This is a genomic window from Micromonospora sp. RTBAU3-60 (assembly GCF_054963695.1).
Window position 1 is genome coordinate 1 of the sequence record NZ_JBUEGB010000026.1, and the last position, 95,224, is coordinate 95,224.

85 protein-coding genes, 1 pseudogene and 1 riboswitch are annotated in these 95,224 nt (G+C 73.8%); of the genes and pseudogenes, 45 read left to right on the top strand and 41 right to left on the bottom strand.

Annotated features, from left to right (window positions below; translation table 11 throughout):
- Positions 1–1,506: zinc ribbon domain-containing protein (locus ACY34I_RS23515; RefSeq protein WP_462757224.1), on the top strand; the 1,506-nt coding region annotated here is incomplete at its 5' end.
- 90 nt (positions 1,507–1,596) lie between these two features.
- Here the strand turns inward: ACY34I_RS23515 and ACY34I_RS23520 are convergent.
- Positions 1,597–2,406: an alpha/beta fold hydrolase gene (locus tag ACY34I_RS23520; RefSeq protein WP_462757225.1), complete on the bottom strand. Its 810-nt coding sequence runs from the start codon at positions 2,404–2,406 to the stop codon at positions 1,597–1,599.
- A gap of 75 nt (positions 2,407–2,481) precedes the next feature.
- Between ACY34I_RS23520 and ACY34I_RS23525 the strand changes: the two genes are divergently transcribed.
- Positions 2,482–3,021: a PadR family transcriptional regulator gene (locus tag ACY34I_RS23525; RefSeq protein WP_462757226.1), complete on the top strand. Its 540-nt coding sequence runs from the start codon at positions 2,482–2,484 to the stop codon at positions 3,019–3,021.
- 85 nt (positions 3,022–3,106) lie between these two features.
- Here the strand turns inward: ACY34I_RS23525 and ACY34I_RS23530 are convergent, their stop codons facing one another.
- On the bottom strand, positions 3,107–3,553 hold the full coding sequence (locus ACY34I_RS23530; protein ID WP_148794552.1) for an SRPBCC family protein: 447 nt from the start codon (positions 3,551–3,553) through the stop codon (positions 3,107–3,109).
- Positions 3,554–3,737: 184 nt separating this feature from the next.
- On the opposite strand from ACY34I_RS23530, the gene ACY34I_RS23535 reads away from it, so the two are divergent.
- The 3 genes from ACY34I_RS23535 to gltX all read left to right on the top strand — a co-directional run bounded on the left by ACY34I_RS23535 (position 3,738) and on the right by gltX (position 7,845).
- The gene (locus ACY34I_RS23535; RefSeq protein ID WP_462757227.1) at positions 3,738–5,069 is read left to right on the top strand and encodes a GH1 family beta-glucosidase; all 1,332 of its coding nucleotides are present in this window, start codon (positions 3,738–3,740) and stop codon (positions 5,067–5,069) included.
- Positions 5,066–6,343 (top strand): MFS transporter, encoded by a 1,278-nt coding sequence (locus ACY34I_RS23540; protein WP_462757228.1) that lies wholly within the window; start codon positions 5,066–5,068, stop codon positions 6,341–6,343. Before ACY34I_RS23535 ends, ACY34I_RS23540 begins: the two co-directional genes overlap by 4 nt.
- A gap of 92 nt (positions 6,344–6,435) precedes the next feature.
- Entirely contained in the window at positions 6,436–7,845 is a 1,410-nt protein-coding gene (gltX, locus tag ACY34I_RS23545; protein ID WP_462757229.1) for a glutamate--tRNA ligase, read from the top strand.
- 56 nt (positions 7,846–7,901) lie between these two features.
- On the opposite strand, the gene ACY34I_RS23550 is transcribed toward gltX, so the two are convergent.
- A complete protein-coding gene (locus ACY34I_RS23550) occupies positions 7,902–8,501 on the bottom strand; it encodes a copper resistance CopC family protein (protein ID WP_462757230.1) in 600 nt (199 codons plus the stop codon).
- Between the two features lie 226 nt (positions 8,502–8,727).
- On the opposite strand from ACY34I_RS23550, the gene ACY34I_RS23555 reads away from it, so the two are divergent.
- A complete protein-coding gene (locus tag ACY34I_RS23555) occupies positions 8,728–9,399 on the top strand; it encodes a hypothetical protein (RefSeq protein ID WP_462757231.1) in 672 nt (223 codons plus the stop codon).
- 30 nt (positions 9,400–9,429) lie between these two features.
- Here ACY34I_RS23555 and ACY34I_RS23560 read toward each other — a convergent pair whose 3' ends face one another.
- The 3 genes from ACY34I_RS23560 to pyrE all read right to left on the bottom strand — a co-directional run bounded on the left by ACY34I_RS23560 (position 9,430) and on the right by pyrE (position 11,399).
- On the bottom strand, positions 9,430–10,356 hold the full coding sequence (locus ACY34I_RS23560) for an NADP-dependent oxidoreductase (protein WP_462757232.1): 927 nt from the start codon (positions 10,354–10,356) through the stop codon (positions 9,430–9,432).
- A gap of 55 nt (positions 10,357–10,411) precedes the next feature.
- Positions 10,412–10,735, bottom strand: a complete 324-nt coding sequence (locus ACY34I_RS23565; RefSeq protein WP_148794540.1) for a hypothetical protein — start codon at positions 10,733–10,735, stop codon at positions 10,412–10,414.
- Positions 10,736–10,856: 121 nt separating this feature from the next.
- Positions 10,857–11,399, bottom strand: a complete 543-nt coding sequence (gene pyrE, locus ACY34I_RS23570) for an orotate phosphoribosyltransferase (RefSeq protein WP_462757233.1) — start codon at positions 11,397–11,399, stop codon at positions 10,857–10,859.
- Between pyrE and ACY34I_RS23575 the strand changes: the two genes are divergently transcribed.
- From ACY34I_RS23575 to ACY34I_RS23600, 6 genes are all read left to right on the top strand, one after another.
- Complete coding sequence (locus ACY34I_RS23575) at positions 11,359–12,756, top strand: PucR family transcriptional regulator (protein WP_370517883.1); 1,398 nt, start codon at positions 11,359–11,361, stop codon at positions 12,754–12,756. The two genes, pyrE and ACY34I_RS23575, sit on opposite strands and share 41 nt — an antisense overlap.
- Before the next feature lie 78 nt (positions 12,757–12,834).
- A complete protein-coding gene (locus ACY34I_RS23580) occupies positions 12,835–14,004 on the top strand; it encodes an acyltransferase domain-containing protein (RefSeq protein WP_462757234.1) in 1,170 nt (389 codons plus the stop codon).
- A complete protein-coding gene (locus ACY34I_RS23585; RefSeq protein WP_462757235.1) occupies positions 14,001–14,945 on the top strand; it encodes a beta-ketoacyl-ACP synthase III in 945 nt (314 codons plus the stop codon). Before ACY34I_RS23580 ends, ACY34I_RS23585 begins: the two co-directional genes overlap by 4 nt.
- Before the next feature lie 87 nt (positions 14,946–15,032).
- On the top strand, positions 15,033–15,272 hold the full coding sequence (locus ACY34I_RS23590) for an acyl carrier protein (RefSeq protein ID WP_007072348.1): 240 nt from the start codon (positions 15,033–15,035) through the stop codon (positions 15,270–15,272).
- A gap of 2 nt (positions 15,273–15,274) precedes the next feature.
- Positions 15,275–16,501, top strand: a complete 1,227-nt coding sequence (fabF, locus tag ACY34I_RS23595; protein ID WP_148794531.1) for a beta-ketoacyl-ACP synthase II — start codon at positions 15,275–15,277, stop codon at positions 16,499–16,501.
- Between the two features lie 59 nt (positions 16,502–16,560).
- Positions 16,561–17,946: an acyl-CoA carboxylase subunit beta gene (locus ACY34I_RS23600; RefSeq protein ID WP_462757286.1), complete on the top strand. Its 1,386-nt coding sequence runs from the start codon at positions 16,561–16,563 to the stop codon at positions 17,944–17,946.
- Positions 17,947–18,004: 58 nt separating this feature from the next.
- Here ACY34I_RS23600 and ACY34I_RS23605 read toward each other — a convergent pair whose 3' ends face one another.
- The gene (locus tag ACY34I_RS23605) at positions 18,005–18,226 is read right to left on the bottom strand and encodes a hypothetical protein (RefSeq protein WP_462757236.1); all 222 of its coding nucleotides are present in this window, start codon (positions 18,224–18,226) and stop codon (positions 18,005–18,007) included.
- Positions 18,227–18,333: 107 nt separating this feature from the next.
- Here ACY34I_RS23605 and ACY34I_RS23610 point away from each other — a divergent pair, with 107 nt between their 5' ends.
- Positions 18,334–19,029, top strand: coding sequence for a class I SAM-dependent methyltransferase (locus ACY34I_RS23610; RefSeq protein ID WP_462757287.1), 696 nt, complete (start codon positions 18,334–18,336; stop codon positions 19,027–19,029).
- Positions 19,030–19,084: 55 nt separating this feature from the next.
- Here ACY34I_RS23610 and ACY34I_RS23615 read toward each other — a convergent pair whose 3' ends face one another.
- The 8 genes from ACY34I_RS23615 to ACY34I_RS23650 all read right to left on the bottom strand — a co-directional run bounded on the left by ACY34I_RS23615 (position 19,085) and on the right by ACY34I_RS23650 (position 28,530).
- Positions 19,085–20,005 (bottom strand): ROK family protein, encoded by a 921-nt coding sequence (locus tag ACY34I_RS23615; RefSeq protein WP_462757237.1) that lies wholly within the window; start codon positions 20,003–20,005, stop codon positions 19,085–19,087.
- A complete protein-coding gene (locus tag ACY34I_RS23620) occupies positions 20,002–21,459 on the bottom strand; it encodes a lyase family protein (RefSeq protein WP_462757238.1) in 1,458 nt (485 codons plus the stop codon). The genes ACY34I_RS23615 and ACY34I_RS23620 overlap by 4 nt, the downstream gene beginning before the upstream one ends.
- A 64-nt stretch (positions 21,460–21,523) precedes the next feature.
- Positions 21,524–22,477 carry an amidohydrolase family protein gene (locus tag ACY34I_RS23625; protein ID WP_462757239.1) on the bottom strand — a complete coding sequence of 318 codons (954 nt, stop codon included), beginning with the start codon at positions 22,475–22,477 and terminating at the stop codon, positions 21,524–21,526.
- A complete protein-coding gene (locus ACY34I_RS23630) occupies positions 22,474–23,304 on the bottom strand; it encodes a creatininase family protein (RefSeq protein WP_462757240.1) in 831 nt (276 codons plus the stop codon). The genes ACY34I_RS23625 and ACY34I_RS23630 overlap by 4 nt, the downstream gene beginning before the upstream one ends.
- On the bottom strand, positions 23,292–25,076 hold the full coding sequence (locus ACY34I_RS23635; protein WP_462757241.1) for an ABC transporter permease: 1,785 nt from the start codon (positions 25,074–25,076) through the stop codon (positions 23,292–23,294). Before ACY34I_RS23635 ends, ACY34I_RS23630 begins: the two co-directional genes overlap by 13 nt.
- On the bottom strand, positions 25,073–26,146 hold the full coding sequence (locus ACY34I_RS23640) for an ABC transporter ATP-binding protein (RefSeq protein ID WP_462757242.1): 1,074 nt from the start codon (positions 26,144–26,146) through the stop codon (positions 25,073–25,075). The genes ACY34I_RS23635 and ACY34I_RS23640 overlap by 4 nt, the downstream gene beginning before the upstream one ends.
- 125 nt (positions 26,147–26,271) lie before the next feature.
- On the bottom strand, positions 26,272–27,315 hold the full coding sequence (locus ACY34I_RS23645) for an extracellular solute-binding protein (RefSeq protein WP_148794513.1): 1,044 nt from the start codon (positions 27,313–27,315) through the stop codon (positions 26,272–26,274).
- A gap of 51 nt (positions 27,316–27,366) precedes the next feature.
- Positions 27,367–28,530, bottom strand: a complete 1,164-nt coding sequence (locus tag ACY34I_RS23650; protein WP_462757243.1) for an ROK family protein — start codon at positions 28,528–28,530, stop codon at positions 27,367–27,369.
- 416 nt (positions 28,531–28,946) lie between these two features.
- Here ACY34I_RS23650 and ACY34I_RS23655 point away from each other — a divergent pair, with 416 nt between their 5' ends.
- Positions 28,947–31,634, top strand: coding sequence for a sugar-binding protein (locus ACY34I_RS23655; protein ID WP_462757244.1), 2,688 nt, complete (start codon positions 28,947–28,949; stop codon positions 31,632–31,634).
- A 55-nt stretch (positions 31,635–31,689) separates the two neighbouring features.
- Here ACY34I_RS23655 and ACY34I_RS23660 read toward each other — a convergent pair whose 3' ends face one another.
- From ACY34I_RS23660 to ACY34I_RS23675, 4 genes are all read right to left on the bottom strand, one after another.
- Positions 31,690–33,969 carry a hypothetical protein gene (locus tag ACY34I_RS23660; protein ID WP_462757245.1) on the bottom strand — a complete coding sequence of 760 codons (2,280 nt, stop codon included), beginning with the start codon at positions 33,967–33,969 and terminating at the stop codon, positions 31,690–31,692.
- On the bottom strand, positions 33,966–34,952 hold the full coding sequence (locus ACY34I_RS23665; RefSeq protein WP_462757246.1) for a glycosyltransferase family 2 protein: 987 nt from the start codon (positions 34,950–34,952) through the stop codon (positions 33,966–33,968). The genes ACY34I_RS23660 and ACY34I_RS23665 overlap by 4 nt, the downstream gene beginning before the upstream one ends.
- 80 nt (positions 34,953–35,032) lie before the next feature.
- Positions 35,033–36,754 carry a glycoside hydrolase family 3 protein gene (locus ACY34I_RS23670; RefSeq protein ID WP_462757247.1) on the bottom strand — a complete coding sequence of 574 codons (1,722 nt, stop codon included), beginning with the start codon at positions 36,752–36,754 and terminating at the stop codon, positions 35,033–35,035.
- Positions 36,755–36,801: 47 nt separating this feature from the next.
- Positions 36,802–37,293 (bottom strand): DUF3145 domain-containing protein, encoded by a 492-nt coding sequence (locus ACY34I_RS23675; protein WP_357434870.1) that lies wholly within the window; start codon positions 37,291–37,293, stop codon positions 36,802–36,804.
- A gap of 323 nt (positions 37,294–37,616) precedes the next feature.
- Between ACY34I_RS23675 and ACY34I_RS23680 the strand changes: the two genes are divergently transcribed.
- Positions 37,617–37,946 (top strand): hypothetical protein, encoded by a 330-nt coding sequence (locus ACY34I_RS23680; protein ID WP_462757248.1) that lies wholly within the window; start codon positions 37,617–37,619, stop codon positions 37,944–37,946.
- Positions 37,947–38,082: 136 nt separating this feature from the next.
- On the opposite strand, the gene ACY34I_RS23685 is transcribed toward ACY34I_RS23680, so the two are convergent.
- Positions 38,083–38,712 carry a carbonic anhydrase gene (locus ACY34I_RS23685; RefSeq protein WP_462757249.1) on the bottom strand — a complete coding sequence of 210 codons (630 nt, stop codon included), beginning with the start codon at positions 38,710–38,712 and terminating at the stop codon, positions 38,083–38,085.
- 149 nt (positions 38,713–38,861) lie between these two features.
- On the opposite strand from ACY34I_RS23685, the gene ACY34I_RS23690 reads away from it, so the two are divergent.
- The 5 genes from ACY34I_RS23690 (at position 38,862) to ACY34I_RS23710 (ending at position 45,240) form a co-directional block, all read left to right on the top strand.
- Positions 38,862–39,824 carry an alpha/beta fold hydrolase gene (locus ACY34I_RS23690; protein ID WP_462757250.1) on the top strand — a complete coding sequence of 321 codons (963 nt, stop codon included), beginning with the start codon at positions 38,862–38,864 and terminating at the stop codon, positions 39,822–39,824.
- 142 nt (positions 39,825–39,966) lie between these two features.
- Positions 39,967–42,084: a HelD family protein gene (locus ACY34I_RS23695; RefSeq protein ID WP_462757251.1), complete on the top strand. Its 2,118-nt coding sequence runs from the start codon at positions 39,967–39,969 to the stop codon at positions 42,082–42,084.
- Positions 42,085–42,262: 178 nt separating this feature from the next.
- Positions 42,263–43,177, top strand: coding sequence for a cation diffusion facilitator family transporter (locus ACY34I_RS23700; RefSeq protein WP_148794493.1), 915 nt, complete (start codon positions 42,263–42,265; stop codon positions 43,175–43,177).
- Between the two features lie 144 nt (positions 43,178–43,321).
- A riboswitch (cyclic di-AMP (ydaO/yuaA leader) is annotated at positions 43,322–43,454 on the top strand.
- A 4-nt stretch (positions 43,455–43,458) separates the two neighbouring features.
- Positions 43,459–44,526, top strand: a complete 1,068-nt coding sequence (locus tag ACY34I_RS23705) for a coiled-coil domain-containing protein (protein WP_462757252.1) — start codon at positions 43,459–43,461, stop codon at positions 44,524–44,526.
- A gap of 108 nt (positions 44,527–44,634) precedes the next feature.
- Positions 44,635–45,240, top strand: a complete 606-nt coding sequence (locus ACY34I_RS23710) for a hypothetical protein (RefSeq protein ID WP_462757253.1) — start codon at positions 44,635–44,637, stop codon at positions 45,238–45,240.
- Here ACY34I_RS23710 and ACY34I_RS23715 read toward each other — a convergent pair.
- Together ACY34I_RS23715 and ACY34I_RS23720 are read right to left on the bottom strand one after the other, a co-directional pair.
- On the bottom strand, positions 45,237–45,689 hold the full coding sequence (locus ACY34I_RS23715) for an SRPBCC family protein (RefSeq protein ID WP_148794487.1): 453 nt from the start codon (positions 45,687–45,689) through the stop codon (positions 45,237–45,239). The two genes, ACY34I_RS23710 and ACY34I_RS23715, sit on opposite strands and share 4 nt — an antisense overlap.
- A gap of 102 nt (positions 45,690–45,791) precedes the next feature.
- On the bottom strand, positions 45,792–46,130 hold the full coding sequence (locus tag ACY34I_RS23720; protein ID WP_370517885.1) for an STAS domain-containing protein: 339 nt from the start codon (positions 46,128–46,130) through the stop codon (positions 45,792–45,794).
- Between the two features lie 453 nt (positions 46,131–46,583).
- Here ACY34I_RS23720 and ACY34I_RS23725 point away from each other — a divergent pair, with 453 nt between their 5' ends.
- Positions 46,584–46,988: a hypothetical protein gene (locus ACY34I_RS23725; protein ID WP_462757254.1), complete on the top strand. Its 405-nt coding sequence runs from the start codon at positions 46,584–46,586 to the stop codon at positions 46,986–46,988.
- Positions 46,989–47,040: 52 nt separating this feature from the next.
- On the opposite strand, the gene ACY34I_RS23730 is transcribed toward ACY34I_RS23725, so the two are convergent.
- Positions 47,041–47,679: a maleylpyruvate isomerase N-terminal domain-containing protein gene (locus tag ACY34I_RS23730; protein WP_462757255.1), complete on the bottom strand. Its 639-nt coding sequence runs from the start codon at positions 47,677–47,679 to the stop codon at positions 47,041–47,043.
- 243 nt (positions 47,680–47,922) lie between these two features.
- Between ACY34I_RS23730 and ACY34I_RS23735 the strand changes: the two genes are divergently transcribed.
- Positions 47,923–48,603 carry a BON domain-containing protein gene (locus tag ACY34I_RS23735; protein WP_462757256.1) on the top strand — a complete coding sequence of 227 codons (681 nt, stop codon included), beginning with the start codon at positions 47,923–47,925 and terminating at the stop codon, positions 48,601–48,603.
- Between the two features lie 160 nt (positions 48,604–48,763).
- Positions 48,764–49,315: a DsbA family protein gene (locus ACY34I_RS23740; protein ID WP_148794477.1), complete on the top strand. Its 552-nt coding sequence runs from the start codon at positions 48,764–48,766 to the stop codon at positions 49,313–49,315.
- Between the two features lie 92 nt (positions 49,316–49,407).
- On the opposite strand, the gene ACY34I_RS23745 is transcribed toward ACY34I_RS23740, so the two are convergent.
- Positions 49,408–52,341 carry a LuxR C-terminal-related transcriptional regulator gene (locus ACY34I_RS23745; protein WP_462757288.1) on the bottom strand — a complete coding sequence of 978 codons (2,934 nt, stop codon included), beginning with the start codon at positions 52,339–52,341 and terminating at the stop codon, positions 49,408–49,410.
- 386 nt (positions 52,342–52,727) lie between these two features.
- On the opposite strand from ACY34I_RS23745, the gene ACY34I_RS23750 reads away from it, so the two are divergent.
- The 7 genes from ACY34I_RS23750 to ACY34I_RS23780 all read left to right on the top strand — a co-directional run bounded on the left by ACY34I_RS23750 (position 52,728) and on the right by ACY34I_RS23780 (position 61,343).
- The gene (locus ACY34I_RS23750) at positions 52,728–53,123 is read left to right on the top strand and encodes an SRPBCC family protein (RefSeq protein ID WP_462757289.1); all 396 of its coding nucleotides are present in this window, start codon (positions 52,728–52,730) and stop codon (positions 53,121–53,123) included.
- A complete protein-coding gene (locus tag ACY34I_RS23755; RefSeq protein WP_462757257.1) occupies positions 53,120–54,271 on the top strand; it encodes an alcohol dehydrogenase catalytic domain-containing protein in 1,152 nt (383 codons plus the stop codon). Before ACY34I_RS23750 ends, ACY34I_RS23755 begins: the two co-directional genes overlap by 4 nt.
- 31 nt (positions 54,272–54,302) lie before the next feature.
- On the top strand, positions 54,303–55,478 hold the full coding sequence (locus ACY34I_RS23760; protein WP_462757258.1) for a saccharopine dehydrogenase family protein: 1,176 nt from the start codon (positions 54,303–54,305) through the stop codon (positions 55,476–55,478).
- Positions 55,479–55,532: 54 nt separating this feature from the next.
- The gene (locus ACY34I_RS23765; RefSeq protein WP_462757290.1) at positions 55,533–56,621 is read left to right on the top strand and encodes a DNA polymerase III subunit beta family protein; all 1,089 of its coding nucleotides are present in this window, start codon (positions 55,533–55,535) and stop codon (positions 56,619–56,621) included.
- 531 nt (positions 56,622–57,152) lie between these two features.
- Positions 57,153–58,439: a serine--tRNA ligase gene (gene serS / locus ACY34I_RS23770; protein WP_148794468.1), complete on the top strand. Its 1,287-nt coding sequence runs from the start codon at positions 57,153–57,155 to the stop codon at positions 58,437–58,439.
- Positions 58,440–58,875: 436 nt separating this feature from the next.
- Positions 58,876–60,321: an alpha-amylase gene (locus tag ACY34I_RS23775; RefSeq protein ID WP_462757259.1), complete on the top strand. Its 1,446-nt coding sequence runs from the start codon at positions 58,876–58,878 to the stop codon at positions 60,319–60,321.
- Between the two features lie 98 nt (positions 60,322–60,419).
- Positions 60,420–61,343, top strand: coding sequence for a L,D-transpeptidase (locus tag ACY34I_RS23780; protein ID WP_462757260.1), 924 nt, complete (start codon positions 60,420–60,422; stop codon positions 61,341–61,343).
- Positions 61,344–61,349: 6 nt separating this feature from the next.
- On the opposite strand, the gene ACY34I_RS23785 is transcribed toward ACY34I_RS23780, so the two are convergent.
- From ACY34I_RS23785 to ACY34I_RS23805, 5 genes are all read right to left on the bottom strand, one after another.
- Entirely contained in the window at positions 61,350–61,973 is a 624-nt protein-coding gene (locus ACY34I_RS23785; protein ID WP_462757261.1) for a response regulator, read from the bottom strand.
- A gap of 47 nt (positions 61,974–62,020) precedes the next feature.
- On the bottom strand, positions 62,021–63,151 hold the full coding sequence (locus tag ACY34I_RS23790; protein WP_462757262.1) for a sensor histidine kinase: 1,131 nt from the start codon (positions 63,149–63,151) through the stop codon (positions 62,021–62,023).
- 30 nt (positions 63,152–63,181) lie between these two features.
- Entirely contained in the window at positions 63,182–63,991 is an 810-nt protein-coding gene (locus tag ACY34I_RS23795) for an ABC transporter permease (RefSeq protein ID WP_462757263.1), read from the bottom strand.
- Between the two features lies 1 nt (position 63,992).
- Positions 63,993–64,916 (bottom strand): ABC transporter ATP-binding protein, encoded by a 924-nt coding sequence (locus ACY34I_RS23800; protein WP_462757264.1) that lies wholly within the window; start codon positions 64,914–64,916, stop codon positions 63,993–63,995.
- 88 nt (positions 64,917–65,004) lie between these two features.
- Positions 65,005–66,462: an MFS transporter gene (locus ACY34I_RS23805; protein WP_462757265.1), complete on the bottom strand. Its 1,458-nt coding sequence runs from the start codon at positions 66,460–66,462 to the stop codon at positions 65,005–65,007.
- A 163-nt stretch (positions 66,463–66,625) separates the two neighbouring features.
- On the opposite strand from ACY34I_RS23805, the gene ACY34I_RS23810 reads away from it, so the two are divergent.
- From ACY34I_RS23810 to ACY34I_RS23820, 3 genes are all read left to right on the top strand, one after another.
- Positions 66,626–67,297, top strand: a complete 672-nt coding sequence (locus tag ACY34I_RS23810) for a TetR/AcrR family transcriptional regulator (RefSeq protein ID WP_462757266.1) — start codon at positions 66,626–66,628, stop codon at positions 67,295–67,297.
- Between the two features lie 56 nt (positions 67,298–67,353).
- Positions 67,354–68,205 (top strand): alpha/beta hydrolase, encoded by an 852-nt coding sequence (locus ACY34I_RS23815; protein ID WP_462757267.1) that lies wholly within the window; start codon positions 67,354–67,356, stop codon positions 68,203–68,205.
- 197 nt (positions 68,206–68,402) lie between these two features.
- Positions 68,403–69,551 carry a site-2 protease family protein gene (locus tag ACY34I_RS23820; protein WP_462757268.1) on the top strand — a complete coding sequence of 383 codons (1,149 nt, stop codon included), beginning with the start codon at positions 68,403–68,405 and terminating at the stop codon, positions 69,549–69,551.
- A 178-nt stretch (positions 69,552–69,729) separates the two neighbouring features.
- Here ACY34I_RS23820 and ACY34I_RS23825 read toward each other — a convergent pair whose 3' ends face one another.
- From ACY34I_RS23825 to ACY34I_RS23840, 4 genes are all read right to left on the bottom strand, one after another.
- Positions 69,730–73,305 (bottom strand): S8 family serine peptidase, encoded by a 3,576-nt coding sequence (locus ACY34I_RS23825; RefSeq protein ID WP_462757291.1) that lies wholly within the window; start codon positions 73,303–73,305, stop codon positions 69,730–69,732.
- A 377-nt stretch (positions 73,306–73,682) separates the two neighbouring features.
- Positions 73,683–74,915, bottom strand: coding sequence for an FAD-binding protein (locus tag ACY34I_RS23830; RefSeq protein WP_462757269.1), 1,233 nt, complete (start codon positions 74,913–74,915; stop codon positions 73,683–73,685).
- Positions 74,912–75,640 carry a hypothetical protein gene (locus tag ACY34I_RS23835; protein WP_462757270.1) on the bottom strand — a complete coding sequence of 243 codons (729 nt, stop codon included), beginning with the start codon at positions 75,638–75,640 and terminating at the stop codon, positions 74,912–74,914. Before ACY34I_RS23835 ends, ACY34I_RS23830 begins: the two co-directional genes overlap by 4 nt.
- A gap of 351 nt (positions 75,641–75,991) precedes the next feature.
- On the bottom strand, positions 75,992–76,921 hold the full coding sequence (locus tag ACY34I_RS23840) for an LLM class F420-dependent oxidoreductase (protein WP_462757271.1): 930 nt from the start codon (positions 76,919–76,921) through the stop codon (positions 75,992–75,994).
- A 119-nt stretch (positions 76,922–77,040) separates the two neighbouring features.
- Here ACY34I_RS23840 and ACY34I_RS23845 point away from each other — a divergent pair, with 119 nt between their 5' ends.
- A complete protein-coding gene (locus ACY34I_RS23845; RefSeq protein ID WP_462757272.1) occupies positions 77,041–77,349 on the top strand; it encodes an ArsR/SmtB family transcription factor in 309 nt (102 codons plus the stop codon).
- A 2-nt stretch (positions 77,350–77,351) separates the two neighbouring features.
- Complete coding sequence (locus tag ACY34I_RS23850; RefSeq protein ID WP_462757273.1) at positions 77,352–77,879, top strand: SRPBCC family protein; 528 nt, start codon at positions 77,352–77,354, stop codon at positions 77,877–77,879.
- A gap of 53 nt (positions 77,880–77,932) precedes the next feature.
- On the opposite strand, the gene ACY34I_RS23855 is transcribed toward ACY34I_RS23850, so the two are convergent.
- Positions 77,933–79,138, bottom strand: a complete 1,206-nt coding sequence (locus ACY34I_RS23855; RefSeq protein ID WP_462757274.1) for an FAD-dependent monooxygenase — start codon at positions 79,136–79,138, stop codon at positions 77,933–77,935.
- 71 nt (positions 79,139–79,209) lie between these two features.
- Between ACY34I_RS23855 and ACY34I_RS23860 the strand changes: the two genes are divergently transcribed.
- A complete protein-coding gene (locus ACY34I_RS23860) occupies positions 79,210–79,797 on the top strand; it encodes a TetR/AcrR family transcriptional regulator (protein WP_462757275.1) in 588 nt (195 codons plus the stop codon).
- Here ACY34I_RS23860 and ACY34I_RS23865 read toward each other — a convergent pair.
- From ACY34I_RS23865 to ACY34I_RS23875, 3 genes are read right to left on the bottom strand one after another with little or no spacing between them, the layout of a single operon-like run.
- Positions 79,788–80,441 carry a response regulator gene (locus tag ACY34I_RS23865; protein WP_222870436.1) on the bottom strand — a complete coding sequence of 218 codons (654 nt, stop codon included), beginning with the start codon at positions 80,439–80,441 and terminating at the stop codon, positions 79,788–79,790. The two genes, ACY34I_RS23860 and ACY34I_RS23865, sit on opposite strands and share 10 nt — an antisense overlap.
- Positions 80,438–82,597: a sensor histidine kinase gene (locus ACY34I_RS23870; protein ID WP_462757276.1), complete on the bottom strand. Its 2,160-nt coding sequence runs from the start codon at positions 82,595–82,597 to the stop codon at positions 80,438–80,440. Before ACY34I_RS23870 ends, ACY34I_RS23865 begins: the two co-directional genes overlap by 4 nt.
- Before the next feature lie 24 nt (positions 82,598–82,621).
- Positions 82,622–83,308, bottom strand: a complete 687-nt coding sequence (locus ACY34I_RS23875) for a hypothetical protein (RefSeq protein ID WP_148794423.1) — start codon at positions 83,306–83,308, stop codon at positions 82,622–82,624.
- Between the two features lie 216 nt (positions 83,309–83,524).
- On the opposite strand from ACY34I_RS23875, the gene ACY34I_RS23880 reads away from it, so the two are divergent.
- From ACY34I_RS23880 to ACY34I_RS23895, 4 genes are all read left to right on the top strand, one after another.
- Complete coding sequence (locus tag ACY34I_RS23880) at positions 83,525–84,688, top strand: acyl-CoA dehydrogenase family protein (protein WP_148794796.1); 1,164 nt, start codon at positions 83,525–83,527, stop codon at positions 84,686–84,688.
- A 665-nt stretch (positions 84,689–85,353) separates the two neighbouring features.
- Complete coding sequence (locus tag ACY34I_RS23885) at positions 85,354–86,625, top strand: quaternary amine ABC transporter ATP-binding protein (RefSeq protein ID WP_462757292.1); 1,272 nt, start codon at positions 85,354–85,356, stop codon at positions 86,623–86,625.
- Entirely contained in the window at positions 86,622–87,515 is an 894-nt protein-coding gene (locus ACY34I_RS23890) for an ABC transporter permease (protein WP_148794418.1), read from the top strand. Before ACY34I_RS23885 ends, ACY34I_RS23890 begins: the two co-directional genes overlap by 4 nt.
- A gap of 76 nt (positions 87,516–87,591) precedes the next feature.
- Positions 87,592–88,476, top strand: a complete 885-nt coding sequence (locus tag ACY34I_RS23895) for a glycine betaine ABC transporter substrate-binding protein (protein WP_462757277.1) — start codon at positions 87,592–87,594, stop codon at positions 88,474–88,476.
- A gap of 100 nt (positions 88,477–88,576) precedes the next feature.
- Here ACY34I_RS23895 and ACY34I_RS23900 read toward each other — a convergent pair whose 3' ends face one another.
- Positions 88,577–88,966, bottom strand: coding sequence for a hypothetical protein (locus ACY34I_RS23900; RefSeq protein WP_462757278.1), 390 nt, complete (start codon positions 88,964–88,966; stop codon positions 88,577–88,579).
- Between the two features lie 68 nt (positions 88,967–89,034).
- A complete protein-coding gene (locus ACY34I_RS23905; RefSeq protein WP_462757279.1) occupies positions 89,035–89,976 on the bottom strand; it encodes an RNA polymerase sigma-70 factor in 942 nt (313 codons plus the stop codon).
- A gap of 260 nt (positions 89,977–90,236) precedes the next feature.
- Between ACY34I_RS23905 and ACY34I_RS23910 the strand changes: the two genes are divergently transcribed.
- Positions 90,237–90,722: a carboxymuconolactone decarboxylase family protein gene (locus ACY34I_RS23910; RefSeq protein ID WP_462757280.1), complete on the top strand. Its 486-nt coding sequence runs from the start codon at positions 90,237–90,239 to the stop codon at positions 90,720–90,722.
- A gap of 157 nt (positions 90,723–90,879) precedes the next feature.
- Here ACY34I_RS23910 and ACY34I_RS23915 read toward each other — a convergent pair whose 3' ends face one another.
- Entirely contained in the window at positions 90,880–91,602 is a 723-nt protein-coding gene (locus tag ACY34I_RS23915; protein ID WP_462757281.1) for a VOC family protein, read from the bottom strand.
- Positions 91,603–91,800: 198 nt separating this feature from the next.
- Between ACY34I_RS23915 and ACY34I_RS23920 the strand changes: the two genes are divergently transcribed.
- The 4 genes from ACY34I_RS23920 (at position 91,801) to ACY34I_RS23935 (ending at position 95,061) form a co-directional block, all read left to right on the top strand.
- Positions 91,801–92,334, top strand: coding sequence for a ribbon-helix-helix protein, CopG family (locus ACY34I_RS23920; protein ID WP_462757282.1), 534 nt, complete (start codon positions 91,801–91,803; stop codon positions 92,332–92,334).
- Positions 92,335–92,410: 76 nt separating this feature from the next.
- Positions 92,411–93,250, top strand: a complete 840-nt coding sequence (locus ACY34I_RS23925) for a DUF4097 family beta strand repeat-containing protein (RefSeq protein WP_462757283.1) — start codon at positions 92,411–92,413, stop codon at positions 93,248–93,250.
- 24 nt (positions 93,251–93,274) lie between these two features.
- Positions 93,275–94,234, top strand: a complete 960-nt coding sequence (locus ACY34I_RS23930; RefSeq protein WP_462757284.1) for an ATP-binding cassette domain-containing protein — start codon at positions 93,275–93,277, stop codon at positions 94,232–94,234.
- The gene (locus tag ACY34I_RS23935; RefSeq protein WP_462757285.1) at positions 94,231–95,061 is read left to right on the top strand and encodes an ABC transporter permease; all 831 of its coding nucleotides are present in this window, start codon (positions 94,231–94,233) and stop codon (positions 95,059–95,061) included. The genes ACY34I_RS23930 and ACY34I_RS23935 overlap by 4 nt, the downstream gene beginning before the upstream one ends.
- A 39-nt stretch (positions 95,062–95,100) precedes the next feature.
- Here ACY34I_RS23935 and ACY34I_RS23940 read toward each other — a convergent pair.
- A pseudogene (locus ACY34I_RS23940) lies at positions 95,101–95,224 on the bottom strand (transposase); the annotation flags it as partial.

Sequence of the window (95,224 nt, forward strand, 5' to 3'; positions counted from 1 at the left end):
AAGGCGGTTCCGGGCGGGGAGCATCTACCGTCCAGCATCGTCAAGTCCCGCACGCGGCAGGCCGCGAAGTTCCTTGCCGCCAACGGCCGGCTGCCGGTGGACGTGTTCGAGCTGGAAGGCGTCCCGAAGGTCTCGCGGATGCTGCTGTTGGCCGCGTGTGACCGGCAGCAGGCCACCATTGAACGCAGCGACACCGACCCCAGCAGGGTGTTGCTGCGCTTGCAGTTGCCCACCCGTCCGGATCCGCGAGCCTATGCGGATTGGACGTGGGTGGCCTGCCCGATCAGCCTGCCGCCCACGGTTCCCGCGGGCGCGGTGCTGCACCTGCCCAGCCTCCGCCTCACGGGCAGACAGGTACGCGCCGATGTCGCGTACACGCACGCTGTGCCGAAGGTCCGGCGGACCGGTCACACGGTGGCGCTCGGCGTGGACTGGGGGCTGAACACTCTCCTCAGCGCCGGGGCCCTGCGGCTGCACGAGGGCGGGCGGATCACCGCGTTGGGGGCGGGTGGTCAGTTCCGGGCGGCCGGGGTCCTGGCCAAGCAGCACCGGCTGCGCCGGCACGGTGAGCGGCTGCACGCCAAAGCCGACCACTACCAACGCCTGGCCGGCCGTGATGAGCGGCATCACCTCGTCGGCAAACTGGCGGTCCTGCGCGCCGAGATCCGCCACGTCTCCGCCCGCCGCTCCAACCTCAACAACGCGCTCGCGTGGGCCGCCGCCCGCTGGGCCGTGGACCAGGCCATCGCCGCCCGGACGACCGTCATCTACGTCGAAGACCTGCGGTCGTTGGAAGCCAAGGGCATGGGCGCCACCCTCAACACCCGCCTGTCGCAGCAAGTCCGTGGGCAGATCGTCGACCGGATGCGGCACCTCGCCGCCGAGACCGGTATCGCCGTGGTCACCGTCCCCGCCCGGAACACCTCGAAGCACTGCCCGCAGTGCCTGACCCCGCTACGGCACTGTAAGGCCCCCGACCGCCCCACCACCCCAGGCTGGAAGTGGGCGATCTGCCCCCACCAGTCCTGCCACTGGCAAGGCGATCGCGACCAGGGTGCCTGGCGGCGGATCGCCGCCCGCGGCCTCACTCATCAGGCAAAGACCGTCATCGACAAGACCAGCGGGCACATGGTCATCCGCGCCGTGGTCGACAAACTCGAAACGGCAGCGGTCATCACGAAGACCCGCCGGGGGGACCGGTCGAAGGCTGGTCCCACCCGGCGCAAGCCATCACGCCCCGCGCCCAGGCGACGCAGGGCACCCTCCCCCACCCGACCCCACGGTCAGGCGGGTAAGCGTCCGGAGGGACACGCACCAACGGACCGGCCAAGGCTGCCCCGCGCAGCCCACCGACACCAAGGCGTGACAACGATCAGCACACCCACCACCGGCCACCGGCCACGCGGAGCCGCGTTGGGCGCAGGATTCCACTTCCACGCCCACGCGACCCCACCACGGTGGGAAACGATCCCGGAAACCCCATCCGACTCAGGATCGCTAAGCTGATCAGGGACGCTAGGCGTCACGGTGGGCCGGCGGCCCGCCCATCTGCCACGGGCAGAAGCGCCCCGACGACCCGGTTTCGGCGCGCTCGGTTCACGCCGGCGCGGCTGCCGCCACCAGTTCGGCCACGAACGGCTCGACGGCGGCCCGCCAGCCGGCCGGGTTGTCGTAGTGCAGCACGTGGCCGGCGCCGGGCACGAGCGCGAAGCGGCCGTCGGGGAGCAGTTCGGCCGTCTCCCGCTGCCGTTCGACCGGCTGGTCGCTCTCCGCGCCGGCCACCACGAGGGCGGGGCAGCCGACCCCTGCGAGTTCCGGCCGGTGGTCCCGGTCCGCCCAGTGCGACAGGGAGGCGAGCAGGTGCTCGGGCCGGGCCAGTGGGTGCCACCCGGCCGGGCCCTCGGCCATCACTTCCACGAAGGACTCCCCCTCCGTACGCCACTCGGCGCCGAAGTAGTCGCGCACGTCGGCCAGGGTCGGGAACGGCGCCGGCCAGTCGGCCAGCCAGCGCCGCCACCGGGCCACCAGGTCGGGCGGGGTCACCGGGCTCATGTCGGCGATCACCACCCCGCGGACCAGGTCCGGCCGGGCCGCGGCGAGCTGCCAGGCGGTGAGGCCGCCCATCGAGTGCCCAATCACCAGGGCCGGCGCCAGGCCGAGCGCCTCGATCACCGCGACCGCGTCGCCCACGTACGCCGCCCGGTCGAGTGGGCCGTCGGGCTTGTCGCTGTGGCCGTGCCCGCGGGCGTCGTAGCCGATCACCCGGCCGTGGCGGGTCAGCCATCGGGCGGTCGCGGTCCAGTTCGCGGCCCGGCCGGTGAGTCCGTGCAGCAGCAGGATGCCGGGTCCGTCACCGCCGAAGTCGACCACGTTCAGCCCCGTCCCGCCGGATCCCTCGACCCGCATGCGCTCCTCCTTATACCTCGATTCGAGGTATACCGTATCGGGGCATGCGGGCGGCGGGCAAGGCAGAATGCGGGGATGCTGGAGTTGGCGATCCTGGGGTTCCTGGGCGAGGGGCCGCTGCACGGGTACGAACTGAAGACCCGCATCTCGCGGCTCGCCGGGTATGCCCGGCCGGTGAGCGACGGCAGCCTCTATCCGGCGATCAACCGGTTGGCGCGCGCCGGCCTGGTCAGCCGGCAGCGGGAGCCGGGCGCGGCGGCGGCGCCCCGGCACACCCTCTCGCTCACCGAGGCGGGGCGGGCGGAGCTGCGGCGGCGGCTGTGCGAACCGACGGAACTGGATGTCACCGACCAGAACCGGTTCTTCAGCCTGCTCGCGTTCCTCGGGCAGTTGGCCGATCCGGCGGCGCAGGCGGCGGTGCTGGAACGGCGGCTGGCGTTTCTCGACCAGCCGGCCAGCTTCTTCTACGCCGGCGACCGACCGCAGCGCGCGGCCGAGCAGGAGGATCGATTCCGGCGCGGCATGCTGGTCATGGCCGCCGCGATCAGCCGGGCCGAGAAGGCATGGCTGCGGGAGACCATCGCCGCGCTGCGCGGGTCCGAGCAGACCCGCTGACCGGCAGGTGAGTCGACGATGGTCCGGCGTCCCTGGCGGGAACGCCGGACCATCGCCATCGCGGGCGACGCCGGGACCGGCTCGGTCAGCCGACGGCGGCCAGGTCGGTCAGCCGGGCCAGCGAGTCCTCCAGGTCGGCGCCGACCCGGCGCAGGCCGAGGCGGAGCAGGGCGGCCTTGACCGGCCCGGCGGGCCACCGTACGACGATGAGCCGCACGAGCGTCCCGCCCTCCTCCTCGTCCGGGGTCAGCTGCACGTAGATCTCGGTGCGCGCCTCGGCCCGGGCGCCAGCGCCCCTGGCCCGTTCGCGCCACCCGATCAGGGTCGGCTCCTGGTAGGCGATCACCTCGGCCTCGTGTGCCGCGCCGCGCCCGGCCTGGACCAGTTGTCGCCGGCCGAAGCCCTCCCCCGAGAGGACCTCGGCCGCGCGGACCCCCGCCAGCCAGGCCGGCAGTTGCTCGGCCCGCTGTACGACGTCCCAGACCGCTTCCACCGGCGCCATCACGTGCGCACTGCGTTCCACGAGGATCATGTCGTCTTTCCCCCACTAAGGACATCCGCGATATTACGCACTGTATGCGCAAATTCGGACTTACCCGGACGGGTTCGGAAAAGACACGCCGAAAACCCTTGCGCCACCAGGCTTCCCGGCCTATGGCGCATCATCGATCCGCGCCCTAGAGTCCCGAACACGATTCGCGTTTACGGAGGGGCGAATGACGACCGCGCCGATGCCCGAATTCCCCAGCGGATTCCGATGGGGAGTGTCCACCTCCGCGTACCAGATCGAGGGCGCGGCCGGCGCCGACGGCCGGGGAGCGTCCATCTGGGACACCTTCGCCCGCTCCCCCGGCCGGATCGTCGACGGCAGCACCGGCGACGAGGCGTGCGACCACTACCACCGGTACGCCGAGGATGTGGCGCTGCTCGCCGGGCTCGGGGTGTCCGCGTACCGGTTCTCCATCGCCTGGCCGCGGGTGCGGCCCACCGGCACGGGTACGGTCAACCCGGCCGGGCTGGACTTCTATGAGCGGCTGGTGGACGCGCTGCTCGACCGGGGTGTGGACCCGGTGGCCACCCTGTTCCACTGGGACCTGCCGCAGGCCCTGGAGGACGTCGGCGGCTGGCTCAACCGGGACACCGCCCACCGCTTCGCCGAGTACGCCGACCTGGTCGCCGCCCGCCTCGGCGACCGGGTGAAGCTCTGGATCACGCTCAACGAGCCGTTCATCCACATGAGCCTCGGGTACGGCACGGGTGTGCACGCCCCCGGCCGGATGCTGCTCTTCGACGCCTTCCCGGTGGCCCACCACCAGCTCCTCGGGCACGGCCTCGCGGTCTCCGCGCTGCGCGCCCGCAGCAGCGGCCCGGTCGCCATCGCGAACAACTACTCTCCCGTGCGGCTGGCTGGGGACACCGACGCCGACCGGGCCGCCGGGGCGGCGTACGACGCGCTGCACAACCGGCTCTTCACCGACCCGCTGCTCGGCCTCGGCTACCCGGCGGGGCTGGACTTCGACCCCGGGGTCGTCCGCGACGGGGACCTCGAGGTGATCGGCACCCCGATCGACGTGCTCGGGGTGAACTACTACAACCCGACCGGCATCCGGGCCGCCGAGCCGGGCTCGCCCCTGCCGTTCGAGATCGTGCCGCTGGACGGTTACCCGCGGACCGCCTTCGACTGGCCGGTGGCCCCGGACGGGCTGCGCGACCTGCTGCTCCAACTTGGCGGCACCTACGGGGACCGGCTGCCGCCGATCCAGGTGACCGAGGGCGGCTGCGCGTACGACGACGTGCCGGACGCCGAGGGCCGGGTGGCCGACCCGGAGCGGATCGCGTACCTGGACGCGCACCTGCGGGCAGTGCGGGAGGCGATCGATGCCGGGGTCGAGGTCACCGGGTACTTCGTCTGGTCCCTGCTGGACAACTGGGAGTGGGCCGAGGGCTTCACCAAGCGGTTCGGCCTGGTGCACGTCGACTACGCCACCCAGCGGCGTACCCCGAAATCCTCGTACGCCTGGTTCCGCGACCAGGTCGTGCGGCCGTGACCACGGTCGACCCGACGCCGGCCGCGTTGCCGGCGGCGCTGGCCGAACCGACCGTGCCGGTCCGGCGGAGCTGGATCGCACTGATCTTCGCGGCCAACCTCGGCGTCTGGATGGCCTTCTTCACCCCGATCCAGGTGCTGCTGCCGCAACAGGTGGAGCGCATCGCGCCGGGCGACAAGGAGGCCATGCTGGCGGTCGTCACCGGCCTCGGCGCGCTCGCCGCGGTCCTCGCGAACCCGCTCGCTGGGGCGTTGTCCGACCGGACCGTGCTCCGGGTGGCGAACCGGCAGTTCGGTCGGCGGCACATCTGGACGGCGTCCGGGGCGATCCTCGGCGCCCTGGCGCTGGTGCTGCTGGCCCGGCAGGACAGCATCGCCGAGGTGGCCGTCGGCTGGGTCGCCGCGCAGGTGTGCTTCAACGCGATGCTGGCCAGCCTCACCGCCGCGATTCCGGACCGGGTGCCGGTCGCCCAGCGTGGCGGCGTCTCCGGCTGGGTGGGCATCCCGCAGGCGCTCGGCCTGGTGCTCGGGGCGGTGCTGGTCACCGCCGTGGTCACCGGCAACGCCGCCGGGTACGCCGCCGTCGCCCTGGCGGTGCTGCTGCTGTCGCTGCCGTTCGCGCTGCTCACCGAGGACGACCCGCTGCCCCGGGAGCACCGGCCGGCGCTGCCGTTACGCGGGCTGCTCGCCTCGATGTGGATCAGCCCGCGCCGGCACCCGGACTTCGCCTGGGCCTGGTTCACCCGGTTCCTGGTGCAGACCGGCAACGCGCTGGGCACGCTCTACCTGCTGTACTTCCTCACCGACGGGGTGCGCGTCGCCGATCCCGAGGGCGCGCTGCTGGTGCTCATCCTGCTCTACACGCTCGGCATGATGCTGACCGCCGTGGTGGCCGGGCGGCTGTCGGACCGGTCCGGCCGGCGCAAGGTCTTCGTGATCGTCTCTGGGCTGATCATGGCGGTGGCGGCGCTGCTGCTCGCCGTGGCGCCGACCTGGCCCATGGCGGTCGCCGCCGCGCTGCTGCTCGGCGCCGGCTACGGCGTCTACCTGGCGGTCGACGCGGCGCTGATCACCCAGGTGCTGCCGGCCGCCACCGACCGGGCCAAGGACCTCGGGGTGATCAACATCGCCAACTCCGCGCCCCAGGTGCTCGGCCCGGCGCTGTCCGCCCCGATCGTGGTCCACCTGGGCGGCTACCCCACCCTGTACGCGGTCACCGCGGCGGTCACCCTGCTCGGCAGCGCCCTGGTCCTCAAGATCCGCTCGGTTCCCTGAACGGTGTCAGGAGGGGCCCTTCTACCCGCACGAGGCGGCGTTGAGAAGGGGCCCTTCCGTATTCGGTCGCGGCCGGCCGTAGGCTTGGGGGCGTGACGGTACGTGTACGCTTCGCCCCTTCCCCGACCGGTATGTTCCACGTCGGCGGCGCCCGCTCGGCCCTGCAGAACTGGATCTACGCCAAGCAGCAGGGCGGGGTGTTCGTGCTCCGCATCGAGGACACCGACGCCGCTCGCAACAAGCCCGAGTGGACCGAGGGCATCCTGTCGGCGCTCGACTGGATCGGCATCGAGCGGGGCAGCTACGAAGGCCCCTACTTCCAGTCGTCGTACGCCGGCGAGCATCGCGCCGCGGCCCTGCGGCTGTACGAGAGCGGCCGGGCGTACTACTGCGACTGCACCCGGGAGGACGTGCAGGCGCGTACCGGCTCCCAATACGCCGGTTACGACGGCTTCTGCCGGGACCGGGGGCTCGGGCCCGGCGAGGGGCGGGCGCTGCGCTTCCGTACCCCGGACGAGGGCGAGACCGTGGTGGTCGACCTGATCCGCGGCGAGCCCACCTTCGAGAACAAGCTGATCGAGGACTTCGTCATCGCCCGCAGCGACGGTTCGCCGGTGTTCCTGCTCGCCAACGTGGTCGACGACATGACCATGGGGATCACCCACGTGATCCGGGCCGAGGAGCACCTGCCCAATACCCCGAAGCAGCAGCTGCTCTGGGACGCGCTCGGGGTCAAGCCGCCGGTCTGGGCGCACGTGCCCGTGGTGGTGAACGAGAAGCGGCAGAAGCTGTCCAAGCGGCGGGACAAGGTCGCCCTGGAGGCGTACCGGGACGAGGGCTACCTCGCGGACGCGATGCGCAATTACCTGATGCTGCTCGGCTGGGCCCCCTCCGGCGACCGGGAGATCGTGCCCTGGTCGGTGATCGAGGAGGAGTTCCGGCTGGCGGAGGTGAACCCGTCCCCGGCGTTCTTCGACGAGAAGAAGCTGCGCGCGTTCAACGGCGAGTACATCCGGGCGCTCGCGGCGGAGGACTTCATCACGGAATGCCAGCCCTGGCTGACCGGCACCGGCACCATCGCCCCGCCCCCGTGGCAGCCGGAGGAGTTTGACCCGGCCGCGTTCGCCGCGGTGGCGCCGCTGGCGCAGACCCGGATCGCGGTGCTCAGCGAGATCGTGCCGAACGTCGACTTCCTCTTCCTGGCCGACCCGCTGATCGACGAGGCGGCCTGGGCGAAGGCGATGAAGGAGGGCGCGGCCGACCTGCTGGACGCGGCGATCGCCGCGTTCGAGGCGCTGGAGTCTTGGCACGCCGAGTCGCTGAAGTCCACGCTGGAGGCGGTCGGCGCGGAGCGGGGCCTGAAGCTGGGCAAGGCGCAGGCGCCGGTCCGGGTGGCGGTCACCGGACGTACCGTCGGCCTGCCGCTCTTCGAGTCCATCGAGGTGCTCGGCCGCGAGCGCACCCTGACCCGGCTGCGCGCCGCCCGGGTGCGCCTGATCTGACGTCGGATCGCGACGGGCCCGCCGGTCATCCGGCGGGCCCGTCGTCGTACGTGGGCTCAGCGGCTCGCGGAGCGGCGGCGCAGCAGCAACCCGCCGCCCAGCGCGACGAGCGCCACCACCGCCCCGAGCGCCCACCACAGGCCGGTGCCGCCGCCCTCGTCGGAGCGCGAGGCGACCGGGTCGGCGCTCGCCGCCGAGGTCGCCCCGGCGGCCGGGGTCGAGGGCGCCGCGGTGGTCGGCGACGCGCTGGCCGAGGGGGTGGCGGGGGCCGCGCCGGTGGTCAGGGTGAAGCTGACCTTCCCCTTGATCGGGTGCCCGTCGGTCGAGCCGACCTGGTACGCGACGGTGTAGACGCCGGCCGGGCCCGGGGTGAACGGCAGGCTCACCCGGTTGCCGGAGAAGGTCGGTTCGCCACCGGAGCCGGGGGCGTCGTCCGGCCCGGTCACCGTGATCTTTGTCGTACCGGGGGACAGCCTGGCCAGGAAGCGGAGTTCGATCCGCTTCGGCGCGGTCGCCACCGTGGCCCCGTCCTTCGGATCGCTGCCGGTCAGCGAGTTGTGCGCGGCGGCGGGGCTGGCCGGCAGCACCGTCGCCCCCAGCGCCACCCCGAGAACGACCAGCCAGGTACGCGCCGCACGGGCAATCCTGCCCCCCATGAGCCCCTCCGTCCGGGTACGATCCGGCCGCTGATCAACAGCCGCTCACATTAGTCGGCCGCAGATCGCAAATAGTTCCAAATACTCTTCCAGCAGCTGCAACCGAACGGCGTTCTGCGGAGTCTTTGAGGTGGGCACCGGTGCTTCTTCCGGCGGCCACCACCGTCGGCCGATCCAGCGTGACCTGCAACGGAAGCCAGCCATCGAACGGGGCGAGGAGGCGGCGATGATCCGAAGGGTGACGCGACTGCTGGCAGCCGTGGCCGGCGCGGTGCTCGCGACCACGTGCGCACTGCTCCTGACCGGCCCGGCGACGGCCCGGGCGGCGGGCCCCGGACCCAAGCTCGCACCGGCACCGGCCGGGGTGGACATCACCGGCGACCGGCTGGACCAGCCCCTGCAACTGCGCGCCGACACCCACCCCGCCGAGGTGAACGCGGTCATGGACCAGGTGAGCTGGCTGGCCAAGACCGGGCAGCAGCGCGGCCCGGAGGCGCAGGACCTCGGTCCGAAGTACACGGTCGTGGTGCTCACCGGCGGGGTGGCGGTCAAGACGTACGACCTCTACCCGCTCGCCAAGGGCGGGCCCCGGATCTACCGGCCGGCCAAGCAGCCCGACCGGAGCAAGACCCGGGCCGGCTGGTTCTTCGGCCGGCTGAACATGTCCGAGACGCTGCGTTCCGTCGGCGTGCCGCTGGAGCGGCAGTTCGACACGCTCAGCGGCGGCATCGGCGGCGGCGAGCGGGTCCTCCCGGAGGAGACGCTGAACCCGGCTCAGGACATCGACGCGGCGATGAGCGAACTCCAGCGGCTGCTGCTGCTCAACGTCGGGGTCGTGGTGGTCATCACCGCCGGGCTCGCCGGCATCGCGCTGCTGGTCCGCCGCCGCACCCGCTGAGCCGACCGCGCGGCGTCGCCGGGGGCCGGCTCAGATCTCCAGCACCACCTTGCCCCGGACGTGCCCCGCCGCCACCAGGCGCTGCGCCTCGGCCGCCTCGGTCAGCGGGAAGGTCCGGGCCACGTGCACGGTGAGCCGGTCGGCGTCGACCAGCCCGGCCAGCACACTCAGGTCGGCGGTGGACGGCTTCACGAAGAGGTAGCTGCCGCCGAGCCGGGTGACGTGCTCCGGGTCGGCGGTGGAGACCAGCCGGGCCGGCCGGGCGAGCAGTTCGGCCGAGACGTCCAGCGCCTCGCCGCCGAAGAGGTCCAGCGCCACGTCCACCCCGTCGGGCGCGACCGCGCGGATCCGGTCCAGCAGGCCGGCGCCGTAGCTGACCGGCTCGGCGCCCAGCGACCGGACGAAGTCGTGGTTGGCCTCGCTGGCCGTGCCGATCACCTTGCCGGCGCCGAGCGCCCGGGCCAACTGCACCGCCAGGTGCCCCACTCCGCCGGACGCGCCGTGCACCAGGACCGTGTCGTTGGCGCCGGTCCGGGCCAGCTGCAACGCCTGGTACGCGGTCAGCCCGGCCAGCGGCAGGGCACCCGCCTCCGCCCAGGACGCCTGGACCGGCTTGTCGGCGAGGCACCGCTCCGGAGCGGGCACCAGCTCCGCGTACGTGCCGTACTGGACGTCGTCGCGCCGGACGTACCCGATCACCTCGTCGCCCACCGCGAAGCCGGTCACCGCGGGGCCGACCGCCTCCACCACGCCGGCCGCGTCCCAGCCGGGCACCAGCGGGAAGTGCGCCGGCATGGCACCGGCCAGGTGGCCCTCGCGGACCTTCCAGTCGACCGGGTTCACCCCGGCGGTGCGCACCCGGATCAGCACCGTGTCCGGCCCGACCGGCGGGGTGGGCAGCTCCCGCAGGGTGAGCTGGTCCGCCGAGCCGTACGCGTCGATCGCGATCGCCTTCACGGTGCCCACGCTAGCGGTGAACCTCAGCCGGGCTGGCCGGCCAGGCAAATTGGGGTCAGCACCAGCGGCGCGGGGGCCGCTCGCGGCGGACCACCCGGTTGCGCGGCCGCACCGCGCCGTGCCGGTGGGCGCCCGCCCAGCCGGACAGGTCGCTGCGGCAGCCCTGGCTGGGCGCCGGCTCGGGCAGGGCCGGCTCGGCGGCCCGCTGCCGCGGCGCGGGCGCGTCGTCCTCCCCGCGCTCCGGCCCCCAGCAGGCGGCCGTCTCGGCCGGATGCGGCAGGCCGGCCCGTCTCGGGTGCTTGGCGGACGCCGGCTGTTCGTGGCCCGGCCGGCCGGGCTCGCCCTGGGCGCAGCCGTGTTCGGCCTCCCCGTGCGCCATCCCGGTCTCCTCACCTTCGCCATCGCCCGTCGGGCGGTCACCCCGACGTGCTCTGACACCGTACTGGCCGGGCCCGACGGGCTGGACGGCGCGTACCCGTGGAGATCAGCTGCGGCCCGGGTCAGGCCCGGCGGGCGGCGTCCAGGTCGGCGCGGGTGAGCAGGGCCCGCAGGCTGATCCCGTGCGCGGCCAGCGCCTCGGCCCCGCCCTCGCCCCGGTCGATCACGCAGAGGGCGTGCGCGACCGTCGCCCCCAGCTCGCGGAGCTGGCCGGTGGAGATCACCACCTGGCCGCCCGAGGTCACCACGTCCTCGACCACCAGCACCCGCCGGCCGGCGACCTCCGCGCCCTCCGCCAGCCGCGCCGTCCCGTACGCCTTGGCGGTCTTGCGGACGAAGGCGCACGGCAGCCCGACGTGCCGGGCCAGTGCGGTGACCACGGGGATGCCGCCGAGTTCCAGGCCGGCCAGCACCTCGGTGCCGGGCGGGACCAGCTCGGCCAGCCCGGCCGCCACCCGGTCCAGCAGCACCGGGTCGGCCTCGAACCGGTACTTGTCGAAGTACTCGTCGGCGATCCGGCCGGACCGGAGCACGAACTGCCCGGTGAGCCGGCAGCGGGCGGCGATGTCGCGGGCGAGGTCCGCCGCGGGCGAGGGGTCGGTCACAGGAGATCATTGTGGCATCGCGCCGCATGGCGGTCCGGCCGCCGCGACCCTCGGTGTGCACGCCCAGGTCAGGCCGTGTCAGGCTAAGGCGGTGAGCGAACCGGGCGGCACCGAACTGTCGGCCACGCTGCGCCGGATCGAACGCGCGGCGGGCGCGTTGGCCACCGCGAGCGTGGCCCGGATGGACGAGGCGCTGCCCTGGTTCCGGGAGCTGCCGGCGGACCAGCGGTCCTGGGTCATGCTGGTCGCCCAGGCCGGCGTCCGGTCCCTGGTGCAGTGGCTGCACCAGGGCGGCGGCGCGACCGACAGCACCCAGGAGGTGTCGGACGAGGTCTTCGCCGCCGCGCCGCAGGCCCTGGCCCGCTCGATCAGCCTCCAGCAGACCGTCGCGCTGATCAAGGTGACCATCGAGGTGGTCGAGGAGCAGGTGGCGCACCTGGCCGCCGAGGGCGAGGAGCAGCCGCTGCGGGAGGCGGTGCTGCGCTTCTCCCGGGAGATCGCCTTCGCCGCCGCCCGGGTGTACGCCCGCGCCGCCGAGTCACGCGGCTCGTGGGACGCCCGGCTCCAGGCGCTGCTGGTGGACGCGCTGCTGCGCGGCGACTCGCCGGACGTGCTGGCCAGCCGGGCGGCGGCACTGGGCTGGACCGACGCGCCCCCGGTGGCGGTCGCGGTCGGCCGGTCCCCCGGCGGCGAGGTGGCCGCCGTGCTGCACACCGTCTACCGGCAGGCTCGCCGGATCGGGGTCGAGGTGATCGGCGGCGTGCACGGCGACCGGCTGGTCATCGTGCTCGGCGGGGCGGCGGACCCGGTGACCGCGACGGACATGCTGCTGACCGCTTTCGGGGAGGGGCCGGTGGTGGTGGGCCCGGCCGTACCCAGCCTGGACGAGGCGACGGACTCGGCGCGGGCCGCGCTGGCCGGGTTCCGCGCGGCGCCGGCCTGGCCGACCGCGCCCCGCCCGGTGCCCGCCGCCGACCTGCTGCCCGAGCGGGCCCTGGCCGGCGACGCCGAGGCCCGCCGCCGGTTGCGCCACGACGTGTACGCGGCGCTGGTCCGCGCCGGGGGCGAACTGCTGGAGACCCTGGACGCCTTCTTCGCCGCCGGCGGCACGCTGGAGAGCGCCGCCCGGGCCCTCTTCGTGCACCCCAACACGGTGCGCTACCGGCTCAAGCGGGTCGCCGAGGTGACCGGGTTCTCGCCGCTCGCGCCGCGCGACGCGTTCGCCCTGCAGGTGGCGCTGACCGTGGGTCGGCTCGACCCGGTGGTCCCGGCCGTCGCACCGGTCCCGAGCCAGACAATGGCCGCAGGGGTCAGGAAAACATCACACACAGGTGATGATCGCCGCCGATTTTTGTAGGTTTCCTCTAAAGCTTCTAGTACGGTTTGGTGCCGTGCGTTACAGCGCGACTCGCGAGTATCCGTCAGAGTCGTAGACGTGCTCGCCGTTCTCTCACCCGGACAGGGTTCCCAGAAACCCGGCTTCCTGACTCCCTGGCTCGACCTGCCGGGCGCCGAGGCGCGCCTGCGCTGGTGGTCCGCGCTGGCCGGCGTCGACCTGGTCCGCCTCGGCACCCAGGCGGACGCGGACGAGATCAAGGACACCGCCCGCACGCAGCCGCTGCTCGTCGCGGCCGCGCTGCTCGCCGCGGAGCACCTGCCGATGTACGACGTCGCGCTCGTCGCCGGGCACAGCGTCGGCGAGCTGGGCGCCGCCGCCCTGGCCGGGGTGCTGCCCGCCGAGGCGGCCGTGACCCTCGCCGGCGTACGCGGCCGGGAGATGGCCGCCGCCTGCGCGCTGGAGCCGACCGGGATGGCCGCCGTGCTCGGCGGCGACCCGGCCGAGGTGCTCGCCGCCATCGAGGCGCACGGGCTGCACCCGGCCAACCGCAACGGCACCGGCCAGGTCGTCGCCGCGGGCGCGGTGGCCGGCCTGGAGAAGCTGGCCGCCGAGCCGCCCGCGAAGGCCCGGGTCATCCGGCTCCAGGTCGCCGGCGCCTTCCACACCCCGTACATGGCCCCGGCCGAGGCCGCCCTGGCCGCCGTGGCCGGCGGTATCGTGCCGGCCGACCCGGCCCGGATCCTGCTCTCCAACCTGGACGGCGCCGCGGTCAACCACCGCCGGGAGCTGGTGCAGCGGCTGGTCCGACAGGTCACCGCCCCGGTCCGCTGGGACCTGTGCATGCGGACCCTGGCCGACCTCGGGGTCACCGGCGTGATCGAGCTGCCGCCGGCCGGCACCCTGGCCGGCCTGGTCAAGCGGGAGCTCAAGGGCGAGGGTGCGCCCGAGATCGTCACCCTGAACACCCCCGACGACCTGCCCGCCGCGCGGGACCTGATCGCCCGGCACAGCGGCCCGGGCGGTCACGAGCCGGTGATCCAGTTCCGGGTGGTGGTCTCCCCCGCCGCCGGGACCTTCGAGCCGCTGACCGACCTGGCCGAGGGCGTCGACCTGCGCACCGGTCAGGTCATCGGCCACGTCGCGACCCGGCAGGGGCCGGTCGAGGTGACCGCGCACCACAGCGGGCTGCTCACCGAGTGGCTCGCCCACCACAACGACCCGGTCGCCCCGGGCCAGCCCCTCGCCCGCATCGGAGGACAGGCATGACCGCCAGCAAAATCGTGGCGATGGGGCACTACCAGCCCTCCCGCGTGGTGACCAACGACGACATCGCGCAGCTGGTCGACACCAACGACGAGTGGATCCGGGACCGGGTCGGCATCGTCACCCGGCGGATCGCCGGTGACGAGACGGTGGCCGACATGGCCACGGCCGCGGCCGGCAAGGCGCTGGCCAACTCCGGCCTGAGCGCCGCCGACATCGACCTCGTCGTGGTCGCCACCTGCACCTCGGTCGACCGCAGCCCGAACGTGGCCTGCCGGGTCGCCGCGAAGCTGGGCATCACCGCCCCGGCCGCGTACGACATCAACACCGCGTGCTCGGGCTTCGCCTACGCGCTGGGCACGGTCGACCACGCAATCCGGGCCGGGGTGGCGCGCAACGCGATCGTCATCGGCGCGGAGAAGCTGTCCGAATTCACCGACTGGACCGACCGCTCGACCTGCATCATCTTCGGCGACGGCGCCGGGGCCGCGGTGGTCACCGCGACCGCCGAGGGCGAGCCGGCCGGGGTCGGGCCGGTGGTCTGGGGCTCGGTGCCGGAGAAGAGCGACGCGGTCCGGATCGAGGGCTGGCGGCCGTACATCGCGCAGGAGGGGCAGGCCGTGTTCCGCTGGGCCACCACCGCGCTGGCGCCGCTCGCGCTGGAGGCCTGCGAGAAGGCCGGGGTGGCCCCGTCCGAGCTGGCCGCGTTCGTGCCGCACCAGGCCAACGGCCGGATCATCGACGGCATCGCCAAGCGGCTGAACATCCCCGATGCGGTCATCGCGAAGGACATCGTCGAGTCCGGCAACACGTCGGCGGCGAGCATCCCGCTGGCCCTGTCCAAGCTGGTCGAGCGGCGTGAGGTGCCGGCGGGCGGGCCGGTGCTGCTGTTCGGCTTCGGCGGCGGTCTGACCTACGCCGGTCAGGTCGTCCGCTGCCCCTGAAGACCCCCTCGGGCGCGAGCGCGCCGAGGAGTGACGACCGGCGTCGCCGGCCGTCGAGTGAACCCCCGATGAGAGGAACCAACCGCAATGACCCGTGACGAGATCACCGCCGGCCTCGCCGAGATCCTCGAAGAGGTTGCCGGGGTGAACCCGGACGACGTGGCCGAGGGGAAGTCCTTCACCGACGACCTCGACGTCGACTCGCTCTCCATGGTGGAGGTCGTGGTGGCGGCCGAGGAGAAGTTCGGCGTCAAGATCCCGGACAACGAGGTGCAGAACCTGAAGACCGTCGGGGACGCCGTCAGCTACATCGAGGCGCAGTCCTGATCATGAGTCGCCCCGACGTCGTCGTCACCGGGCTCGGCGCGACGACCCCGCTCGGCGGGGACGTCGCGTCGACCTGGGACGCCATGCTCGCCGGCCGCTCCGGGGTGAGTGCGCTCACCCAGGAGTGGGCGGCGCAACTGACGGTCCGGATCGCGGCCCAGCTCGCCGTCGAGCCCACCGAGGTGCTGGACCGGGTCAAGCTGCGCCGGCTGGACCGGTCCGAGGCGATCGCGCTCATCGCGGCCCAGCAGGCCTGGGCCGACGCCGGGTTGGCCGACGCCGGGCTGGACCCGGAGCGGCTGGCGGTCAGCGTCGGCTCCGGCATCGGCGGGGCCACCACCCTGCTCGCCCAGGACGACATCCTGGAGGCCTCCGGCCCGCGGCGGGTCTCCCCGCACACCGTGCCGATGCTGATGCCGAACGGCCCGGCCGCCTGGGTCGGGTTGGAGCTGGGCGCCAAGGCCGGGGTGCACTCGGTGGCCAGCGCGTGCGCGACCGGCGCGGAGGCGATCGCGCTCGGGCTGGACATCATCCGCGCCGGCCGGGCCGACGTGGTGGTGGCCGGCGGCACCGAGGCGGTCATCCACCCGCTGCCGATCGCCGGTTTCGCCTCGATGCGGGCCATGTCGACCCGCAACGACGAGCCGGAGAAGGCCTCCCGGCCGTGGGACAAGGGCCGCGACGGCTTCGTGCTCGGTGAGGGCGCGGGCGTGGTGGTCCTGGAGCGCGCCGACCACGCCGCAGCCCGCGGCGCCCGGGTGTACGCCCGGCTCGCCGGCGCCGGCATCACCTCGGACGCGTACGACATCGTGCAGCCGCACGCCGAGGGCGAGGGCGCGATCCGGGCAATCGGGAAGGCGATCGCCGACGCGGATGTCGCCAAGATGGACATCGTGCACGTCAACGCGCACGCCACCTCGACCCCGGTCGGCGACATGCTGGAGATCGGCGCCCTGCGCAAGGCGCTGGGCGACCACCCCGTGCTGTCGGCCACCAAGTCGATGACCGGGCACCTGCTCGGCGCGGCCGGGGCGCTGGAGTCCATCGCCACCATCCTGTCCATCCGGGACGGTGTGGTACCTCCGACGATCAACCTCGACGACCCGGACGACGGCCTCACGTTGGAGGTGGCCGCGCACAAGGCGCGCCACATGGAGGTCCCCGCCGCGCTGAACAACGCGTTCGGCTTCGGCGGCCACAACGTGGCGCTCGTCTTCACGCGGGCCTGACCCCTCTGCCCCTGGAGGCATCCGTGACCACCACCGCCGTCGGCACGGACAACTCGACCGTGGACCACCGGGATCCCGAGGCCCGGCTGCGGGCCCTGTTCGACGCCGGCTCGCTGCGCCTGCTGGCGCCGCGGGACGGCTCCGGCGTGCTCTGCGCGCGGGGCACGATCGACGGTACGCCGGCGATCGCGTACGCCAGCGACGCCACGAAGATGGGCGGCGCGATGGGCACCGAGGGGTGCCGACACATCGTGGACGCCATCGACACGGCGGTCCGGGAGCGGGTGCCGGTGCTCGGCCTCTGGCACTCCGGTGGTGCCCGGCTCGCCGAGGGCGTGGTCGCCCTCGACGCCGTCGGGCAGGTCTTCGCCGCCATGGTCCGGGCCTCCGGCCGGGTGCCGCAGATCTCCGTGGTGCTCGGGCCGGCCGCCGGTGGCGCCGCCTACGGGCCGGCGCTGACCGACATCGTGGTGATGAGCGGGGCCGGCCGGATCTTCGTCACCGGCCCCGAGGTGGTTCGCAGCGTCACCGGTGAGCAGGTCGACATGGAGCGGCTGGGCGGCCCCGAGCCGCACGGCCGGCGCTCCGGCGTGGCGCACGTGACGTGCCGGGACGACGAGGAGGCGCTGGCCGAGTCGCGCAGGCTCGCGGCGTTCCTCGGTCGTCCGGGCCGGATCTCGCCGGACGACGTGGCCACCGGCGTGGACGGGCACGACCTGGCCGCGAAGATGCCGGCCGAGCTCAACCGGGCGTACGACGTGAAGCCGGTGGTCAAGGCGCTGCTCGACGCCCCCGGCGTGGAGCTGCACGCCAAGTGGGCGCCGAACATCGTCACCACGCTCGGCCGGTTCGCCGGCCGTACGGTCGGCGTGATCGCCAACAACCCGCTGCGGCTCGGTGGCTGCCTCGACGCGTCCAGCGCCGAGAAGGCCGCCCGGTTCGTGCGGATGTGCGACTCGCTCGGGGTGCCGCTGATCGTGCTGGTCGACGTCCCCGGCTACCTGCCCGGCCTGGGTCAGGAGTGGGAGGGCGTGGTCCGGCGCGGGGCGAAGCTGCTGCACGCCTTCGCCGAGGCGGTGGTGCCGCGGGTGACGCTGGTGACCCGCAAGGCGTACGGCGGCGCGTACATCGCGATGAACTCCCGCTCGCTGGGGGCGACCGCGGTGTTCGCCTGGCCGAACGCGGAGCTCGCGGTGATGGGGGCCAGCGCGGCGGTGAACATCCTGCACCGCAAGCGGCTGGCCGCCACCCCGGTCGAGGAGCGGGAGGCGCTGCGGGCCCAGCTGATCGAGGAGCAGGTCCGGGTCGCCGGCGGCGTCAACCGGGCGCTGGAGATCGGCGTGGTGGACGACGTGATCAAGCCGGCGGAGACCCGGCGGCGGATCGCCGAGGCGCTGGCCGCGGCGCCGGCCGCCCGGGGCGCGCACGGCAACATCCCGCTGTAGCCACCGGTCAAACCCTTCAGGGTCCGCGCCCACCCCGGGCGCGGACCCTGACGTCTGCTCAGCCCCGGTTGCGGGGGTGCTGGCGGGCGGTCCGCTCGTTGCCCCGCCGGTAGTTGCCGGTCCACCGGGCCATCACCAGCTGCGGGTCGTCCTCGACCTCGGCCAGGAACTCCGCCGCGCGGCCGCCGCGCAGCGTGCCAGCCACCCGGCCGTGGTGCGTGATCACGACGGAGCCGTCGGCCCGCTCGACGTAGCGGAAACCCTGCGCCTGCTGTCCCATGGTCGGTCACCCTGCCAGGGTCGGTCGCGCGCCGCACCCGGGTTTGCCGCCGCCCGAGCCGCTAGGGTGGGGGCGCCGAAAAGGAGTACGCCCTGGAAGCCACCGAGATCCGCAAGCTCGCCGCGCTCGAGGACAGCCACTGGTGGTACCGGGAGCGGCGGGCCCTGCTGGGCCGGGCGCTGCGGCGGCTGGCGGCGGCCGGGGCGCACCCGGGGCGGGCGCTGGACATCGGCGCGGCCGGCGGCGGCAACACCCGGGTGCTGCGGGCGTACGGCTGGCAGCCGCTCGCCCTGGAATACAGCGCGGCGGGCGCCGGGGTGGCCCGGGAGCGGGGCCTGGACGTGATCCGGGCCGACGCCCGGCACCTGCCGGTCCCCTCGGCCAGCCTGGGCCTGGTGGTCGCCTTCGACATCCTCGAGCACTTCGACGAGGATCACCTCGCCGCCGGCGAGATCCGCCGTACCCTGCGGCCGGGCGGGACGGCACTGATCGCGGTGCCGGCCGACATGCGGCTCTGGTCGGCGCACGACGTGGCCGTCGGGCACGTCCGCCGCTACGACCGGGCCGGGCTGCGCGCGGTGGTGGAGAAGGCCGGGCTGGTGGTGGACGAGCTGTGGAGCTGGAACGTGCTGCTGCGCCCGGTCGCCGCCTGGCGGCGCAGGAGGTTGACCGGCAGTGACCTGGATGAGCTGCACCCGCTGGTCAACCTCGGGCTGCGCACGATCGTCACGACCGAGCGCTACCTGCCGGTGCGGGGCCTGCCCGGCGTCTCGCTGATGCTGCGCGCCCACCGCCTGAGCTGACCCGCCGGCCCGCCCGCGCATGTAGCGCGAACGGGCGGGCCGGCAGGTCACCAGGTCAGCGGGGCGCGGGCACCGCCTCGCGGGCCAGGGTGAGCGCGCCGAGCAGCGCGGCGTCGTCGGCGTGCCGGGAGAGCACCACGTCGGGTCGGTGCGGCAGCACCTCGTTGAGCCGGTCGACCAGCAGCCTGCGGATCAGCGCGCTGCGGGCCACCCCGCCCACCAGCACCACCCGCTGCGGGTCGAGCAGCAGGCAGCAGGTGGCCAGGTGCCGCGCCACCTCGTCGACCCGGGCGGTCAGCGCGTCGCGCGCCGGCCCGGGGCGTTCCGCCGCGTCGGCGAGCCCGGCCGCCCCGCCCGGCACGCCGAGGTCCCCGGCGAGCCGGTCCAGCGCCCGGCCGGAGAAGTCCAGCTCCAGCATGGTGCCGGGCCAGGGCCCGCCGGCCACGGCGTACCCGATCTCGCCGGCCGCCCCGCGGTGTCCGGCCAGGACGGTCCCGCCGACCGTCACGGCGGCCGCCACGCCGGTGCCGATGCCCACCACCAGGCCCGGGTCGGCGTCCCGCAGCGCGCCCAGCCGCAGCTCGGCCAGGGCGGCGGCGTTCAGGTCGTTGTCCACCGCCACCCGGGCGACGCCGAGCGTGTCGCGGACCGCGTCGGCCAGCCGCAGCCGCTCCCAGCCGGGCACGTTGGGGGCCAGGTCGATGCCGTCCGGACGGACCACGCCGGGCGAGGCCACCCCGGCCGCGACCAGCGGGCCACCCACCCCGGCGACCAACTCCGCGGCGAGCTGCAGGGCGCGTTCCAGGGCCTGCGGCGCGCCCTGCTCGGCGTGGGTGGGGACCCGGCGCTGGACCAGGAGGTGGCCCTCGGCGTCGGCCACCCCGACGGCCATCTTGGTGCCGCCGAAGTCGATGCCGAGCAGCAGCCCGCCGGTCCGGGTGCCGACCTCGGGGGACCCCGCCAGCCCCACGCTCACCGGGCCACCAGCTCGGCGGCGACGGCGTCCAGCGCCTCGTCCGCCCCGCGGAGCCGGTCGCGCACCGCCGCCAGCCGGTCGGCGACCGCCTCGAACGCGACGCGCAGCGTACCCACCTGGGCGCGGACCGCGGCGGCGCCGGGGCCGTCCACCTGGGCCCGGTTCAGCACCAGGTCGGGGCGGACGGCGGCGGCGATCAGGTCGGCGACGGCGGCGTCGTCGAGCGGGCCGGTCAGCCCCTCGGCGGCGGCCCGGACGCCCTCGGGGGTCCAGGTGTCCGGGCCCCCGGCCCGGACCAGCCGGCCGACCACCGAGTGGGCGGCCCGGAACGGCACCCCGTGGCGGGTCAACGCGTCGGCCGCGGCGGTGGTGGTGGCGCCGGAGGCGACGATCTCCTCCCGGCTCGGCGGCGACAGCGGCTCCACCTCGGCCAGGAAGCCGCCGACCAGGGCGAAGAAGCGCTCGGCCCGGTCGTTGCTCTCCCAGAGCCGGACCTGCACGTCGGTGGTGGCGTTGTTGGAGTCCTCCCACCATGCGGCGCCCACGTTGTTCAGCACCGAGGCGGCGTCCGCCGCGGCCGCGCCGGCGTACGAGACCAGGTGCTCCAGCACCACCGGGTTGCGCTTCTGCGGCATGATGCTGCTGCCCTGGGTGAAGTCGCCCGGCGTGGTGACCCACTGCCAGCTCAGCCAGTCCATCAGGGTGCGGGCCAGCCGCGCCCCGGTGGCCAGCGCCTGCGCGTTGAGGGTGCCGACCCGGACCAGGTGGTCGGCCCCGGCGACGGCCTCGTACGAGTTGGTCACCAGGCCGGCGAACCCGAGCAGCTCCGCCACCCGGGCCGGGGCGATGTCCAGGTCGGTGCCGGCGAACGCGCAGGAGCCCAGCGGCGAGACGTTGAGCTGGTCGATCAGGTCGGCGTAGGCGGCCGCCTCGCCGGCGAGCGCCTCGGCGTACCCGGCGAGCGCGTGACCGATCGTGGTGGGCTGGGCCGGCCGGCGGTGGGTGTAGCCGGTGATGACCACGTCCGCGTACCGGTCGGCGCGGTCCAGCGCGGTCCGGCCGGTGGCCAGCACCCGGTCCAGCACCCCGAGGAGCTGGTCCCGCAGCAGCATCCGGAACACCCCGGCGTCTAGGTCGTTCCGGCTGCGGGCCAGCTGCACGTCCAGCTCGGCGGTGGGAATGCCGCACGCCTCGGCGAGCCGCTTCTCCAGCAGGTAGTAGGTGTCCTCGAAACTGCCGTCGTAGGCCGGCGCCGGGGTGGTGTCGGCGCGCAGGGCGGCCAGCCCGCGCAGCAGCCGGGCGCCCCGCTCGGCGGGGATCAGCCCCTGCTCGGTCAGCATCACCACGTGTGCCTGGCTGGCATGGACCATCGCCGGGTAGAGGTGGCCGACGTGGTGGTCGTAGGTGGGCGCCAGGTGGTGCCGCTGGTACGTGGTCAGCGCGGGTGTGCTCATGGCAGTTCCTTACTTCCTTCCAGTCCGCGTGGGCGGTCGGGCCGCCCACTGCGGGTTCGGCTGGTCAGTCGGTCAGGCCGAGCAGCCGTTCGGCGTTGCCGGCGAAGATCGCGCGCAGGTGGTCGTCGGGCAGACCCAGCTCGCGGCAGACCCGGAGCTGGTCGTCGAGGTAGCGGGTGACGTAGCCGCGCGGGAACCAGGACGAGTCGCTGCCGAAGACGATCCGGTGCGGGCCGATCGTCTCGTAGCAGCGGCGGAACAGGTCCTCCAGGGTCAGCTTGTACGGCATCCATCGCACCCACTGATTGGAGCCGGACGTGTCGACGTGGATGTTGGGGCAGCCCCAGGCGGCGAAGAAGAGCTCCTGCACGTGCTGGACGCCGAAGTGCGGCACCACCACGGCCAGCTCCGGGAAGCGGCGGGCCATCCGGGCCAGCTCGTCCGGACCGCCGTACCGGCCGAAGGTGAGGCCGCCGGCGCTGCCGTAGTGCCCGATGTGGATCAGAACGGACACGCCGAGGCGCTGGGCGGTGCCCCAGAGCGGGTCCAGGTCCTCGTGGTCGAGCGGGCCGCGCAGCAGCGGGGCGAACAGCTTCAGCCCGCGCAGGCCGCGCTCGGTCACCGCGCGGTCCAGTTCCCCGGCGGCGTCCGGGCCGTACGGGTCGTGGTGGGCGAAGCCGAGCAGCAGGTCCGGGTGGCGGTCGACCACGTCGGCGAGGGTGTCGTTGCCGCCGCCGGTCACGAAGACGGCCTTCCGGATGTTGACCGCGCGCAACTCGTCGGCCCAGCGGTCGGCCTCGTCCGCCCAGTGCTCGGCCGGGGGCTCCGGGTCGGGGAAGCCCCACGCCTGCCGCCACTGCCGGGCGTACGGCGCCGAGCCGGCGGCCCGGACGGCGCGCTCATGCTCCCCGCCGGGGTGCATGCCGGCGGCCTGCTCGCAGGCGTGGATCGTCTCGTCCGCGCCGATCCGGAAGTGCAGGTGGAAGTCGACGATGTCCAGTCCACGGTCGATGGTCATGACCCTCCCTCGGTCGGCAGTGGATCGGCGGTGGGCGGCGCCGGCGGTGGGGCGGCCACCCAGGCGGCGACGATCTCCCGCAGCCGCTCCCCGGCAAGCGCGCGGACCCGCCGGCCCGCGTCCTCGCTGGCCAGCGAGACGTGCCCGGACCAGCCCTGCCAGGGCTCGGGGCGGGACTCCACCAGGACGTACGGGTGGCTCACCGTCAGCTTGGGCTTCGGTGGCAGGTCGGTGGCGGCGTCGAGGCGTACCGCGCCGGGGTCGAACCCGAGCACGCCGGACGTCTCGTACGCCCCGCCGTGCCCGCGGGCCGGCGGCACGCCGTAGATCTCCGTGGTCTCCGGCGGGGTGACCAGCTGGAACCAGTTGACCAGCAGCAGGCTGGCGGTACGTCGGCCGGAGACCCACTCCATGGCGGCCCGGACCGTGGACATGTTCGCGTCGTGGCCGTTGACCACCAGCAGCCGGGGGAACCCGGCGGCGACGATGCCCTCGATCACGTCGGCGAGGTAGCCGACCGCGATCTCCGGACGGATCGCGACCGTCCCCGGCCAGGGCCGGGTCTGCCCCGGGCAGGCGGCGTACGCGACGGCGGGGAAGAGCACGCCCCGCGGCCCCGGCACGTCGCCGGCGGACTCGCCGGCGAAGCCCTCGGCGAGGATCAGGTCGGTGCCGAGCGGCAGGTGCGGGCCGTGCCACTCGACCGCGCCGACGGGGAGCACCGCGAAGTCCGCCGCCGCGGCGACCGCGGCGAGTTCCCCGCCGGGGATCCGGGCGGCGGGGAGCAGTCCGCCGCCCGCCGGCCAGCGGTCCGTCACGCTGTCCACTGCGCCGCCTCCCGGCTGGCCTTCGGGCCGCTCTCCAGTCGCCCGGAGACCACCATCACCACGAAGATCAGCACGATCTGGAGCATGCCGTACGCGGCGGCGGTGCCCACCTCGAACGAGTACATCCGGTTGTTGATCTCGACGGAGATCGGCGCGGTCTCCGAGGTGTAGATGAGCACCGAGGCGACGAACTCGCCGACGCCGTGCACGAAGGCGAGCAGCGCGCCGGCCAGCACGCCCGGCAGCATCAGCCGCAGGGTGACCGTGCCGAACGCCCGCCACCAGGACGCGCCGAGGTTGCGGGCGGCCTCCTCCAGCGACGGGTCGAGCTGGGCCAGCGTGGCCGAGCTGGAGCGGAACACCAGCGGCAGGAACCGCACGAAGTACGCCAGCGGCATGATCCAGAAGGTCCCGATCAGCACCTGGCCGAGGCTGAACGCGTTGCCGGTGCTGAACGCCGAGATCAGGTTGATCGCCACCACCGTGCCGGGCAGCGCCCAGGCCAGCATGACCGCCACGTCGAGCAGGCCGCGCCCGCGGAAGTCCAGCCGACGCACCGCGTACGCGACGAGCACGCCGACCACCACGCAGCCGACCGTGGCGATCAGGCTGATCTGCAGCGAGTTGACGATCGGCCGGTACGCCTCCGGGTCCGTGAAGATCGTGACGAAGTTCTGCATGGTGTACGCCGAGGGAATCACCTCGGTCGTCCACGAGCCGTCCAACGAGAACGCCACCAGGGCGATCGTGCCCACCGGGGCGAGCAGCACCACGACGCCGACCAGCGAGGCGAGCAGGGCCAGCCACCGGCCGAACGGGTTGGTGAGCTCGCGGCGGTGCGAGGCGACGCCCTTGGACTGGGAGCGGTAGCTGCGCCGCCCCTCGTACCAGCGCATGCCGAGCAGGAAGAGCACCGACACCACGCCGAGCACCGAGGCGTACGTGGAGGCCATCGGCAGGTCGCCGTTGGTGCGGTTGATGTAGATCTGCATGGTCATCGTCTGGTCCACCCCGAACAGCAGCGGGGCGGTGTACGACGCCAGCGAGGTCATGAAGACCAGCAGCGAGGCGGAGACCAGCGCCGGGGTGAGCATCGGCAGCAGCACCGTGCGCCAGACCCGGACCCGGCCGGCACCCAGGTTGTACGCGGCCTCCTCCACCGACGGGTCCATGCCGACCAGCGCGGCCGAGGTGGCCAGGTAGAAGAACGGGTACATGGTGAAGGTGTGCACCACCAGCACCCCGGCGATGCCGGTGAACGGCAGCACCGGGCTCTCGGTGCCGAACAGGTGCTGGAGGCCCCGCGGCAGGATGCCGGTCTCGCTGTAGAGCAGCTGGAACGAGATCGCCCCGATCAGCGGCGGCAGCGCCGCCGGCACCAGGATGATCGCCTCGATCAGCCGGCGGCCCGGGAACGAGAAGCGCTTGAGCAGGAACGCCATCGCCACGCCGACGATGCCGCAGAGCACCACGCTGGCGGCCGAGATCACCAGTGAGGTGACCAGCGAGGAGCGGGCCACCCCGTCGCCGGTGAAGAAGACGGTGTAGTTGGCCAGGCCGTCCACCCCGACGCTCTCCGCGAAGGTGGCGAACATCGGCTGGACCACGTAGCCGAAGAGGATCAGGGCCAGCGGGAAGACCAGCAGGTAGGGAAACCAGCGCGAGTTGGCGCCGCCGGCGAGCCGGCGGGAGCGGCGGGCCCGGGGCGGCCTCGGGTCCTCGGTGACCGGCGGGACCGTGGCCGCGTTGGGGGTGGCGGGGATGGTGCTCATGGGCGCACCACCCACATCCGCTCCCGGGGCAGCCGCAGCCCGACCTGGTCGCCGACCGCCAGGCCGGCGGGCACGTCGATGGCGGTGACCTGCACCGGCTCGCCGGCCACGTCGACCAGGAGGTTGGTGGACATGCCGGTGAACTCCAGCTCGCTCACCCGGCCGGACAGCGCGCCGGCCTCGGTGGCCGAGGTGAGCCCGATGTGCTCGGGCCGGACGGAGACCAGCGCGGTGCCGTTCTCGGCCAGGCCGTGCTCGGCGGGCGCGGCCACGGTCACCTGGTCGCCGCCGGGCAGCGCGACGGTGACGGTCTGCGGGCCGGCGGCGGCGACCGGCAGGCTCAGCACGTTGCTGCGGCCGATGAACCGGGCCACGAACGCGTTCGCCGGCCGGTGGTAGATCTCCTGCGGCGCGCCGATCTGCTGGACCCGGCCGGACTCCATGACGGCGATCCGGTCGGACATGGCCATCGCCTCGGCCTGGTCGTGGGTGACGTAGATGGCGGTGGTGCCGCTCTCCTTCTGGATCCGGCGGATCTCGACCCGGGTCTCCTCGCGCAGCTTGGCGTCGAGGTTGGACAGCGGCTCGTCGAGCAGCAGGGTGCGGGGACGGATCACCAGGGCGCGGGCCAGCGCGACCCGCTGCTGCTGGCCGCCGGAGAGCTGGTCGATCCGGCGGTCGCCGTAACCGGCCAGGTGCACCTGGCCCAGCGCCTCCTCCACCCGCCGCTTCGACTCGGCCCGGCCGACCTTGCGGATCTTCAGGCCGTACGCGACGTTCTGCGCCACGGTCATGTGCGGGAAGAGCGCGTAGTTCTGGAACACCATGCCGGTGTCGCGCTTGTTCGGCGGCCGGTGGGTGACGTCCTCATCGCCGAAGCGGATCCGGCCCGAGGTGGGGAAGTAGAAGCCGGCCACCATGCGCAAGGTGGTGGTCTTGCCGCAGCCACTCGGGCCGAGCAGGGTGAAGAACTCCCCCGCGGCGATCCTGATGTCGACGTCGTCGACGGCCGCAGTGTCGCCGGCGCGCGCGAAGCGCTTGCTCACCGACTCCAGCGTGACATCGATCATGATGTCTCTCCTTGCGTCCGGTTACCGGGTCTGACCGGTGGTGGGGTGGGGCCAGACCCGGTCTGGCGGCGATGCGTACGGGAAGCGGGTGCCGGGTGCGCGTCGCGCACCCGGCACCCCGGGGATCAGCCCTTGTTCTTGATCTGGCTGTTCCAGTGGTTGATCCACTCGGTCTCGTTCTTGCCGATCACGTCCCAGTCGACGTTCAGCGGCTTGAGGTCGAGCTGGGCCAGCCACTCCGGCTTCTGGGCGATGTCCACGGCCGGGATCTGGAAGTAGTCCTTGGCCAGGTCGGCGCGGAGCGAGTCGTCGAAGAGGAACTCGATGAACTTCTGCGCGCCGGTGGTGTTGCCGCCCTTGACCGCGGCCAGGCCGTCGACCAGGACCGGGGCGCCGGAGGCCGGCATCACGTACCCGAACGGCATGTTGGACTGGTTGGCCTGGAGCAGGATGTCCTGCAGGTTCCAGGCGCTGAGCACGCCCTGCTGGCGGGACATCTTCAGGTAGAGGTCGGTCGGGTTGGCCGCGTACGCGCCGGTGTTGGCGTCGAGCTTCTTGAGCCAGTCGTAGCCCGGCTGCGGGTTGCTGCCGTCCGGCGACTGCCGCTGGATCATCGAGGCGTAGATCGACCGCATCGTGCCGGAGGCGGCCACGTCCCGGATGATGATCTTGTCCTTCCACTCCGGCTTCAGCAGGTCGTCCCAGTCCTTCGGGGCCTGCTCCGGGGTGAGGGCCTTGTTGTTGTACATGATGACCTCGGGCAGCAGGATCTCGCCGAACCAGCGGCCCTCGGGGTCCTTGTACTTGGCGTCCATCTTGCCGGCGAACGACGGCTGCCAGGCGTTGAGCAGGCCCTCGGTGGCCCCGGCGGTCAGCCCCTGCTGGGTGCCGCCCCACCAGACGTCGGCCTGCGGGTTGGCCTTCTCGGCCCGGACCCGCTCCAGGATCTCCTGCGCGCCGAGGTTGAGGACCTCGACCTTGCCCTTGTACTCGGGGTACTTGGCGGTGAACTTGTCGACGACGAAGGTGGCCACCTTCTTGTCGCGGGCCGTGTAGATCGTCAGCTTCTCGGTGTCGCCAGCGGCCTTGTCGGTCGAGCCGCCGCCGCAGGCGGTGCCGGCGGCGAGGACGGCGGCGAGCGCTCCGGCGAGAAGAAGTCGGCGTCTCATGGGGTACCTCCGAGGGATGTGGGGGAACTGCGTTGTTCTGAAGGGAAAGGTCTAGGGGGCGGGCAGCAGGGTGGACAGGCCCGCGGCGGCGGCGGAGAGGGCGTAGCTGACCGCGCCGTGCAGCACGGCGCGGTCGCCGAGGACCGCCCTGCGGACCTCGGTGGGGCTGGGCGCGGCGGCCGACACCAGGGCCTGGAGCCGGTCGACCGCGGCGTCGTCCAGTTCGGCGGCGGCCCCGCTGAGCAGGACCCGGCCGGGGTCGACGACGCAGGCGCAGGAGACGATGAGGCGGGACCAGGCGGCCAGCACCTCGTCCAGGTACGCGGCGGCCCGGTCGTCGGCGGCGGCCAGGTCCACCAGCGCCCGCACCGGCGACCCGGGGCGGCGGCCCGGGGCCAGGGACACCACCTTCTCGGCGATGGCGCTCTCCGACCAGCGGGCCTCGAACGGGCCGATCCCGTCGTGCCCCTGGTCGGCCGGGTCGAGGGGCAGGAAGCCCACCTCGCCGGCCGCCCCGCCGGAGCCCCGGCGGACCTGCCCGTCCAGCACCAGGCCGGCGCCGATGCCGTCGGCCACGTGCAGCAGGAGCAGGTCGGCCACGTCCGTGCCGGCGCCGGCCGCGTGCTCGCCGGCGGCCATCAGGTTCACGTCGTTGTCCACCACCACCGGCACCCCGAGCCGCTGCCGCACCGATTCCCCTATCGGCCGCCCCTCGACCAGGCCGACCGAGGGGGCGAGCCGGACGGCGCCCCCGGAGGAGACGCCGGGGGCGGCGATCGCCACCCCGCGCAACGCGGGCAGGCCGTCGCCGGCCAGGTCGGGCACGGCCGTGCAGATCAGGTCGACGATGTCGCCGGTGAGCCGGACGGTCCGGTGCGCCACCACGCCGCCGTCGCTGTCGGCGATCTCGCAGCTGATCCGGGACGGCTCCAGCGAGACCGCGGCGACCAGCTCGGCGCGGGGGTTGAACTCCAGCATGGCCCGCGGCCGTCCGGCCCGGGACGCGCCGGGTCCGCGCTCGATCAGGTAACCCTCGGCGATCAGGTCGCGGACCAGCGGGGTGAGCGTGGCCGGACTCAACCCGGTGAGCTCGGTCAGCTCGGCGCGGGAGAGCACCCGCACCTGGCGGGCGGCGGAGATCACGGAGAGCCGCTTGATCTCCTTCGACCGCTCCCGGCTCACCGGGCTCGTCGGTGGCGTCACCACGTCAGTCACACTTCCTTCCTACGGCGAACGAATTATCGAGTCAAGTAACAAATGGGTCTCGACCAGCCGACGCGACCGTGATGAGCAGCGGAAATGTCGACGAACCGGGCCACGGGGGACGGCGCTCCCTGCCCGAACGGCAAGATCAAGAGCGCACATGACGGGCAGTTACTTTCTTCCGCAAATTAAGAAAGATCTTGCACAGCATTGACGGCCCGCCGCGCCGGTCCCTAGCGTCACCGGGCGAAGGCCTTCCAGTGTGTACGGAACCCCGTACCGCTGCGTACCCGGCGGCCCGGGGCGCCCACCGGCGCGCCCCCCGTCCCGCCGCCCACCACCCACCGTCCGAAAGCGACCACCACGTCGACGCCGTCGCGCCCGACGTCGATGGCCGCTGCCCGGACCGCCCAGTCGGAAGGATCCGCATGCGACTCAAGGCGTTCCTGCTACCCACGGCACTCGCCCTGGCCCTCTCCGGGGTCCCGGGCGTGGCCCTCGCCGCACCCGTGTCCGCCCCACCCGCCGTCGACCTCGACGTGCTCTTCGTCAGCGCCCACCCGGACGACGAGGCCGGCAGCCTCGCCACCCTGGGCCAGTGGAAGGAGCGGTACGGCGCGAAGGCCGGTGTCGTGACCATCACCCGGGGCGAGGGCGGCGGCAACGCGGTCGGCCTCGAGGAGGGCCCCCCGCTCGGCATCATCCGCGAGCGCGAGGAGCGCACCGCGATCGGCCGGGCCGGGGTGGAGAACCTCTACAACCTGGACCGGGTCGACTTCTGGTACACCGCCTCAGCTCCGCTCTCCGAGCGGATCTGGGGGCATGACGACACCCTCGCGCAGATCGTGCGGGTGATCCGGCAGACCCGGCCGGAGATCATCATGACGATGAACCCGTCGCCGACGCCGGGCAACCACGGCAACCACCAGCAGGCGGCCCGGTTCGCCGCGGAGGCGTTCCACGCCGCCGCCGACCCGAACGCCTTCCCGGAGCAGCTCACCAGGGAGGGCCTGAAGCCGTTCCGGCCGGCGAAGTTCCTGCGTACCGGGGGCACCGGCACCTCGTCCGCCGGCCCGGCGTGCGCGTCGAGCTTCGTCCCGACCGTGCCGACCGACCAGGTCTTCGGCGTCTGGGAGGGCACCCCGAGCAGCACCGGGAAGACCTGGGCGGAGATCGAGGTGGACGCCCGCCGCGACTACGCCACCCAGGGCTGGGCGGGCACCACCGCCGCCCCGACCGATCCGGCGAAGATCCGCTGCGACTTCTACACCCTGGTCGACAGCCGGGTTCCGTACGACCCCGCGGACACCTCCCCCGAGGCGATCCTGCGCGGCTCGGTGCTGCCGGCCGCGCCCGGCGGGCTGCCCCGGGGCACCGAGCTCTACCTGACCACGGACCGGTTCGACCTGGCCCCCGGCGAGAGCGTCGAGGTGACCGCACACGTACGGGCGCCCCGCGACCGGGCGCTGACCCGGCCACGGATCGCCCTGCGGCTGCCCGAGGGCTGGACCGCCACCGGCTCCGGCACGCTGGCCGCGGTGCCGGCGGGCGGGGATCGGACCGCCACCTTCACGGTCACCGTCCCGGCCGCCGCCGACACCAACCAGCAGCGGCTCATCGGCGCGGCCCTGACCACCGGGCAGGGCGACGGCCGTACCGACCGGGCCGTGCGGGTGGTCGCCGACGTGCGGGGCACCCTGGAGCCGCTGCCCGAGGTGGGGATCTTCCGGGACTGGGCCGGCGAGAGCGGCTACCCGCAGCTCGACACGCTGATCAAGCCGGTGCTCTCCCTCGGTTCCGGGCAGAGCCGGGCGGTCCGGGTGGATCTGCGTAACCACGGCCAGGTCGCGCAGCGCGGCGAGGTCACCCTCGGTCTGCCGGCGGGGTTCACCGCCGACGCGGTCACCAAGAGCTACCCCGAACTGGCGCCCGGCGCGACCGGCGCGGTGAGCTTCACCGTCACCAACACCGACGCCAGCCTGCCCACCGCCAACGAGGGCGGCACCGACGGCGACTACGGGATCACCATCACCACCACCAGCGCCGCCGGCAGCACCGTCGAGACCGGCGCCCTGGAGATCGTCCCGACCAGCGAGGTGCCGCACGCCGGGGCCGGGCACGAGGTGGACGGGGTGGCCGCTCCCGGCGAGTACCCCGGCCCGGAGCTGGACCTGTCCCGGATCTGGGAGGGTGAGGCCACCACGCCGCAGGACGCGTCGGCGACCGGCCGGATCGCCTGGACGGAGGACGCCCTGAAGGTCTTCGTCAAGGTCACCGACGACGTGCTGGGCCGCAAGGTGGTGCCGCAGGACTGCAAGCGGCAGCGCCGCACCGACAGCGTGGAGATCATCGTCGACCCGAAGGGGAACTCGGCGGACACCTCCACCGCCTTCAAGGCCGGCATCTTCCCGGTCACCGACGACCCGGCCAACGGCGATCCGCCCTGCTGGCAGCGGGACGCCGACAACCGGCAGGGGCCGGGCGCGACCACCGCGCCGGGGATGACCGTGGTCAGCAAGGTCAGCGCGCCGTACGCCGGCTACACCATCGAGGCGAGCATCCCGTTCGCGGTGCTGCCGGACGCCGTCGACCCGGCCCGGATGGGCTTCAACGTCCTGGTCTACGACTCGGACACCCAGGACCTGACCTCCCAGTCCCGGCTGGGCTGGTCCACCTTCACCGGGGTCCGGGCCGACCCGTACCGGTACGGCCTGGTCACCCTGCCCGGGTACACGCCGGCGGCCCGGCAGCCCAGCGCCCCGGTGTTCCCGGACACCGCCGCGCGCAGCGTGCACAGCCCGCAGACCATCGCCCAGTCGGCGACGGACGGGGTCGCCCCGGCGGCCGTGCCGCTCCTCCCGGCGGGTGCGCTGCGGCTCACCGACACCGGCGCGGTCGCCGACGGCGTCTCGGTCACCGTCTCGGCGGACCGGGCCGGCACCGCGTACCTGTACGGCTGGGACGGTGACCGGTCCACCGGCGATCGCACGGTGAGCCTGACCGCCGGCTCGCCGGTGACCGTGGTGGTGCCGGTGACCGCCGGTACGCCGACGTCGCTGCTCGCGGCCTTCGAGGCGGACGGCGGGGCGCTCGCCCGGGCGGTCCCGCTCGGCTGACGCCGCACGGAAGGGCCCTTGTCGACGGACGTCTGTCGACAAGGGCCCCTGCCCGTCACCGCAGGCGGTAGACGGCCATCCGGGAGTTCGTGAACCGCAGGTCGGCCAGGCTCCGCAGCTCCGGGGCCTCCGGGGCGACCGCACGGTCGACCACCAGCCAGCGCACGCCGTACCGGTCGCGCAGGGCGGCCAGCCCGGCGGCGGTGGGCGCGGTGAAGGCCTCGTCGTTGGCGCGCTGCCGGGCGGCGTCCCAGAACGGCGCGTACGGGCCCTCCGGTCGGCCCACCACCCGGGGCGCGAACGCCCAGCCCTCCAGCAGCACCGATCGCTCCGCGTAGCCGCTGAGCCAGAACGAGCGGGCGTCGCACCAGTCGTCCACCACGGCCCGGCAGTGCACGTTGGTGGCGAGCACGTCGTCCGGGTCGCTGTGCGCACGGACCCAGCGGGCCGCCTCGACCCGGGAGGCGGGCATCGCCACCACGGCGTACGCCCCGCCGTTCGGGTACTTCCGGGCCGCCGCGGCGTCCAGCACCAGGCCCGGCGCCCCGGCGGCCAGCACCGCGGTGAGCAGCAGCAACCCGCCCCGGCCGGCCAGCCCGGGCCAGCGCCCGCACAGCGCCGGCCAGTACAGGGCCACTACCACCGCCACGGCGGCCAGCGCGCCGGCCCAGCAGAGCAGCGGCAACACCGGGGCGTACGCCGGGGCGGCGGGCGTGCTGATCGCGGAGCCGAGCTGGACCGCGGTGAGCAGCACCGCGAACCCGGCCGCCGCAACGCCGAGCAGCCGCCGGCCCCGGGCGGAGAGGGCGGCCCGGTCGGCCACCTCGACCCAGCCCCACCCGGACAGCAGCACCCCGAACGCGAACCCGGTGCGGGTGAAGTACTGGTTGCTGCTGCCCGGGTGGCCGACGAGCAGGTAGATCGCCGGGCCGGCGAGCGCGCCGCCGAGCAGGAACACCTGCACCGGCTCCAGCCGCCACCGGCGGTGCCGCAGCAGGGCCAGGATGCCGGCCAGCCGGAGCTGGAGGTTGAGCAGGAACGCCACCGCCACGGCCGCCCAGACCAGCGCGGTGAGCGCCGCCGGACCGCCGGCCGGCACGTAGGTGCGCAGCCCGGAGAACGGGTCGAGGGTCACTCCGTGGCTCTCGAACGCGAACAGCACGGCGGTGGCGAACAGTTGCGCGGCCACGGCCAGCCCGGCGGCGACCAGCACGGCCCGGGGCAACCGGCGGCGGACCAGCAACGCCACCGCGGCGGTGAACGCGAGCGCGGCCAGCACCACGGGCAGCGAGCTGGCCTTCGCGCCGGTCGACGCGGCCAGGAAGAGCACCACCAGCACCCAGGCACCCCGGCCGAACGCCGGTACGCGCACCCCGCGGGCCCGGCCGACCAGCTCGCCGAGCGCGGCGATCAGCGGCAGCAGCAGCACCCAGCTGTACGTCATCGACGGGCTGCCCCAGACGATGAAGGTGGCCTGGCTGCCGAAGAGCTGCCGCCAGCCGTTCTCGAAACCGAACTCCCCCACGGTGAACAGCAGCGCGGCGGCCACCACCCCGGCGTACGGCCGGCCGGTGATCCGCCAGCCGACGACGGCGACCAGCACGGCGGCGAGCGCGCAGAGCGCGGGTACCCCGAGCCGGAAGAAGATCGTCGGCAGGTCGACGCCACTGACCAGGCTGGTCGCGGCCAGGTGAGCGAAGCCGAACCAGTGGTAGTGCAGCGGTTCCCCGGCGACCTGCGGCAGGTCCGGCGGCACCTGGTGGGTGGCCGCCCCGGCCAGGGAGAGCTGGTACGCCAGGTCCAGGTACTGGGCCTGCCCCTCGTCGCGGGGCAGCACCGGGTTGACGGCGAGGAACGAGCCGTACAGGTAGAGGGTGAAGCCGGCCATCACCCCGGCCAGCGACCAGGCCCAGCCGGCCGGCGCGGCGGTGTCGTAGCGGACCCGCCAGTGGCGGCGCAGCCGGGGCACCGCGGCGAACGGCACCAGCACGGCGATCGGCCACAGCCGCAGCCAGCCGGGCACGCCGAGGGCGGTGCACGCCGCCCAGGCGACCAGCTCCAGCACCAGCCCGACGGCCGCGCCCAGGGCCAGGTCCTCGACCAGGGTGTGCGGCCGGCGGCGCAGCGCGCGGAACACCAGCGTGCCGGGGAGCAGCACGGCCAGCAGCGCGTACCCGGTCCAGCGGGCGATCGCCACGACCGGCGTGCCGGCCACGAGCAGCACGGCGGCGACGAACGCGTACCCGGCCACCGCCGGGGCGTAGCGCAGCGCGGCCGGACGGTGGCGCGGCGCCACGGTCGACGGGGCGACGTCCCCGCCGGCGAGGGCGGTCACCGCAGGCTGTCGGCCAGCTCGGCGGCGTCCGGGCGGGCCGGCTCACCGGCGGCGCTGTCGCTGGCCACCGCATACGCCGGGCGGCCCTGCACCGCCGTGTAGATCCGGGCCACGTACTCGCCGAGCAGGCCGAGGCAGAGCAGCTGCACCGCGCCGAGGAAGAGGACCGCCACGTAGAGCGAGGGCCAGCCGGTGACCGTCGCGCCGGCGGACCAGGCCAGCACGGCGACCACCACCAGCACGCCGCAGACCGCGACGCCGACCAGCCCCAGCCAGGTGGCCACCCGCAGCGGGGCGGCGGAGAAGCTGGTGACGCTCTCCACGGCCAACCCGGCCATCCGGGACAGCGGGTACCTGGTCCGCCCGGCGGCGCGTTGCTGGCGCTCGTAGGCGACCTCACCGCTGGGGAAGCCGAGCCAGGGCACCACCAGCCGCAGCACCGGAGCGCGCTCCGGCAGCTCCCGCAACGCCTCGACGACGGCCCGGCTGAGCAATCGGAAGTCCCCGGCCTGGGCGGGCACCTGCTCGCCGACCAGGCGCCGGACCAGGCGGTAGTAGCCGCCCGCGGTCCACCGCTTGAACCGGGAGTCCCGGCTCCGGTCGGCCCGCACGCCGTAGACCACGTCCAGTCGGTCGGCGCGGGCCCGGCGGAGCATCTCGACGATCACCTCGGGCGGATCCTGGAGGTCGGCGTCGATGCTGACCACGTACCCGCCCCGGGCGCGGAGCAGCCCGGCGGTCAGGGCGGCCTGGTGGCCGCTGTTGCGGCGGAGCCGCAGCACCCGCAGCTCGGGCCAGGCCGTCCGCAGCGCCGCCAGCCCCGCCGCGGTGCCGTCGGTGCTGCCGTCGTCGACGGCCACCACCTCGTACGTCTCGCCGAGCCGGTCCAGCACGCCGCGCAGCCGCTCGGCGAGTAGTGGCAGGACGGCCGCCTCGTTGAACATCGGCACCACCACGGAGAGCGCCGGCTGCGGTGCGGTCACGGCCCCTCCGTTCCTGCGGCGGACGGCCCGAACGCTACCAGCCGGGCTGGTCGCGATCGGCCGGTTCAGGGCCCCGCCGGTCAGGTGTCGCAGGCGGTGGCGGGCAGCCCGGTCACCGGCACCGGGGACCGGCCGGTCGGGCGGGCCTTGCCGGCGAGCACTCCGGCCAACGCGGTCAGCGACGCCTTGCTGGACGAGTAGGTCGCCAGCAACGTCGGCGACTTCGCGCCGGCGAGCACGTACGGGGTGTCCATCGCGACCGTCACCGCCGCGTCGGCGCGCAGGTCGCCGGTGCCGTCGCCGTATCCGACGAGGTGCACCACGGTGCCGCCGCGCGGCACCACCCGGACCCCGGCGGCGGTGAGCGCCTCGGTCAGCGCGGCGCGGGTGCGGTCCCGCCCGGCGGAGGCGGTGACCGTGATCGGGCCGGGCACCGCGGCGCCGCACCGGCCGCGCAGCAGGGTAACCGCCGCGGCGGCCAGGTCGGTGGCGGCCTTGCGGTGCTCGGCGCTGGCCAGCGTCGACATGCCCGGGGCCGGCTGGTCGGCCAGCTTGAACTTCATGGTCAGCACCCGGGTGGCCGCCTCGACCAGGCGGGCCCGGGGCAGCGTGCCGTCGCGCAACGCGGCCAGCAGCCCGTCGTACGCCTGGCCCACGTTCGGGGCCATCAGGATGAGGTCGTTGCCGGCGTTGAGCGCCCGGACCGCGGCCTCCCCCGGCGACCACCGCTTGGCCGGCGGCATGTTCATCCCGTCGGTGACCAGCACGCCCTGGAAGCCGAACTGGCCGCGGAGCACGTCGGTGAGGAGCTTGCGGGAGAAGGTGGCGGGGGTGCCGGGGTCGACCGACTGCACGTCGAGGTGGGCGGACATCACCGCCATCGCGCCGGCGTCGATGCCGGCCCGGAACGGCGGGAACGCGGTGCGGTCCAGCTCGGCGCGGGACTGGGTGATGACCGGGAGATCCTTGTGCGAGTCGTCGGCGCTCAGCCCGTGGCCGGGAAAGTGCTTCACGGTGGCGGCCACGCCGGCGGCCTGCAGCCCCCGGACCGCGCCGGCCACCTGGTCGGAGGCGTTCTTCGGGTCCGCCCCGAAGGAGCGGGAGCCGATCACCGCGCTCCGGGTGGCGAGCACGTCGGCGACCGGGGCGAAGTCCATGTTGATCCCCATGGCGGCCAGCTCGGCGCCGGCGGCCCGCCAGGCGGCCTCGGTCAGCGCCGGTTTCCCGGCCGCACCGGCCGCCATCGGGCTGGGCAGCAGGGTCACCCCGTCGGTGATCCGGGTGACCACGCCGTACTCCTGGTCGGTGCCGATCAGGAAGGGGGCCGGGCCGGCGAGGAGCTTCGCGGCGGCCGCCCGCAGTCCGGTGGTCAGCTCCCGGACCTGCTTCGGGTTGTCGACGTTGGTGGTGGCCTGGTTGCCGGAGGTGGGGTCGTCGGCGCTGAAGCCGACCAGGATCACCCCGCCCAGCCGGTACTTCGCCACCATCTCGGCCGGGGTGTCGACCCCGGCCAGGGCCCGGTTGCCGGCGGCCGACCCGGGCGAGACCTTGGTGGCGGAGCTGCCGTACGCGTACGGCATCAGCACCTGGCCGACCAGGTCCTCGTCACCGAGCGTGGCGACCAGCGCCGCCGCCCGGGCCGCCGGGCCGTCGGCGGCGGACGGGCTCGGTGACGCGGCCGACGGGGACGGGCTCGCCGGCCCGGTGGCCCGCTGACCCCCCGGCTGGTTCGCGCAGCCGGAGACGAGCAGCGCCGTCAGTGCGGCGAGCGCGACGAGGGCACGTCGAGGGGTGGCCGACATCCACCCATTCCACCAGTTCCCCGCGTACCGGGGCAACTTGACCTTTGTCAGCCGACCCGGGTGAGCAGGGTCACCGGCGCGCCGTCACCCGCGTACCGGTACGGCTCCAGCTCGGCGTCCCAGGCGGTGCCGAGCGCCTTGTCGAGGGCGTGCGCGAGCGCCTCCGGGGCCCGGGCGGACGCCATGATGCTGCGCAGCCGGTCCTCGCCGAGCTGGATGTCACCGGCCGCCCCCACGGTGGCCCGGAACAGGCCCCGCCCCGGGACGTACATGAAGCGCTCGCCGTCGACGCCCGGGCTCGGTTCCTCGGTCACCTCGAAACGGATCATGGGCCACTGCCGGAGGGCAGCAGCCAGCTCGGCGCCCGTCCCCGGGCTACCGGTCCACCCGCACTCGGCGCGCCGGGCGCCGGGATCGACGGGCTGGGCCGTCCACTGCAGGTTGACCGGCGCGGCGAGGACGCGCGCGATCGCCCACTCGACGTGCGAGCACACGGCGAGCGGGGTCGAGTGGACGTATACGACGCCACGCGTTGGCACGGTGACCTCCCGGAGAGCGAGGTGCGTCTTCCCCTACGACCTCGTTCACCCGAGTGGTGTCCGTAACACATGATGACCGGTGTGACGGATGGTGCGCCAGCGAATCGGAAAATTCGCCGGCCCGGGTTGGCGGAAATACCCGGGCGGCTGACCCGGTTGACCCTCCTGACGGCGCGATGACCAGCCAGGCATCGAGGTCGTGTACAGTTCTCTGGGCGGTTCTGTGCCGCCGCACATCTTCGCGGGCCGAGGCTCAACCGGGCATCACCCGCAACAGCCCCCGGACGTTTCAGTCCTCCCGTACGTCTGCAAGGAGTACCTCCGTGGCGAGCAACACCTCTAAGACCGCGCGCGCCTCAGTCCGGGCCGGCCAGGCTGGCCAGGGTGGCGCCCTCAGCGTGCTGGGCGAGTTCAAGTACCTCATCCCGCTCAACGGCGGCAAGCACGCCTACGTGCGCAACCTGACCAACGGCAAGACCGCGCACCTGCGCACCGACTCCGAGGCCTTCGTCGAGGAGATCCGGACGCTGGCCGCCGCCGGCCACGCCGCCAAGGTCCGCGCCGAGATCAACAGCCTCGCGGCCGCCCACCCGGAGCACGGCTGGGACAAGACCGAGAAGCGTCTCGTCGAGGCCGGTGTCTTCGAGGGCTGAGTCCCGCAACCGCGACACCACGAACCGCCCGCCGGACCACCCGGCGGGCGGTTCGTCGTCTCCGGGCCCTGGTGCGGGCCGGCGGCTGGCCCGGCGCGGGCGGGCCACGGCTGGCGGGTCAGCCAGGGGCCGTTCCTTACTCCTCGGGCAGCAGGGCGACGTCGCCGGTGGCCAGGTCGTAGAGGGCGCCGACCACCGCGACCCGCCCGGCCGCGACCGGGCCGGCCAGCAGGTCGTCGGCGCGCAGCGTGGCCACCGTGCGCCGGACGTGCCGGCGCACGGCCAGCGGGTGGGCGGACGGGTCGTCCGCGCCGACTTCCAGGACCGCCGGGGCGATCTGGTCCACCAGGTACGCCAGCGAGCCGCCCGGCCGCTCGCCGGCGCGCAGCGCCTCCACCGCCGAGCCGACCGCCCCGCACCGCTCGTGCCCGAGCACCATCACCAGCGGCACGTCGAGCTGCCCCACCACGTACTCGATGGAGCCGCGCACCGCGTGGTCCAGCACATGTGCCCCGGTGCGGATCACACAGATCGAGCCGAAGGTCTGGTCGAAGATCGCCTCCAACGGCACCCGCGAGTCGATGCACCCCAGCACCACCGCGTAGGGCTGCTGGTCGCCGGAGGCGACGGCCGCCGCGGCGGTGACGTCGTGGCCGTGCAACGGCTGCCCGCTGACGAACCGGCGGTTACCGGCCAGCAGCTCGGCCAGGGCGGTACGCGGCGTCCGGGCCGCTCCGGCGGCCGGTGTCGGGCTGGGCGGCAGCATGCCTTCCAGCCTGGTCGCTGATCCGATCGTGCGCGGGGTGGACGGGAATCTTCTCCGCGGCGCGGTTGGCGTGCTGTCATGGCGGGTAGCCGGTTGTTACCGCCGGGTTACGCCGGTGCGAAGACATCGGTCGGCCCGGGGAGGTGGACATGCCGGGGCACCTGGAGGTACGGCTGTCCGACGGCGTACGGCTGCACGTGACGGCGACCGGGCCGGTCGACGCGGAGGTCACCGCGGTCCTGCTGCACGGCTGGACGCTGGACGGGCGCAGCTGGCATCGGCAGCTCGGCGAACTGCGGGCGCGGTTCGGCGACCGGGTCCGGGTGGTCACCTACGACGCCCGCGGGCACGGCCGGTCGAGCTGCATGACGCTGCGCACGGCCACCCTGGCCCAGCTCGGCGACGACCTGGCCGCGGTGCTCGACGAGACCGTCCCGCACGGGAAGGTCGTCCTGGTCGGGCACTCGATGGGCGGGATGACGGTGATGGAGTACGCCCACCGCCACCCCGCGCACTTCGCCGCCCGGACCGCCGGACTGGTCTTCGTGTCGACCACCGCCGAGGGGCACACCCACACCGGCTACGGGCTCTCGCCCCGGATCGCCCGGTTGATCCGGCTCGCCGAGACCACCGGGGCCGGAGTGCTCGCCCGCTGCGGCTCGTGGCGTCCGCCGCACGCCCTGCTCCGCGCGTTGCGCCCGAGCATCCGCTGGATGCTCTTCGGCGACCGCTGCGACCCGGCCGACATCCGGCTGGTCACCTCGGCGGTGGCACACGCCTCGCTCCGCTCGATCGGCGGCTTCCGCGCCTCGATCGGCGCCCAGCACCGGCTGGACACCCTGGCCGCGCTCGGCCGGGTGCCGGCCGCCGCGCTGGTCGGGGACCGGGACCGGCTCACCCCGCCGCCGTGCGCCGAGTCCATCGCCGCCGCGCTGCCCACCACCGAGCTGACGGTGTGCCCCGGCGGCGGTCACATGCTGATGCTGGAACGCCCCGACGCGGTGAACGCGGCCCTCGCGGCGGTGCTGCACCAGGCGCTGGCCCGGCCGGTGCCCCCGGCCGCCCGGCCGGTGCCGCCCGGTGGCGCCGGGCTCGCCCTGGAAGCGGCCTGACCAGGGGTGGGAACGCCCGGATAACGGGCAACCGGGACGCCCGGGTGCCGGGCACCGGCATGGCCGCGACAACGGCCGGGACGGCGGCCCGTACCCTCATTCAGCCCGCCGTGCCCGCCGCGTGACCACAGGAGCCCCCGCCGTGAGCGACCAGACCACCCTGGAACGGGAGATCGCCGTCGAACAGCGGCATCTCGACCGGGTGTACGCCCGGCTGGCGGAGCTGCGCCGGTCGGCCGCCGACGCCGAGCGGGAGGGCTACCGGCTGGCCCGGGTCGGCAACTTCGGCGCGCTGGTGGAACGGGACGCGATGGTCTTCCACGCCGCCCAGCGGCGGCACGTGCTGGACGCCGAGCACGAGGGGCTGGTCTTCGGCCGGCTGGACCTGCGGAGCGGGCAGGTGCTGCACGTGGGACGGCTCGGCATCCGTGGGCAGAACGCCGAGACGCTGGTGGTGGACTGGCGGGCGCCGGCCGCCGCCGCCTTCTACCGGGCCACCCCGGCGGAGCCGATGGGGGTGGTCCGCCGGCGCACCATCCAGTCTTCGGCGGAGAAGGTCACCCGGATCGAGGACGACCTGCTGGACCCGGAGGCGGCGCCGCCGGACCTGGCGGTGGTCGGCGACGGCGCGCTGCTGGCGACGCTGTCCCGGGCCACCGGGCGAGGCATGCGGGACATCGTCGCCACCATCCAGCGGGAGCAGGACGAGGCGATCCGCTCTCCCGGCTCGGGCGTCACGATCGTCTCCGGCGGTCCGGGCACCGGCAAGACCGCGGTGGCCCTGCACCGGGCCGCGTACCTGCTCTACTCCGACCGGGCCCGGTATGCCGGCGGCGGCATCCTGGTGGTCGGCCCGTCCAGCGTGTTCGTCGAGTACATCGCCTCGGTGCTGCCCTCGCTCGGCGAGGAGACCGCCACCCTGCACTCGCTCGGCTCGCTCTTCCCCGGCATGTCGGCGACGCGTACCGATCCGCCGGAGGTGGCGGCGGTCAAGGGGTCACTGCGGATGCGCCGGGTGCTGGAACGCGCGGTCCGGGACGCCGTGCCGGACTCCCCCACCGAGCTGCGCCTGCTCTACCGGGGCGAGCTGCTCCGCCTGCAACGGGCCGAGCTGGACGCGATCCGGGATCGGGCGCTGCCCCGCGGCGCGCGCCGCAACGAGGTGCGCCGGGCCGGGTTCGACGGCGTCCTCGCCGCCCTGTACGCGCAGGCCCGCCGGCTGCGGATCGGCCGGCTGCCGGAGCAGCCCGCGTTCGAGGACGAGATCATCGACCGGCCGGAGTTCCGCGAGTTCCTGAAGGCCTGGTGGCCCCGGCTGCACCCGCGACACGTGCTCGGTTGGCTGGCCCGCCCGGAGCGGCTGCGCCGGTACGCGGGCGGCATCCTGTCCGGGGCCGAGATCCGGCTGCTCACCGAGGCGTACCGGACGCTGGACCGGGCCGGGCTGACCATCGCCGACATCGCCCTGCTGGACGAGCTGGACGCGCTGCTCGGCAAGCCGGTGCAGCGGGCGAAGCCGAAGCGCGACCCGTTCCAGCTCGCCGGGGGCGTCCGGGAGCTGAGCACGTTCGCCGACCGGCAGCGGGCGGCCCGGGCGGCGGCCCGCGAGCGCCCGGAGGACTACCGCGACTACGCCCACGTGGTGGTCGACGAGTCGCAGGACGTCTCCCCGATGCAGTGGCGGATGATCGGCCGGCGGGGCCGGCTGGCCTCCTGGACCGTGGTGGGCGACCCGGCGCAGACCGCCTGGACCGGCGACCCGGAGGAGCTGACCCGGGCCCGGGACCAGGCGCTGGGGCGGCGGCGCCGGCACCGCTACGAACTCACCACCAACTACCGCAACTCGGCGGAGATCTTCGCGGTGGCGGCGGCGGAGATCCGTCGGCTCTACCCGGACCTGGCGCTGCCCACCGCGGTCCGTACCACCGGCGTCGAACCGGTCGAGCTGACGGTGCCGCCGGCCGAGCTGGCCCCGGCCACCGTGACGGCGGCCCGCACGCTGCTGGCCGAGGTGGAGGGGACGGTCGGCGTGATCACGCCGGTGCCGCGCCGGGACGAGGTGGCCGGCTGGCTGGGCGAACTCGGCGGCGGCCGACTCCAGGTGGTGACCAGCCTCCAGGCCAAGGGCATGGAGTACGACGGCGTGGTGCTGGTGGCGCCGAGCGAGATCCGGGCCGATCCGGGGTCCGGCGTCCGGACGCTCTACGTGGCGCTCTCCCGGGCCACCCAGCGCCTCACCACCCTCGACCCGGTCGGCTGACAACGGCCCCAGCGTCGGCTGCAGCAACGGCTTCAGCGACGGCTTCAGGTCGGCGCGCGGCGAAAGACGCGCCGAGCTGAAGGCGTCGTAGTGGCGCCGCGCCACCAGATCACTTGCATATATAGCGATGTGAGCATAGATTGGGCCTGGCCGGGGTGCGGGACGAAAGGGTGTGGGCGTGGGCGCAGGTCATGACCACAGCGGCACGGTGGCCAACGCCGCGCACCGCCACCGCGGCCGGCTCTGGGCCGCTTTCGCGCTGCTCAGCGCTCTGATGCTGGTCGAGGCGGTGACCGCCTTCGCGACCGGTTCGCTGGCCCTGCTCTCCGACGCCGGGCACATGTTCACCGACGTCCTCGGCATCGGCATGGCCCTCGCCGCGATCACCGCCACCCGGCGCGCCGACACCGACCCGCAGCGCACCTTCGGGCTCTACCGGCTGGAGGTGCTGGCCGCCCTCGCCAACGCGGTGCTGCTCGGCGCGGTCGCCGCGTACGTGCTCGTCGAGGCCGTCCGCCGGTTCGGCGAGCCACCGGAGGTCCTCGCCGGACCGATGCTCGCCGTGGCGGTGCTCGGCCTGCTCGCCAACCTGGCCGCGTTCGCGCTGCTGCGCAGCGGGGCGCAGGAGAGCATCAACCTGCAGGGGGCGTACCTGGAGGTGCTCGGCGACCTGCTCGGCTCGCTCGGGGTGATCGCCGCCGCCCTGGTCATCACGTTCACCCGGTGGTGGTGGGCGGACCCGCTGGTCGCCGTGGCGATCGGGCTGTTCATCCTGCCGCGCACCTGGCGGCTCGGTCGGGCCGCGGTCCGCATCCTGGTGCAGGCCGCCCCGGAGCACCTGCAGGTGACCGCGGTGCACGACCGGCTGGCCGCGGTGCCCGGCGTCGCCGAGGTGCACGACCTGCACGTCTGGACACTCACCTCCGGCATGGACGTGGCCTCGGCGCACCTGACCACGACCCCGGGCACCGAGGTGGGCGAGGTGCTCGCCGCCGCGCGGGCCGCGCTGCACGAGGACTTCCGGATCGATCACGCCACGTTGCAGATCGAACCCGGGGCGTCACCCGGCGCCTGCGGCACCGTTGAGTGGTAATTGAGGACAACCTTAAATTCAAGTGGCTGTTGCCACTAATGCCAGCTTATGCCCGATTTTCGATCACCGCCACCGGGGACGGGTCGAGGCAGCGCCGGTAGGCTCGGTCGCGGCCTCCGCCGGGCGGCGCCCCTGCGGCGCCCGCGGTGGCCGTCGCCTAATCGCCGCAGCACGGCGAGCCGGGGAACCACGTACCTGGGGTGCATCCGCGTCAGCGGTAGGGATCTTCCGTCCCGAACCCGTCAGCTAACCCGGTCGGCGGTTGACGGAAGGACATGTGAATGCCAGCAGTGGCACCTGTACGACGGACGGCCGCCCGGTTGGCGGCCCTGCTCGTCGCGGCGCTCGCCCTCGGCGTCGCGACCGCGCCGGTCTCCCCCGCCTCGGCGGCTCCCCCGACCGGCCTGCTCGCCGCCGCGCCCGGCGACGACGAGGGCGGCACGCCGGCGCTGCGCGCCCAACTCGACGCGGCCAGCAAGGGCTGGCTGGAGGCGCGGGCGGCGTTGAACCGGTCGGTGGGCCGGCAGCAGCAGCTCACCGCCCAACTCAAGACGATCAACGCGGAGCTGGGCGTACGCGACGCCAAGGTGGGCGAGATCGCCGGGTTGGCGTACCGCACCGGACGGCTCGGCACCGCCGCGGCGCTGCTCGGCAGCAGCAACCCCGAGGGCTTCATGGACCGGGCGCTCACCCTGCAGCAGGTCGCCGCGCACGAGGACCGCGCGCTGCGTGACCTGATCGACACCCGGGACCAGGCCACCCGCACCCAGGCCGCGCTCAACCGCGAGATCCAGGAACAGCGCAAGCAGGTCGCGGTGATGGCCAAGCGCAAGGACCAGGCGGAACGCGCGCTGAAGGTGGCGAACAACCGGGCCACCGGCACCGCCGGCGGCAGCGTGCAGGGCACGTCCCGGGCGAACGCCACCCCCGCGCCGCGCAACGCCGACGGCTCCTGGCCGCCGGAGTCGTGCAGCGTCAGCGACCCGACGCCGGCCGACGGCTGCATCACCCCGCGTACGCTGCACGCCCTCCAGCAGGCCAAGGCGGCCGGGTTCACCCGGTACGTCTCCTGCTACCGCCCCAGCGGTTCGGGTGAGCACCCGAAGGGCCGGGCGTGCGACTTCGCCGCCCAGAAGGACGGTTTCGGCGGGGTGGCCACCGGCGGCGACAAGACGTACGGCAACAACCTGGCGGCGTACTTCATCCGCAACGCCGATGCGCTCGCCGTGCTCTACGTGATCTGGTACAAGCAGATCTGGCTGCCCAGCAGCGGGTGGAAGGCGTACAGCGGGGGCAACGGCGACCCGTCCAGCGACCACACCAACCACGTGCACCTGTCGGTGTACTGAGCGCGCGGTGGCCCGCCGCCCGGCGGGCCACCGTACGCCCACCGACGTACGCCGGATGTCGCCGTGCGCCCCACGACGCCGGGGCGGCGACGGTCGAGCATCGAGGGCATGAGCCGACTCTCGCCCACCACGCGCAAGGCCCTGCTCACCCTGCACCTGGTCACCTCGCTGGGCTGGCTCGGCGCGGACCTGGTGCTGCTCACCCTGGGCATCGCCGGGCTGCGCGGCGCCGACCCCGGGGTGGTCTACCCGGCCGCGGGGCTGCTGGTCACCTACCTCTTCGCACCGCTGAGCGTGGCGGTCTGGCTGATCGGGCTGGTCAGCGCGCTGCTCACCCCGTGGGGCCTGCTGCGCTGGCGCTGGGTGCTGGTGAAGTTCGCGATCACCACCGGGATGCTCGGCCTGGTCCTGCTGCTGCTCACCCCGACCGTGCGGGGGCTCGGTGAGCTCGGGCCGGAACTCGCCACCGGGGACCGGCTGGACCTGGTCATCCCGCCGGCGGTCTCCAGCAGCCTGCTGATCCTCATGACCGTGTTGTCCACCTACAAGCCGTGGGGACGGCTGCGTCGGGCCCGGCCGGCGACCCGACGGCCGGCCGCCGGCGCCAGCAACGGCTTCGGGTCGCGGCGCGGATCGCCGGCTGGCGGCGCGGAGGCCGAGTCACGGCCGCCAGCCGAGCTGGAGTTGCCGCAAACCGCCGGGCGGCGGGCCTAGGCGGTGCCGCCCTCCAACCTCGCGCCGAGCCGGCTGGCGAGGCCGAGGTGGGCCGCCCGGGCCTGCCGGAAGGCGTACCCGAACAGGGGTGCGGGGGCGGACAGGGTGATCTCGACATCGATCCGCACCACGCCGCCGGGCTCGTCCCGCAGCCGAGTGTGGTTACGGACGGTGGTGGCCGGCTGCTGCCGGGCCACGGTCACCACCTCGTCCTCGTTGGCGACCAGCACGTCGGCCTGGTAGGTGACCGGGAAGTGCAGCGGCCCGAGCGCCAGCCGGTCGGTGATCGCGTAGCTGGCCAGGGCGCCGGGCCGGGGCGGCAGCTGGCGGACCCGGACGATCAGCGGATGCAGCTCGCCCTGGCGGGTGAGGTCGCTGAGCAGGGCGACCGCCTCCGCCCGCGAGCACCGAGCCTGCACGGTGTAGCTGAAACTGTCGCTGCTGAGCAAGCCGTACTCCCCTAGCCGTCGCCGGTGGGCACGATCGTCCCGTACCAGGGGCCGGCTGGCAACGGTCGGAAGACGCTGGCGCGAGCGGTCCGCCGGGCGGGATCAGGCGCCGGGGAGCACCTCGGGCGTGGGGGTGTCGGCGAAGTACGGCTCGGGGGCGCCGAAGAGGCCGAGCAGGCCGGTGACCCAGAGCTGCCGGTGCACGAACCGGCTCGGCTCGGTGACCACCAGCTTGACGCCGCTCACCTCGGCGGTCTGGAACCCGGCGACCATGGCGCTGATGCCGACCGAGTCGATGAAGGTGACCAGGCGCATGTTCAGCTCGATGCGGGCGGGCCGGCCCTTGGCGAGCACCTCGGCGATCGCTTCCCGCACCTCGTACGCGGTGTCGACGTCAATCTCGCCCCGCGGGGCGATCTGGACGACACCACCCGGCAGCATCGACTTCACGATCGACAGGCTCACGCGAACACCTCCACTCGCCCGTACGGGCGCCTCATCAGTACGCGGGCCGCGACCGAGCGTATTCCTCCGACGGCCTCGGTCGCCACCCCTCGGGATGAGCAATTCGCGGACTGGGCACACCTGGGCATCCCAATCCGGACCTTCCAGTTCCTGTTTCTGCGACGACAGGTTCTCGCACTCTTCAACGACCGACCGGGGTCGCCGATCCGCCGACCCAGGGTAGCGGTCCCCCGCCCGTCGGGCCCGCACCACGCCCTCGGCGCGTTCGGGTGGTCTGTCCCACCCTGCCTCCGGTCGACCGCGAACGCCGCCGGGCTGGTTTGCGCCGGCGCCGCTCCGGGCACTGGCCCCGGTGACCGAACCGCACCGCGCCGGATCATCGCCGGAGTCCGAAGTGGCCCCCGGGCTTCGGCACCCGAGGAGGTAACCATGTTCGGATCCACTCTGCTGGACCGTCGCAGCAAGCCCGAACGGATCGCGGACCAGGCGTGGCAGCAGCTGCTCTCCGTCGTCGACTCCGCGGGCGACAGCGTCCGGGACGCCGCCCGGTCCGCCCGCCGCAACGGCTCCGGCCTCGCCGACGACGCGAGCGACCTGGTCGGCTCGGCGGCCGAGGAGGCCCGCCGCCGGACCAGCCTGGCCGTCGACGCGCTCGCCGGCCGCCGGCCGGCGCTGCCCTGGGCGCTGCTGATCGGCGCCGCGCTGGCCGGCGCGGCGCTCGGCTGGGCGGCCGGCACCTTCGCCCGCGCCGCCGGCAGCCGCGCCCGCGAACTCGGTGAGGTCGAGTTCGTGGACGTGGACCGGCCGGACTCGCCGGCCGGCCTGGACCGCTGACCCCGCCTGACACGGCGGCGGTGTCCCGACCCGGGGCACCGCCGCCCGAGCGTCAGAACGCGGTGACGCTCGCCGGCGCCCGCTCGGCCCGGCTGAGCGCCCGCAGCACGGCCGGCTGGCCGTGCCGGCGTACGGCGAGGCGGGCGAGCAGGGCCAGCACCGGGTCCAGCACCTCGGCCGGCAGCTCCGGAGTGGGTACGCCGAGGCTGAACGCGAGGTCGTCGGAGTGCACCGCGAGTTCCATCAGCCGGGTGGTGAGGTAGTCGTCCAGCGCCAGCGACCAGGGCCCCCGGGCCAGGTGCACCACCCGCCCGTCCGGCTCGGCCGGCAGCGCGACGGCCAGCTCGTCGACCGCGGCGCCGACCGCGGCCAGCAGGGCTTTCGGGCCGTCCGCGGCGACGCGCTCCCCCGACCGGCGGATGCCCACGTTCACCTCGTCGTCGACCGACGCGCCGATCCAGGTGCCCCGGGCGTAGTGGTCGAGCAGGCCGATCGGCTCGCCCGGCGGCACCGGCTCCGCCAGCACCCCGGGCACCGCCAGGATCTGGAAGGCGAGGTGACCGGCGAGCCCGCCGACCTGGAACTCGGCCAACGCGCTCGGGGCGTCCCACTGCTGCGCCACCGCCGGGTCGGCGAGCAGCGCCGCGGCCGAGCGGGCGGCGGTCAGGTAGGCGGTCCTGATCGAGTCCATCGCGTACCCCTCTCGTCACGGGTCCGGGAGGCCGAGCCTACCCACCAAGATCGACCACTGCGGTCCGGAGGCGGCGGTGGCCGCCCCGCGGACGGGGACCGACTGGAAGCGGTTCCCACCAGGTCGGCTCACCCGGAACGGATGAGGGCAGGTCACCCGGGGAGCGGACAGGATCGGGGCTGGCGCGGTTCGTGCCGGCACCGTCGCGCCCGCACCGCGAACCGATCCGGGAGGAGAGCACCGATGGCCGCAGGGACGATCATGCGGACCGACCAGGACATCCAGTCCGACGTCCTGGATGAGCTGACCTGGGAGCCCCGGGTACGCCCCAACGAGATCGGGGTGACCGTCACCGAGGGGGTGGTGACGTTGACCGGCTGGGTGGACAGCTACGCCAAGAAGTGGGCCGCCGAGCGGGCCGCGCACCGGGTGTCCCGGGTACGCGCGGTCGCCAACGACCTCGCCGTGCGGATCGCCACCGCCGCCGAGAAGAGCGACCCGGAGATCGCCACCGCGGCCACCCGGGCCCTGGAGTGGGACGCGTTCGTGCCGGTCGAGACGCTGGACGTGACGGTCAGCGACGGCTGGGTCACCCTGCACGGCCAGGTCGAGTGGGAATACCAGCGCCGGGCCGCCGAGCGGTCGGTCGGCCGGCTCAACGGCGTACGCGGGGTGAGCAACGGGATCACCGTCCGGCCCGGCACCCGCACCGACACGCGTGACCTGGCCGAGCGGATCGTCGACGCGCTCGCCCGCAACGGCGCCACCGAGGTGGAGGGGATCAGCGTCCGGGTGCACGGTGGGGACGAGGTGGTCCTGGAGGGCCTGGTCCGCTCGATCCCGGAGCGGGAGGAGATCGAGCGGGTCGTCTGGTCCGCCCCGGGCATCCGCACCGTGCACAACCACGTGGCCGTCTCGCCGTGAGGATGACCCGGGCCGGGTGATCCCGGCTCACCCCGTCGCGGACGAGGCTGGGAACCATGACTGATCCGAACGGGTTGATCACACCCGGGCGCGGCGCGTCCGGGTCGCCCCGGCCGGCGATCCCGGCCGGGCGGGTCCTCGGGCGGCCGGAGGTGGACCGATGACGACACCACTGCAGGTCACCAGCGCCCGACTACGCCTACCGGTGACCGAGACGGACCACGCCCGGGGGCCGGCCGACGCGCCGGTCACCATCGTCCAGTACGGCGACTACCAGTGCCGGTTCTGCGGAGCCGCGTACGCGAACCTGGCCGAGGTACTGCGCCAGCGTGGCGACACCGTCCGACTGGTCTACCGGCACTTCCCCATCGCCAACGTCCACCCGTACGCGGAGAGCGCGGCGGAGGCGGCCGAGGCCGCCGGCCGGCGCGGGCGGTTCTGGGACATGCACGACTGGCTCTACCAGCACCAGGACCAGCTCGACCCGGTGCACCTGTCGCTCGGCGTCGAGCAACTCGGGCTGCCACCCGACGACGTCAACGCGGAGGTGGGCGGGCACGCCCACGCCGATCGAGTCCGGCGGGACTTCGTCGGCGGCATCCGCAGCGGGGTGACCGCCACCCCGACGCTCTTCGTCAACGACGTCCGCCACGAGGGCGGCTACGACGTCGCGGAACTGCTGGCCGCGGTGGACGCCGCGGCCACCACCTGAGCCGCGCCGCCGCAACCGCGCAGAGCCACCGAAAGAGTGCCCACTCCCGGCCGGGTGGGCACTCCTTCCGTGAACGAGGGCGCCGGGCAGCGTCAGATCAGGCGGAGTTCGCGGGCTCGGCGGACCGCTTCGCGCCGGCGGGTCGCGTCGAGCTTCCGGTAGATGTTGCGGACGTGGGTCTTCACCGTGTTGACCGACAGCGACAGCTCGCTGGCGATCTCCACATTGGACAGGATGCTCTGCAGGTAGCGCAGGATGGTCAGCTCCCGCTCGGTGAGCGGCTCGTCCAGCGCGCGCTCCGGCCCGCCCGGACGCTCCGGCGGCTCGTCGGCCCGCCGCTCGTCCGCCCCGCGTACCAGGTCGCTCACCGTCGCCCAGTGCGCCGTGCCGGAGTCCAGGTGGGCGGCGAGCAGGTCGCGTACCCCCGGCTCGGCGCGGGTGAAGAGGCGCCGGTAGCCGTCCGGCTCGGCCAGGTCGAGCACCTGCTCCAGGACCCGCCCGGCCCGCCGGTCGTCGCCGCTGTCCCGGGCCAGGACCGCGTCGAGCAGGCCGGCGGCGAGCCGCACCGGCAGCGGCCAGGACTCCGCTCCGGGCGTCGACCAGTCGGGCAGCGCCCGCCCGGCCGCCCGCCGGTCACCGGCCCGCAGCTCCACCCGGGCCAGGGCCACCCCCAGCGTCGCCACCTCCCCGCCGGACCCGCCCGCACCGTCCGACCGGGGCCCGCCGGACCCGGCCGCACCGCCCGACCGGGGCCCGCCGGACCCGCCAGCACCGTCCGATCGGGATCGGAGTTCGCCGGTCGACGTCGGCTCGGCGGTCGGCGGGTCGGTGCGGGCCCGCCCAGCCGCCGCGGCCGGGCCGGCCGGCCCCGGCCTACCGAGGGCCGGGCTTGACGCCGGGCCTTCCCCGACGGCAGCGATGCCGGGTGGACCGCTGGCGTCGCGCAGCGCGTCGGTGAGCAGGGTGCGGGCGCTGTCCACGTCGCCGACGGCGGCGCGGAGCTGCGCCTCGGCGGCGGTCAGCCAGGCGGCCAACTCCCGGCCGGGCACCCCCTCCCGGGCCTCGGCGAGGATCCGCAGGGCGGCGGCCGGCTCGCCGTCCGCAGCCAGCAGCTCGGCCCGGCAGAGCGCGGCCAGCCGGGCCGCGCCCGGTGCGCCGGTGGCCGGGCCGGCGAGGGTCAGGTTCGCAGCCGCCTCCGCCGGTTCGTCCCGATGCCACGCCACCACGGCCAGCGCCAGGTACGCGTGCCCGCAGTCCAGCCGACACGACCAGCCCCGGCAGGATGGCATGGCCAGCGCCTCCCGCGCGATCCGTTCGGCCGCCCGCAACCCGCCCCGGGCCGCCGCCAGCACCGCCGACCGGCTGGCGCAGACCAACTCGGTGCGCGGCCGGCCGGCCCGCCGGGCGGCGTCCAACGCCGCGGCGAACCGCTCGGCGGCGACGGGCAGCTCCCCCTCGGCCAGCGCCACCAGCCCGAGCGCCGTGCCGGCCACCGCCCCGGCATCGGCGTCCTCGCCCGCCCCGGCCCGGGGATCGTCGCCCGGCCCGACGGCGGTGCGGGTGGCGAGCAGCCGGGTGGCGGCCCGGCGTACCTCGGCGTGGTCACCGGCCAGCCGGGCCAGGGTCAGCTCCAGCGCGGTGGCCAACCGCCGGAACCGGTCCCGGCGCGGTTCGGGCAGAGCACCCGCCTGGTCGACGGCGCGCCGCAGGTAACCGGCCGCCGCGTCGACGTCACCGACGTACGCCCGCTCGGCGGCGCACGCCAGCGCGAGCTCCGGGTCCCGGCGCACCGCCTCGGCGGGCGGCTCGGGCGGGGGTGGGGCGGCGGGCAGGTCCCGGTCGTACGGGGTCAGCTCCGGCCACCGGGCGATCAGCAGCTCGGTGGCCCGGTTCCACTCGCCTCCGGCCAGCGCGTGCCGCAGCGCCTCGGCCGGGCGGTCGTTGTCCGCGTACCAGCCGGCGGCGCGCAGGTGCAGGTCGCGCAGCTCCCCCGCGGGGAGCCGGCCCAGCTCGTCGCGGAGCAGGTCGGCCAGCAGGGGGTGGCACCGGTACCAGGGCGGGCTGCCCCCGTCGTGCTGGACGAAGCCCCCCTCTCGAGCCAGGTCGGCGAGGACCTGGCCGGCGTCGCTCCGCCCGGTCACCGCCTCGGCGAGGTCGGCGCAGACGGTGGTGGCGACGGCGCTGCGCCGGAGCACGTCGCGGGCGTCCGGATGCAGTGGGGCGAGCACCTCGTCGCGCAGGTACCCGGCGACATCCGGCTGGTCACCGGTGAACCGTTCGACGGCGCGGGCCGGGTCGGCCTGGCTGCGCAGCGCGAGCGCGGCGAAGCGCAGCCCGGCCGGCCAGCCACCGGTCCGCTCGCGCAGTCGGGGCACCGCCGCGGCGGGCAGCGGCACCCCGTGCGCGACCAGCAGCTCGGCCACCTCGTCGTCGGTGAAGGCCAGCTCGTCCGGGCCGACCTCGGTCAGCTCCCCGGCCAGCCGCCAGCGGTGCAGGGCCAGCGGCGGGTCGAACCGCGCGCCGACCACCAGCCGCAGCCGGCCCTCCGTATGCCGCAGCAGGAACTCCAACCCGGTCAGCGCGCCGGGGTCGGTGATCCGGTGCAGATCGTCCAGGACCAGCCGCACCGGGCGTTCCCGGGCGGCGAGCGCCGCGGCGAGCAGTTCGAGCTGGTCGGGGCGGGGCGGGCGGTCCGGCACCGGCGGCTGTGGGCCCTCGTCCGGGACGCCCTCCGCCGCGGCCCGCAATGCGGCGGCCAGGTACGACCAGAGCCGGGTCCCGGTGTCGCCCTCCTCCACGGTCACCCAGGCCGGCGGCGGCTCGTCGCGGGCGGCGCGCGCCCACGAGGCGAGCAGGATGCTCTTGCCCCAGCCCGCTGGCGCGGCGACCAGGGTGACCGGCCCGGCCACCCCCTGGTTCAGCCGGTCGAGCAACCGGGGCCGGACCAGCACCGGCTCGGGCAGGGCGGCGGGGGCGAGCCGGGAGGCCAGCAGCGGCGGCACGTCGGGCACAGACGCGTCCGCCATGCGGCCGGCCGGCCGGGTCCCGCCGGCGGGCGGCGGGCGGCGGGCGGTGGGGGCCGCTTCCGGCGCGTCCGTCGCCGGAAGAGGCATGCCGGCCGGCCCCGGGCCGGCCGGCGCCGTGACCTCGGCCGGCGTCTCGGCCACCTCGGCGCGGTCAGCCTCCTCCGGCATGCGGCCCTCCCCGTCGCGTCCGCTCCCCCGGTCCGTGCGGGCAGCGGTTACCCGGCCCGGACCGGTTCACCCCTTCGGGGCGAACCCGCTTCACCCCGACCGGCCGCACGCTGGAGACACGCGGGCGGCCGGCCGCGCGTGACCGGCCGCCCGACGACCCGCGACGACGGGAGGGGCCCGTGGCACGGATGGGACGGCTGGCCGGTGGCGGGATCGCGATGGCGAGGACCGCGCGCACCCTGGTCGTACGCCAGCGGGACCGCTGGCCGCGGGCGGCCGGAACGGACCCGCGGCCCGGGCGCTGGCAGGTGGTGACCGTGGCCGGCCGGCCCGAGGAGGTGCTGCCGCGCGGCCGGTGGCCGGAGCCGCTGCGCCGGCTCTACGGCGCCGTGGAGCTGTACGCCCGCCCGGCGCCCGGCGGGCGCGGCACCGAGCTGGCCGCCCGGCTGCTCGGCAACGGTCCGGGGCTGCGCGGGATGGCCGCCCACCTGGTCGGCGACGATCCCGGCCGGTTCCTCCGGCAGGCGCTGCGGGAGGCCAAGCAGCTGGCCGAGACCGGCGAGGTGCTCCGGGCGGACCGCTCCCGGGTGGACCGACCCGGGGGGCCCGGGTGAGGGCGCTCTGCTGGGAGGGCGCCAACGCGCTGGCGGTACGCGAGGTCCCCGACCCGGAGCTGCGCAACGCCCACGACATGATCGTCCGGGTACGCCGGAGCGCGACCTGCGGGGCCGACCTGCCGCTGCTGGCCGGGCGCATCCCGTACCTGGCCGCCGGGGACGTGCTCGGGCACGAGTTCCTCGGCGAGGTGGTCGAGGTCGGGCCGGAGGTGCGCCGGCACCGGATCGCCGACCGGGTGGTGGTCTGCGCCGGGATCGCCTGCGGGGCCTGCTGGTTCTGCCGGCAGGGACTCTTCGCCTGCTGCGACAACGGCACCACCGGCGCGTCGGCGGCCGAGTCGGCCTGGGGCCAGCCCACCGGGGGCTGCTACGGCCACCCGGCCCCGCTGGGCGGCTTCGCCGGCAGCCATGCCGAGTACGTGCGGGTGCCGTACGCCGACGTCGGCGCGTTCGCCGTGCCGGAGGCGGTTAGCGACGACCGGGCGGTCTTCGCCTCGGATGCCGCGCCGACCGGCTGGCTGGGCGCCGAGCTGGGCGAGGTGCGGCCCGGTGATGTGGTGGCGGTCTGGGGCGCGGGCGCGGTCGGCCAGCTCACCGCCGGGGCCGCGCTGCTGCGCGGCGCGGATCGGGTCGTCGTGGTGGACGACCACGACGACCGGCTGCGGATGGTCGAGCGCCACGTCGGCGCGGAACCGCTCAACTACCGGGACGTGGACGTCCTCGCCGAACTGCGGGAGCGCAGCGGCGGCCGGGGTCCGGACGTGTGCGTCGAGGCGGTCGGCATGGCGGCCGAGCCGCAGGGGCTGCTGGCCGGCCGGCTCGGCGGCGGCGCGGAGCGGTCGCTGGCGTTGCGCGAGGCGGTGCACGCCTGCCGCAAGGGTGGCACCGTGGTGGTGCTCGGCACCTGGACCGGCGTCGTCGACACGTTCCCACTGGGCGCGGTGATGCAGAAGGCGCTGACCGTCCGCGGCGGCCGGCAGCACGGGCAGCGCTGGATCCCGATGCTGCTGGACCGGATGGCCCGCGACGAACTGCGGACCGAGCACCTGGCCACCCACCGGCTGCCGCTGGAGCGGGCCGCGGACGGGTACGCGCTGTTCCGGGAGCGCGCCGACGGCTGCGTCCGGGCGGTGTTCTCCCCGTGAGCCGGACGGCGGTGGGTGGCACACTCGGCGGATGCGCGACGACCGGCCGTACGACCTCGTCCTGCTCGGCGCCACCGGGTTCACCGGCGGCCTGACCGCCGAGTACCTGGCCCGGCACGCCCCGGCCGGGCTGCGGTGGGCGCTGGCCGGCCGCAATCCGGGCAAGCTGGCCGCGGTCCGGGATCGGCTGGCCGCGATCGACCCGGCGCTGGCCGAGCTGCCGCTGCTGACCGCCGACGTCACCGACCCGGCGTCGCTGCGCGCGGTCGCGGAGAGCGGCCGGGTCGTCGCCACCACCGTCGGCCCGTACATCCACCACGGGGAGCCGCTGGTCGCGGCCTGCGCCGCCGCCGGCACCGACTACGTCGACATCACCGGCGAGCCGGAGTTCGTCGACCTGATGTACGTGCGGCACCACGCCGAGGCGGTCCGCACCGGCGCCCGCCTGGTGCACGCCTGCGGCTTCGACTCGGTCCCGCACGACCTGGGCGCCTGGTTCACCGTCAAGCAACTCCCCGCCGACGGGCCGGTCAGCGTGGACGGCTTCGTCCGGGCCGGCGGGCGGTTCTCCGCCGGGACGTACCACTCGGCACTGGCCGCGCTCTCCCGCGCCGGGGAGACGCGTCGGGCGGCGCGGGCCCGCAGGGCCGTCGAGCCCCGGCCCGAGGGGCGTCGGGTCCGCGCCGTACCGGGAAAGGTGGGCCGGTCGGCGGAGATCGGCATGTGGGCGGTGCCGCTGCCCACCATCGACCCGCAGATCGTCCGCCGGTCGGCCGCGGCCCGCCCGGAGTACGGCCCGGACTTCCGCTACCGCCACTTCGCCGCGGTGAAACGCCTGCCCACCGTCCTCGTCGCCGGGGCGGGCCTGGCCGGTCTGCTCGCACTGGTGAAGCTGCCGCCGACCCGGCGCTGGCTGCTCGGTCGGCTCTCCGCCGGGCAGGGGCCGAGCGCCGAGCAGCGGGCCCGCTCCTGGTTCCGCGTCCGGTTCGTCGGCACCGGCGGCGGCCGGACGGTGCACACCGAGGTGGCCGGCGTCGACCCCGGGTACGACGAGACCGCGAAGATGCTCGCCGAGTCCGCCCTGTGCCTGGCGTTCGACGACCTGCCGCCCACCGCCGGGCAGGTGACCACGGCCACCGCGATGGGTGACGCCCTGCTGGACCGGCTCACCCGCGCCGGCATCACCTTCCGTGTGCTGGAGCGGTGAGACTTGACCCTCGAGCGGGTTGAGGGCCCAGGATCCGGCGTCGTGGAGAGCGAACTGCGCAGCATCGGCGAGCTGGCCCGGGCCAGCGGCCTCACGGTGAGCGCGCTGCGGTTCTACGACCGGTCCGGCGTGCTGGTCCCGGCGCTGGTCGACCCGGCCACCGGCTACCGCTGGTACACCGACGACCAGGTCGCGCCGGCCCGGCTGGTCGCCGGGCTGCGCCGGGTGGGGATGCCGCTGGCCGGGATCGCCGAGGCGCTGCGGCACCGGCACGAGCCGGCGATGGTCCACCGGCTGCTGGACGCGCACCTGCGGCGGCTGGAGGACGGCCTGGCCGACGCCCGCCGTGAGCTCTCCCGGATCCGTACCCTGATCGATCCGGAGGAGACCCCCATGACCACCCGTCTCGTGCTTGACCGCGCCGGCCTGGCCGCCGCCGTCGACGCCGTCCGGTTCGCCGTCGGCACCGACCCGGACCTGCCGGTGCTGGCCGGCGTGCTGCTGGAGGTGGAGGCGGACGGCGTACGGCTGGTCGCCACCGACCGGCACCGGCTGGCCGTGGCCCGGGCGGCCGGAAAGGTCGACGGCCCGGAGGTCCGCGCGCTGCTCCCGGCGGACGCTGCCGACGAACTGCGCGGTCTGCTCGACACCGGGGCCGGGGTCACCCCGGAGGCGCACCTGACCGTCGCCCCGGACCGGGTCGAGGTCTCGGTCGCCGGCCAGGCGGTGGCCGCCGTGGCGCTGCCGTACGACTTCCCGGACTACCGCCGGCTGCTGCACGGCCACGTCGGCGGCGTGCCGGCGTACCGCATCCCGGTCGACGTGGTCGCGCTGCGCGGCGCGCTCACCGCCGAGGACGCCCCGCTGCTGCTCCGCGAGTACGCCGGGGTGCCCGTCGAGGTGACCGTGCTCGGTGTGGACGGCCGGGGCGGGCTGCGCGTCGTCCGGCCGGCCGAGGCGGCCGAGGTGGCGGACCCGGACACGGTACGGGTCGGGGTGAACCGGGAGTACCTGCTCGACGCGCTCGACGCCGGGGACCGCGGTCAGCTCGTGCTGGAGCTGGACGGCCCGATCGCCCCGCTGGCCGTACGCCGTCCGGACGACGCGGACGCCTTCTCCATCCTCATGCCGATCCGCCTCTGACCCACCCGCCGGCGGCGGACGACGGACCGCGGACGGCGGACAGCAGACGGCGGACGGCGGACGGCGGACGGCGCCGGTCACCCTGAGTCACTCCCGCACCGGCCAGCAGGCCACCCTCGCTCCCGCCTTTGCTCTGCAGCCACCGGCGCAGCAGGCACCCAGCGTTGCCGCTGCGTCCATGGCTGCAGAGCAAAGGGGCGGGAGGGGTGTGTCGGGGCAGGTTGCGTCTCCCCGAGGATGACCAGGTCAAGCGGCATAAGGAAGTGGGGGCGGCCCGATCGGCTCCTCCGGGTGGTCGGCACCTGTCACGCACCGTCACCTCGCCGGCCGGAAAGCACCGGGATCACCTACCGTCACCAATGGCCGTCCGCCATGCACCGGCGCCGCGGCGGCCCCGCCCGGCCCGTCCCGCGCCGGCCGCGCCCGATCCGTCCCGGCCGGCCCCGCCCGGCCCGGGCCGGCCGCAGGGGGCCGCGACGGTAGCATCTGGGAGTCCCACCTGACTGCCTGGACGGAGGCGTACGGAGCAGCATGCTCGACATGGAGTTGATCCGGAAGGATCGCGAGGCGGTGGCGACCGCGCTGGCGAAGCGTCTGGATCCCGCCGAGGTCAACCGGGCGCTGGACGAGATCCAGCGGCTCGACCAGGAACGCCGCGCCCTGATCAGCGAGATCGACGCCGAGCGGCAGCGCCGCAAGGCGGAGGCGCGGGCGTACGCGCAGGCGAAGCGGGCCGGCAAGGAGCCGGAGCCGGTCGCGCCGGAGGCCGAGCGCAAGCAGCTCGCCGAGCTGGAGTCCCAGCTGGACGAGGTGCAGTCCCGGCTGCGCGAGCGGATGAGCGAGCTGCCCAACCTGCCCGCCGACGACGTCGTCTCCGGCGGCAAGGAGGCCAACCGGGTCGTCCGGACGTTCGGCGAGCCGCCGGCGATCGAGAAGGTCCGCGACCACGTCGAGCTGTCCCGCGCGCTGGGCCTGGTCGACCACGAGCGCGGCGTGAAGCTCGGCGGCTCCGGCTTCTGGATGTACACCGGCATGGGCGCCCGACTGGAGTGGGCGCTGCTCAACTGGCTGATCGACCAGGACATCCAGGCCGGGTACGAGTTCCTGCTCCCGCCGCACCTGCTGCTGGACAGCGCCGGCTTTGCCGCCGGCCAGTTCCCCAAGTTCTACGACGACGTCTACCACCTGGACCGGCAGTCCGCCCCGCGCGGCCAGTTCCTGCTGCCCACGGCCGAGACGGCGATCCTCGGCGCGTTCCAGGACGAGATCCTGGAGACCGCGAAGCTGCCGCTGAAGGCGTTCGCCTACACCCCGTGCTACCGCCGGGAGGCCGCCGGCTCGCACTCCGACGAGCGCGGCACGGTCCGCGGCCACCAGTTCAACAAGGTGGAGATCTTCCAGTTCACCCTGCCCGAGCAGGCGGACACCGCGCTGGCCGAGATGGTCGCCCACGTGGAGAGCCTGGTCGAGGGGCTGGGCCTGCACTACCAGACCAGCCTGCTCGCGGCCGGCGACGCCAGCGCCTCGATGCGGAAGACCCTCGACATCGAGGTCTGGATGCCGAGCACCGGCAAGTACAAGGAGGTCTCCTCGGTCTCCTGGGCCGGCGACTACCAGGCCCGCCGGGCGGCCATCCGCTATCGGGAGCCGGGCGGCAAGCAGACCCGCTTCGTGCACACGCTCAACGGCTCGGCGCTGGCCACCAGCCGGCTCTTCCCGGCCATCCTGGAGCAGTTCCAGCAGGCCGACGGCTCGGTGCTCGTGCCCGAGGTGCTCCGCGACCGGCTCGGCACCGACCGCCTCACCCCGGTCCGCTGACCCGCTGACGGCCGGCGGCGGGGGTCCGTCGACCTCCGCCGCCGCCTGCGCCCGAGCGGCAGCAGGCCGACCAGGGCGCTGCTGCTCGGCCTTCACCGACCAACCCCGACTTGGACATGGTCCGGGCACGGACGGCCACGGGGCCTCGGATGATCGACTCCATGTCGCGTAAACGGCGGTATCGGACGCCCGCCGATACAGCTACATCCCGTACCCGGAGTCGATCAAACGCCCGGCAGCACGCACAGGCCCCCACCTCCGGGCGGCGGTAGCCCACGACGGCTTGTGGCCCGCCGTGACGGGTAGCGCCATTCGCAACGACGTATTTGCATTCGTTGACATCTCCTGCAGCGCGCTTGTAACCTTCCGAAAATTTCAGGCCGAGCCTGCAAGAAGGCGGCATCGGCCTCCTCCCCGCGCCCCTCCAGGAGTCCCGATGCATCGACGCCGATGCCGCTCGGCGGTACTCGCCCTCGGCCTGGTCGCCGGCCTGCTCGTCCCGACCGGCCTGGCCACACCCCCGGCCGCCGCGGCCACCCCCGGCAGCAAAAAGGTCATCGTCCAGCTCTTCGAGTGGAACTGGAACTCGGTGGCCACGGAGTGCACCACCGTGCTCGGCCCCAAGGGCTACGGCTACGTCCAGGTATCCCCGCCGCAGGAACACGTCAGGGGCAACCAGTGGTGGGTCGCCTACCAGCCGGTGAGTTACCGGATCGAGTCCCGCAAGGGCACCCGCGCCGAGTTCCAGGCGATGGTGAACACCTGCCACAACGCCGGAGTCAAGGTGCTCGTGGACACCGTCGTCAACCACATGTCCGGCCAGGACAACGGCGGCACCGGCTGGGCCGGCACCACGTACGGCCACTACAGCTACCCGGGCACCTACGGCGCGCAGGACTTCCACTACTGCGGCCGCAACGGCAACAACGACATCGTCAACTACCACGACCGGTACGAGGTGCAGAACTGCGAGCTGGTCAACCTGGCCGATCTCAAGACCGAGTCGGACTACGTGCGCACCCGGCTCGCCACGTACCTGAACGACCTGCTCTCGCTCGGGGTGGACGGGTTCCGGCTGGACGCCAGCAAGCACATGCCGGCCGCCGACATCGCCGCGATCAAGGGCAAGCTCTCCCGCTCGGCCTACCTCGTGCAGGAGGTCATCTACGGCGCCGGCGAGCCGATCCAGCCGACCGAGTACACCGGCAACGGCGACGTGCACGAGTTCCGGTACGGCAAGGACCTGGCCCGGATGTTCAACAGCGAGCGGCTGGCGTACCTGCAGACCTTCGGCGAGTCCTGGGGCTACCTGCCGGGCAGCCAGGCGGTGGTCTTCACCGACAACCACGACACCCAGCGCGACGGCGGGGTGCTGACCTACCGGGACCGCGGCGAGTACGCCCTGGCCAACGCCTTCATGCTGGCCTGGCCGTACGGCACCCCGGCGGTGATGTCGAGCTACACCTACAGCAACCGGGACCAGGGCCCGCCGTCGGACGCCAACAACAAGACGTTGAACACCACCTGCTACTCCGGCTGGGAGTGCGAGCACCGCTGGCGGGTGATTGCCAACATGGTCGCGTTCAACAACGCCACCCAGGGCGCCGGCGTCGCCAACTGGTACGACAACGGCTGGCAGCACATCGCGTTCAGCCGGGCCGGCAAGGGCTACCTCACCATCAACGACGAGGACTTCGCCATCACCGGCCGCTCGTACTACGCGGGCCTGCCCGCCGGCCGCTACTGCGACGTCATCCACGGCGACTTCAGCAACGGCTCGTGCAGCGGGCCGGTGATCACGGTGGACGGCAACGGCTGGTTCGCCGCCAACATCCCCGCCCACGACGCGGTCGCCATCCACATCGGGGCGAAGCTGTCCTGACCGGCAACGTACGACCGCGGCTCCGACTGCGCCGCACCGGAGGCCCCCGCACCCGCCAATCAGGGAGCGGGGGGCTTCTGTCCACTAAAGTCGGGATCATGCTGCTTCGCCGCCTCGCCTCGCGCTGGACCCTCGGCTGGCTGCTCGCCGCGCTCGGCGTACCGCTGCTGCTGGTGACCGCCCTGCTGGTCGGGCACGCGCTCACCGGCGGCCCGGCCCCCACGCCGGTCGGCGCGCCGGCCGGCACCGCGTCGGTCGGCGCCCCGGCGGAGCCGCCCGCCCCGCGCCCGGCGGCGGCCGAGTCGGTGCCGCCCGCGGCGCCCGCCCCGGACGACCTGCCGGTGGTCACGTACGCCCCGGCGCCCGGCGGGTTCCCCGCCGATCCCGGTACGGGCGACACCCGGCCGCTCACCGAGGGGCTGACGCCGACCCGGCGCGTCGCCGCGTACGACGCACCTGGTGGCCGGCCGCGCGCCTTCCTCGCCCCCACCATCAGCGGGGTCGCGCTGACCATGCCGATCGTCGAGCGCCGGGTCGGCTGGACCGCCGTCCTGCTCCCCTCGGCGAACCGCCGGATCGCCTGGCTGCCGGCCGGCGGCTGGACCACGGTCGCGCTGCCCGACCAGCTCGTGGTGGAACGCCGCAGGCACCGGCTCACCTGGTACCGCAACGGCCGCGTGGTCCGCTCCTGGGCGGTCAGCCTCGGCAAGCCTGGCCAGTCCACCCCGCTCGGCCGCACCTTCATCCTCGGCCGCACGCCCCCGCCCCAGACGGTCTACGGCGGCGTCGACATCTTCGCCCTCGGCGCGATCCCCGACGACCCGGACGCCGTGCCGACCGGGCTGCGCGGCGCCCACATCGGACTGCACAGCTGGTACACCGACGCGACGCTCGGCAAGGACGTCACCAACGGCTGCATCCGGTTGACCCGCAGCGGGCAGCGCCAGCTCCTCGCCGAGCTGCCCGCCGGCACCAGCGTCGTGGTGGTCGACCAGCTCGCCACCCCGCCACCGGCCGCCTGAGCCGGCTCACTCGCCGAGCAGCCAGCCGTTCTCCTCGGCGACCCGCACGGCGTCGGCCCGGTTGCGGGCCCCGGTCTTGCCGATCGCCGCCGAGAGGTGGTTGCGTACCGTGCCCTCGGACAGGTGCAGCGTCGCCGCCAGTTCGGCCACCGTGCCGCCGCCCCGGGCGGTCCGCAGCACCTCGGTCTCCCGCTCGGTCAGCGGGCTCCGCCCGGTGGCGAGGGTCTCCGCGGCCAGCGTCGGGTCGACCACCCGCAGGCCGGCGTGCACCCGGCGCACCGCGTCGGCGAGCTGCCGGGCCGGAGTGTCCTTGACCACGAAGCCGTTCGCGCCCGCCTCCATCGCCCGCCGCAGGTAGCCGGGCCGACCGAAGGTGGTCACCACCAGCACCCGGCAGCCGGGCACCGCCGCCCGCAGGGCGGTGGTGGCGGCGATCCCGTCCAGGCCGGGCATCTCCACGTCGAGCAGCGCCACATCGGGTCGGGTACGCCCGGCCTCCGGGACCACCTCGTCGCCCCGGCCCACCTCGGCGACGACCGTCAGGTCCGGCTCCAACGACAGCAACGCGGCCAGCGCGCCGCGGACCAGCGCCTGGTCGTCGGCGAGCAGCAGCCTGATCGGCTCGTTCACCGCGCCTCCTCCGTTCCCGGGGCCGGCCGCCCCGCTCGCCACGCCGCTCAGCGCTCCGCCGGCAGGGCGACGCGCAGCAGGAAGCCTCGACTGTCGGGAGGGCGGCCGACGGTGACGGTGGCGTCCAGCCGCCCCGCCCGCTCCCGCAGCCCGACCAGCCCGTGGCCCGCCGCGCCCGGCTCCCCGACCGGCCCCCGGCCGTCGTCGCGGACCTCCACCGCCGCCGGGCTCACCCGGATCTCGCAGCGTCGCGCGCCGCTGTGCCGGACCACGTTGGTCACGCCCTCGCGTACGGTCCAGCCGAACAGTTCGTCCCGCTCCGGCGGCAGCGACGGCACCGTCTCCGGCAGCGCGGCGACGATGCCCGCGGCGGCGAGCGCCGAGCGGGCACCGGCCAGCTCCGTCGTCAGGCTCACCCCGCGGTACGCCCCGACGGTGCCCCGCACGTCCGCGAGGGCCTGCCGGGCCAGCCGCTCCACGTCGGCGATCTCGGTGGCCGCCCGGGCCGGATCCAGCTCCAGCAGCCGCCCGGCCAGCTCCGCCTTGACCGCCACCACGGTCAGCGAGTGGCCGAGGATGTCGTGCAGGTCGCGGGCGGTACGGGCCCGTTCCTCGGCCACCGCGAGCCGGTGGATCTCCTGCTGGGCCGCTTGGAGTTCGGCGTTGCGCTGGGTCAGCCGGGTCACGCCGAACATGGCGAACGAGGCGAGCAGCACCGCGAAGACCACGGTGCCCTCCGCCTCCCAGCCGGGCACCAGCGCGGCCGTGACCGGCGGGGTCACCGCGGCCAGCGCCACCACGACGAACGCCTGCCGGTTCGGCAGCAGGAACACCGCCGCCGCGGCCACGAAGACCAGGGTGGTCAGCCAGTCGCCGTCGGTGCCCGGGATGCCGGCCAGCCCGAGCCCGACCAGCGCGGCCAGGGCCACCCACGCCCGGACAAGTGGGACGGGCCGGGCGGCGATCCGGCAGGCCCGGGCCCACTGGAAGACCCAGACGTAGCAGACACCGAACCCGACCAGCGTCGTCGCCCCCACCACCCGCCGCCAGACCTCGGGCTGGTGCAGGGCGGTGAGCAGCGGAATGTTGAGGAAGAAGAGCCAGACCGCGGCCAGCAGCCAGCCGGTGAACCGCCAGTGGCGGCGCACCGGCCGGTGCGGGTCGGGCGGAGTGCTCACCCGGAACACGCTAGCCTCCGCCGTGCGGGGTCAGACGCGGGTGGTGTCGCGGCGGAACAGCCGCGCCGCGCCCAGCCCGAACACCACCGTCCAGGCGGCCAGGTTGCCCAACGCCACCCAGTCCAGCCCGTCCCCGGTGAGCGGGGCCCGGGCGAGCTGGCCGACGCCGTACACCGGGGTGAACTTGGCGATCTGCTGGAAGGCGTGCGGCAGCATCTCCAGCGGCACGAACAGCCCGCCGAACATGGCCAGGATGGCCAGGATCGGGCCCATGAACTGCATGACGTTCTCGGCCGGGGCCAGGTAGCCGACGAACAGGCCGAAGGCGGCGAAGACCAGCGAGCCGAGCCAGGCGGCCAGCCCGGCGAGCAGCCAGACGTCGGCCGGGATGCGGACCCCGGCGGCGGCGCCGACGGCGAACTCGACCAGCACGCCGAGCAGGCCGAGCACCATCGCGGTGGCCACCTTCGTCGCCACGTACGCGGCCGGGCGCAGCGGGGTGAGCCGGAGCTGGCGGCTCCAGCCGAGGGCCCGCTCGGTGGCGACCGCGGCGCCGGCGCTGGTGGTGGCGACCATGGCCGCGTACACGGCGAGGCTGATCATGATCCAGGCGGTGACCGGTTGGCCGTTGGGCAGGTCCTGGCCGCGCTGCGGCAGTCCGAAGAGGAGGAAGAAGACCGCCGGCATGATCAGGGTGAACATCAGCGTCCGGCGGTTGCGCAGCACGCGGCGGATCTCGATGCCGAGCACCGCGGTGGAGAACCCGCCCAGGGCGGGCGGGCGCCGGTCGACCGGGCGGGCGGGCGACGTGGTGGTGGAGGAGGAGGTGGCGACGGTCATCTCAGACTCCGATGGGCTGCGTGGGTTCGGCGGTCAGGGCGTCGGTGGTGAGGGCGAGGAACGCGTCCTCGAGGTTGCGGGAGGTGATCTCGAGGTCCCGCGCGGCGGTGCGGGTGAGCAGGTGCCGGGCGACCTGGTCGGAGTCATCGGTGCGGACCAGCACCGCGTCGCCGCGTACCTCGACCGCCTGGACGCCGGGCAGCGCGGCGAGCGCGGCCTGGTCGGCGCCGGGGAGGGTTGCCCGGACGATCCGGCCGGCGGCCAGGTTCTTGATCTCGGCGGTGGTGCCGTCGGCGACCACCCGGCCCTGCCGGACCAGCACGATCCGGTCCGCGTACGCGTCGGCCTCGTCGAGGTAGTGGGTGGCGAAGATGATGGTCCGCCCGTTCCGGGCGTCGGCCCGGATGGCCTGCCAGAAGTCCCGCCGCCCCTCGACGTCCATCCCGGTGGTGGGCTCGTCCAGCACCATCAGGTCGGGATCCGGCAGCAGCGCCAGGGCGAAGCGCAGCCGCTGCTGCTGGCCGCCGGAGCACTTGCCCACCGGGCGGTCGGCGATGTCGGCGATGCCGGCCCGCTCCAGCACCTCCGCGACCGGACGCGGCTGCGCATGGAAGTGCGCGGTCATCCGTACCGTCTCGGCGACGGTGAGGTCCTTGAGCAGGCCGCCGGTCTGCATCACGGCGGCGACCCGGCCGAGCCGGACGGCGTCGGCCGGGGTGCCGCCGAAGACCCGGACGCTGCCGGCGTCCGGGCGGGCCAGCCCGAGCAGCATGTCCACGGTGGTGGTCTTGCCGGCGCCGTTGGGGCCGAGGAAGGCCACCACCTCGCCCGGCTCGATGCGGAGGCTGAGCCCGTCGACGGCGGTCACCGGGCCGAAGGTCTTGGTGAGTCCGGCCAGCTCGACGGCCGGTGGGATGTCGGTCATGACACTGATACTCCGGGGAACGGCCGGGCCGTCCCCGGAGCGTGCGTCACCTTCCACCCGTGACATTTGTCAGGGCCGTGGACGCCGGTCAGTGTGCGGCACCGGCCCCCTCGCGAGCCCGGCGCGGCAGCAGGAACGCGCCGACGAAGGTGATCACCAGCAGGCCCAGCTCCGCGCCCAGGGTGATCTGCACGGCCGGCTGGACGCCGTGGTCGAGGCCGCTGAAGAAGACGGTGCCCAGCACGGCGACGCCGAGCGCCCCACCGAGCTGCTGGACGGCGGTGAGCGTCCCCGAGGCCGAGCCGCTCTCCGACTCCGCCACGCCGGAGAGCACGATGTCGAAGAACGGCGCCATCACCAGCCCCATGCCGAAGCCGACGGCCAGCAGGGCGGGCGCCATCCGCCACGGGCCGACCGTGCCGCCGGCCGAGGCCAGGGTGAGCAGCAGGCCGCCGACCCCCGCGATCACCACGGCGAGACCGATGTGGATCAACCGCCGGCCCAGGCGCTGCGCGAGGCCGGCACCGGCGAGCACGAAGGCGACCACCATGCCGAGCGCCTGGGGGACGCCGGCCAACCCGGCGCGCAGCGGCGACCAGCCCAGCCCGACCTGGAGATAGAGGCTGAAGACCAGCGAGAAGCCGGTCAGCGCGGTGAAGAAGGCGAGGCCGGCGACGAGGCCGCCGGTGAACGCGCGGCGGTGGAACAGCGACGGCACCACCAGCGGATCCCGGCCGGACCGCTCGCGCCGCACCTCGTAGCGGGCGAAGAGGACGAAGACGGCGACCGCGCCGGCCATCATCGCGAAGGTCCACGCCGGCCAGCCGCGCTCCCTTCCCTGCACCAGCGGGTAGACCAGCAGGAACGCGGCGAGCGAGACCAGCCCGACGCCGGGCAGGTCGAGCCGGCTCGCGTGGTTGGCCCGGGACTCCGGCAGGAACCGCAGCGCGCCGGCGGCGGCGAGCAGGCCGAGCGGCACGTTGATCAGGAAGATGGCCCGCCAGCCGGTGCCGGCGAGGTCGGCGTCCACCAGCCAGCCGGCGAGGATCGGGCCGCCGACCGCGGAGATGCCCATCACCGGGCCGAACGCGCCGAAGGCGGCGGCCAGCTGGTGCGGCGGGAACATCTCCCTGATCAGGCCGAGGCCCTGCGGCAGCAGCAGCGCGCCGAAGAGCCCCTGCGCGACCCGGGCGGCGATCAGGGTGCCCGGCGTGCCCGAGAGGGCGCACAGCGCGGAGGCGGCGGTGAAGCCGAGCACGCCGAGCAGGAACATCCGGCGGCGGCCGTACAGGTCGCCCAGGCGGCCGCCGGTGACCAGGCCGACGGCCATGGCCAGGGTGTAGCCGGCGCCGAGCCACTGGATCAGGCTCGTCGATCCGCCCAGGTCGGCGCGGATCGCCGGGCCGGCGAGGTTGGTGACGAGGGCGTCGAGGAGGTCCATCACCTCGGCGGCGAGGATCACCGCGAGGGCGGCCCAGCGCCAGCGGTGACCGGTCTCCGCCGGTCCGGCGCGGTCCGGCGCGAGCGTGGTGGCTAGGTCTGACATCGAATACTCCCGAGCATGAGCGAACACTGTTCGTTGACGAACAGTGTTCTATCAACGAACGTCGTTCGCAGCAAGTACGATGTTCGGGCCACCCCGGATCCGGAGGTCATCCGTGAGCGAACCACCCAGCCCGCCCTGGCGTACCCGGCCCAGGACCCGGGCCGTGAAACAGCCGCTGAGCCAGGCCGCTGTCGTCGACGCCGCCCTCGCGGTGATCAACCGGGAAGGGCTGGGCGGGCTGAGCATGCGGCGGGTGGCCCAGGAGCTGGGCACCGGCCCGGCCTCCCTCTACGCCCACGTCTCCGGCAAGGAGGAGCTGCTCGAACTGCTCGTCGACCGGGCCAGCGCGGAGATCTCCGTACCCGAGCCGGATCCGCAGCGGTGGGCGGAGCAGATCCGGGACGTGGCCTGGCAGGCGTACCGGGTCTACGCCACGCACACCAACCTGGCACTGGCCTCGCTGGCCACCATCCCCAGCGGCCCGAACGCGCTGCGCGTCACCGAGGGCATGCTCGCCATCCTGCTCGCCGGCGGCGTGCCGCCCCCGCAGGCCGCCTGGTTCCTCGACCGGCTCTTCCTGTACATCGCCGGAGACGCCTACGAGGGCGCCCTGTACGCGGAGAAGATCCGCGCGTCCGGGGAGGACCAGGCGACCTACTGGAGCCGATTCTCCGCCCAGTTGCGGAGCTACTACCTGAGCCTGCCGGCGGAGTCGTACCCGAACATCCGACGACACGTGGACGACCTGCTGGCCGGCGGCGGCGACGAGCGCTTCGCCTTCGGCCTGGACCTGCTGATCCGCGGCGTCGCCGGGCATGTCCGGACCGGTGACTGACGGCCGCCGGGCCGGGTAACCGCCGGGCCGGGCAACCGCGACACCGGGAGGTCACCATGGCGGCACCGACGGGACGGGTCGACACGATCGTGCTGATCCACGGGCTCTGGATGACCGCGCGCAGCTGGGAGCACTGGGCCGACCGGTACCGAGCCCACGGCTTCCGGGTGCTGACGCCGGCGTGGCCCGGCATGGAGGGCGAGGTCGAGGAGCTGCGGGCCGACCCCGCCCCGATCGCCGGTCAGCGGATCGCCGACATCACCGACCACTACGCCCGGATCGTCCGGGACCAGCCCCGACCGCCGATCATCATGGGGCACTCGTTCGGCGGCCTGATCACCCAACTCCTGCTCGACCGCAAGCTCGGCGCCGCCGGGGTCGCCCTGCACTCCGCCCCGGTCAAGGGCGTGCTCCGGCTGCCGCTCAACACGCTGCGCTCCGCGTTCTCCATCCTGCGCAGCCCCGCGAACCGAAACCGCGCGGTGCCGTTCACCAGGGAGGACTTCCGGTTCGCCTTCGGCAACACGCTGAGCCCCGAGGAGTCGGACCGGGCCTGGGAGCGGTACGCCGTACCCGGCGCCGGCCGCGTCCTGTTCGAGGCGGCGTTCGCCAACCTGGACCCGGACGCGGTCACCGAGGTGGACAAGAGGCGGGAGAACCGCCCCCCGCTGCTGCTGACGGCCGGGGGCGCCGACCACGTGGTGCCACCGTCGGTGGTCGTCGCCAACGTCAACCTCTACCGGGGCTCGACCGCGCTCACCGGGTTCCGCTGCAACCCCCACCGGTCGCACTTCGTCGGCGGCGAGCCGGGCTGGGAGGAGGAGGCCGACTACGCGCTGGAGTGGGCCGTCGAGGCGGCCAACCAGTTCTCGCCGACGGTGGTCAGCGAGGCCCCACCGCGGCAGTGACCGGTGAGCCGGGCGTTCAGGCCAAGCACACCTCAGACGACCATGAATCGGGCCGGACGGGCCGGCAGCCTCGGGTCGGTGCCCACCCACACCGCGTCCAGGCTGGGCGGGCCCCGTCACCGCAGCCGGAACCGCCGGGAACGCAGTGACCTTTCCGCCTCTGGCATAGGAACCCTCGTCACGGGTATGAGCGGGGCATGAGGGCGAGCTTCCGGCTTGGCCGGATCGCGGGCGTACCGATCGGGGTCAACTGGAGCGTCCTGGTCATCTTCGTGCTGATCGCCTGGGCGCTGTCGGCCAGTCTGTTCCCGCGCAGCTATCCCGGCCATTCGACCTTCGCGTACGTGGTGGCGGGGCTGGCCGCGGCGGTGGTCTTCTTCCTCGGCCTGCTCGCGCACGAGGTGGCCCACTCGATCATCGCCAAACGCAACGGCATCGAGGTCGGGAGCATCACGCTCTGGCTCTTCGGCGGGGTGTCCGAGCTGAAGGGAGAGGCGCGGGACCCGGGGGCCGAGTTGCGGATCGCCGGGATCGGGCCGCTGGTCAGCCTGCTGATCGGCATCTTCTTCGGCGTGATCGCGCTGCTCGCCTCGCTCGCCACCGGGCGCGGCCTGCTGGTCGGCGCGCTGTCCTGGCTGGCCGGCATCAACGTGCTGCTGGCGATCTTCAACGTGCTCCCGGCCGCGCCACTGGACGGCGGGCGGTTGCTGCGCGCGGTGGTGTGGCGGGCCACCGGCGACCGGACGAAGGCGTCGGTGGTGGCCGCCCGGGCCGGCTGGGGGCTCGGCATCGTGCTGATCGCCGTCGGGATCTGGCAGTTCTTCAGGGGCGCCGGGGTGGGCGGACTCTGGCTGGCGCTGATCGGCTGGTTCCTGATCGGGGCGGCGGGCGCGGAGGAGCGCCAGGCCCGGATGGGCAGCGCCCTGCGCGGGGTACGCGTCGCCGACGTGATGACCCCGCAGCCGCAGACCGCCTCCAAGGACATGACCGTCGCCGACTTCGTGGACCACCACCTCTTCGCGTACCGGCACTCGGCGCTGCCGCTGACCGAGGACGGCGGACGCCCCATCGGCCTGGTCACCCTCGACCGGGTCCGCGGCATCCCGGCCGACCAGCGCGGCTCGACCACGCTGGCCGAGGTGTCCTGCCGGGCCGGCGAACTGGTGCTCGCCTCCCCGGACGAGCAGCTCACCGACCTGCTCCCCCGGCTCAGTGAGTGCGCCGACGGCCGGGCGCTGGTGGTGACCGACCAGCGGCTGGTCGGCATCGTCTCGCCGAGCGACATCAGCCGGGCGGTGCAGCGCGGCGGCATGCGCCAGCAGATGACCGGCGGGCGCGGTGGCTGAGCGGCTGCCGCCAACCGGTTCATGGATCTGACCCGGCCGCCGCGAAGGCGAGCTCGTCGGGTCGGGCCAATTCGCGTGGACCGAAGCGGTGGCGGGATCCCGGGAGAGTGGCCGAGCAGATGGTGGTTGATCAGGGCGCCGACGAGTCGACGTGCCGGACGCCCTGATCAACCCGCGGTCAGCGCAGGCCGTACGCTCGCAGGATCGTCTGGGTGACCTCGTTCCCATCGGCATCGGTGCCATGCACCCGCAGCGAGACCGTGCCGCTGCCCGACGGCACGACCGCGTGGAAGGCGCCGTCCTCGCCCGCCACCTTCACCGAGCGCCACGTCGCCCCTTCGTCGAACGACACCTCAACCCCGACGCTGCCCCCGGCCGGAGCCGCCAACCCGTCCTGGTTGCGCAGCGTGATACCGATGGTGTGCGGGTGGTCCCCGGGCACCGTTCCGGCCAGGTCGGCGGGAATGGAGTAGTCGAGTTGCAGCAGCGGCAGTGGCTGCGGCTTCTCCGGGTCAGCGTCCGGGTGCCCGGACCGGAAGTCCCACGCCGTCTGCGTGCGCGTCGCCCACTGCCACTCTTTGGACTCCCGCTGGGTGGTCAATTCCAGCCGGTACGAGGCGTCGCCGGCCACCGTCGGCACATCCCGCCGCGCATCGGGCAATTCGGCGAGCACGGCGCCGTCACGCAACAGTCGTGCCGACACCAGATCGCGCTCACCGCCGCCGCCCGCGAGCGTGTAGTGGCCGGCGGCGTCGACGAATTCCGGTACCCGCAGGGCCAGGATGTCGCCACGGCGGGTCGACACCAGTCCCGCGACACCGCGGGGCGCCGCCGGACGCACCACTGGGGTGAACCAGTCCTCGCGGGTACGGGTGTCGCCCTGGTAGCTGCGCGGCGCGTCCCGCATCCCGACGCCGAGCGGATTCGTCTCATCCCACGTGTAGTAATGCGCCACCCGGTGCTGCCACACCGAGTCACCGGCGGAAACCCACTCCTCGCGCTCCCCGCCCGTGCGCACCATGCGCTGGGTGTCGTTCCACGAGTACGTCTGCCAGGGGCGCCAGCCGAAGCGCTGCTCCTTGGCCCACTCATCCCCGCCGGTGTTGGCGTACCTGGTGATGATCCGTGCCGAATTCTCTGCGGTCACCTGGTGGACGACCTGCGACGGGATCCGGCCCCGCTCGACATGGAACACGTCGTACAGGTACGGACTGGACACCGTGAGGGTGAGGCTGAGCATCGGCTTTCCCGTCGTGGCGGCGGCCTTCAGGCGCTGGCCGTCGTCGTTGGCGATCACCATCGCCGGGATCGGCTCCCGGGTGGCGATCGGCCGCCACACCGTCCAAGCGGAAGAGGTGGCCGGCCGCACGATCAGTGCGGCTGCGGCTCCGGCCGCTGCCGCGGCAGCCACCTGGGCGCTCTCGGAACGGCCCTGCGCACTGTCCATGAGCACCGCGGCTCCGCGTACGTCAGCTGCGGCCAGGTCGGCGTCGGTGCCGGTGCCGGCCCAGACCAGCGGGAAGTTGCGTACACCGTCGAAGGCCGGTGAACGGTGCAGCAGGTTGATGTCCAGCGGCCCGGACACGCCGGACACGTGGGCGCTCACCATGGGCGCGACGAGTTGCCATCGGGAGGCAAATTCGTAGTCACCGTCGGTGACTTGGTCGGTGGGCGTCACGTTGACCTGCTGCACGGTGCTAAAATGCATAACCCCGTGGCTGATGCTCCGGCCGTTGCCGAAGGTGCGGTGTACGTAGTAGCTCAGCACCGCCTGCTGCTCGGCGGGTTTCGGGGTCTTGATGGTGATCGGGGTCCCCTTGCGGGCGTCGATGACCAGCTCGATGTCGCGGGTGACCTTCAGCTGCGGATCGGTGATCAGGGTGGCCTGTGAGTCAAGTGGCCCACCGTCCGAGATCAGGCCGTGCAGCAGATAGTTGCCCTCCTCGACCTCGACGGTCAGGGGCTTGCCCTTCTGAATCCACTTCACCATGTCCGAGCGGCGGTCGGCGCCGTGCAGGGCGACCACGGGCACGCTCGTGTCCGCGCCGCTGCGGTCCACCCCGCGCAGGGTCACGGTGTGCTTGGGCCCATCAAGGGTCACCCCCAGGGCGGTGGTGGTCAGCACCCCGCCAGCGCCGTTGGCCGTGAGCCAACCGCCGTGCCGCCCACGGGTCAGCTTGGCTGGGTCGATTGTGACCGGCACCTGCCGGCTCGTGCCTGCGGGCACGACGATCTGGTCGGCGCCGAGCGTGACAGCGTCCTGGTCCGTGGCGTGAGAGTCGAGGTTCTCCAGGCGTGCGGCGAGCGACAGCGTCACCGCGCTGTCCCCAGTATTGGTGACGGAGACCTGCCGGGTGATCGGCGCCTCGGCCGGCGTGGTGTCGGTATGCACCCCGAAGTTGAGCACTCCGGTCGCGTGCACCTGCTGGGCAGTCGCCCGCGCCACGTCGACCCGGCCGGCGCCCTGCTGGTGCACGGTCAGGGCAGGATTGGTGCGGGCCGTGCTCACCAGCGCGTCCTTGAGTTGCGCGGCGTTCCAGTCGGGGTGGCGCTGGGCGAGGATCGCCGCCGCGCCGGCCACGTGCGGCGCAGCCATGGACGTGCCGGACGCTGCGGTGTAGTACGCGTCGAGCGGCGTTCCCATCGCGGTACCGGCGGCCCGCGCCGCGATGATCCCGACACCCGGTGCGGTGATTTCCGGCTTCACGGCATAGTCACCCAACCGCGGACCCCTACTGGAGAAACTCGCGAGGCTCTCGTCGCGGTCCACCGCACCGACAGTGAGCGCAGCATCGGCCGCACCCGGGTTGCCTACGGTCGACTCTTCCCCCTCGTTACCAGCCGAGACGACGAAGAGGGTGCCGCTGCTCGCGGTGAGCCGGTTGACCGCCTCGCTCAACGGATCGGTGCCATCGGTAGCATCTCCGCCGAGGCTCATGTTGACCACGTCGGCTCCGGAACTGACCGCCCACTCCATTCCGGCGATGATCCACGACTCGGAGCCGGAGCCACTGTCGTTCAGCACCTTGCCGATGAGCAGGTTCGCCCCGGGTGCGACGCCCTTGCGTCGGCCGTCCGAGGCGGCACCGGTGCCGGCGATCGTGCTGGCAACGTGCGTGCCGTGTCCGAACTTGTCAGCGGTCGTGGCGCTGTTGGAGAAGTTCTTCGTCGCGCTGATCTTTCCAACGAAGTCGGGGTGTGTCGCGTCGATGCCGGTGTCCAGTACCGCCACCGTGACACCGTCGCCGTCGTACCCCGACGCCCACGCTGCCGGAGCGCCGATCTGCGCCACGCTACGGTCCAGCGTCGGCTTCACCCGCCCGTCGAGCCAGATCTGCGCGATGCCGGACCCCAGCTGCGGCGTGTCCCCGCCGAGGGAACGGACGCTCGGGCTGCCGCCGGCTGCTGCCTGCCAGAACCCGGTCAGCGCCGCCTTGTCCTCGACGACCGCAGCGGCGCCGATGCTGTCCAGCCTGGAGACACGCCGTGCCCCGGCTATCGTCTGCTCGCCGGTATCCCGGTAGCGAATGATCAGTGGCAGGTTCGGCGCCGCGTCGTCGCCGAAGCCCTGCTCGATGAGCTCCTGTACGTCGAACAGGTCGCCGTCGAGAACGCCGGTGGACACGTACGGCACGACGTCGCTGGGCAGTACGCGCAGGCCGCCGTCGACTTCCAGGGTGTGGAAGGTGATCCCTTCGCGGCCCGGCGCCGGCCGGACCGAGGCGGCGTACCTGCCGGGCGACGCCTCGACCATCTCCACCACGTCGCCCGTTATAAGGGTGACGCGGGACGGGCTAGCGCTCGCCCCGGCTCCGCTAGCTTCTGCGGGGGGCGGTGGCGCTGCCTCGGCGGGAACGCCCACCGCCAGGACGCCGACCAACGCCATGGCCGTCCAGCGTAAGAGCCGGTTCATCGTGCTACTCCTCTGCTCAGCGAAGCTGGCAACCACTGTTGACACCACCGGAGTCTGATAGCCGACAGGGATGGTGGTCACTAGGTGCCAGGTGCCACAGAGGCGACATGTCACCAACTGGACACGCCCCGGCAGGCAAGCTCGACGGTGTCGAAGATGTGCTGTAGAAGCGCGAAGGTGGCGGCCCGCACGCCCACCGCGGCGGGTCTTGCCACCGCCTATCCGCGGGGAAAGTGGCGGTCCAGCTCGTCGGTCCGGAACTTCCCGGCCGGGTCGAGGTCGGCCATCAGGGCACGGAAGTCGTCACAGCGGGGGTACGTCGCGGCCGGGTTCCGGGCGAAGAGCTTGCCCCAGTGCGGGCGCGGGGCGAAGGGGACCAGCCGCTCCTCCACCTCGGCCACCACCGGAGTCACCTGCGCCGGGTCGCCGATCCAGGTGAAGTGGAGCGCCAGGCTGTCCCGGTCGTGGTTGGGGCTGAGCCACAACCCGTCGGCGGCGATGGTACGCAGCTCACAGACCTGGAGCACCGCGGCGATCCGCGCGGCGGCCGGGTCGAGCGCGGCGAGCGCCGCGGCGGCTGAGGCGCGCGCCAGGTGCCACTCCGACTGGAGCTCGTCGCCGCTGCTCGGGGTGAAGCCGAGCCGGAAGTGCGGCAGCCGTTCGTGCCACGGCCCGGGCGCGCCGAGCTGGGCGGTGCAGTGCTCAGCCGGCATGCCGGGCACGGGGTGGCAGGGCGCGCCGGCGGCGACGGTGTCCAGCCAGTCCGCCGGGGGCGGCGGCGCCTCGGCCCGCTGCTTGAGCCACACCTGGTCCAGCCGGGGCGAGCGCCAGCCGGTGAAGACGCTCACGCTGTACGCGGCGTCGCAGGCGGCGCCGAGCGCCGCGCGGGGCAGGCCAAGCCGGACGTACTGCCGGACGTCGAAGGTGGGCACCACGTCGAGGGTGACCCGGGTGACCACGCCCAGCGCGCCGAGGTTGACCACCATGCCGGCGAAGCGCGGGTCGGCACGGTCCACGGTGAGCAGGTCGCCGTCGGCGGTGACCAACTCCAGGGCGGCCACGGCGGTGGCCAGGTTGCCGTGGGCGGCACCCGACCCGTGGGTGGCGGTGGCGACCGCACCGGCCACCGAGATGTGCGGCAGCGAGGCGAGGTTGGCCAGCGCGTACCCCTCGGCGTGCAGGCGGGTGGCGACGTCGCCGTAACACAGGCCGGCGGCGACGGTGACCGTGCCGCGGTCGCGGTCCAGCACGACGGTGGGCGGCAGCCCGGCCACCGAGACCAGCTCTCCCCTGGTGTCGCCCAGCCGGTTGAACGAGTGCCCGGTGCCCACCGCCCGGACCCGGTCCGCCCCCGCCACCAGCCGGCGCAGCTCGTCCAGAGTGGAGGGCCGATGGCGGGCCCGGGCGGCGTACCGGACGTTGCCCGCCCAGTTGCGGCCGGCGCCGGTCACGTGGTGGTCTCTCGATCGGTGGTGGGCTCCGCGGTGAGGGCGGCGCAGAGCGCGTCGAGCGCCGCGTCGACCTGGCCGACGTCGTAACCGCGCAGCCCGACCGGGATACCGGCCGCCCGGGCCTGCTCGATCTCCGCGCGAGCGGCCCGCCGCTCGGCCGGGCCGCCCCGGGCCAGCGCGTCCTGGGCGCGGTGCACCAACTGGTCGACCTGCGCCGTGAAGTAGCCGCGCAACGCGACGGTGAAGTCGATCTCCGCCCCGGCGAGCCGGGCGGCCACCGGCGTACGCGCGTCGGTGAAGCGGCCGCCGGAGTACCGGCTCAGCGCCGCCGCCACATCGTCCGGGCTCTCCCGGATCTGGCGCAGATCGAGGAGTTCGACGGCGGCCCGCCCGTCGCGCGGGTGCCGCGCGGTGGTCCGCAGGCCCAGCCCCGCCGCGGGCACCGCGACCAGCCGGCCGGCGTCGTCGAGGGCGAGCGCCTCGAACTGCTCCCACCGGTACGCCCCGCGCAGCCCCGGGCGGCGCACCTCGATCCCCGCCGGCCCGATCAGGAAGCGGAACGGCCGCACGGCGCCGACCAGCACCACGCCGCCGAGCACCACGGCCCCGAGGGCCGCCAGCACCCGCAGCACCGAACCCTCGCCGGCGAGGGCGAGCACCGTCACCCCGCCCAGCACGCAGGCGACGGCCAGCGGCAGTGTCCCCCGGCCGCGATGCAGTTCCATCTCGTACCCCCGATCCGACACCGTCGTCCGGGTGCATTTTCCGCCCACCTGTCAAGGCACGGTTGGCCCGCCACCGACGGGGAATGCGGTGGGGATGAGCAGCTACCGCGACCCGACCCGCCGCGGCGACCGCCGTGCTCGACCCGATCGAGGGCCCGCCCGCCGAGGGCGACCATCTAGCGGCGGGCAACCGTCGGAGCGGGAGATCGACCCGACCGGTGTGGGCCCCGGCCCGGTCGACGTGTCACGGGCCGGGCATCCGGTGCCGGGACCGGTCCCCGAGCCCGAGCCGGAGCCGCCGGGGCCTGGGCCGGCACCTCGGGGCGGCCGTCGGCCCGGCGTGGTCGATCGTCAGAGCTGCGGCATGACCTCGGCGGCGACCAGCTCCAGGTGGTCCAGGTCGGTCAGGTCGAGCAGCTGGAGGTAGATCCGCTGGCTGCCGATCGCGGCATACCGGCCGAGCTTGTCGACCACCTCGGCGGGTGTGCCGGCGAGGCCGTGCTCGCGCAGCTCGGCGGGCTCCCGGCCGATCGCCGCGGCGCGTCGGGCCACCTCGGCCTCGTCCCGGCCGCAGCAGAGGACCAGGGCGTTGGACCAGACCATGGTGGACGGGTTCCGGTCGATCTCGGCGCAGGCGGCGCGTACCCGGTGGAACTGGGCCGCCGAGTCCTCGACCGAGACGAACGGCAGGTTGAACTCGTCGGCGTAGCGGGCGGCGAGGCGGGGCGTCCGCTTCGGGCCCTTCCCGCCGAGCAGGATCGGCGGGCGCGGCTGCTGCACCGGCTTGGGCAGCGCGGGCGAGTCGCTGACCGGGTAGTACTTGCCGGGGAAGTCGAAGGTCCGGCCGGCCGGGGTCGCCCAGAGCCCGGTGATCACCGCCAGCTGCTCCTCCAGCCGGTCGAAGCGCTCCCCGAGCGGCGGGAACGGGATGCCGTACGCGGTGTGCTCGTCCGCGTACCACCCGGTGCCGATGCCCAGCTCGACCCGGCCGCCGCTCATCTGGTCGACCTGCGCGACGGTGATGGAGAGCGGGCCGGGGAGCCGGAAGGTGGCCGCGGTCATCAGCGTGCCGAGCCGGATCCGGGTGGTGTCCCGGGCCAGTCCGGCGAGGGTGGTCCAGGCGTCGGTCGGGCCCGGCTCGCCGCTCCCCGAGCCCATCTTCAGGTAGTGGTCGGAGCGGAAGAACGCGCCGAAGCCCGTCTCCTCCGCGCGCCGGGCCACGGCGAGCAGCTGGTCGTAGCTGGCGCCCTGCTGGGGTTCGGTGAAGATCCGCAGTTCCATGATCCGAGCATAGGAAGCGAACCGGCGGGCCACCCCGGGCACCGGTCCCCGTCACCCGCACCGGCTCGAACAGCGGCCATGCCTTTACAGGCATATAACTGCTGGGGCATATTGGTCTGGTGTCCGTCGACGCCTTCGCCGTCCTGGCCGAGCCCACCCGACGCCGCATCCTCGACCGGCTGCGCCGCAGCGAGAGCAGTGTCGGTGACCTGGTGGACGCGCTCGGGATGAGCCAGCCGGCCGTCTCCAAGCACCTGCGGGTGCTCCGCGAGGCCGGCTTCGTCACCTGCCGCACCGCCGCCCAGCAGCGGTTCTACCGGATCGACCCGCGTCCGCTGCGCACGGTCGACGACTGGCTCGGGCCGTACCGGCGGATGTGGGCGGACCACCTCGACGCCCTGGAGCGCCATCTCGACAGTCAGGAGTGACGATGGAACGCGACAACTTTCGACCCGGCCCGCTCGCCGAGGTCGCTCGGGTGCCGGCCGGCGACCGGTGGGACCTCGTGTTCGTCCGGGACCTGCGGCATCCGCCGGAGAAGGTCTGGGCCGCGCTGACCGAGCCCGACCAGCTCGCCCAGTGGGCGCCCTTCCTGGCCAGCCGGGATCTCGGTACGCCCGGCGACGCCACGCTCAGCGCCGTTGACGGCGAGCGGACCTTCGACGCACCGGCCACCGTGGTCCGGGCGGAGCGCCCGTCGCTGCTGGAGTACACCTGGGGCGACGACCGGCTGCGCTGGGAGCTGACCCCGACGGACGCGGGCACCCGGCTGACCCTGCGGCACCGGATCGAGAAGGCCGACCAGGCGCCGCTGATGGCCGCGGGCTGGCACCTCTGCCTGGACGTCGCCGGTCACCTGCTCGACGGGGACCCGGTCGGCCCGATCCGCGGCGGCGAGGCGCTGGACTTCGGCTGGGAGCAGCTGCGCGCCGCGTACGCCGAGCGCCTGGACTCCTGACGCGGCCGGCGCGGGGTGGCGAGCCGCCACCCCGCGCCGCCGGCCTGCCGCCCTCAGCGCGTGACGGCGGGGACGTCCGGCAGGGTGACCGCGGTGGCCGCTTTGCGGATCGGCTCGGTGACCCGGCGGATCATCCGCTCCCGGCCGGGCATGCGTGGCATGAGCCGCAGCATCAGCGTCTGGAACCGGATCTGCGCGGCCGACCCGAGCACCATGCCCTTCAGGTTGCGCTCGGCGAGCTGCTGGTTCGCCGCCACGAACGGCCGCATCCGCCGCTCGTACGCCGCGAACCCGGCGGCCGGGTCGCCACCGGCCTCGGCCAGCGAGGCGGCCAGCACGTACGCCCCGACGAGGCTCAGGCTGGTGCCCTGCCCGGACGCCGGCGAGGCACCGTAGCCGGCGTCGCCGACCAGCCCGATCCGCCCGGTCGACCAGCGGTCCATCCGCACCTGGCTCATCGCGTCGAAGTAGAAGTCCGGCGCGTCCTCCATCGCGGTGAGCAGCTCCGGCACCCGCCAGCCGGCCCCGGCGTACGCCCGGGCCAGCGCTGCCCGCTGCCCGGCGACGTCCCGGCGGTCGGGCTCCTCTGCGGGCGACGGGAAGAGGAAGAGGGCCCGCGCGTCCGGCGCGCCGGCGGTCCGGTAGACGCCGACCGTCCGCCCCGGGGCGGGGTGCATCAGCTCGACGCACTCCTCGCCGTACTCGGCGGGCACCGTGAAGATCGCGATGTGGTGCCCGAGCGGGCGCAGGTGGGCCGAGCCGGGGCCGAAGGCCAGGCGCCGCACCGTCGAGTGCAGCCCGTCGGCGCCGATCACCAGGTCGAAGCGGCGACTCGGCCCCCGCTCGAAGGCCACCTCCACCCCGTCGGCGGTCGTTTCCAGCGCGACGATCGAGTCGTCGAAGCGGTATTCCACGTCGTCGGTGGCGTCGACCAGAATGCGGGCCAGGTCGCCGCGCATGATCTCGACGTCGTCCCCCTCCCGGCCGCCGAAGAGCGCGGCGTCCATGGTGGCGAGCTGCGCGCCGGATGCGTCCACGAAACGGGCCAGGCGCATGCCGGTGTCGTGCCGCCGCACCTCGTGCCCCAGCCCCATCCGGTCGATGACGTCCAGGGCCGCGCCCCGGATGTCCACCTTGTAGCCCCCGGAGCGGAGCATCGGGGCGCGCTCGACGACGGTCGGACGGAAGCCGTGACGGCGCAGCCACCAGGCCAGCGCGGGGCCGGCGACACCGGCCCCGGAGATCAGCACATCGGTCATGGCAGCAACTGTACAAGCGTGTTAGACAGTTGTGCAAGACGCTTGTCCAAGAAATCCGCTACGCTGTCGGCATGGGAAATCGGGAGGACCTGCTCGCCGGCGCCAAGCGCTGCCTGATCGAGAAGGGGTACACGGCCACCACGGCCCGGGACGTCGCCACTGCGGCCGGCACCAGCCTGGCCGCCATCGGCTACCACTTCCGCACCACGAAGGCCCTGCTCAACGAGGCGCTGATCGAGGCGATGGCGGAGTGGGGTGAGGAGCTGGGCCGTGCCCTCGCGGAGGACGCCGGCTCGACGGCCACCCCCGCACAGCGGTTCGAGGCGACCTGGGAGCGGATCATCGAATCCTTCGCCCGGCTGCGCCCGCTCTGGGCCATCCAGTTCGAGCTGATCGCGCAGATGGACCGCGTACCCGAGCTGCGGGAGGCGTTCGCCGCCGCCAACCGGCACGCCCGGCTCGGCCTCGCCGAGGTCTTCCACCGGATCGACCCGGCCGCCGACGAGCCGACCGCGCTCGCGCTCGGCGCCTTCCACCAGGCGCTGCTCGGCGGCCTGGCCGCCCAGTGGCTGGTCGATCCGGCGGCGGCGCCGTCGGCGGCGGAGCTGACCCGGGCCCTGCGGGCCGTCGCCGACGACTTCGGCGCTGGTCAGGGCTGACCGAGACCGGCCTCCCGGGCCCGGACGATGGCCTGGCCGCGATCGGCCACCTGGAGCTTGGCGAGCACGTTGGACAGGTGGTTGCGGACGGTCTTCGGGCTGAGCGTCAGCCGGCGGGCGATGACCACGTTGCTCAACCCCTGGGCGACCAGGTCGAGCACCTCGCGCTCCCGGTCGGTCAGCTCGGGAAACGGCGCGGACCCGGACGCCCGGGCCCCGGACAGGTAGCTCACCGCCCGGCTCGCGATCACCGGGCCGAGCAGCACCTCGCCGTTGGCGACCGCTCGGACCGCCCGCTCCACCTCGGCCGGCGCCGCGCCCTTGAGCAGATAGCCCCGGGCACCCGCGCGCAGCGCCGCGAAGACCCAGTCGTCGTCGTCCAGCATGGTCACCACCAGCACCCCGATGCCCGGGTGCCGGGCGACGATCTCCCGGGTCGCCGCCACCCCGGACCGGCCGCCCAGGTGCAGGTCCATGATGATCACGTCCGGTCGCTGCTGGTCGGCGACCCGCAGCGCGCCGTCCGCGTCGGCGGCCTCGCCGACCACCGCCAGCCCGGCCGTCGAGGCGAGCAGCGCGGTCATGCCCAGCCGGAAGACCGGGTGGTCGTCCACCACCGCGACCCGGATGGTCGGCTCGGTCACGGCTCCACCGCCGCTGCCCGTACCGCCCCCGAGCCGGCATCGGACCAGGCCGGGTCGCCGGAGACGGCGGGGTCGGGCCCCGCAGCGTCCGCCGTCGGTGCCGCGCGATCCGACGCGTACGCCGACAGCCGCGCGGCCGGCACCCGGACGAGCACGGTGGTGCCACCCCCCGCCCCCGGCGCGACGACGCAGACCCCGCCGATCCCCTCGGCCCGTTCCCGCATCGAGCGCATCCCGATCCCGTCCGGCGTCCCCGGCGCGACCCCCCGCCCCTCGTCCTCGACCCGCACGCTGAGCCCGGCCTCTTCCCGGTCGACGCGCACCTCGCAGCTCGCCGCGCCGGAGTGCCGGTGCACGTTCCGGACCGCCTCGGAGACGATGCCGTAGATCGCGGTCGCCACCGGCTCGGGCAGCGGCAGCGGCGCGGCCAGCACCTGGATGGCCAGCCCCGAGCCCGCGTACCGCTGGGCCAGCTCGTGCAGGGCCGGAGCGAGGCCGCGCTCGCCCAGCACCGGCGGGAGCAGCCCCCGGGCCAGGTCCCGGACGTGCTCGACGCGCTGGTCGACCTCGTCGCGCAGCCGGTCCAGCAACCGGCCGGCCGCCTCGGGATCCACGGTGAGCAGGTTACGGGTCGCCTGCAGACCCAACGCCACCCCGGCCAGCGCCGGGCCGAGCCCGTCGTGCAGGTCGCGCCGCAGCTTGCGCCGTTCCTCCTCGCGCGCCTCGGCCAGCCGGGCCCGGGAGGCGGCCAGCGCCCGGCTGGTGGCGGCCAGGCTGGCCGCCGACGCGACCACCGGCACCAGGTCGACCAGCGCCGATCGGGTACGCCCGTCCAGCCGCTCCCCCGCCCGGGCCCACGCGACCAGCCGGCCGATCTCGGTCCCGCCCCGGCGCAGCGGCAGCACCAGCGGCGCGCCGACCGGTCCGGCGGACACTCCGCCCGCGGCGTACGGCTCCGGGCCGTCCACCTCGATCGCACAGGCGCCGAGGCGGAGCAGGTCGGTCAGGCTCTGCGCCACCCCGGTGAGCACGTCGGCCGGGTCCGCGGAGGCGCTGATCCGGTGCCCGACGCCGCGTACCACGCCGAGCGGCTCCACCGCCTCGCCGTGGATCAGCCGGTCCACGCCGCGCTGCACCCGGGCCCGCGCGGGCTGCATGCCCACCGCCACCAGCGCGGTGACCAGCACCCCGGGCACCGCGGGAGTGGCCGGCAGCAGCGCGTCGAGCACGCTCACCCCCACCACGTAGGCGGTCACCAGCAGGAAGGTGAGCAGGAACCAGACCAGGGTACGGCGGACGGCGATCTCGATCCCCCACAGCCGCTGCCGGAGCACCACGGCCAGCACCGCGGCCGGGAAGAACGCCTGGGAGGCGAGCATGGCGGTCGGGGCGAGCCAGTCCGGGACGCACCCGGCCCAGCCGGGGAAGCCCAGCGGGGCGAAGCTCACCGCGAGCAGCATGGTGCCGACGGCCAGCCAGCCCAGCCCGACCCGCTCGGCCGGCGGCCCGCTACGCCACCGGCGGACCAGGCCGGCGGCGGCGAGCAGCCCGAGCACCGGCACCGCCCGGAACAGCAGCAGGTCCCCGGTGTCCACCACGTCCGCCCAGCCCGGCACGGCGAGCGGCAGCGCGCCGGAGGGCCGGCCCGGCTGGCCGGGCCAGGTCAGGTGGAACAGCTCGATCCCGGCGGTCACCAGCGCGCCGGCGGTCACGGCGAGCCGGGCCGGCACGGGCAGTCGCCCCTCCCGGACCAGCCAGGGCACCACCGTGATGAGCGAGAGCATCCCCGGCACCCAGGCCCAGTCGCGGGCGGAGATGAGCAGCACCGGGGCCGGCAGGCCGGGCCGTACCGCGAGCAGGTCCACGTACTGCGCGCTCAACGCGGAGAACCCGCCGCCCACGCCGGTCGCGGCGAGCAGCCAGGCGACGGGATGACCGCGCCGCAGCAGCACCAGCCAGGCGACCGTGCCGTACACCGCGCAGTCGGTGAAGTCCACCAGGAAGTAGAGCTGGGACAGGCCCCACGGCCGGCGGGCGAGGACCCAGCAGACGGCCGTACCGGTGAGCAGGAGCGCGCAGCCGACGGCGACCAGCCGGGCGGCGACCGGATGGCGCCGGTCGCCGCCCCGTGGTGTCGTCGTCGGCGCGGCGGGCATGCGCTGATCCTGACAGTCGCCGGGTCAGTTGCCGAGACCCCGGCGCTCCAGCGCGAATGTCAGTCCGGCGACAGTGGCCCAGAGCGCCGCCGGAGCCAGCGCCAGGTACTGCAGCGGCACCGCCTGGGTGACGACCACCAGCAGGGTCATCAGCAGGCTGAACACTGCCAGCCACCGGCTCACCGACCGGCGGCGCAGCCCGGCGACCGCCACCGCGCCGGCGCTGAGGCCCGCCCCCGCCCAGACCCACGGGAAGGTGTTGTAGCCGGTGGCCAGCGTCGCGACCGTGTCGGCGTCGGTCTCGGCCAGGTGCAGCAGGTCCCAGTACAGCTCGGTGGACACCCCGCCGCCGACCAGCAGCAGCGCCGCGGTGAGCAGCAGGCCGGCGGCCGCCACGTCGGGCAGCAGCCCGCCGGCCGGCTCGCGGGCGGCCAGCCGCCGCCGCAGCCCGGCCGCGAACACCGCCAGGCAGCCGGCGGCCAGCCCGGTCAGCACCTGGAAGACCCAGACGTACGCCTCCTTGCCGTCCATCGCGGCCGCCAAACGCGCGTTGTCGGCGAGCAGCGACGTGTCCACGTTGGCCAGTTGCGGACCGAACTGGAAGATCGCGATGCCGGTGAGCCCGGCGACGGCCCCGGCGACCGCCCAGCCCCGGCGGGGACGGCCGGTGGCGGTCGGGGTGGCGGTGGCGTCGAGCGTGGCGCTGGTCATGGTTCCTCCTCAGGTCGGGGGCACGGCGGGTCGCCGCAGGCGAAGCGTGGCGGGCCCGGCGTCCCGGGCGCATGGGCCACGGTGTCCCGACCGGCCGGGCGGTTTCCCGGCCGGCCCGGGGCACCGCGATGTCCCGTCCGATCGGTACGGGTGTCCCTGGCGGCCGGGACGGTGGACGCGCCACGGTGGACCCGCCACACCGACGAGGAGGCCGCCATGGACCACCGCCACGACCTGCTGACCGCCGTACGCGAGCTGGCGCCGGAGCTGACCGCCCGGGCCGAGGAGATCGAGCGGACCCGGGAGCTGCCCGCCGACCTGCTCGACCGGCTCCGCGCGGCCGGCTGCTTCCGGATGTTCGTGCCCCGCAGCCACGGCGGGTACGAGGTGGACCTGCGCACCGGGATGGCGGTGCTGGAGACCCTGGCCCGGGCGGACGGCTCGACCGGCTGGACCGTGATGATCGGTGCGGAGACCCCGCACCTGCTGGCGATGCTCTCCCGCGACCGGTTCGACAAGCTCTACGCCGCCGGCCCGGACGTGGTGGTGGCCGGCGGTTTCGCGCCGCAGGGCCGGGCCGAGCTGGCCGACGGCGGGTTCCAGGTGAGCGGGCGGTGGGGGTTCGCCAGCGGCTGCCGGCACGCCGACTGGATCTTCGGCAACTGCCTGGTCACCGCGGACGGCCAGCCGCTGCCCGGGGTGGACGGGCAGCCGCCGGAGACCCGCTCGATGCTCTTCGCGGCCGACCGGGTGACCGTGGTGGACACCTGGCACGTGCTCGGCCTGCGCGGCACCGGCAGCCACGACGTGCTGGTCGAGTCGGCGTTCTGCCCGGCGGAGGAGAGCTTCGACCTGTTCACCGGCACGCCGTGCGTGCCCGGGCCGGGGTTCGTGGCGCCGCTGGTGCACTTCGTGCTGCACCTGGGCGCGGTCGCGGTCGGCATCGCGCAGGGGGCGCTGGACGACATGACCGCGCTGCTCGGCGACGGGCGGCAGCGCCTCTACGCCCGGCAGCCGCTCGCCGACTCGCCCGCGTTCCGGGTCCAGCTCGGTCGGGCCGACCTGAACGTCCGGGCGGCGCGGGCCCTGCTGGCCGCGCTCGCCGACGACCTCTGGGCGGCCTGCGCCGAGGACCCGGGGCGGATCGCCGCCCTGCACCCGACCATCTCCGCGTCGCTGCCCTGGGTGACCGAGCAGGCGATCGCCGCCGTGGACACCTGCTACCGGGCGGCCGGCGGCGGCGCCGCTCGGGACTCCTCCCCGATCCAGCGCCGGTTCCGGGACATCCACACCTTCGCGCAGCACGCGGCGGCCGCGGAGGGCTGGCTGGGCAACAACGGGGCCCGGCTGCTGGGCCGGCCGGTGGCACTGGCGTACTGACCTTCCCGGGCCGGTGGGTGGAGGGGTCCCCCGGCCCTGGGGCCGGCGCGGAGGGGTCCGCCGGCCCGCGCGGGGCCGGCCGCCGATTCGGCGGCCGGCCCCGACGCGTCAGCCGAGCTTCGGCACGACCTCGCGCGAAGAGCCGCATCGCTTGTCTACGGCGTCGGCTTCTTCCGCGGCCCCACCGATCCGTTCGACGATTTCCGCGAGACGACCACACCTGATTTGCGGAACCGCCCCGCCCGACGAGCCGGAAGCGCCGGCCGAAATATGACGGTCACATGACAGAGAATCACGAACACATGACAGTTCTCTATCGCCGTTGTCATATTCGGGGACGAACGGCGGCAGCGGACCGCCATCATCCGGCACCCTCGCTGGCGGCACAAAGGCCCCATACGTGGACTAATCGGCCTGACTTCCCGACGACGGAGGCACGTCCTCGGTGCGTACGGACGACCGAATTTGACGGTGTCGAGGGCACCAGTTTTTGTGGTTAATTCCACAGCCCCCCCGGTTGCGACTGGATTCCCGCCGATGACGTCGGTAAGTTTCCGGGCCGGCCCCTACGGCCTGCGGAATGTGACCGATGTTGATATCGACGGACGAGACGCGAAGATGGCTACCGATGGTGCGACGCGCCAGCGGTTTCCATCGGAGAGGGGATCGTGCCCGCACTCGCAGTGAAGTCGCTCTACAAGATATTCGGCAGTCGAACTGACGAGGCGATGAGGCGCCTCGCGAGCGGCGCCCCGCGCGCCGAGGCGCTGGCCGGCCTGCCTGCCACGGCCGCCGTGATCGACGCGAACTTCGAGGTCCGCCCCGGCGAGATCTTCGTCGTGATGGGCCTCTCCGGCTCGGGCAAGTCCACCCTCATCCGGATGCTCAACGGCCTGCTCCGGCCGACCCGGGGCAGCGTGCAGGTCGACGGGGTCGAACTGACCACGCTCAAGCCCGCCGCGCTGCGCAAGCTGCGGCGGGAGAAGATCAGCATGGTCTTCCAGCACTTCGCGCTGATGCCACACCGGACGGTGCTGGAGAACGCGGGCTACGCGCTGGAGGTCGCCGGCCTGCCCAAGGCCGAGCGGCGCGAACGCGCCCTGGACGCGCTGCGCATGGTCGGGCTCGAGGAGTGGGCGGACAACCTGCCCCACGACCTCTCCGGCGGCATGCGGCAGCGGGTCGGGTTGGCCCGCGCGCTCGCGGCCGGCACCGACATCCTGCTGATGGACGAGGCGTTCTCGGCGCTGGACCCGCTCATCCGCCGGGAGATCCAGGACCAACTCCTGGAACTCCAGGCCGAGCTGGGCAAGACCATCATCTTCATCACCCACGACCTCAACGAGGCCATGCGGCTCGGCGACCGGATCGCCGTCATGCGGGACGGCCGGATCGTCCAGATCGGCACCGCCGAGGAGATCCTCACCGACCCGGCCAACGGGTACGTGGCGCAGTTCGTCGCCGACGTCGACCGGACCCGGATCCTGACCGCCGCGTCGGTGATGGAGAAGCCGCACCACGTGCTGGACGTCAACGCCGGCCCCCGGGTGGCCGCCAAGGCGCTGCGGGAGAGCCAGACCTCGGTGGTCTACGTGACCGGGCCGATGAAGCGGTTCCTCGGCACGGTCACCGAGGACGAGGTGCTGCGGGCGCTGCGCGAGGGCCGCCCGAACCTCGACGGGTACGTGTCGACCGAGCGGGTCCGCACGGTCACCGCGGACACGGCGGTGGCGGACCTGTTCGCCGACTGCGCGGAGAGCCAGCACCCGGTGGCCGTCCTGGACGACCGGGGCCGGCTGGCCGGGGTGATCCCCCGGATCACCCTGCTCAGCGCCCTGGCCAGCGCGACACCGGAGAGTGTCGCGGCAGTGGAGGAGGCGGCCATCCCGGCGCAGCCCGACGTCGAACTCGTCGCCGCGAAGGGAGAGCCGGCATGAGCATCGCGCAGTCCCCGCTCGACTCCTGGCTGCCCCGGCTGCCGCTCGGCACCTGGACCGAGTCCGCCGTCGACTGGGCCACCCGTACCCTCGGCCCGGTCTTCGACGCGGTCGCGACCGTGGTCGACACCCTGGTCCGCCCGCTCGAGAACCTGCTCACCGGCGTACCGGCGGTGGTGGTCGTGCTGGTGCTCGCCGGGCTGGGCTGGTGGCTGCGCGGCTGGAAGTTCGGCCTCGGCACCGCGGTCGGCCTCGGCCTGGTGGCCGGGATGCCGTACTGGGAGGAGACCATGAGCACGCTCGCCCAGGTGCTCGTGGCCAGCCTGCTCGCTCTGCTGCTGGCGATCCCGCTCGGCGTCTTCATCGCGGAGAACCGGCGGGCGTCCGCCGTGGCCCGGCCGGTGCTGGACCTCATGCAAACCCTGCCGGCGTTCGTCTACCTGATCCCCGCCATCTTCTTCTTCGGCATCGGCACCGTGCCCGGCGTGCTGGCCACGCTGGTGTTCAGCATGCCGCCCGGGGTACGCCTGACCGAGCTCGGCCTGCGCCAGGTCGACAAGGAGATCGTCCAGGCCGCGGAGTCGTTCGGCGCGCCGCCGTGGATGGTGCTGCTGCGGACCAAGGTGCCACTGGCCCTGCCGACGATCATGACCGGCGTCAACCAGGTCATCATGCTGGCCCTGTCCATGGTGGTCATCGCCGGCATGGTCGGCGCCGGCGGCCTCGGCGACGTGATCATGTTCGCGCTCTCCCAGGTCGAGGTCGGCAGCGGATTCGAGGGCGGCATCGCCGTCGTGGTCCTCGCCGTGGTGCTCGACCGGCTCACCGACTCCGTGGGCGACCGGTTCCCCTCCGCGCGGGCGCAGCGCCTCGCGCGGCAGGCCGCCTGACCGTCGCCCCTCCGCCGGCACCCCTGTTCCCGCGTACGCGGGACCGCCGGCTGCTCCGAATCAGGAAGGAAGATCTGTGTTCACCACCCTGAAACGCGTCCTCGCCCTCGCGGTGACCGCCACCCTGGCTCTCGGCGGTGCCGCCGCCTGCGGCGAGAAGTCGGACGGCGCGTCCGGCAGCGGCAAGAAGATCACCATCGGCTACATGGCCTGGGACGAGGCGGTCGCCGCCTCCCACCTGTGGCAGCACATCCTCGAGGAGAAGGGCTACCGGGTCCAGCTCAAGAACCTGGAGGCCGGTCTCGTCTACGGCGGTCTCGCCAACGGCGACATCGACCTCTTCCTGGACGGCTGGCTGCCCCAGACGCACGCCTCCTACCTGGAGAAGTACGGCGACAAGCTGGAGAAGATCGGCGTCTGGTACGACGACGCCAGCCTGAGCATCGCCGTGCCGAAGTACGTCGAGGGCATCGACTCGCTCGAGGACCTGGCCGCCCAGGCCGGCACCTTCGGCGGGCAGATGATCGGCATCGAGCCGGGCGCCGGCCTCACCAAGGCCACCCAGGAGAAGGTGCTGCCCGGCTACGGCCTGTCCGGCATGAAGCTGAAGACCTCCTCCACCCCGGCCATGCTGGCGGCGCTGGACGGCGCGATCGCCGACAAGAAGCCCATCGTGGTCACCCTCTGGCACCCGCACTGGGCGTACGCGAAGTACGAGCTGAAGGACCTGGCCGACCCGAAGGGCACCCTGGGCCAGGCCGAGCAGATCAACACCTTCGGCCGCAAGGGCTTCGGCAAGGACTTCCCCGAGGTCGCGAAGATGCTGGAGAAGTTCAAGATGGACGGCCAGCAGCTCGGGTCCCTGGAGGACCTGATGTTCAACACCCACAAGGGCGACGAGAAGAAGGCCGTCGAGGAGTGGCTGAAGGCCAACCCCGACTACCTGAAGGCGCTCGCCTGACCTGCCCCCGCGGGTCTCGCCTGACCTGCCCCCACAGGTGAAGGGAAGGGGCCCCTGTCAACGCCTGGCGTTGTACGAGGGGCCCCTTCTGGCACCCCGGTCACGCACCCCGGCGGCGCCGCAGCCAGCCGGCACCGGCGCTCACCACGGTGGACCCGATCGCGGTGCCGATCGCCACCAGCGCCGCCCCGACCGCCCAGAGCCCGGTGTCGTCGATCGACGCGGCGTGCCGCGCCCAGACGGCCGTGAAGGCCACCGTCATCACCGGGGCCACCAGCCACGGGCCGCGCCACCAGCCGCCGACGCCGGCGATCAGGGCCAGGGTCAGCACGCAGCCGGCCACCTGCCACACCGCGTACGGGCCGCTGATCGCGCCGGTCCGCGGGTCGACCGTGTAGCCGGTCTCCCAGCCCAGCCAGGCCCACCAGGCGCCGACCGTCGCGGCCGCCAGCAGCAGCCCGCCGAGCAGAGTACGCATCGTTGTGGTCACAGCCCGATCCTTCCGGTCCGGGCGGCCGGGCGGATGAGCATCCGTACTCGGCCTGAGCGGGCCCGGGTTCAACGGCGCAGGGTGGTCTCCCGCGCCATGTGCGACAGCTTTTCCGGGTTGCGCACGGCGTAGAGCCCGGTGATGAGGCCGTCGTCGATACGAAACGCCAGGACGCTGTCGAGCTCGCCGTCGAGGTGGAGGATCAGCGCCGGGTAGCCGTTGACCTGTGCCGGCCGCAGCGACGCCGTGTCGGCGAACCTGCCCAGCCCGACGGCCAGCAGGCGGGCCACCTTGTCGGCCCCCACGACGGGCCGCGGGACGGCCTGCTTGACTCCGCCACCGTCACCCAGCAGGACGACATCCGGTGCGAGGATGTCGAGCAGGCTCTGCAGGTCGCCCGTTTCGACCGCCCGCTGGAACGCGTCGAGGGCGTCTCGGGTCTCGGCCACGCTCACGACGTGACGCGGCCGGCGCGCCGCGACATGTGCCCGGGCCCGGTGCGCGATCTGGCGGACCGCGGCCGGGGTCTTGTCGACGGCTTCGGCGATCTCGTCGTACTCGACGTCGAACACCTCGCGCAGCACGAACACCGCCCGCTCGGTGGGGGTGAGCGTCTCCAGCACCAGCAGCATCGCCATCGAGACGCTGTCGGCCAACTCGACGTCGTCGGCCACGTCCGGCGCGGTGAGCAGCGGCTCGGGCAGCCAGGGGCCGACATAGGACTCCCTGCGGCGGCCGAGCGTACGCAGCCGGACGAGCGCCTGGCGGGTGGTGATCCGGACCAGGTACGCACGCTGATCCCGCACCGTGCCGAGTTCGACGCCCGCCCACCGCAACCAGGTCTCCTGCAGGACGTCCTCCGCGTCGGCGGCCGAGCCGAGCATCTCGTAGGCGACGGTGAACAGCAGGTTGCGGTGGGCGAGGAACGCCTCGGTGGCGGGGCCGGGGCGGTCGTCGCGGCTGCTGCCCCTGGCGCGATCGTCGGATGCGGTCTGCGGCGTGCCGACCATGGGTGACTCCTGTTCGCTCTCGACTGCGTCACCCATCAGATGCCGGGCCCCGCCGTTCTGTGACACCGGAACGGTAGCCAATCCTCGTCGTCCGGCAGCGAATCGCGGGGCGGCGGGGCAGCGCCCTGGGCAGCGGCGCGTCGTACGTCACCGATGCGCCAACCGCTTGTGGTGCGCGTCACGTAGCCGCACCGTCACAGGGATCGGGTCGCCGGCATCTCATGTTCGTCCAGTGCAGCACAAGGAGTGAGGACGGAGCCATGGACGCCCGATTCAACATGTTCGACAACGAGATCGCCGCCAAGTTCTTCAAGCGGTTCGCCAACGCCGGCCTGGTAATCCATCAGTCGCCGTTGCCGAGGTCCACCCAGGAGTTGGTGTCGCTGCGCGCCAGCCAGATCAACGGCTGCGGTTGGTGCATCGACATGCACACCAAGGAGGCCGCAGCCGCCGGTGAAACCTCGGTCCGGCTCAACCTGGTCGCCGCCTGGCGCGAGTCCACGGTCTTCACCGAGGCCGAGCGGGCCGCGCTGGCGCTCGCCGAAGAGGGCACCCGGCTCGCCGACGCCCACCAGGGCGTGTCCGACGAGACCTGGGCCCAGGTACGCAAGCACTACGACGACGACCAGATCGCAGCGCTGGTCTCCCTGGTCGCCCTGATCAACGCGGCCAACCGGCTCGCCGTGATCGTGCACCAGCAGGGGGGTTCCTACGAGCCCGGCATGTTCGCCGCCGCGCTCAACTGATCGGCGGAGGAACCGGCCCGGCCCAGGATCACTCGATCCTGGGCCGGGCCCGCCCATGCCCGGGCACACCGGCCATGACGCCGTACCGCCCGAACGCGACGAGTGGCTCCTCCGGAGCGATCGTGCGGGTCGCCGGCTACCCGGGATTCTGTTCGCGCTATCGCGGGGTCAGCACACAGAACTCATGGCCATCGGGATCGGCCATGACCACCCAGCTGACGTCACCCTGGCCGATGTCGATGCGCGTTGCCCCGAGGGAGATGAGGCGGTCGACCTCCGCTTGCTGATCACCGTCGGCGGGTGGAGCGAGGTCGAAATGCAGCCGGTTCTTGCCGGTCTTCGGCATCAGTGGCGGACCGCCCCAGGTGATCTTCGGACCGCCGTGCGGCGAGCGGATGGCGGTCTCCTGGTCCTGGTCCCAGACCAACGGCCAGCCCAGCGCTTCGCTCCAGAAGTATCCGACCTCCTGCGAACCGTCGCACGCAAGCGCTCCGATGAATCCGCAGTCGGCGAGGAACTTGTTGCCCGGCTCGATGACGCAGAACTCGTTGCCTTCGGGGTCTGCCAGCACCACATGACCATCGTCCGGGTCCTGGCCAATGTCGATGTGCCGGCCACCGAGTTCGAGCGCCCGCGCCACCGTCTGCTGCTGGTCGTCGAGGGACGTGCTCGTCAGGTCGAAGTGCATCTGGTTCTGGCCGACCTTCTGCTCCTGACTTGGCAGAAAGCGGAGCCGGAACCCGGTGTCATCGCTCGGCAGCAGCGTGATGCCGTCTCGGGGGTCGTCGGCCAACTCCCAGCCGAGGACGCCGGCCCAGAAGCGCGCGAGCCGGAGCGGGTCGTGCGCGTCGAAGCAGAGCGCGAGGAGACGACTGGTCATTCCGCTCCGCACCTCCGATCTGCTCATTCAGAGCCCCGGACAGGGCACGTCCTCCGCGCCCACAGGGAGGGACAACGCTAGGCGCTGGGGGGCTCGCCACGCAAAGAGAATTAGCCAGCGCGCCGAGGACGCCAACTTGGCACCGCTAGTGAGCCAACATGGCTTGTGTGTGAGCCATCGGTGTGCCATATTGGCACCATGGACTTGACCCCGTATGTGAGCAACCTCGGACGTGAGTTCGCCACGCTTGCCGAAGCCGGCGGTGAGGAGGCGCGTGCGCTGGTCGAGCGCCTGACCGGGTCGCTCGAGTCGGCGATCCGGATGACGCTGTTGGACGCGCTGTCGGCCGCCGCCGACGAGATCACCCGGGACCTGGCTCCGGGTTCGGTGGAGCTGCGCCTGCGCGGACGCGATCCGAGCTTCGTCGTGACCCCGCCACCCGCCGAGCCGCTCGAGGTCACGGCCGAGAACGCTGCGGCTACGGCCGACGGCGCGCCGGACAGCGATCTGCTGATCTCCGAGGACGGCCCCGCCGCCCGGATCAACGTACGCATGCCCGAGCAGCTCAAGGCCGCGATCGAGGAGGCCGCGGCCAAGGAGGGGCGCTCGGTCAACGCCTGGCTGGTCCGGGCGGCCGCCGCCGGCCTGCAGCGGCCCGACCGCGATCAGCGCCCCGAGCCACGCGGCAGCGGGAAGCGGACCAAGCAGGGCTTCACCGGCTGGGTGCGCTAACCACGCTGTTCTCACACCGCGTCCCCGGCTCTGCGGGGACGAATCACCTATCCAACCCATGATGCGGGGACAACCCATGCCAAAGTACGAGACGCCCGAATCGATTTCCGTCACGCTCGAACTCGCCGTCGGCTACGTGCGGATCGCCGCGAGCGACCGCACCGACACCGTCGTCGAGGTCCGCCCGAGCGACGAGTCCGACGAGTCCGATGTGCAGGCCGCTGCGCAGGTCCGTGTCGACTACACCAACGGCATGCTCCAGGTCACCGGCCCGAAGCGCACTTTCGACTTCTCGAAGAAGAGCAGATCGGTGGACGTTTCCATCGAACTGCCCAGCGGTTCCCAACTGTCCGCTCACCTGCAGATGGGCGACGTCCGCTGCGCCGGCCAGCTCGGGGAGTGCCGGCTCAAGACCACCGGCAACGTCTGGCTCGAACGAACCGGCCCGCTGCGCCTGCACACGGGGGTCGGTCACGTCACCGCCGACGGCATCACGGGCGACGCCGAGATCTCCACCGGCTCCGGCAAGATCCAGATCGGCGAGGTCGAGGGCGCCGTAGTGGTCAAGAACTCCAACGGCGACACCACGATCGACGCCGTCACCGGCGACGTGCGGGTGCGCAACGCCAACGGCGCCATCGACGTCCAGCGGGCCGGCGCCGGCGTCGACGCGAAGACGTCCAACGGCAGCATCCGCCTCGGCGAGGTGGCCCGCGGCTCGGTCGTGCTCGGGACCGCCATGGGCGACCTGGACATCGGCATCGCCGAGGGCACCGCCGCCTGGCTCGAGGTCAACACCGGATTCGGGCACGTACGCAACCTGCTGGAGAACGCCACCCGGCCCGACGAGACCGACCAGACCGTCGAGGTGCGCGGCCGCACCTCCTACGGCGATATCACCATCCACCGCTCCTGATCCACTTCCGGCCCCGGAGAAAACATGACCAGCACGCAATCCCGGCCGGCGATCGCCGCGACCGGGCTACGGAAATCGTTCGGCGACCATGTCGTGCTCGACGGACTCGACCTGAACGTGCCACGGGGAACGGTCTTCTCGCTGCTCGGCGCGAACGGCGCCGGGAAGACCACCACGGTCAAGATCCTCTCCACTTTGCTCACCGCTGATGGCGGTGACGTCCAGGTCGCCGGGCACGACCTCGCTCGCGAGCCGGACGCGGTGCGCGCCGCGATCGGCGTCACCGGTCAGTTCTCCGCGGTGGACAAGCTGCTCACCGGCGAGGAGAACCTGCGGCTGATGGCGGATCTGCACCACCTCGCCCGAGGCGAAGGCCGCCGACGCGTCGCCCGACTGCTCGAACAGTTCGACCTGACCGAGGCGGCCAGGAAGCCAGCATCGACCTACTCCGGGGGCATGCTGCGGCGGCTCGACCTGGCGATGACCCTGGTCGGCAGCCCACAAGTGATCTTCCTCGACGAGCCGACCACCGGACTGGACCCGCGCAGCCGCCGGGACATGTGGCAGACCGTCCGGGACCTGGTGGCCGGCGGCGTCACCATCTTCCTGACCACGCAGTACCTGGACGAGGCCGACGAGTTGGCCGACCGGATCGCGGTCCTCAACCACGGCCGGGTGGTCGCCGAGGGAACCGCGGAGGAACTGAAGCGCCGCATCCCCGGCGGACACGTTCGCCTGCGCTTCGCCGACCCGCAGGGCCTCGACGCGGCCATGCGCGTGCTGGATCAGGCCGCGCGCGACAACGACGCGCTCGCCCTGCGGGTGCCCAGCGACGGCAGCCTGCGCTCGCTGAAGACCCTGATCGGCCGGCTCGACGACCCGGCCATCGAGGTCGACGAGCTCTCCGTGCACACCCCCGATCTCGACGACGTCTTCCTCGCCCTCACCGGCAACCCCACCAACGAGAAGGTGACCACCCGATGAGCATCCCCGCCCTCACCGGCCCGGCTCCGGCACGCCTCCGTTTCCATCCGCTACGCGACTCGGCGACGATGCTGCGCCGCAACCTCAAGCGCATGCTGCGGTACCCGTCGATGACCGTGATGCTCGTCGGGATGCCCGTCGTCTTCCTGCTGCTGTTCGTCTACGTGCTCGGCGGCACGCTGGGCGCCGGGCTCGGCGGGTCGGTGCCCAGCGGCGCGGCCGGCGGGCGCGCCGCGTACGCCAACTACGTGGCACCCGCGATCATCCTGATGACCGTGGCGGCCACGGTCCAGGGGACCGCGATCTCGATCGCCATGGACATGACCGAAGGCATCATCACCCGGTTTCGCACCATGCACATCGCCCGCGTCTCGGTGCTGACCGGACACGTCCTGGGCAGCATGATCCAGGCCGTGATCAGCCTGGCGGTCGTGATCGGCGTAGCGCTGCTGGTCGGCTTCCGGCCCACCGCCGGGCTGGGCGAGTGGCTGGCCACGGCCGGTTTTCTGGTGGTGGTGACCTTCGCGCTCGTCTGGTTGTCCGTCGCGCTCGGCCAGGTGAGCGGGAGCGTCGAGACCGCGAGCAACCTGCCCATGCCGCTCATTCTGCTGCCCTTCCTCGGCAGCGGGTTCGTCCCCACCGACTCCATGCCGGCGGGTCTGCGCTGGTTCGCCGAGTACCAGCCGTTCACGCCGATCATCGAAACCCTGCGCGGCCTGCTGATGGACAAGCCGATCGGGAACAACGCGTGGATCGCGATCATCTGGTGCGCCGTCATCGCGCTCGGCGGATACCTCTGGTCGAAGCGACTGTTCAACGTGGCCTAGCGAGGATTCCCGGCCCCTTCAGGGCCGGGAGGAATCGCGTCAGGAGCCTGGACGTTTTTGGTTTTCGATGTACTCGTGATGGCGGTGAGGGGTGGCCCACCGCATGATCCGGCGTAGTACGACGGTGACCACAGGTGGCCGTGTGTGATGTGCCGGTTGATCC

Bases quoted from the DNA above. Each gene is read 5' to 3' on its own strand.
- ACY34I_RS23520 (WP_462757225.1), bottom strand. From the start codon at position 2,406: ATGCGGGTCGAGGGATCCGGCGGGACGGGGCTGAACGTGGTCGACTTC.
- ACY34I_RS23525 (WP_462757226.1), top strand. From the start codon at position 2,482: ATGCTGGAGTTGGCGATCCTGGGGTTCCTGGGCGAGGGGCCGCTGCAC.
- ACY34I_RS23530 (WP_148794552.1), bottom strand. From the start codon at position 3,553: ATGATCCTCGTGGAACGCAGTGCGCACGTGATGGCGCCGGTGGAAGCG.
- ACY34I_RS23535 (WP_462757227.1), top strand. From the start codon at position 3,738: ATGACGACCGCGCCGATGCCCGAATTCCCCAGCGGATTCCGATGGGGA.
- ACY34I_RS23550 (WP_462757230.1), bottom strand. From the start codon at position 8,501: ATGGGGGGCAGGATTGCCCGTGCGGCGCGTACCTGGCTGGTCGTTCTC.
- ACY34I_RS23555 (WP_462757231.1), top strand. From the start codon at position 8,728: ATGATCCGAAGGGTGACGCGACTGCTGGCAGCCGTGGCCGGCGCGGTG.
- ACY34I_RS23565 (WP_148794540.1), bottom strand. From the start codon at position 10,735: ATGGCGCACGGGGAGGCCGAACACGGCTGCGCCCAGGGCGAGCCCGGC.
- ACY34I_RS23575 (WP_370517883.1), top strand. From the start codon at position 11,359: ATGTCGCGGGCGAGGTCCGCCGCGGGCGAGGGGTCGGTCACAGGAGAT.
- ACY34I_RS23585 (WP_462757235.1), top strand. From the start codon at position 14,001: ATGACCGCCAGCAAAATCGTGGCGATGGGGCACTACCAGCCCTCCCGC.
- ACY34I_RS23590 (WP_007072348.1), top strand. From the start codon at position 15,033: ATGACCCGTGACGAGATCACCGCCGGCCTCGCCGAGATCCTCGAAGAG.
- fabF (WP_148794531.1), top strand. From the start codon at position 15,275: ATGAGTCGCCCCGACGTCGTCGTCACCGGGCTCGGCGCGACGACCCCG.
- ACY34I_RS23605 (WP_462757236.1), bottom strand. From the start codon at position 18,226: ATGGGACAGCAGGCGCAGGGTTTCCGCTACGTCGAGCGGGCCGACGGC.
- ACY34I_RS23620 (WP_462757238.1), bottom strand. From the start codon at position 21,459: ATGAGCACACCCGCGCTGACCACGTACCAGCGGCACCACCTGGCGCCC.
- ACY34I_RS23625 (WP_462757239.1), bottom strand. From the start codon at position 22,477: ATGACCATCGACCGTGGACTGGACATCGTCGACTTCCACCTGCACTTC.
- ACY34I_RS23635 (WP_462757241.1), bottom strand. From the start codon at position 25,076: ATGAGCACCATCCCCGCCACCCCCAACGCGGCCACGGTCCCGCCGGTC.
- ACY34I_RS23640 (WP_462757242.1), bottom strand. From the start codon at position 26,146: ATGATCGATGTCACGCTGGAGTCGGTGAGCAAGCGCTTCGCGCGCGCC.
- ACY34I_RS23645 (WP_148794513.1), bottom strand. From the start codon at position 27,315: ATGAGACGCCGACTTCTTCTCGCCGGAGCGCTCGCCGCCGTCCTCGCC.
- ACY34I_RS23655 (WP_462757244.1), top strand. From the start codon at position 28,947: ATGCGACTCAAGGCGTTCCTGCTACCCACGGCACTCGCCCTGGCCCTC.
- ACY34I_RS23670 (WP_462757247.1), bottom strand. From the start codon at position 36,754: ATGTCGGCCACCCCTCGACGTGCCCTCGTCGCGCTCGCCGCACTGACG.
- ACY34I_RS23685 (WP_462757249.1), bottom strand. From the start codon at position 38,712: ATGCTGCCGCCCAGCCCGACACCGGCCGCCGGAGCGGCCCGGACGCCG.
- ACY34I_RS23690 (WP_462757250.1), top strand. From the start codon at position 38,862: ATGCCGGGGCACCTGGAGGTACGGCTGTCCGACGGCGTACGGCTGCAC.
- ACY34I_RS23705 (WP_462757252.1), top strand. From the start codon at position 43,459: ATGCCAGCAGTGGCACCTGTACGACGGACGGCCGCCCGGTTGGCGGCC.
- ACY34I_RS23710 (WP_462757253.1), top strand. From the start codon at position 44,635: ATGAGCCGACTCTCGCCCACCACGCGCAAGGCCCTGCTCACCCTGCAC.
- ACY34I_RS23720 (WP_370517885.1), bottom strand. From the start codon at position 46,130: ATGCTGCCGGGTGGTGTCGTCCAGATCGCCCCGCGGGGCGAGATTGAC.
- ACY34I_RS23725 (WP_462757254.1), top strand. From the start codon at position 46,584: ATGTTCGGATCCACTCTGCTGGACCGTCGCAGCAAGCCCGAACGGATC.
- ACY34I_RS23730 (WP_462757255.1), bottom strand. From the start codon at position 47,679: ATGGACTCGATCAGGACCGCCTACCTGACCGCCGCCCGCTCGGCCGCG.
- ACY34I_RS23735 (WP_462757256.1), top strand. From the start codon at position 47,923: ATGGCCGCAGGGACGATCATGCGGACCGACCAGGACATCCAGTCCGAC.
- ACY34I_RS23740 (WP_148794477.1), top strand. From the start codon at position 48,764: ATGACGACACCACTGCAGGTCACCAGCGCCCGACTACGCCTACCGGTG.
- ACY34I_RS23745 (WP_462757288.1), bottom strand. From the start codon at position 52,341: ATGGCGGACGCGTCTGTGCCCGACGTGCCGCCGCTGCTGGCCTCCCGG.
- ACY34I_RS23750 (WP_462757289.1), top strand. From the start codon at position 52,728: ATGGCGAGGACCGCGCGCACCCTGGTCGTACGCCAGCGGGACCGCTGG.
- ACY34I_RS23760 (WP_462757258.1), top strand. From the start codon at position 54,303: ATGCGCGACGACCGGCCGTACGACCTCGTCCTGCTCGGCGCCACCGGG.
- serS (WP_148794468.1), top strand. From the start codon at position 57,153: ATGCTCGACATGGAGTTGATCCGGAAGGATCGCGAGGCGGTGGCGACC.
- ACY34I_RS23775 (WP_462757259.1), top strand. From the start codon at position 58,876: ATGCATCGACGCCGATGCCGCTCGGCGGTACTCGCCCTCGGCCTGGTC.
- ACY34I_RS23780 (WP_462757260.1), top strand. From the start codon at position 60,420: ATGCTGCTTCGCCGCCTCGCCTCGCGCTGGACCCTCGGCTGGCTGCTC.
- ACY34I_RS23795 (WP_462757263.1), bottom strand. From the start codon at position 63,991: ATGACCGTCGCCACCTCCTCCTCCACCACCACGTCGCCCGCCCGCCCG.
- ACY34I_RS23800 (WP_462757264.1), bottom strand. From the start codon at position 64,916: ATGACCGACATCCCACCGGCCGTCGAGCTGGCCGGACTCACCAAGACC.
- ACY34I_RS23805 (WP_462757265.1), bottom strand. From the start codon at position 66,462: ATGTCAGACCTAGCCACCACGCTCGCGCCGGACCGCGCCGGACCGGCG.
- ACY34I_RS23815 (WP_462757267.1), top strand. From the start codon at position 67,354: ATGGCGGCACCGACGGGACGGGTCGACACGATCGTGCTGATCCACGGG.
- ACY34I_RS23820 (WP_462757268.1), top strand. From the start codon at position 68,403: ATGAGGGCGAGCTTCCGGCTTGGCCGGATCGCGGGCGTACCGATCGGG.
- ACY34I_RS23825 (WP_462757291.1), bottom strand. From the start codon at position 73,305: ATGGTCGAGGCGTCGCCCGGCAGGTACGCCGCCTCGGTCCGGCCGGCG.
- ACY34I_RS23835 (WP_462757270.1), bottom strand. From the start codon at position 75,640: ATGGAACTGCATCGCGGCCGGGGGACACTGCCGCTGGCCGTCGCCTGC.
- ACY34I_RS23840 (WP_462757271.1), bottom strand. From the start codon at position 76,921: ATGGAACTGCGGATCTTCACCGAACCCCAGCAGGGCGCCAGCTACGAC.
- ACY34I_RS23850 (WP_462757273.1), top strand. From the start codon at position 77,352: ATGGAACGCGACAACTTTCGACCCGGCCCGCTCGCCGAGGTCGCTCGG.
- ACY34I_RS23855 (WP_462757274.1), bottom strand. From the start codon at position 79,138: ATGACCGATGTGCTGATCTCCGGGGCCGGTGTCGCCGGCCCCGCGCTG.
- ACY34I_RS23860 (WP_462757275.1), top strand. From the start codon at position 79,210: ATGGGAAATCGGGAGGACCTGCTCGCCGGCGCCAAGCGCTGCCTGATC.
- ACY34I_RS23870 (WP_462757276.1), bottom strand. From the start codon at position 82,597: ATGCCCGCCGCGCCGACGACGACACCACGGGGCGGCGACCGGCGCCAT.
- ACY34I_RS23875 (WP_148794423.1), bottom strand. From the start codon at position 83,308: ATGACCAGCGCCACGCTCGACGCCACCGCCACCCCGACCGCCACCGGC.
- ACY34I_RS23880 (WP_148794796.1), top strand. From the start codon at position 83,525: ATGGACCACCGCCACGACCTGCTGACCGCCGTACGCGAGCTGGCGCCG.
- ACY34I_RS23890 (WP_148794418.1), top strand. From the start codon at position 86,622: ATGAGCATCGCGCAGTCCCCGCTCGACTCCTGGCTGCCCCGGCTGCCG.
- ACY34I_RS23905 (WP_462757279.1), bottom strand. From the start codon at position 89,976: ATGGTCGGCACGCCGCAGACCGCATCCGACGATCGCGCCAGGGGCAGC.
- ACY34I_RS23910 (WP_462757280.1), top strand. From the start codon at position 90,237: ATGGACGCCCGATTCAACATGTTCGACAACGAGATCGCCGCCAAGTTC.
- ACY34I_RS23915 (WP_462757281.1), bottom strand. From the start codon at position 91,602: ATGACCAGTCGTCTCCTCGCGCTCTGCTTCGACGCGCACGACCCGCTC.
- ACY34I_RS23920 (WP_462757282.1), top strand. From the start codon at position 91,801: ATGGACTTGACCCCGTATGTGAGCAACCTCGGACGTGAGTTCGCCACG.
- ACY34I_RS23925 (WP_462757283.1), top strand. From the start codon at position 92,411: ATGCCAAAGTACGAGACGCCCGAATCGATTTCCGTCACGCTCGAACTC.
- ACY34I_RS23930 (WP_462757284.1), top strand. From the start codon at position 93,275: ATGACCAGCACGCAATCCCGGCCGGCGATCGCCGCGACCGGGCTACGG.
- ACY34I_RS23935 (WP_462757285.1), top strand. From the start codon at position 94,231: ATGAGCATCCCCGCCCTCACCGGCCCGGCTCCGGCACGCCTCCGTTTC.